A 115,343-nucleotide genomic window follows, 5' to 3' on the forward strand; every position below is an offset into this window, starting at 1 on the left:
CGAACGGCAAGCTGCCCCCCGAGTCGCTCAGCGCGATCTCGTGGGACGTCGACCCCCGCGGGACGCCGTACTACCTGACCACCGCGGCGGCCGGGGCGCTGGAGCGCCTGAACGCCGCGTTCCGTGCGCAGTTCGGGCACAACCTCGACCTGGACCTCACGTATCGCGACTACGACACCCAGGTGGCGATGCGGGCGGCGCTCGGGTCGGTCGCGGCCAAGCCGGGCACGTCGTCGCACGGCACCGGCCTGGCCCTGGACGTGCCCGAGCTCCCGTGCGAGTACGGCTGGGACACCCCGCAGCGCGACTGGCTGGTGGCGAACGGTCCCGCGTACGGGTGGGTGTCGCCGTCGTGGGCGGGCCGGAACGGCTCGAACCCGGAGTACTGGCACTTCGAGTACCGGGGCTGACGGCTCAGGTCGGGGGCCGGACCGCCTCGGCGTTCGACGGCACGGTCAGCAGCGAGACGATCGCGCCACCTGCCAGCAGTCCGGCGCAGACGAGCATCGCGAGGCGGTTGGCGGGTTCCAGGGAGCCGGGGTCGGTGAGGGTCGACCCGACGCCCGCGACCAGCGGCAGCACCGCGATGGCCAGCAGGCTGGCCACGCGTGCGACGGCGTTGTTGACGCCGCTGGCCACCCCGGCGAGGTGGTCGGGGGCCGCGGCGAGCGCGGTCGTCGTGAGTGGCGCGACGGTCGCGGACAGGCCGAGACCGAACACGACGACCCCGGGCAGGACGTGCGTCAGGTAGGGGGAGTCGGGACCGATGCCCGCGAGCATCACGGCACCGACGGCGCACACGAGCGGACCGACGGTCATCGGGATCTTCGGGCCCATGATCGTGCTCAGCGCTCCCGCCCGGGGGGACAGCAGCAGCATGAGCACGGTGACCGGGAGCGGGGCCAGGCCGGCGGCGAGCGGCGAGTAGCCGGCGACCACCTGCAGGGTCACGACGAGGAAGAAGAACAGCCCCGAGATCGCCGCGTAGATGAGCAGCGTCGCGGCGTTGGTGCCCGCGAACGGCCGCCACCGGAACAGCTTCGGCGGCAGCAGGGGAGCGGTTGCCCGGGACTCGACGACGACGAACGCGATCATCGCGAGGACGCCGAACGCGAGCGTGCCCAGCACGAGGGCGTCCGGGGTGCCGCTCTCGGTCCAGACCGTGAACCCGTACGTCAGTCCGGCCAGGCCGAGCGCCCCGAGGACCGTCCCGGCGACGTCGAGCTTCTTGGCGGCCGTCGCGTCCGCGCTCTCCGGCACGTGCCGCAGCGTGACCCACACGACGACGACGGCGAGCGGCAGGTTGATGCCGAAGATCCAGCGCCAGGTGGTGACCTCGACTATCCAGCCGCCCAGGAACGGTGCCACTGCTCCGGCGATGCCGCCGAGACCGGACCACGCGCCGATCGCCCGCCCGCGGTCGGTCCCGCTGAACGTGGCCTGGATGATCGCGAGCGACCCCGGCGTCAGCAGGGCCCCGCCGACGCCCTGGAACGCGCGCGCGGCGTTGAGCACCCCGATCGTCGGCGCGACCGCGCACAGCAGCGACGCCACGGCGAACCAGACCACGCCGACCAGGAACACCCGCCGCCGCCCGAAACGGTCCCCGAGCGAGCCACCCAGCAGCAGGAACGCGGCGAGCGTCAGGGCGTAGGCGTTCACGGTCCACTGCAGGTCCGCGGTGCTGGCGTCGAGGTCCTCGGCGATCGTCGGGAGCGCGATCGTCACGACCGTCGCGTCGATGAACGCGATGGCGGACCCGAGCACGGTGGCGAACAGGATCCACCGCCCCCGGGCGGAGGCGTAGACGATGGCGCCCGCGGGCTCAGCGGGGGCGGTCACGGTCCTTGCTCGGCTGCACGCGCTTGGGTTCTCCGGGCATCTTCGGGTACTCCGGCGGGTACGGCAGGTCGCCCAGCCCGTCCTCGTGCTCCTGCCGCTCTGCCAGCTCCAGCAGCGACTCGATCGAGCCGCGCGGTGCGGCGTGCCCGACGAGCGCGGCGAACAGGTCGCCCACCTCGGCGAACCGGGCCGGCATCGTCGTGACGTCGAAGTCGTTCGGGTGGACGTCCGCCACCTCGTCCCACCGCAGCGGTGCGGAGACCGTCGCCCGCGGGTTGGTGCGGATCGAGTACGCGGAGGCGATGGTGCGGTCGCGGGCCATCTGGTTGTAGTCGATGAAGATCTTCTGGCCGCGCTCCTCCTTCCACCACTTCATGGTGACCTCGTCGGGCATCCGCCGTTCCAGCTCCCGGCCGAACGCGATGGTGGCGCGGCGGGCGTCGACGAACGACCAGCGCGGCTCGATGGGCACGAAGACGTGGATGCCGCGACCGCCCGACGTCTTCGGGGTGCCCTCCAGGCCGTGCTCCGCGAGCAGCTCCCGGACGTGCGGCGCCACGCGGGCGGCGTCGTCGAAGTCCGTTCCGGGCTGCGGGTCCAGGTCGATGCGCAGCTGGTCCGGGGAGTCCACGTCGTCCCCGAGCACGGGCCACGGGTGGAACGTCAGCGTGCCCAGGTTGGCGGCCCACGCCACGACGGCCAGCTCGCTGGGCGCCACCTCGTCGGCCGTCCGGCCGCTGGGGAACGCGATCCGCGCGGTCCTCACGTACCCCGGAGCACCCTGCGGCACACGCTTCTGGTAGAACGCGTCACCCGTCGAGTCCATCCGGGTGGCCAGCTTGGCGCCCTCGAACACGCCCTTCGGCCAACGTTCCAGCGTCGTCGGCCGGTCCAGCAGGGCACCGAGGATGCCGTCGCCGACGGACACGAAGTACTGCACGACGTCGAGCTTGGTCAGCCCGCGCTCCGGGAAGTAGACCTTGTCGGGGCTGCTGACCCGAACGGTCCGGCCGGCTACCTCGAGCTCGACCGCGGGGGTCTTCGACGGCGACATGCCCTTCAACCTAGGGGTTGCCACCGACACGTGCCCGGCTCAACCGGCACCGATCAGCCCCCGCTGGTGCGCCACCGACACAGCCTCCGCGCGGCCCGAGACGCCGAGCTTGGCCAGCAGGTTCGAGATGTGCACGGACACCGTCTTGGCGGAGATGAAGAGCTTCTCCCCGATCTGCCGGTTGGACAGCCCCTGCGCGACGAGGGCGAGCACCTCGGCCTCGCGGGCGGTCAGCACATCGAGGCCGCCGATCCGGACACCGGGCAGGTCCAGCCGTCCGCGCCGTGCGAGCCCGCGGACGGCGGTGGCCAGCGGCACGGCGCCCATCGCGTCCGCGTCCGTCAGCGCGAGCCCGGCCTCGTCGCGGGCGGCGTCGCGGTCGCCGACCTCCAGCAGCGCCTCCGCGAGCCGGAACCGGCTGCGTGCCACCTCGTAGCGGTACCCGAAGTCGAACTCGGCGACGGTCGCCCGCCACAGGTCCACGTCGTTGATGCCCGTGAGCCGCGAGTGCTCGGCGTGCGCGCGCGCCAGCCACGCCCGCCCCTCCGGCCCCAGCCGTCCGCCGCGCGGCCGCCCGCGTTCCGCCGTCGTCCGCGCCCGCTCCAGGAGCCGGTCGCCCAGCGCCACCCGTTCCGAGACGTCCTTGCCCAGCAGCCGCTCCTGCGCCGCCGCATCCGCCAGGGCGCTCAAGGCCAGCGCGACCAGCCAGATGCCGCCCAGGAAGTAGTCAGACCAGGCGCGCCACAGGTGCTCCAGCAGCCGCAGCGCGAGCGCGATGGCCTCCTCCAGCTCGCCGCGCCACGTGTGCGCGTCGACGGTGCAGCCGCCGGCGACCAGCGCGATGAGCCCGTCACGTGACCAGCTGGGCTCCAGCGCATGACCACGCTCGGCCGCGTCGGTGTCCCCTCGGGCCGCGGCCGCGTACAGGTTGAACGCGATCAGCGTGTCGGCCAGCTCGTCGGGCACCGCGCCGATCGTGGCCGGGGTCAGGTCGCCCGACACGTACCGGATGAGCTGGGTGAACATGTGGAGCTCGACCCCGTAGACGCTCCACGTCATGCCGAGCGACCTGGCCCGCTCGACCCCGTCGGCGGTGACCTGCGTGGCCCCCTCCAGGTCACCCGCGTAGTACCGGTTGCTCGCCAGGTTGTACATGGTGCGCAGCTCGGTGGCGTAGTCGCAGGCCTCCCGGGCGCGCGCCAGCGCTGTGCGCAGCAGCTCGGCGGCGCGCTGCTCGTCGTCCACCACGAGCACCGCGAGCGTGGTCAGCGCGTCGGACTCGGCGTCGGCCGCACCGATGGCGCGGGCCAGCTCGACGGCCTGGGTCGCGCTCGCCACGGCCTCGTCGTCGAGGTCTGCGTTCAGGGCGCCGCGCGCGTACGTGGCGAGCGCCCACGCGCGGTCCGGTGTCGGCGTGTCCGGGAGGTCGGCGAGCGCCCGCGACGACTGCTCCAGCGCGTCGTGCACGCTCTCGACGCCCAGCAGGTACCGCGCGAGGCTCGTCCGCAGGCTCGCCTGCCGCGGGACGTCGGACGCGGTCTCCTCGACGGTGGCGCGGGCGAGCTGGACGGCCCGGTCGACCTGCCCGGCGCTGCTCGCGGCGGCCGCGGCGGAGACGAGCACGTCGACGTGGTCGATCGCCAACGTCGTCGTGACCTCGGGGACCGCCTCCCACAGCCGCAGGACGACCTCCAGGTGCCGCAGCTCCTCCGCGGGCGCGAGGACCTCGTGCGCCTGGTCGGCCGCGTCCAGCGACGCCCGCAGCGCCGTCGGCAGGTCCGGCGCGCGCAACGCGTGCGAGGCCAGCTGCGACGACGGCCCGAGCGTCGGGTCGTCGCGGAGCACGCGCAGGTAGGCGCGGTGCAGCGAGGACTGCTCCCCGGGCAGCAGGTCCGTGTACACGGCCTCGGCCAGCAGGGCGTGCCGGAACGCGATGAGCTCGTCCTCGCCCACCAGCACGTGGTGCGCGACCGCCTCCCGCAGCGCCGAGTCGACCGCGCCCGGGACGGTCAGCTGCGGGTCCCCGTCGGCCACGACCGCCGCGCGCAGGAGCGGTTCCGACACCCTGCGGCCCGCCGCCGACGCGATGCGCGCCAGGCGCTGGACCGACGGGTCGAGCAGCTCGAGGCGGGCGCGCAGGACGTCCGCGAGGTTCCACGGCAGCTCGTCCGCCTCGGCGCCGGCCTCCAGGAGCTCCTCCGCGAAGTACGCGTTGCCCTCGGACCGGTCGATGACCCGGCGCAGCGTGGACTCCGTCAGCGGGGTGCCGCTCAGCGCCGTCGTGAACTCGCGGAGCTCGTCGTCGGTGAACGGCGACAGGTCCAGGCGCTCGACCCGCGGGTGCCGGCCGAGCTCGGTCGCGACCGGCCGCCACGGGTGCCGGCGGTGCAGGTCGTCCGTGCGGTAGCTGGCGACCACGAGCAGGTGCTGGTCGCGCAGCCGCGACACCAGGAAGCGCAGCACGTCGCGGCTGGAGGCGTCGGCCCAGTGCAGGTCCTCCAGCACCAGCAGGAGCGGGTGCCCCGGGCGGCCGACCGCGCCGAGCACCTCGACCAGCCCGTCGAACAGCTGGAGCCGGTTCGACTGGTCGTCCGGGGCGGCCCCGCCGGACGGGCCGGGCAGCAGTCGCGCGAGCGCGGGTCGGTTGGCGACGACCGCACCGACCGCCTCGGGGTCGAGCGCGTAGAGCTGGGACAGCGTCTCGGCGAACGGCAGGTACGGCAGGCCGATCTCCCCGAGGTCGACGCAGTGCGCGACCACCACCCGCGCACCGGCCGCGTCCGCCAGCTCCGCCACGTGCCGCAGGAGGCGGGTCTTGCCGACCCCCGCGTCGGCGCCGATCAGCACGGCCGCAGGCTCGCCGACGCCCGCGCGCTGCAGTGCCAGCGTGAGCTGGTCGACCTGCTGCGCGCGGGCGACGAAGGGTGTGCTCATCGAGCCGCGTGCCATGACTCCGATCCTCGCAGCACCCACCCACGCGGCGCACTCACCTTCGGGCGAGCGGGCTGCTCCGGGGCTGCCGCCGCGGCCGCGACGTGGGCCGAGCCCGGCTCGTGCGTGGTCGCCGCGACGAGGTCGTCGTGCTCCCCGCCGCGCTGGTCGTGCGTGTCCCCGTACGGGGTGTGGCGCAGCGCCGTGAACAGGCGCTCGTGACGGTAGGCGAGCTCGGCGTCGAGGCCAGGTCCCCAGAAGTCAGCCATGGTGTCCTCCTCAGGTACGCCGGACGATCTGCCCGGCTCTCGTTGACAGGGACGACTCTCGTCGTGAGGGGTCGCCTGCCGGATCGGTCGGTCGACGGGTCCTGGGCAGGGAGTTCCGCGCAGGAGCACCTGAGGGTGGTCGCCCGACGTCTGAGGTGACGTCGAGATCGTCTGAGGTACCTCAGAAGGTGCACGATGGGTGCATGGGACTGGTGCAGGTCGCCCAGCGCGCACAGGACCTCGACCGCGCCGCCGCGTTCTACACCGACCTGCTCGGCCATCCCCCGACCGGGCGGTTCGACCCGCCCGGCCTGCTGTTCTTCGACCTCGACGGCGTCCGGCTGCTGCTCGACGTGAACGCGCCCACCGCGCTGCTCTACCTGCGCGTCGACGACGTCACCGCGACGGTCGAGCGGCTGCGCGGCCAGGGCGTCGTCGTGGAGTCCGAGCCGCACGTGATCTTCCGCCACGAGGACGACACGCTCGGCCCCGCCGGCACCGACGAGCAGCACGCGTTCGTCCGCGACTCCGAGGGCAACCTGGTCGGTCTCGTGCAGCTCGGCTGACGCTGCGGACGTCTGTTCACCCGGACGCGTCCGTGGTCACCTCGGGCAGGAACGGACCAGGTCGGGCAGGCTGGGCGCGTGGGCGAGGTGAGGGATCTCCGGAGTGCGAAGAGTGCGCGTCGTCGTGACGCGCACATCATCGACGACGAGCTCGTCGTCGCCGCCGAGCGGTCCGCCCCCCGGGCCGCGCGGCACTGGGTGATGCAGACCATCGCCGGTGCCGGGGTCGGCGGGGCGTCGAACCAGGTGGTCGAGCTGCTCACGGGCGAGCTGGTGTCCAACGCGGTCGTGCACGGTCCCGACGCGGGGGCGGTGCGCGTCCAGGTGCGGATCGACGGTGACGTGGTCCGGGTCGGGGTCCGCGACACCGGTGGCGGCACCCCGACGGTCGGCCACCCCGAGCCGACGGCCCCGAGCGGTCGCGGTCTGGCCCTCGTCGAGGCGCTCTCGTCGGCCTGGGGCACGCAGACCCACCCCGACGGGAAGACGGTCTGGTTCGAGGTCCGCACCGACGAGTGAGTGCTCGGTGCGTCGACACGCCCGGGTTGTCCGGAGGTGCCGCATCTCACGCAGGGGCCCGTCGTGCCCTGCTCAGAGGACCTCCCGGAACCATTCGTACAGCGCTGGCCTGCGGTTCCACGATGCACGCAGGGCCCGCGCGGCGTAGTTTCGGGGGCGGACGACCGGGAGCGAGGGGCAACCACGACATGAGTGACGGCACCGACGGGAAGAACGCGTCGACGACGACGACCCGACTGCCCGACATCCGCGCCGAGGTGCGCGAGGACGGCACCGGCGAGATCTCGATCGACGGCGTCGTCGAGCGGGTGCGGATGGCGAACCTCGCCGAGGCGGGGGCGGCGATCACCACGCGGATCGCGGAGCTGGCGGGGACCGTCGGGCAGCCCGTGCCGGTCCAGGTGCGTGACCCCGACGGGGTCTGGTCGCTCCTGATCCACGCCGACGGCCTGGTGGACGAGGCGCCCGGCGACGTGGACGACCAGAACGTCGTCGCCCAGGCGGAGCCGGAGGTCGCGACGCCGGATCCGGACCCCGCGCCCGCCGCGGCCGACACGAACCGGCCGACGCCGACGCTGCCTGCCACTGCCTCGCTGACGGCCCCGGCCGCGGGGGATGCGTCGCCGTCCACCGAGACGCCCGGACCGGTGACCCCGCCGACGATGGCCATCCCGCCGGTGCCGACGCCGGCGTCGTCGGGCCCGGCGAGCGGGTCGACACCGACCGCGACCCGCGGACCCGCGGCGACGCGTGCGACGACCGCGCGAGCGCAGGAGACCGCGCCCGAGCCCGCGACCGCTGCCCCGACGCAGCTCGCGACGCCGCCCCCGGGCCCGTCGCAGCCGCTCCCGACGCTCGACGACCTCCTCGCCGCACGCCACCCGGCCGCCGCAGGAGGGCCCGCCGAGCACGGCTGGCAGGCCGGCATCCGACGGCTCACGTTCGGTGCGGTCTCCCCGGGTCCGGGGCGCGACGAGCGACGCCGACGCATCGCCGCGGCCTCCGTGCGACGCACCCTCGACGGCCCCAAGACGGTCGTGATCATCAACCCCAAGGGCGGCGCCCACAAGACGACCGCGACCATGCTGCTGGCCGCGACGTTCGGCCTCCAGCGCGGCGGGTACACGCTCGCCTGGGACAACAACGAGACGCGCGGCACCCTCGGGTGGCGCTCCTCGCACGCCGACCACACCCGCACCGCCGTCGACCTCCTGAACGCCCTGCCGGCGCTCGGGCCCGCGGGCACCGTCCGCATCGGGGACCTCGACGGGTTCGTGCGGACGCAGCCCAGCGAGCAGTTCGACGTCCTCGCGTCCGACGAGAACTCCGCGTCGGCGTCGTCCGTCGACGCGGACTCCTTCACGTCGCTGCACCAGGTGCTCTCCCGGTTCTACCGGGTGCTCGTCATCGACACCGGCAACAACATGCGCGCCTCGAACTGGCAGGCCGCCGTCGCCGCCGCCGACCAGATCGTCGTCGTCTCCACGGTCCGCGAGGACACCGCGCAGTCCGCCGCCTGGGCGCTCGACGCGCTGCGCGCCACCGGGCACGACGAGGCCGTCCGACGCGCGGTCACCGTCCTGTCCGCGCCCGAGCCGAAGGTCGACAAGGACCTGCAGAAGCGGCTCCGCTCCCACTTCGGCGCCCTCACCCGGGCCGTCCTCGACGTGCCGCACGACAAGGCGCTCGTCTCGGGCGGACCCATCGACTACGACTCGCTCAGCACGACGACGCGCGACGCCTGGCTCCGGGTCACCGCCGTGGTCGCGGACGGCCTCTGACCGCTCGTTCCCCAGCGGTCGTCGAGCGAGCACCTGCCGTCAACGGGGGTTCGTCGTGCGAGCCTGACGTCGGGGCAAAGACATCTCGTGCTCGTGCTCGTGCAAGATCGGCTCCGCTCGTGACAGAGAGCAGGTGAGAGCCTTCGTCGACCACGAGCAGGGGAGCACTGTGCCGCGGACACCGAGCACGCACGACAGCGGGACGGTCCCCGCGACCGACGGCACGTCGCCGGTCGCTCCCGGCCCGCTCTCCGGCACAGTGGACGACATGGCCGACGACGCGGACGGCAGCACCCCCGGCAGCCCCCCCGGCAGCACCGGCGGCGAGACGCCCGGCACCGTGCGCGCCGCCGCGGACGGCAGCCCGGACGGCGGGGACGCCGGCACGCTCCACGATGCCGCGTGGTTCGAGGCGCTCGTCCGGACGCACGCCACCGCCGTGCACAGGTTCGTGGTCCGGCGTGCCGGTCGTGACGAGGCCGAGGACCTCGCGGCCGACGTGCTCACGGTCGCGTGGCGCCGTCGCGCGGACGTGCCGGACGGCGCCGAGCTGCCCTGGCTGTACCGCACCGCGGGCTTCGTCGTGGCGAACCACCGTCGGAAGGGACGTCCGGTCCCGGTCGGGGACGTGCCGGACGAGGTCGACTCCGACGACCCCGCCGTCCGCGCGATCCAGGAGGAGCGCGTGCGTGAGGTGCTCGGCGCCCTGAGCCCGCGCGACCGCGAGATCCTGCTGCTGAACGCGTGGGAGGGCCTGTCGGGCGACGGGCTCGCCCAGGTGCTCGGCATCGGCCGCGGCGGCGCCGACGCCGCTCTGAGCCGCGCCCGCGCCCGCCTCCGCGAGGCGTGGACGACAGCGGAGTCCTGACCCACCGGGTCCGGCTCGCGCACCATCCGCCGAACTCGTCAGCTGCAGCCGAGCTCGTCGGTTGCGACAGACGAGTTCGGCCTGGACCGACGAGTTCGGGGGTGCAAGGGGTGGGGCGGTCGGGACACAAGAGGGGTAGAGGGCTACCCGAACCAGGAGGCAGAGCCGTGGACGACCGCACCGAGCACGAGAACGCAGCCGGCAGCACGCCGGACCCCACCCCGACCGCGGGCACCGCACCTGAGATCGCCGCGCCGGAGAGTGCCGCGCCGGAGAGTGCCGTGCCGGAGAGTGCCGTGCCGGAGAGTGCCGAGCCGGAGAGTGCCGAGCCGGAGAGTGCCGCGCAGGAGAGCGCCGCGCCGGAGAGCGCCGCGCAGGAGAGCGTCGCACCCGAGAGTGCCGCGCCGGACAGCGGCGACGACGTCGCGTTCGCGCGGCTGCAGGCGGCGGACCCGGCCGCGGGCGCCGACCCGAACCTGCCCGCGCTGTACGCGGCGGTGTCGGACCGGACGGGGGTGGCCGTCACGGCGCCGGGCGACGAGCTCGCGGCCCGTCGTGCCCGCCGCGCACCGCGCTGGCTGCAGGTCGCGGCCGTCGTCGCGGGTGTGGCCGTCATCGGTGGCGGCAGCTACGCGTACGGGCTGAGCAACGCGCCGGAGACCGTGACGGCTGCGCCGCCGATCACGCTGGACGGCGGCGGTGCGGCGCGTGACGCGGTCGCGCCCGAGGCGGCGTCGATGGCGGGCGGCGGCGGCGGGATCGCCATGAACGACTCGGCGAAGCTGATGTACCCGTGGTGGGGCGGCCGGACCGTGTTCACGGCGAGCGGCCTGTCGACCGACGGCGGCTCGGGCGCGGCGTGGGGGTTCGACGCGGCGGGCGCGTTCTCGGAGGCGACGGTCGCGACGGCCGCTGCGGCGCTCGGGGTGTCCGGGCAGCCGCGGCTCGAGTACGGCTCGTGGTCGGTCGGCCCGAACGACGGCACGGGTGCGTCGGTGTCGCTGTCGCCGGACGGCCTCGCGAGCCTGTCGTACTACGACCCGACGCGGGACCCGTGGAACTGCGTGCGGTCGGCGCCGGACGGCATCAGCGAGCCCGCGCAGGACGGTGCCGAGGGCGGTGTCGCGGTCCCGGAGCCGGCGATCGTCGACCCCCCGGCGGACTGCGCGACCTCGGAGGACGCCCCGACGGGTGACGCCGCGATCGCGCAGGCGAAGGACGTGCTGTCCTCTGTCGGCGTCGACCCCGCGGGCTACCAGTTCACGGCCTCGACGGACCCGGGGAGCGTGCAGGTCACCAACGTGAGCGCCAGCCAGGTCCTCGACGGCCAGCAGACCGGGGTCACGGCCAACGTCACGCTCGTCGCCGACGGGGTGCAGTCGCTGTACGTGCCGCTGGCATCCCTGGTCGACCTGGGCAGCTACGACGTCGTCAGCGCGACCGAGGCCGTGGCACGGCTGGGCGACCCGCGGTTCGGTGCGACGGGCGGCGGTGGCGTGATGCCGCTGGCGGCCGAGGGCATGCGCGCCGACGACTCGGTCTCGTCGGTGCCGGTCGAGCCGACCGTCCCCGCGACGCCGACCGCCGGCAGCCCCCTGGCGTGGCCGGTGCAGGACGTCACGCTGGTCTCGGCCCGGCTGGGCGTGGCGCTGACCACGCTGCCGACGGGTGCGTCGGTGCTGGTGCCGACGTACGAGCTCGCCGACGCGGACGGGGTCACGTGGAGCGTGATCGCCGTGGTCGACGAGCAGCTGGACTTCTCCGCGGTGGGCTGACGCCTCCCGGAGACCAGGACGAAGGCCGGCCGACGTCGGAGGGGACGTCGACCGGCCTTCGTCGTGCCCGGAGTCGCACGGCGTCGACGTAGCCGGATGCCCCAGGTGCGCAGCACGTGAGAACGCCATGAGTCGCGTTCTGGGCCCACTCGCCGCGACTCATGGCGTTCTCGACCCCGGCGGGGAGGCGGGGTCGGGCTCGACCACGTCGGTGGTCGGGGTGACGTGTCGTCGGTGGTTGCTGATTGACTTCCGGCCATGGCTGAGCGCACCGAGAAGTTGTTGCTGCTGGATACCGCGTCCCTGTACTTCCGGGCGTACTTCGGGGTGCCCGAGTCGGTGAAGGCGCCCGACGGGACGCCCGTGAACGCGGTCCGGGGGCTGCTGGACATGATCGCGACGCTGGTGACCGCGCACCGGCCGACGCGGTTGGTCATGTGCTGGGACGACGACTGGCGCCCGCAGTTCCGGGTCGACGCGATCCCGTCGTACAAGGCGCACCGCGTGGCCGTCGAGGTGCCCGGCACGACCGGCGCGGAGGAGGTCCCGGACACGCTCGCGCCGCAGGTGCCGATCATCGTGGAGGTCCTGGAGGCGCTCGGGATCACGCGCGTCGGGGTGCCGGGCTACGAGGCCGACGACGTCATCGGCACGCTGGTCGCACGCGAGGTGGCGAAGCAGGACCCTGCGGTGGTCGAGGTCATCACGGGGGACCGGGACCTGTTCCAGCTGGTCGACGACGCCGTCCCGGTGCGCGTGCTCTACACGATCCGCGGCATCCGGGACCTGATGACGGTCGACCAGGCGGTGCTGAAGGAGAAGTACGGGGTGCCGACGGGGCCGGCGTACGCGGACATGGCGGTGCTGCGCGGCGACCCGAGCGACGGCCTGCCGGGCGTGCCGGGGATCGGGGAGAAGACGGCCGCGCAGCTGATCCACCGGTACGGGTCGCTCACCGGGATCCTGGCCGCGCGCGATGCGGGGGACCCCGGGCTGACGGCGACGCAGAAGAGGCGTCTGGTGGAGTCGTCGGACTACCTGACGGTCGCTCCGGCGGTCGTCCGGGTGGCTCCCGACGCGCCGGTGGGGGACATCGACGACCGGCTGCCGCGCGTCGTCGCGGACGCGGACGGGCTGGTCGCGCTGGCGGAGAGGTGGGGTCTGTCGTCGAGCGTGAAGCGCGTGGTGGACGCGCTCGCCCTGGGGTGACGCTGTCACCCGCGTGGGTGAACTGGGCCGAACAGGTGGAAGTCGGGCGTATCAGACAGGGGTGTCTGTCCTCCTGCCCTGACGTGGTTACCGACCAGTAGCCATGTCCAGCCGGGGACCGCGCCGGCGCCGCGCCCCGACCGGGGCGCCGACCGGAGAGGTACGACCATGTCTTCCGCCCCCACCCTGAAGCCGGCGCGATTCGCTCCCAGCCCGGACAACACGTTCGTCCACCACGCGTCCGCGACCCCGTCGGTCGTCGACCGCGCCGTCGGCGGCCTGGCGACCGTGCTCACCCGGCACTCCGTCACCGCGCTGCGGATCAGCCTCGGTCTGGTGTTCCTCGGCTTCGGCGTCCTGAAGTTCTTCCCCGGCATGAGCCCGGCGGCGGAGCTGGCCGAGCGGACCATCGGCACGCTCACGTTCGGGCTCGTCGGGCCGACGGCGGCGCTGCTGCTGACCGCGATCATGGAGACCGTCATCGGTCTGACCCTGGTCACGGGGCTGTTCCTGCGCACCGGCCTGGTGATCCTGGCCGGTGCGATGGTCGGCATCATGTCGCCGCTGGTGCTCTTCTTCGGCGAGCTGTTCCCGGCCGGCGGACCGACCCTGACGGGTCAGTACGTGCTGAAGGACATCGTGCTGGTGGCCGCCGCTGCGGTCGTCGGAGCCGCCGCGCTCGGAGCCCGCCTGCGCCTGCCCGAGTGAGCCGTCAGTCGTTCACGAAGACGTCGGGGCCCGCCTCGCGCCAGCCGTTCGCGGCGGCCGGGACGGGCCCCGACGACGCGACGACGAGGAGCGTCTCGTCCACGGCGATCCGGGCGGTCTGCGTGGGCGGCGCGCACGTGAGCGCGGACAGCTCGCCGGGCTGCACGGTCACGACGCACAGCGAACCGGCGGAACCGACCGCGGCGTAGTGCTGGCCGGTCGACGTCTCGGTGAGGAACCGGGTGGAGCGCCGGTCGACGGCCAGGTCGTCCAGCTCGTCGGCGGACAGCCGGTCCCGGGAGGTCTGCTCGGCGGCGAACTGGGGCAGGAGCGTCGACGCGTCGACGGAGGAGTCGGCGAGCAGCGGACCACCGCGTGCCCAGAGGAACCCGACGGCCACCAGGAGCGCAGCGGCCACCATCACCACCGGGGTCAGCAGCGCGGGGCGACGACGCGAGCTCCCGACGGAGCGGAAGTCGTGGAACGCCTCGGAGAACAGGTCCGTGTCGTCGAACGTCGTCATGCGGACACATCGGTCGATCCCGCCGAGCACCTGAGCGGGTACGCACCGATTGACCCCGTTCGGGCGAGTGCCGCTGGTCGTCCCGGCGTCCGGGGCACGGCAGAATCACTGTCCGTGATCACGGTCAGCACGGACGGCTCCTGCCTGCGCAACCCCGGCGGCGCCATCGGGTGGGCGTGGGCGAACCACGACGGCTCCAGCGCGAGCGGCGGTCACGCGTCGGGCACCAACCAGGTCGCCGAGCTCATGGCGGTGCTCGAGGCCGTCCGCTCGCACCCCGGCGACCAGCCCCTGGTGATCCAGGCCGACTCGCTGTACGCGATCAAGTGCTCGTCGGAGTGGGTGGCCGGCTGGAAGCGCAAGGGCTGGCGGACGGCCGGCGGCGGACCCGTCCAGAACCTCGCGCTGATCCAGTCCATCGAGGCCGCCATCGCGACGCGGCCGGGCGCGGTCTCGTTCGTCTGGGTCCGCGGCCACCAGGGTGACCACTTCAACGAGCGTGCCGACGAGCTCGCGGGCATCGCTGCCCGGAACGTCCGTGACGGCGCCCCCGTGCCCGTGCCGGTGGTCGCGGCCCAGCCCGAGCCGGACGTCCTCTTCTAGGATCCGCGGGGTGACGACGGAGCAGCGGCGGGAGGCCAGGGTCGGCCGCGCCGTCACGTGGTCCCTCCTGGCGCTCATGGCGGTGTTCGCCGTCGGCCAGCTGGAGCTGTGGCCGATGACCGCGTTCCGGCTCTTCAGCACGACGAGGTCCGCCGACCAGACACGGCTCGAGCTCGTCGCCGAGCATCTGGACGGGACCGACGAGCCCCTGCTGGTCTCGGAGCGGAATCCGGTCCTCGTGACGACCGACCGGCAGTTCCCGGACCTCGTCGGGGAGTCGGAGGAGGTCCAGCGCGACCTGGTCCTCGCCTGGCTCTCCGTGTCGGGCGTCGACCCGGTGTCGGTGGGGTCGGTGCGGCTGGACCGGATCGCCCGCGCGTACGACGTCGACACGCACACGTGGACCGACGTCGGCCGGACGACGATCGTGGTCGTCGACCTGTGAGGGGGCTCTGGTCACGCGTCGACGACCGTCTGGTGGCACCCGGACCGGGCTTCCGGCTGGCCGAGGTCCAGATCCTCCTGGCGGTCGTCATCGCCCTGCGGCTCGCCACCCGCGACTGGACGCTGATCGCCGAGCGTCCCGCTGCGCTGCGCGACGGGCTGACGGTGATGAGCTGGTACACGGGAACCCCGGCCCCCTGGGCCCTGGTCGCCGTCCAGGTCGTCGGTCTGGTGTGCGCGGTGCTGGTCGTCGCGCAGAGGCGGCCGCACCTGGCGTTCGTCGGGCTGTGGATCGCGTACACGTCGCTGACGGCGCTGTGGGGGAGCTCCGGGAAGGTCATGCACAACGACGTGCTGACCGTGCTGGTGGGCGCCGTCTTCCTGTTCGCGTCGGGTCCGCCGAGGGACGGGTGGTCCGACCTCCGGGTCCGCTACGGGTGGCCCCCGCGGGCGGCGCTCGCCGTGCTGGCGACGGCGTACGTCGTGTCGGGCGCGCAGAAGCTGGTGCACAGCGGGCCGGAGTGGGTGTTCAGCGACAACATGACGTGGGTCCTGCGCCTGGGGCTGTCGGCGAACCTGTCCGGCGGCGTGACGCCGGTGGCGCAGGATGCGGCCCATCTCGTCGCGGAGCACGGGTGGTTGAGCGCGTCCCTGGCGGGGGGTGCGCTGCTGCTCGAGCTGACCGCGCCGCTGTGGCTCGCGGTGCGCCGCACCCGGGTGCTGTTCGTCGTGTCGGTGGCGCTGATGCACGGCAGCATCTGGCTGTTCATCGGCCTGGACTACTCGGCATGGGTGCTGACGGCGGCGGCCGTCGCCGTGCCGATGTCGCTCGCCCCGGACCGGGCGTTGTTCAGGATGCCCGTCAGTGCGGTTGGTGCGCCCCGGCGATGATCTCGAGGGCGCCGGTCGACGCCTCGTCGACGTACTCGGCGACCCAGCCGACGGGGGCCTCGCCCCACGACTTCGCGACGGCGGCGACCGGGAACACGACCAGGTCCACCTCCGGGTGCGTCAGGACCAGCTCGGGGGAGCCGTCGCTGCGGGCCGAACCCCACAGGAGCCCGGGCACCCGCTGGGCGACGAGGTCACCGAGCGACACACCGAACGCGTGCACCAGCGACTCCGGGTCGGTGCGGTCACGCTCCTCGGACTGCAGCCAGATCGCCTGGACCCGGTCGAAGAGGTCGCCGAGCGTCTGCGTGTCGACGGTGCCTGCGCACAGGCCCGAGATGATCTCGCGGTGCTGCGCGGCCCACACCTGCTCGGCGGCGTTCAGCGGCTCGACCTCGACCGAGCGGCTCTCGTCGGCGGGCGCGTGCGGGTGCGGCACCACCTGGCCGTCGGACGGCCTCGCTGCGCGTCTGAACAATCCCATGTCACTCCTATCGACGCCGACGGGGCGGCCCTTGAACCTGAGATCTGCGACGTCCCCCGGTCGGCGCTGATGGTCTCCGCGGGCAACTGACTCGGAGGAGAGCGACGTGGGCCGCGCCGACCAGGTGGTCGACGCGGCCCACGTCAGACGAGCCGGAGGCTCAGCGCTGCACGGTCAGCGTGTGCGCGGCGACCGTCGGCAGGTAGCCGCCGCTCCCCGTGTAGTACGCGATGACGACGCCCGACCGCTGCGCCGCCGGCAGGGTCACCGTGGCGGTGCCGTTGGCGAGCGGCACGGTGGCCACCCGCTGCAGGCCCACGGTGAACGTCACCGATCCCGTCGGCGCCGGAGCGCCCGAGAGAGCGACGGTGACCTTCGCCTTCGCCCCCTTGGCCACGGTCCACGAGTCCGCGGAGAGCGTCGCCCTGGTCGTCGCGGGGGTCACCCGGTACGACCGCTGCGTCTGCGAGCCGGTGACGTCCGCGCTGCCCGCGTACACGGCGGTCAGCTGGTGCGTCCCCGCGGCGAGGTCCGCCGGGAGGGCGATGGTCGCGGTGCCCTTGAGCCCGTTCACGACGAGCTCGCCGGTGCCGAGCACCTTGCCCTTCTCCTTGATCTCGACGGTGCCCGTCGGCGCCGCCGATGCCCCGGTCACGACGACCGTGGCGGTGGTGACCGTGCCGAACGGTGCCGAGTTCTTCGACAGCGTGAGCGCCGTCGTCGAGCCCGACTTCTTGATGTCGACCGGGACGACCGCCGACGTGGACGGTGCGTAGAGGCCGCTGTCCGGCGTGAAGGTCGCGCTCAGCGAGTGCGCACCGGCCCCCAGCTTGACCTTGGCGGTCGCCTTGCCGGCCGTGACGGCCGCCGAGGCGATCTCGGTCTGCCCGTCGAGGAACGTGACCGTGCCCGTGGCCTCGGCCGGGGCGACGGTCGCCGTGAGCGTGAGCTCCTGGCCGGCCTTCTTGCCGCCCGTGACCGCGAGCGTCGTGGTCGTCGGCGTCGCCGCCGGGACCGTGACGTCCACCACCTGCACGCGGGAAGCGGTGTCGGCGTTCTGGTGCTGGAACACCAGGAGCTGACCGTCGGCCGCACCGGTGCCCTTGTGGACCGGGATGACCGCACCGTCCTCCCCGAGCGTGGAGAACGAGCCCGGGATGTCGTTGTCGAACCAGAACGCCGGGTCGTACGGGTTCACCGTGAACGAGTCGGCCGTGTCCAGGACGCCCGAGTCCGCCTGCGCGTAGTCGGAGTACGTCGACACGGAGATCGTCGGGGTGGACCCGACGGGGATGCCGGCCCAGTCGAGCCCGATCGGCGCGACCAGCACGTTGCTGTCGAAGACGCCCGTGTCGAGGTTGCCGGAGAACCCGTTGATGAGCTGGACGTCGAGGTTCTCGCCGGTGTTGTAGTCGAACGTCGCAGCGATCGTGACGTCGGCGTCGGCGTTGTACTTCTGGACGACGGTCTCCAGGTCGAAGGCGCCGTCACCGTCGATGTCGATGTCGATGACGGGGATGACGTAGCGGCCGAGCGTGGCCCACTCCCCGTCGGTCGCGATGCCGATGCCCAGGAGGCCCGTGGTCGGGTCGCCGCCGGCCGCGGCGACCGCGGGTGCCGTCGAGGCCCAGCCGACGTACCGGATGTCGCCGGCGGCGGTGGCCGACGGCGAGGTGACGAGCCCCGGGGTGCTCTCGAGCTTGGGGCTCGTGGCGCCGAGGTTCAGCGGGGTGGTGAGCGAGAACCAGCCGCCCGACGCCACGCCGCGACCGGAGATCGCGAGGTCCGCCGTCGGCGCAGCGGCGTCGGCGAAGACGACCGGGGAGGCCGTCAGGTCGGAGACCAGCCGCGGTGCCGCCTGCAGCGGGACGCGCAGCTGCGAGGACCCGGAGGTCAGGACCAGGCGGCCCGAGACCTGGGCGACGTAGTCGCGCGGCACGCCGGCCTGGACAGCGGCGGACGTCGGGTCGAGCTCGCGCTCGAGCGTCAGCGGGTCCGCCGTGAGCGTGAGGGTCACGACCGCGGACTTCCCGGGTGCCAGGGTGATCGATGCCGGGGAGGCCGTGATGGTGGCGCCACCCGCGGTCGACGAGCTCGACACCGAGGTGGTGTACCGCTGGCTCGTCGTGCCGAAGTTCTTCACCGTGACGGTCTTCTTGGCGACGACCGTCGTGTCACCCACCGGCACGACACCCCAGGTGACCGAGGTCTGCTCGGGGTCCTGCGTGTTGTAGGCGATGACGTTGGTGTTCACGGCGTCGAACGCGTCGACGCGACCCGAGCCGACCCGCTCCGGCCCGTAGGCCGTGCCGGTCCCGCCGGGACCCGTCCAGATGTCGTGCGTCGCGGTGTTCACGACGGCGGCCTTGACCTGCTCGGCCTCCCAGCTGGGGTGGGCAGCGCGGACCAGGGCGGCGATGCCCGCGACGTGCGGGCTCGACATCGAGGTGCCGGACAGGGAGTTCGGCTCGTTGCCGGCACCCGAGGCGGCGGACAGGATCTGCGTGCCGGGAGCGGCGACGTCAGGCTTGCCGTGGCCGAGGGAGCCGTGCACGCCGCGCGACGAGCCACCGTTGAGCATGTCGCCCGCGATGTCCTCGACGACCGTGCCGGCCAGGCCGGGGCCGATGTGCACGGTCAGGGTGCCCGCCTCGATCTCCGGGAGCAGACGGTCTGTCGTGGCCGCGGTCATCTGGAAGCCGGGGATGGCGGCGTTGCCGGAGATGCCGGCCGGGAACGGGGTCAGCTCCGTGGGCAGCAGCACGCCGACCGCACCGGCGGCCGTCGCGTTGTTGAACCGGACGACCGAGCCGCAGCGGCGGGCCGTGTCGTCGTCGTTCCACCAGAGGTAGGCGACCTTGCCGGCGACGGCAGCCGCCTGCGCGGCGGTGAACGTCGTGCAGCCGTCGAAGTTGGAGCCGGGGTTGCCGACCGGTGCGGTCACGTCCGCGCCGCCGTAGGCGACCGAGTTCTGGCCGGAGTGGATGCCGACGAGCGCCGGGTTCGCGGCGGCGGTGACCTCGACGCCGTCGTACGTCTGCGGGGCGCCGACGGAGTTCGCGACGGTCAGGGCGCTCGCGGAGTTGCCCGGGCTGCCCCCGATGTCGGTGATGTCACCGGCGTTGCCGGACGAGATCACCATGACGGTGCCGAGCGCGGTCAGCGCGTCGATCAGCAGGTTGTCCGGGTCGTCGGCGGGGGAGCCGTCGCTGCCCAGGGACATGTTGACGACGTCGAGGCGGTCGCTGAAGTCGCCGTCAGCGTTCGGGTCCGCGGCGCGGTCGAGCGCGAGCGACGTCAGGTTGGTCGAGCCGCCGATGTCACCGAACACCTTGAGGACGAAGATCCCCGCGCCGGGTGCGGTGCCGGGGCCGACCATCCAGTCGGAGACGTCGGTCAGGCTGCTGTAGTCGCCGTCGAACGTGGTGCCGTCGGGCAGCACGCCGTAGCCGGCAGCGGTGCCGGACACGTGCGTGCCGTGGCCGCTGTTGTCCGACAGGTAGGTGCCGTCGATCGGGTTCTCGTCGGGCGCCGGGACGGGGGTCGCGCCCTCGATGTCGTCGCTCGCGCTGTACAGGGCGCCGGCGAAGTCGTACCCGCCGATGAACTTGGCCGGGTCGTAGAAGCCGTCGGGGACCGGGCCGGAGCCGTCCTCGCCGTAGGCCTCCTCGTACGCCTCGACCGTGCCGGGGCCGCCGAAGTCGGCGTGCGTGTAGTCGAGACCGGTGTCGATGACGCCGATGCGGACGCCCTCGCCGGTCTGGCCGGTGTCCTGCCACACCTGCAGCGCGCGCGTGAACTCGACGTTGTGCGCGTTGGTGGCGGTCTTCGGGGTGACGCGGTAGACGGCGACCACGTCGGGGGACTCGGCGAGCGCGCGGACCTGCGCGGCGTCGCCGGTGACCAGCGTGCCCGCGACGAGGTTGGTCAGGGTCGCGATCTGCTTCGGGGCGGCCGTGGCCGAGCGGGCGGTGGCCTGCTGCGGGACGACCTCGTCGGCGAGCGCCTCGGTGTCGGCGGCTGCCTCCTTGACCTCGGCGGGGGTGCCACCGTCGGCGGTGACCTCGCTGCCGGACCTGGCGTCGAGCTGGACGAACGCGGTGACCGTGCCGGTGGCCCCGACCAGGTCGCGAGCGAGCTTGGCGTCGAGGCGACCGTCGATCGCCCTCGGGTTCCCTGCGGTCGGGCCGTCCGTCGGCGGTGGTGCCGCCGATGCGCCGCCGGCGCCGAGTAACGCGGTGGTGACCGCGACGGACAAGGCGGTGACTGCGGCGAGGACGGGTCGACGTGGCATGTGCGCATCCCTGGCTTCGAGGAGGATCGACAGGCGTGCAGATCGACGTGACGGTAGTCACACAGAGGCGCACGCTCGGTGCACGTTACTGGCAGGTACGGCATTCGTCACCTTGAGGCGAATTGGACGGTTCGTCACGCGTCAGCGCAGGGGCACGAACGAGTACGAGCCGTGCGTGGTGACACGTGTCTGGCCTGCGATGCGCTCCACGAGGTGCATCGTCGAGCGGACCGGGATCACCAGCCGACCCCCCTCGGCGAGCTGGTCGACGAGGACGGACGGCAGTGACCTCGGCGACGCCGACACCAGGATCCGGTCCCACCCGCCGTCCACCGGCCGCCCCAGCGCGCCGGGCGTCGCTGGCTCGATCCGCGCCCACGGCAGGTCGCAGGCGTCGAGGTTCTCCGCACCCCAGACGGCGAGCTCGGGATCCAGCTCCAGCCCGAGCACCGCGCCGTCGGGGCCGACGAGCCGCGCGAGCAGCGCCGTCGTCCAGCCCGAGCCCGAGCCGACGTCCAGGACGCGCGCGCCGACGGGGACCCGCAGCAGCCGGAGCATCGCCGCGACCGTGCTCGGCTGCGAGCTCGTCTGCCCGTGCCACAGCGGCAGCGGCTGGTCCTCGTGCGCGCGGGCGCGCTGCTCGACGGGCAGGAACCGCTCACGCGCGAGGACGCGCATCGCGTCGGCCACGTCGGCGGCGCGCGTCGGGTCCGCACCTTCGTGCATGGGTCGAGCCTACGATCGGCCCACCAGTCCGAGGGAGGGCGCCGTGGCCGAGTACGACGTCGTGGTCGTCGGGTCCGGGTTCGGCGGGTCCGTGGCCGCGCTGCGTCTCGTCGAGAAGGGCTACCGCGTCCTGGTGATCGAGGCGGGTCGCCGGTTCACCGACGAGACCCTTCCCCGGACCTCGTGGGACGTCCGCCGGTTCCTCTGGGTGCCACGCTTGGGCTGGCTCGGCCTCCAGCGCATCCACGTGCTGCCCGACGTCGTGGTGCTGGCGGGTGCGGGCGTCGGCGGCGGGTCGCTCAACTACGCGAACACCCTCTACCGGCCGACGTCCGATGCGTTCTACCGCGACCCGCAGTGGGCGGGCATCACCGACTGGCGCGCGGAGCTGGCGCCCTTCTACGACCAGGCGAGCCGCATGCTCGGTGTCGTCGACAACCCCACCACCACGCCCGCCGACGAGGTCGTGCGCAGGACGGCCGAGGACCTGGGCGTCGGGCACACCTTCCGGCTGGCCCCCGTCGGCGTGGTGTTCGGGACGCCCGGCGCGGTCGTGCCGGACCCGTTCTTCGGTGGCGCCGGGCCCTCGCGACGCGGGTGCCTGGAGTGCGGCGAGTGCATGACGGGCTGCCGGCACGGCGCGAAGAACACGCTGCCGACGAACTACCTGTACCTGGCCGAGCGGGCGGGTGCGCGCGTGGTCGCCGAGACGACCGTGACCTCGCTCCGTCCACGCGGACCGGAGTGGGAGGTGCGCACCACGCGGACGGGTCGCCGCGGCGGGGACCGGACCGTGACCGCCGGGCAGGTGGTGCTCGCGGCGGGGACCTGGGGCACGCAGGAGCTCCTGCACCGGTTGAAGGCCGACGGCACCCTGCCCGGCCTCTCCGACCGGCTCGGTGTGCTGACGCGCACCAACAGCGAGTCGCTCGGCGGGGCGGCCACGCGCTGGCGCGGCCGGCGTCGACGGCCGGACATGACCCGTGGCGTCGCCATCACGTCGTCGGTCCACCTCGACGACCACACCCACCTCGAACCGGTGCGCTACGGGCGGGGGTCCCAGCTCATGGGCCTGCTGAGCACCGTGCTGACCGACGGTGGCGGACGCGTGCCCCGCCCGGTGCGCTGGCTCGGCACCGTGATGCGGCACCCGGGGCAGGTCGCGTCGATCGTGCTCGGGCTGGGCAGCTGGTCGCAGCGCACGGTCATCGGGCTGGTCATGCAGACCGGCGGGGCCTCGATCACGGTGCGCCCGCGGCGGACCTGGCGCGGCACGACCCGGCTGACGTCGGCCCCCGGCGAGGGTGAGCCGAACCCGACGTGGATCCCGGCCGCGAACGCCGCCTACCGGCGGATGGCGGTCCACCTCGGGGGCTTCCCGGCGGGCGGGCTCGGTGAGGTCGTGGACGTGCCGATGACGGCGCACTTCCTGGGCGGCTGCACGATCGGCCGGTCCGCTGCCGAGGGGGTGGTCGACCCGTACCACCGGGTGTTCGGGCATCCCGGGCTGCACGTCGTCGACGGGTCGACGGTCTCCGCGAACCTCGGGGTGAACCCGTCGCTGACCATCACGGCGCAGGCCGAGCGTGCGTTCGCCCTGTGGCCCAACGTGGGCGAGCCCGATCCGCGGCCCGCGCCGGGGGAGCCGTACGTGCGGCTGGCGCCCGTGCGTCCGGTCCGACCGGCGGTGCCCGTGTCGGCACCCGGGGCGCTGCGGCTGACGGTCCTCTAGCTGCTGCTCGACCCTGCGGCGGCGACGACGGGGATCATGCCGGTGCGCGGCACGTCGGCGGCCGACGCGGCGGGGACGAACTTCGGCTTGCGCCCCGGACGGCCCCGCTCCCGGCGCATCTCGATGCCCTCGAGGGTCGTCGCGCGCCAGACGGCGCCGCCGTTGAGCCGGCCGTCGGGCTGCGGCAGCCACGGCACCTTGCGCGAGAGCCAGACACGGATGGTGGCGTGCTCGACCCCGAGCCGCTCGGCCAGCCGGGCGATGTCGTAGAGGTCGTCGAGGCCGCGTGGGTGAGGCGCGTCAGAGGGCAGTTCAGGGGGCAGTTCAGGGGGCACGGCGGCATCGTATCGGCCCGAGCCTATGAATTATGTGACGAAGCCGTAACGGAATCCTCACGAGATCTCCCCCGCCCAGAGGGCTCAAGTGTCCTGGACGGTTGTCCGATGAACTTAACGTGTTACGCGTGAGTTACAAGATTCCGTCCCGAGGTCGGCCCGCGAGTGGCCGCCACGCTGCGGCGCGCCCTGCGTCCACGCGTGCAGCCACTCATCCCGCCCGCCTCGCGCAGGGCGCCGTGGTCGCGGCGCTCGCCCTGAGCATGTGCGTCATGGTCACCGTGTCGGCCACCGCCGGTGAGGGTGGGAGCGCGCTCATCCCCACCGCCCTGGTGCCCGGTGCCGTCCAGGTCGAGCGTGCACGCGCCGGCGCCGTGGACGTCGCCGCCGACGCGATCGAGGTCGCCCAGACCGTGCAGGCCGAGGGCGCGCAGGTCGCCATCGACGCCGCACAGCTCGAGGCCCTGCAGGCCGCGACCGCCCGCCTGGACGAGCTGCTGGTCGAGGCCACCGGCGAGGAACCCGTCGTGTCCCGGGACGTCCCGGCCTCCCGGTCGGGCGACCGCGCCGCCGAGGACGTCACCGCCACGGCCCCGGCGGCCCCCGTCGCAGTCGACCCCACGGCCCCCATCGACCCCGCCTCCGTGTTCGAGCAGACGCCCGCGCCGCCGACCGTGCCGCTGGTCCCGCCGGCCGCCGGCAAGGAGGACGAGACGACCGCGGAGCTCCGGGAGGCCGTGGCCGAGGTCGCGACCCTCACGAGCACCGTCCGGCAGAGCGCCGAGGCGAAGCGCGTCGCGGACACCGCCGCCGCCGCGCAGGCAGCCGCCGAGGCCGCCGCAGCCCAGGCCGCCGCCGACGCCGCCGCGCAGGCGGTCGCGGCCCAGCAGGCCCAGCGCGCCGCGTGGAAGCAGTCCCTCCTCGGGTACGCCAACGGCAAGATCCCGGACTCCGCACTCTGCGGCGTCAGCTTCGACGCGTCCGTGCGCCTGCGCTGCGACGCCGCCGAGCAGCTCGACGTCCTGAACGTCGCCTACCGCGCGCAGTTCGGCTCCGACCTCGTCGTGAACGACTCCTACCGCTCCTACGCGGGTCAGGTCGCGTGCAAGCGCACCAAGGGCTACCTGTGCGCGACCCCCGGGACCTCGAACCACGGGAGCGGCATCGCGGTGGACCTCGGCGGTGGCATCGACTCGTTCGGGACGAGGCAGCACCGGTGGATGGCGGCGCACGCGCCTGACCTCAGCTGGGGCCTCCCGTCCTGGGCCGCCTGGGGCGGCAGCAAGCCCGAGGCGTGGCACTGGGAGTACACCGGCTGATCCCGGTCCGTGCACAGATCGGACCCGGATCCCGCCGCGGCCCTACGATCGGGCGCATGAGCACCTCGGCCGAGCCGGGGCGGACATGGCCACTCGTCGGCCGTGCCGCCGAGCTCGACGACCTCGACGACCTGCTGTCGACAGCCGCCGACGGGGTCGGTGTGACCGTCCTGCTCGAGGGCGAGGCGGGCGTCGGGAAGACCAGCCTGGTCGACGCCCTGCGCGGCTCCGCCCGGCTCCTCGACGTCGAGCTGCGCGCCGCCCAGGCCACGGCCCTGCGGGGCTGGCCCTTCGCGCTCCTGTCGGACGCGCTCCTCGTGCGGGCGTCCGCCGCCGGCCACGGCCCCGGCCGCAGTCCCGTCGAGACCGAGCTGGCGGACCTGCTCGACGCGATGTACGCCGACCCGGCGAGCTCGGTCGCCCGGTACGACCGGGCCACGGAGCTCTTCGCGGCGCTGCTGCGGCGCCACGGTGACCTGCGGCCGTGGGCACTCGTGCTCGAGGACGTGCACGAGGCCGACGCCCCGTCGCTCGCGGTCCTCCTCCAGCTGGCACGCGAGGGTGCGGTGCCGCGGGCGCTCGTCGTCCTCACGATGCGGCCCGTCCCGTACCGCCCGGAGCTGGCGGAGCTCGTGGCCGCGTGGACCCGCGCCGGAGCCCGATACCTGGAGCTGCGGCCGCTCAACGCGCGCGCGACCGTCGAGCTGGCCGAGAACCTCGTCGGCGGGCCCGTCGGTCCGTCGCTGCGCGGCACGCTCGCGACCACCGGCGGCAACCCGCGCCTGATCGCCGACGTCGTGCGCACCGCCCGGGCCGCGGGTGCGCTGGTCGCCTCCGACGGCGTGCTCGACTCGACCGGGACCCGCTGGATGACCCCGCTCGACGACGTGGTCCGCCGCCGTGTCGAGTACCTCGGCGCCGACGTTCTCGCCCTGCTCGGCCAGGCGTCCGTGCTCGGCACTTCCTTCGTCATCGCCGACCTCGCCTCGCTGGCCGGCGACCCGGTCGCGGACTGCTGGCGGACCCTGCGCCACGGTCTGGCGGCCGGCGTGGTCCGCGCCCGCGGCGACCGTCTCGTGTTCGGGCACGACCTGGTCCGCGAGGCCCTCTACAACGGCCTCGACCCCGACGAGCGACGCGCCCTGCACGCCCGCGCCGCGTGGGCCCTGCGACAGGCCGGAGCGCCCAACCAGATCGTCACCGGGCACCTCGAACGCGCGCGCTGAGCCCGTCGTCTGCCTAGCGTGGTGCTGCGGGCGTCCGCCCGCTCGACTCGACCCAAGGAGCACCATGCCCACGCGCACCTCACGCACCGCCTGGAACGGGACCCTGATGGAGGGCAGCGGTCAGGTCGAGCTCACCAGCTCCGGTGCCGCCACGTTCGACGTCTCGTTCCCCAAGCGCGCCGCCGAGAGCGCCGACGGCACGACGAGCCCGGAAGAGCTCATCGCGGCTGCGCACTCGTCCTGCTTCGCCATGCAGCTGTCCGCCGTGATCGCCGAGGCCGGAGGCACCCCGGTCGCCCTCGAGGTCACCGCTGACGTGACCCTGCGCCCCGACCCCGCCGGCGGCTTCCGCATCAGCGGCATCGCCCTGACGGTCCGCGGCGAGGTCGAGGGCCTCGACGCCGACGGCTTCCGCACGGCCGCGGAGACCGCCAAGGCCACGTGCCCGGTGAGCAAGGCCCTGACCGGCACGGAGATCACGCTGGACGCTTCTCTCGCCTGACCTCTCCCGTCACGAGAGCAGCAACGTCCGCACTCCTGCGGGGTTGAGGCCCCCGGAGTGCGGACGTTGTGGGTGTCCGGGTCAGCGTGCGGAGGCCGCAAGCGTTCCCGTGACCTGGCCGTCGGGCGAGGAGACGAAGCACATGATCTCGCGGTCGCCCTCGGCCCAGGACTCCTGCGTCGGGTAGAAGGACGCCAGGTCGAGGGCGGACTCGTCGTACGACAGGCCGATGAACGTCGCGAACTCGTCGTAGCAGAACGTGTCGGCCGACTCGGTGACGGCCGCGTCGCCCGGGAAGTCGCCCTCGGGCAGGTCGGTCGCCGCGTAGGCCTCGCTGTCGTGCGGCTCGGCGCACGGGACGGTCGGCACCGAGGAGACCTCCGTCGCCTCGTCGCCCGCCTGCTGGTTGAGGCAGTCGCCCACCTTCAGCGAGAACACGTCGGCCTCGCTGGACTCGGTGATCTCGCCCGACACCTCGTCGCGGACGGGCGGCTCCGCCTGGTCGAGGATGCCGCAGCCGGAGACGCCGACGAGCGCAACAGCCAGGAGGACGGGGGCCACGACACGGGTGGTGAGGGTGTGCATCATCATCTTCTCGTTCGGGGGAGGGTCTCCGGTCGGAGCGCCCGCGAGACAGTAGCGAGTCGAAGCGCATCGAAAGAGGGGCATTTCCGGCGAAAACGGTGTGAACCCGGACACACGGAACATTCCGCCCCGGTGCGGTCGGGGCGGTGACCACTTCCTGGCGGGTGTGCGGGGGGAGCGGGCCGCCGATGGGAGACTGCCCCCGTGGTGGCCGTGACCGAGACCGTGACCGAGCATGCGGGCAGCGCCGACAGTGCCGAACTGGTGCAGGCGCTGCGGTCCGCGCTGCGCGGAGCGGTCGACGACAGCACCCGCCGCCGCGCCGAGTACTCGACGGACGCGTCCAACTACCGCGTGGTTCCGCAGGTCGTCGCGTTCCCGCAGGACACCGACGACGTGCTCGCCGCGCTGGAGGTCACCCGGTCGCTGGGCGTCCCGCTGACCGCGCGCGGCGGAGGGACGTCCGTCGCGGGGAACGCGGTCGGGACGGGGGTCGTGCTCGACTTCTCGCGGCACGTCAACCGGATCCTCGACATCGACCCCGACGCGCGGACCGCCCGCATCGAGCCCGGAGTCGTGATGGCGAGCCTGCAGAAGGCCGCCGCACCGCACGGCCTGCGGTTCGGCCCCGACCCCTCCACGCAGGCGCGCGCGACGCTCGGCGGGATGATCGGCAACAACGCGTGCGGCCCGCGCGCGGTCGCCTACGGCCGCACCGCCGACAACGTGCTCGCGCTCGACGTGGTCGACGGCACCGGGCGCCGGTTCGACGCGCGCTCCGGTGCGGGTGCGCTGGACGTCGTGCCCGGTCTCGACGCGCTCGTCCGCGGGCACCTCGACATCCTCCGGACCGAGCTGGGCCGGTTCGGCCGGCAGGTCTCCGGCTACTCCCTGGAGCACCTGCTGCCCGAGAAGGGCACCGACCTGGCCAAGGCGCTCGTCGGCACGGAGGGGACCGTCGCCACGCTGCTCGGCGCGACGGTCCGCCTCGTCCCGATCGCCGCGGCCCCCGTGCTCGTCGTCCTCGGCTACCCGGACATGCCCACCGCTGCCGACGCCGTCCCCGCGCTGCTGGCGCACGCCCCGCTGGCGATCGAGGGCATGGACTCCCGGCTCGTCGACGTGGTGCGTCGCGTCCGCGGTGCCGCCGCCGTGCCGCCGCTGCCGGCCGGGGGCGGCTGGCTCATGGTGGAGGTCGGCGGGGACTCGCTCGACGAGGCGCTCGACCGGGCGCGCGCGCTCGCCTCGGACGCGGGGACCACTGCCGTCGGCCTCTTCCCGCCCGGTCCCGAGGCCGCCGCGATGTGGCGGATCCGCGAGGACGGCGCCGGCCTCGGCGGGCGGACGCCGTCGGGTGCCCAGGCGTGGCCCGGGTTCGAGGACTCGGCGGTCCCGCCCGAGCGGCTGGGCGCCTACCTGCGTGAGCTCGAGGCGCTCATGGCGTCGCACGAGGTCGACGGCCTGGCCTACGGGCACTTCGGCGACGGGTGCGTCCACCTGCGGCTCGACATCCCGCTGGAGCGTTCCGGCAACCCCCTGCGCGCGTTCATGACCGACGCGGCGACGCTCGTCGCGTCGCACGGCGGCTCGCTGTCGGGCGAGCACGGCGACGGTCGCGCCCGCTCGGAGCTGCTCCCCGTCATGTACTCCGCGCAGGCGATCGACCTGTTCGGCGCCTTCAAGGACCTCCTCGACCCCCGCGACCTGCTCAACCCCGGGGTGCTCGTGCGCCCGAACCCGCTGGACGCCGACCTGCGCCGACCGTGGGCGCGCCCGCTGCTGTCCGACGGTCACGGCTTCTCGTTCGCGCACGACGCCGGGGACCTGACCACGGCACTGCACCGCTGCGTCGGCGTCGGCAAGTGCCGCGCGGACAGCACGGCGACCGGCGGGTTCATGTGCCCGTCGTACCTGGCGACGAAGGACGAGAAGGACTCCACCCGCGGGCGCGCCCGGGTCCTGCAGGAGATGGCGAACGGCACGCTGGTCTCCGGCGGCTGGTCGTCGCCCGAGGTGCACGACTCCCTCGACCTCTGCCTGTCCTGCAAGGCGTGCTCGTCGGACTGCCCCGCGGGCGTCGACATGGCTCAGTACAAGTCCGAGGTGCTGCACCGTACATATCGCGGGAGGCTGCGTCCGGTGGCGCACTACGCGCTCGGCTGGCTGCCCCGCTGGGCGCGTCTGATCACGCGCGTCCCCGGGCTCGCGGCCCTGACCAACGCGGCCCTCGGCATCCGCCCCGTGGCCACCGCCGTGCTCGCCGGTGGGGGCATGGACACCCGTCGCCAGCTGGTGACGTTCGCGCGCCGACCGTTCCGCGCGTGGGTCCGCGGCGAGGGCCGCGACACGGTCACCCTCACCGGCACCGACGACGGCGGTCGTCGGCGCCGGACGGGCGCCGGGGGCGGTGCGCGCCGCCGCGACCAGTTCCGCGGACGGCCCGGCAAGGGGACCGGGGGCGGCGGCGAGCGCAAGCCGCAGGTCGTGCTCTGGACCGACTCGTTCTCCGACACCCTCGCGCCGTCCGTCGCGCAGGCGGCCGTCGCGGTGCTCGTCGACGCCGGCTACGAGGTGCTGGTCCCGCAGGACGACGCCTGCTGCGGCCTCACCTGGATCAGCACCGGCCAGCTCGACGGCGCCAGGAAGCAGCTGACGCACCTGCTCGGCGTGCTCGGGCCGTTCGCGGTCAACGGCATCCCCATCGTCGGCCTGGAGCCGTCGTGCACCGCGGTCCTGCGCTCCGACCTGTGCGACCTGCTCCCCGACGACCCGCGAGCCGTGGCCGTCGCCCGGGAGACCCGCACGCTCGCGGAGCTGCTCACCGCGCCCGCCCCCATCGGGCCCGGCGACCGGTGGCAGGTCCCGGACCTCTCCGCCGTGACCGCGGTCGTGCAGCCGCACTGCCACCACTACTCCGTGATGACGTGGACCGCCGACCGTCGCCTCCTCACCGACGCCGGCGCGCAGTTCTCGGCGCTCGCGGGCTGCTGCGGGCTGGCCGGCAACTTCGGCATGGAGAAGGGCCACTACGACGTGTCGGTCGCGGTCGCGGAGAACGCGCTGCTCCCGGCGCTGCGCGACGCGGCACCCGGGGACGTCTACCTGGCGGACGGCTTCTCGTGCCGGACGCAGGCCGACCACCTCGCCGGCGTGCAGGGCGTGCACCTCGCGGAGCTCCTGGCCGCGCACCTGCCGGCTGCTGCCCGGCTCTAGGCTGGCCGCATGCTCGTCGCCTTCTCCGTCGCCCCGCTCGGTGTGGGCGAGTCCGTGACCGCAGCCGTCGCCGATGCCGTGCGCATCGTCCGCGAGTCCGGCCTCCCCAACCGCACCGACGCCATGTTCACCACCCTCGAGGGCGAGTGGGACGAGGTGATGGACGTCGTGAAGCGTGCGACGGAGGCGGTCGGTCGGCACGGCAACCGGGTCAGCCTGGTGCTCAAGGCGGACATCCGCCCGGGCTACGACGGCCAGCTGACCGGCAAGGTCGAGCGCGTCGAGGCGGCGCTGACCACGTTCGAGTGATGTGACCGATCTCGTCCAGGCACGCCGGTCCGACGGGCTGACTCGCCGAGCGTGCTGTGGGACAGTGTGGACGCACGTGCGCCGGTCGGGGCGCGCGCGTGGACAAGCGGGAACGTGCAGCTGGCGGCGGCGTGCCCAGGAAGGCCGGGACTGATGCCTCTCTTCGAGCTCGACGACGGCCGGCCACGCCTCGTCCAGCCGATGCAGCCCCTGACAGGCTCGTTCGCGCAGGAGTGCGCCTCCCTCCTGACGCACCACCTCGCCGCCATCGCCGGTGAGCCCTTGTTCGCGGTCCGTTCGCGGACCAACGCCCCCGACCACGCCGACCTGCCCGAGCTGCTCGCGCTCGACGCGACGGGTCGCGCTGTCGTCGTGGACGTCGTGCAGGTCGTCGACGACGACGCGGTCATCTCGGCGCTGCGGCACGCCGGGGCGGCGTCCCGGATGACCACGACGGACCTGGCGCGCGCCTACCACCCGGACCCCAGCCGGTTCGCGGTGGACTTCGCGGCGTTCCGGGAGCAGGCGGCGTTCGGCGCGCAGTCCAGCCGTCGCGAGGGTGTGCGCCTGGTGCTCCTCTGCTCGGAGGTCGCCGCCGAGGCCGGTGACACGCTCGGCTTCCTGCGCGGTCCCGGTCGGCACGTCGACGTGCTCCAGGTCGGCGTGGTGCGCGGGGTCGACGACCGGCGTCTCCTCGACGTCTCCCCGCTGGCCACGCACGAGGGTGCGCGCCGTTCCGTCGAGCCGACCGCTCTGCGGCTGGTGCGCTCGAGCGAGGGCTTCGCGTCGGGCGGCCAGTTCGAGCAGAACCTCCCGCCCGTCCCGCACGTGCGGACGCCCGCCACCGGCGAGCTGCGTGCCGTGACGCCGCCGGTGCCGACACCGGCGGTGCCGGCGCCGACCCCGCTGCGCACGCCGCCGACGACGGCACCGATCCCGCAGGCGACGCCGCGCCCGGCCCCTCGACCGACTCCGGCGCCGACTCCGGCGCCGGTCTCGACGCACGTCCCGCCGCCCACCGCGGACAAGCCGCGGGTGTCGTCGACGGTCCACGACGCGCCCACGACGCTCACCCCGGTGTTCGGGCTGCGGTCGGCCGCCGACCAGCTGGTCCCGCGCACCCCGCCCCGCGACCGCGCCGAGCCGGTCACCGGCCCGCGCCCGTTCGCACCGCTCCCCGCACCGCTGCCCATCTCGTCGAGCTTCCCGACGGTCCGGCCGCCCACGTCGCCGATCCCGGCCGGGCACCAGACGACCACCAAGGAGATCGCCCCGGTCCGTGAGTCGTGGCCGGACGGCGGCCAGCGGCCCCTGCCCGAGCTCGCGACGCTGGCCAAGAGCCGTCGCGCGATCACGACGCTCGTCTGGGTGCGTGAGCGCCGCGGTCAGCGGCTCCTCGCGATGCTGCGCACGGACGGGCTCATCGAGCTTCCGACGGGCGAGCTGCACGCCGACCCGGACGAGGCAGCCTCGGCGGCGGTCTCCGCGGAGAACCCGGTCGACGGCTGGCGCGCGTGGCGGCTCGGTGAGGGCGGTCCGACGCTCGCCGAGGCCACGGGCATCCTGCGTCCGTGAGGACCGGTCAGCCCCAGCCGTAGGCGGAGGACCAGCGGTCGATCTCCGCGTAGAACCGGTCGCGCACCGGCCGGGGGGACAGTGCGAGGTCGTGCACACCGTCGCGGATCCGGACGACGGTCACGTTCGACCCCAGCTGCACCGCGCGCCGCGCCAGGAGCTCCACGTCGAGCACCACGTCGGCGTGCCGCATGTCCTCGCTCCAGCGCGGGCTGATGACGGTCCGGCTCGACGCGCACATGAGGATCGGCGCCTCGATGCTCAGCCCGCGGGCGACGCGCGCGTGGCCGGCCATGACGGCCTGCAACCAGCCGGCCCGGACGGGGAACGACGGGGTCGGCCGCCAGGTGGTGTCGTACGTCCACTCGCCGCCGCTGGCGCTGCTCAGTGTCCGGGCGTAGTAGCCGGGGTCGATGTTGGGCAGCGGCGCCTTGGGCTGGAACCGGGCGATCCGTGCGACCGCCGGGGCGCTGATGTGCCGGAGCACGGACGACCCCTGCAGCTCGAGCCACGGGCTGTTGAGGACGAGCCCGCTGAGCTCGTCGGGGTGCCGGTTCGCCCACAGCGCCGCGACGAGCCCGCCGGTCGAGTGCCCCATGACCATGACGCGGGCGCGCGCTCCGAGGTCACCGGTGATGACGCCGAGGGACGCCTCGATCTCCTCGTCGTAGGTCTCGAGGTCCGCCACGTACCCGGGGGTCTGGCCGGGTCGCAGGCTGCGGCCGTACTTGCGCAGGTCGAGGGCGTAGAACGCGGCACCGCGAGCGTGCCAGTACTCGGCGAGGCCGGTCTGGAAGAAGTAGTCGGACCAGCCGTGGATGTAGAGGATCGCCCGCGACGGGCGCAGCGGCTCGGCGCTCGGCGGGGCGAACCGGACCAGGCTCGCGACGACGTCGCCCTCGTCGTCGGGCTGCAGCTCGAGCGTCCGCACCCGGTAGTCGGGCCCCAGGATGTCGTCCGCCCACTCTTCGCCGATCAAGGCTCGAGCACGATCTTGCCGAACTGGTCGCCGTCGACGAGCCGCCGTACGGCGTCGCGCGCGTCGGTCAGCGCGAACGTCGAGTCGACCAGCGGTCGCACCCCGGTCCGGGCGAGGAACGCGAGCAGGTGCCCGAGGTCGTCGCGCGACCCCATGGTGGTGCCGACGACGGTGATCTCCTGGAAGAAGATGCGCGTGAGCTCTGCCGGCTCGGCGTCACCGCTCGTGGCACCGGCGACGACGATCCGCCCGCCCGGCTTCACGGACCGCACCGAGTGCGACCAGGTGGCCCTCCCCACGCTCTCCAGGACGATGTCGACGCGTGGCACGCGCGCCCCGGGCTCGACGGCAGCCGCGGCACCGAGGGTGAGCGCGCGCGTGCGGCGCTCGTCGGAACGGCTCGTCACGATCACCTCCAGCCCGGCGGCCGCCCCGAGCAGGATCGCCGCGGTGGCGAGCCCACCACCGGCGCCCTGCACGAGCACGCGCTGGCCCGGGGTCGCGCCGCCGGACCGGAAGAGCATCCGGTACGCCGTGAGCCAGGCGGTCGGCAGGCACGCGGCCTCGACGAACGAGAGGGCGGCAGGCTTGTCGACGAGGTTCCACGTGGGCACCGCGACCTGCTCCGCGAGGGTGCCGGGGTAGCGCTCGGACAGCAACGAGCGCGGCTCGTCGGGTCCGACACCGTGCCCGCTCGCCCCGCCGACCACACCGTGCACGACGACCTCGCGCCCGTCGGCGGTGACGCCGGCCGCGTCGGTGCCCAGGATCATCGGCAACGCGTCGCCCTTGAGGCCGACCCCGCGCAGGGTCCACACGTCGTGGTGGTTCAGCGCGGCCGCACGCACGTCGACGACCGACCAGCTCTCCCGCGGCTCCGGGGGCGGCTGCTCACCCACCTCGAGCGCGGAGACGGGGTCGTCGGACGAGAACCGGGCGGCGTAGGCGGCGATCACCGGCCCAACGTATCCGAGCCCGCCGCTCTCAGCCGGGGTCGCCGGAGGTCGCGGCGTGAGCGCGGCAGAACGCCCGGACGGCCGCGTTGAACTGCTCGGGCGCCTGCAGGTTGCTGACGTGGCCGACGCCCTCGATGACGACGAGCTCGGTGTCGGGGATCGCCCGCTCGAGCTGCCGCGCCACGGCGAGCGGCGAGCGGGCGTCGAGCTCGCCCCAGATCAGGAGCGTGGGCACGGCGACGTCGGGCAGCTGGGCCCGCAGGTCGGCCCGTGCCATGAGCTCCAGCTGGGCGCCGAGCGTCGCCGGTCGCGCGGAGGCGTCCATGGCGCTCAGCAGGGGTGCGACGTCGGCCGGCGGGTCTCCCGCGAAGAGGCCGGGCAGGGTGGGGTCGAACTCCTCGGGCGGCACCGCGACCATCCGCCGGACGCCGGCCAACCGAGCCTGCACCTCCTCGGCGGACAAGGAGCCCGCCCAGCCCGCGTAGGTGTCCGCGAGAACGAGGGTCGCGACGAGCGCCGGGTGATGACGGTAGAGCTCGAGGGCGACGGTCCCACCCCAGGACAGGCCGCCGACGTGCGCGGGACCCAGCCCGAGCGACTCGATGACCGCCGCCAGGCAGCGGGCGTAGTCGACCAGCTCGAACCCGGGGAGCAGGTCCGACGAGCCGCCGGCGCCCGGCTCGTCCCACGCCACGACGGTGAGCTCGTCGCTGAGAGCGTCGAGCTGCGGCGTCCAGGCGCGCCCGTCGTGGGAGGCGCCGTGCAGGAGGACGAGCGGCGGGCCGGTGCCGGCTCGTCGGTAGGCGATCCGGACGTCGCCCACCTGGACCGTGTCCATGTCCCGACGGTACGCCTGGGCCGCCTGACGCCCTACAGGATCGGCAGCATCCGACCGAGGTCCGGCACGGCGTCGGAGGTGTAGCGCGGGTGCAGCGCGACGGCCAGCTGGTCGACGTCGTACTCCTGGCGGCCGGCCGCGAGACGGACCCAGAGCCGGGCGTCGGCGATCTCCAGGCTCCAGCCGCCACGCGCCACGACGATGTCGAGCAGGGCGTCGGCGACGAGCCGGAGCGCGCCCGGGTCCACGGGATCCGGTCCGCGCCTCACCGACTGCGCCAGGTCGTCGGCGTGCACCACCAGCTCCAGCACCCGTGACACCGTCATCGTGCTGAGCAGCACCGGACCGCGGCGAGCCTGCACCACGAGGTCGTCCGGACCCAGCTCGTCGAGCGTCGCGAACGCCGCCCGGGCGCGGGCGTCGACCTCGGCCAGCGGGTCGTGCGCGATCTCCACGGCCAGCGTGCGGGTGGTCTCCGCGATGTCCGCGGCCCGGTCGGCGTACGTGCCGACGTACTCGCCGAGCGTCAGCGGGACCGTCCCCTCGGGCAGCGGCACGCACACCGCGAGCGCCTCCATAGCGCGGCCCAGGTGCGCGACGAGCTCCGCGACCGTCCAGCCGTCGAGCACGGAGGGGTCGCCGGCGACGTCGTCGTCCACCACGGTGGTCACCCAGGTCCGCAGACGGTCCCACTGGGCGTGCAGGGCGGTGCGGGCGTCGGCGAGCTCTCCGGAGGACATGGCGCCCATCGTGCCCGCCGGACGGCCCCGGCGCGCGTCCCGTCCCAGAACGGCTACCGCCGCTGCGCGCCCTGCTCCAGGAACTCCTGCACGAAGGCCCCCACCCGGTCCTCCTCGATGAGGAAGCCGTCGTGGCCGTAGTCCGAGTGGATGGTGTGCAGCGACGAGTCGGGGATGCCGGCCGCGATCCGCTCGGACTGGGCGGGCGGGAACAGGCGGTCGGAGTCCACCGCGATCACGAGCGCGCGCGCGGTGACCGACGCGAGCGCGGCGCTCACGCCACCCCGGTCGCGGCCGAGGTCATGCGTGACCATGGTGCGCGTGAGCACGACGTAGGTGTTCGCGTCGAACCGTCGGCTCAGCTTGTCGCCGTGGTGGTCCAGGTAGGACTGCACCGCGAACCGTCCCCCTTCGAGGGGCTGCTCACCGCCCTGCGGGATGCGCCCGAACCGCTCGTCCAGCTCCTTGGCGCTGCGGTAGGTCTGGTGCGCGATCTGCCGGGCGAGGCCGAGGCCGACGTGCGGCCCCTCGCCGTCGGCGGCGTCGTAGTAGTCGCCGTCGCGGTAGCGGGGGTCGGCGCGGATGGCGGCGAGCTGGGTGTGGAACCCGGCGATCTGGTCGCCGGACGTCTGCGCGGCCGTGGCGATCGCGGCGATTGACTCGACCCGCTCGGGGGCGCTCGCCGCCCACTCCAGCACCCGCAGGCCGCCCAGGGACGCGCCGATGACCAGTGCCCACGCGTCGATGCCGAGCAGGTCGGACAGGCGGACCTCCGCGGCGACCTGGTCGCGCACCGTCAGCAGCGGGAAGCGGCTGCCCCAGGGCTTCCCGTCGGGTCCCGGCGACGCCGGTCCGGTGGAGCCCTGACAGCCGCCGAGCACGTTGGGGGCGACGACGAACCAGCGGTCGGTGTCGATCGGCGCACCGGGTCCGACCATCGACGACCACCAGCCGGGCGTCGGGTGCCCGTCGCCCGCCTCGCCGGTGACGTGCGAGTCGCCGGTCAACGCGTGCAGCACGAGCACCGCGTTGGTGCCGTCCTCGTTGAGCTCGCCCCACGTCTCGTACGCGAGCCGGACCGCCGGCAGGCGACCGCCCGACTCCAGCTTGAGCGGCCCGAGGTCCGCGAACTGCCGACGCCCGACCGGGTCGCCGTCGTGCCAGGCGGCGCTCGCGGGGACGGGCGGACGGTCCGCGGGCGTGACCCGGGACCCGAGGGTCCGGGGGCGGGCGGGGGTGAGCGTGAGGTCGGGCACGGCGTTCCCTTCGGGGTGCGCCGCCGACCCCGTCGTGGGGTCCGACGGGGTCGGCGGCGTCGTACTCATGCTCGGTCAGGCACCCTTCGCGGCGCGGAACCCGGCGTCCAGGTCAGCCAGGATGTCATCGATGTGCTCGATGCCGACGGCGAGCCGGACCAGGCCGGGCGTGACACCGGAGAGGGCCTGCTCGTCGGGCGTGAGCTGGCTGTGCGTCGTCGAGGCCGGGTGGATGACGAGCGAGCGCACGTCGCCGATGTTGGCGACGTTCGAGTGCAGCTCGAGCGCGGACACGAACGCCTGACCCGCCTCGGTGCCGCCCTCGAGCTCGAACGCGAGCACCGCGCCGGCGCCGCGGGGCGAGTACTTCAGCTGAGCGGCGTGCCACGGGCTCGACTCCAGGCCGGCGTAGTGCACGGTGCCGACGTCCTCGCGCGCCTCCAGCCACTCGGCGACCTTCTGCGCGTTCTCGACGTGCCGCTCGACCCGCAGCGACAGGGTCTCGATGCCCTGCGCGATGAGGAACGCGTTGAACGGGGAGATCGCCGAGCCGAGGTCGCGCAGCAGCTGCACGCGGGCCTTGAGGATGAAGGACAGGTTGACGCCGAACGCGCCGCCGACGCCGAGGTCCCGCGCGAACACGAGGCCGTTGTACGACGGGTCGGGGGTGTTGTAGTTGGGGAACCGCTCGGGGTGCTGCGCGAAGTCGAACGAGCCGCCGTCGACGATGACGCCGCCGATGGCCGAGCCGTGTCCGCCCAGGTACTTCGTCGCCGAGTGCACGACGATGTCCGCGCCCCACGTCAGCGGGTTGATCAGGTACGGCGTCGCCACGGTGTTGTCCACGATCAGCGGCACCCCGGACTCGTGCGCGACACCGGCGACGAGCTCGATGTCGAGGATGTCGGCCTTCGGGTTCGGGATGGTCTCCGCGAAGAACAGCTTGGTGTTCGGCTGGACGGCGTCCTTCCACGCCTGCGCGTCGTGCGGGTCGCTGACGAACGTCGTCTGGATGCCCAGCTTGGGCAGCGTGTAGTGCAGCAGGTTGTACGTGCCGCCGTACAGCGACGGGCTGGCGACGATGTGGTCACCGGCCTCGGCGATGTTGAGGATGGCGAGCGTCTCGGCCGCCTGGCCCGACGAGACGAGCAGCGCACCGACGCCGCCCTCGAGGTCGGCGATGCGGTTCTCGACGACCTCCTGCGTGGGGTTGCCGATGCGCGTGTAGATGGGGCCGAGCTCCTTGAGCGCGAACCGGTCGGCGGCCTGCTGCGCGGAGTCGAAGACGAACGACGTCGTCTGGTAGATCGGCAGCGCGCGGGCGCCCGTCGTGGGGTCCGCGGTCTGGCCGGCGTGGATCTGGCGGGTCTCGAAGTTCCAGCTCTCGTTGCTCACGGTTCAGCGCTCCTCGTGGAAAGACAGTCGATGGGGGCTACAGCCTTCGCGGAGGGGCCTCGGGCAGCCGACGTCCGTCCCGCGGAGGGGGTGGAGTGGCGCACGGATCGAGCCATGGCTCGGGCGGGAGTCGAGGCCGCCGTGGTGGCGACCTGCCCGCGGGCACAGCCGAGCGTGCGCTGGGTCAGCGACACATTCGGCGGGACATGGGCTGAGAGTAGGCCGGACCGTCCGACGACTGAAACAGACGTCTCAACAAATGGACATGTCGCTTCTCATCAGGCGTCATTGCGGCGAACGGGTGATCTCTGCGTGAACCTGTCCGGTTCCTCCCAAACAACAGTGATGTGACTCGTGGGACTGGTGTGACACGTGTTCTCTTCTGAGGTTTCCGCCGGTAGCGTCCCCCGGGAACGGCCGCCGAAGGCCGGTCATCGAACGTCGGGGAGGGCGTCCAGGTGAGCCGAAGCACGACCATGCGCAGGGCCTCGCGGGGCCTCGTCGCCGGCGCGCTCGTCGCCACCCTGCTCGCGGCAGGCGCGTCCAGCGCGCTCGCCGACCCGACGCCGCCCTCCGCGCAGGACGTCCAGCGCGCCCAGGGCGCGGTGCGGTCCGCCGAACGCTCCGTCGCCTCGATGGAGGTCCGCCTCGCCCAGCTGAGCGCCGAGACCGACGCCGCCGAGCTCAAGGTCCAGCAGGCCGGCGAGGCGTACAACCGCGCCGTCGTCGACGCCGACGCGGCCCAGCAGGCCTCGGACGACGCCGTCGCCCGCTCGACCGAGGCGGCCGCCACCGCCGAGGAAGCCCGTCGCCAGCTCGTCGCCATCGCCCGCGAGGTCGCCCGGTCCGGCGGCTCCACCGACCTGCTCCAGGCGCTCCTGTCCGCCGACGGCTTCCAGGACGTCGCCCGCCGCAGCACCGCGCTCGACCGCATCAGCGGCAAGGCCGACGAGGCCGTCCAGGAGTACCGCGCGACCCAGCTCGTCGCCACGACCCTCGCCGACCGTGCCACGGAGGCCGCCGCAGCCGCGAAGGACGCCAAGGCCTCCGCCGCCGACGCGCTCGCCTCCGCCGAGAAGGCGCAGACGGACGCCGCCACCGCGCTGACCGCCGCCGCCACCGAGCGCGACAGCCTCATCACCGCCCTCGCCGCCGCCCGCCAGACCAGCGCCGAGGTCGAGCGCGCCCGCCAGGACTTCGTCGACCAGCAGCGCCGCGAGCGCGAGGAGGCCGCAGCCCGCGCCGCTGCCCTGCGCCCGGTCGTCGCGCCGCCGACCAGCACCGCACCCCCGGCCTCGGGTGGCGGGACCGTCGCACCCCCCGCGTCCGGTGGCGGGACCACGACACCGCCTGCGTCGGGTGGCGGGACGACGAACCCGCCGCCCGTCGTGACGAACCCGCAGCCGCCCGTGGCGCCCCCCGTCACGGCACCGCCCCCCGCACCCGCGCCGTCGGACCCCTACGGCCTCGGCACCGGCCGCTCGCGCGGATCGGCAGGAGGCGGCGCCGCGGCGCTCGCGTGGGCGCAGACGAAGACCGGCCTCCCGTACATCTGGGGCGGCGTCGGCCCCGACGGGTACGACTGCTCGGGCCTGTCGATGAGCGCCTGGCGCACCGCCGGCGTCAATCTCGCGCGCACGACCCGCGACCAGTACAAGCAGGTCCTCAAGATCAGCTACAACGACCTGCGCCCCGGCGACCTCGTCTTCTGGTCCACCGACCCGAAGAACCCGGACGCGATCTACCACGTCGCCATCTGGGCCGGCGGTGGCCAGATCATGGAAGCCTCCAAGCCGGGCGACCCCCTGCGCACGACGTCGATGCGCTGGGGCAACACGATGCCCTTCGCGGGCCGCCCGTAACCCCTCCCAACCCACAACGTCCGCCCTCCAACGGGTCCCACCCCGCACGAGCGCGGACGCAACAGCAGTCGCTGGCGCAACGTCCGCAGTCCGGCGGGTTCCGACCCGACCGAGTGCGGACGTTGGCGCCTTGTCTTCCTGGGCGTCGGGGAGGTCAGGGGGACCAGCCCGCTCGGCGGAGGGCGCGCTCGACCGCGTCCAGGTGCTGTGCCGGATCGAGGCGTAGACCGAGGCTCGGGATCCGGAGCACCGTGTCGCCGGCGAGGGCGATCTCGTTGTGCCGGAGGCTGTCGTCGATCCATCGGGCGGGTTCGAGATGACCGATTCCGTCGATCTCGACGACCACCCGCCAGCGTCGCCACCTGACGTCGAGGTAGGACGTTCCGCGCGGTGAACGCATCACGGCCTGCCGGTCGGGTTCGGGCAACCCACGAGCGCGGCAGTGAGCAGCGAAGTCGAGCTCGTTGAGGGAGTGCACCCCGCCGGCGACGTCCCGAAGGACGGCGCGGAGGAGTGCACGGCGCTTGTCCCGCCGGATCCTGTCAAGAACGGCTCCGACGGCGTCGACCGTCGTCAACCGCTGCTGCACCGCGGCGACCAGCAGGAGCGACGCCTCCCGGTCGGTTCGCGCCCACAGCGCCGCCTGGATGGTCGCAACCTCGGGTCTCGCCCGTGGGACGCCGCTGGTCAGCACGTCCTCGTCCCGCCACCTGCGGGTCTCGTGCACGCGAACCCCTGCCGGTGGAGGGACCGGGTGCGACGACTTCGGCGCCGCGACGTGGACGTGCCCGTCGTCGTCGATCCCTCGGAGTCCCGCTGCGATCAGTGCCGTGAGACCCGCGAGTGCTGCCCGCGGCCTCGCTCCGCCCGCTGCCCGCGGGGCGCACTCCAGGACGCTGAGCCACCAGTCGACCGGCTCACCTGGCTGCGGGGGCGCGACGGAGAGCGTGCTCCTGCCGACCGGCCGCCAACGGTCCGCGACGACCTCGGCTTCGAGCTGCGCGGCGGTGACGCCCAGCCCACGGATCTGCGGACGCGTGAGCAGCCCAGCCTGTGCAGCGGCGTGCGCTGCAACCCGCGCGCGCCGGTCCACACGCACTCGTCGATCCGATGCCATGTCGGCACCTTCGCGTCCCCACCCACCGCAAGTGATGCCACGTCCCACACCTGTGGACCGGACAGCCAGCTCACCCCACCTGTGGACGGCTCACAACGTCCGCACTCGAGTGGGCCCCAACGAGCACGAGTGCGGACGCTACGGGAGGTGATGCCACAACGTCCGCACTCCTGCAGGTAGGAACCTGCTCGAGTGCGGACGTTGGGGTAGGTCAGTGGTTGTAGTAGTTCGTGTCGATGGCTCGCTGGCGGCTGCGTTCGATCTCGGCCTCCGCCTCCGAGCGGCCGACCCAGTGGGCGCCCTCGACGGACTTGCCGGGCTCCAGGTCCTTGTAGACCTCGAAGAAGTGCTGGATCTCCAGGCGGTGGAAGTCGGACACGTCGTCGATGTCCTGACGCCACGCGGCACGCTGGTCACCCGTGGGGACGCACAGCACCTTGTCGTCGCCGCCGGCCTCGTCGCGCATGCGGAACATGCCGAGCGCGCGGGCGCGGATGAGGCAGCCGGGGAACGTCGGCTCCTCCAGGAGCACCAGGGCGTCCAGCGGGTCGCCGTCCTCGCCGAGCGTGCCCTCGATGAAGCCGTAGTCGTCGGGGTAGCGGGTCGAGGTGAACAGCATCCGGTCGAGACGGATACGCCCCGTGGCGTGGTCCACCTCGTACTTGTTGCGCTGACCCTTCGGGATCTCGATCGTGACGTCGAACTCCACAGTGCTCCTCCGCCCCACGTCCGCGGCCGGCGGTCGCGACACTTGTCGTCATGCGGCGCGCCGGAGTGTCAGGGGCGCCCTTGTCTCGGACAGTAGTCTGACGCACCGCGGGACGGGGCGTCCCACCGGGGAACGAGCGGGGCGGGGTGACGATGACCACAGCGGCGAGAGTCGTCGGCGTCAGCGCGCTCGTCCTCGTGCTGGCGGGCGGGTCGTACGCGACGGCGGACGCGTACGACGTCGTCCCGGGGATGGTCACGCTCGCCGAGGTCCCGCCGGACCCGCTGCCGTTCCCGACGGCGCCGGGCGCGGTCGAGCCGGCGGACACGGTGCCGGCGCTGCCGGACCTCGACCCCCAGGCACCGCTGCCCGCGGCGGCGACCGTGCAGGCGCTCGTCGACGGGCTGGTGAAGGACCCGCGCATGGGCGCGAGCGTCGGTGTGGTGGTCGCGGACCAGCTGACGGGGGACGTGCTCGGCTCGCACCTGCGGCAGGACGGTCGCACGCCGGCGTCGACGGCGAAGCTGGTCACGGCCGTCGCCGCCCTGAGCACCCTCGGCCCGGACGTGACCTTGCCGACGAGCGTCGTGCGCGGCTCGGGCGCCAGCATCGTGCTCGTCGGCGGCGGCGACATGATGCTCGCGGCGGGTGCGGGCGACCCGACGGCCGTCGTGGGGCACGCCGGGCTGGCCGACCTCGCGGCCCAGGTGGCCAAGGAGCTGCAGCTCGAGGGCGCGACGACCGTGAGCCTCGGCTTCGACGACTTCCTGTTCAGCGGGCCGACGCTGAGCCCCACGTGGAACCCGGCCGACGTGGCCGCAGGGTTCGTCGCACCGGTGACACCGCTCGCGGTGGACACCGCGAAGATCAAGCCCGGCGAGTACCCGCCCCGGTACGCCGACCCGTCGCTCGCGGCGGCGAACACGTTCGCGCAGCGGCTGGCGGAGGCCGGGATCACGGTCGACGGCACCCCACGACGGACGTCGAAGCCGGAGGGTGGTCGGGAGATCGGCGTCGTGCGGTCGGCGCCGCTCGACGGCATCGTGCACCACTTCCTGGACACGTCGGACAACGCGATCACCGAGGTGGTGAGCCGCCTCGTGGCCATCGACCAGGGGCTGCCGGCGTCGTTCGATGGCGGCACGACCGCCGTCCTGCACGCGGTCGACGTGGCCGGCGTCGACACCGCGGGTGCGCAGCTGTCCGACGCGTCGGGGCTGGGGGCCGGGTCCGTCCTGCCGCCGGACCTCCTGCTCGGGCTGCTGCGGCTGGCGACTGACCCCGCGCACGGCGTGCTGCGGGACGTCGCGACGGGCATGCCGATCGCAGGTCTGACGGGCACGCTGAGCGACCGCTACTCCCAGTCGCCCGCGCGGGGGCTGGTGCGGGCGAAGACGGGCAGCCTGCCGCACGTGACGTCGCTGGCCGGCACCGTGCTGGACGTCGACGGGCGTCAGCTGGTGTTCGTCGTCCTCGCGGACGCGACCCCCGACGGCGGCCAGTGGGGGCCCCGCGCGGCCATCGACTCGTTCGTCACCGCGTTGTCCGGGTGCGGCTGCGGTTAGTTTGACTCGGTGGACACCGCCGAAGGACCTGTCGACTGGGAGCTCGCCACCCGCATCGCCGGCCGGCTGGCCGCGCCGGGGCCGGTGGCGGACCGCGCGGAGCTGACCGCGCTCGTCGACGAGCTCCGTGACGCCGCCGGCCGGGCGGCTGTGCACGCCGCGGCGATCACCGGCCTGGCGGCGGCGGACGGGACCGCGCCGGAGCAGGTCTCCACGGTGCTGGTGGTCGACCGGCCGCGCTGGGCCAAGGCCAACGCCGAGGTCTTCGCGGCGATGACCGGTCCGCTGAGCGCGACGTCCCCGTCGGCCACGGCGCGCGCGGGTGCGGCGGTGCAGGTCGGTGGGGTGCTGGCGCTCCTGTCCGGCAAGGTGCTCGGCCAGTTCGACCCGTTCACGACGACCGCCGACGGCCGCGGTCGGCTGCTCCTCGTCGCCCCCAACGTCCTGCACCACGAGCGCCGGCTGAAGGTCGACCCGTCCGACTTCCGCCTCTGGGTGGCGCTGCACGAGCAGACCCACGCGCTGCAGTTCGCCGCCGCGCCGTGGCTCGCGGACCACCTGCGCACCCGGGCGGCCGAGCTGCTCACCGACCTGGCCGCCGACAAGGCGCTGGTCCCGCGGCTGGGGGAGCTCCTGGGGGCGGTGACGCGCGCGGTCACGGGTGGGCCCGACGACGGGGTGGGCGTGCTCGACCTGCTCTCGGCGCGGCAGCGGGAGGTGTTCGAGGAGGTCGGCGCGGTCATGGCCCTGCTCGAGGGCCATGCGGACGTCGCGATGGACGAGGTCGGCCCGCGGGTGGTGCCGAGCGTGCGCACGATCCGCAAGGCGTTCGAGGCGCGACGCGACGAGGCGGCCCGGTCCCGTGGCGTGGACCGCGTGCTGCGCAGGCTCCTGGGCCTCGACACCAAGCTGGCGCAGTACCGCGACGGCGCGGCGTTCGTCCGGGCCGTGCGCAAGGACGTCGGCCTCGACGGGCTGAACGCGGTGTGGACGTCGCCGGACCACCTCCCCGTGCCGCAGGAGATCGTCGACGCACGCGCCTGGGTGCGACGGGTGCACGGGTGACCGGTCCCGCTCGCGAGGTGGCGGCGGTGCGCTCGGCGGTGACCGCGGCCGTCGCCGGCCTGCCGCCGGACGCGCTGGTCCTGGTCGCCTGCTCGGGCGGTCCGGACTCGCTCGCGCTCGCGGCGGGGGCGGCGTTCGTCGCGCAGCGGTCCACCCGGACGGGGACGCCGTGGCGCGCGCTGGCCGTCGTCGTCGACCACGGGCTGCAGGACGGCTCGGCACAGGTGGCCGACGACGCAGCGGCGGCATGCCGGGACCTGGGCCTGGAGGTGGTCGTGACCCGCGTGGAGGTGGACGGTCCGGGCGAGGCGGCCGCGCGGGACGCCCGCTACGCAGCACTCGACCTCGTCGCCGACGAGCTGGGCGCCGCCGCGGTCCTGCTCGGGCACACGCTCGACGACCAGGCCGAGACGGTGCTGCTGGGCCTCGCGCGCGGGTCGGGCGCGCGGGCGCTCGCGGGCATGCCGGCGACGCGCGGACGGTTCCGACGACCGCTGCTCGGGCTGCGCCGGGCCGACACGGTGGCCGCCTGCGCCTCCCTCGGGCTGGTTCCCTGGCACGACCCGACGAACGACGGCTCGCACGCCGACGCGTCGCTGCGCAGCCGGGTCCGCAGCGACGCGCTGCCGACGCTGGAACGGGTCCTCGGCCCCGGCGTGGCCGAGGCGCTGGCACGGTCGGCGACGCAGCTGCGCGACGACGCGGACCTGCTCGACGCGCTCGCGGAGGACCTCCTCGTCGCCGCACGCACGGCGGACGGCCTGGACGTCGGAGCCCTGCACGCGGCCCCGCCGGCGCTGCGCACCCGCGCCCTGCGCTCGGCCGTGATCGCCGCGGGGAGCCCGGCCGGCGCCCTGACCCGGGCGCACGTCCTGGCGGTCGACGCGCTGGTCACGGACTGGCACGGGCAGGGCCCGGTCGCCCTCCCGGGCGGGATCGCGGCCGGGCGGGCGTGTGGCAGGCTTGCCCTGGGCACGGCCCCCGCGTAGCGCGGTCACGGGCACGGTCACGGGCGGATCAAGAGGAGCAACTGCGGTGGACCCTGCGGACATGGGCGACGACCTCGAGCGGGTGCTGCTCTCCGAGGAGCAGCTGCACCAGCGGCTCGACGAGATCGCGGCGCAGATCGACGCCGACTACGAGGGCAAGGACCTGCTCCTGGTGGGCGTCCTCAAGGGTGCCGTGATGGTGATGGCGGACCTCGCGCGCCGCCTGCACTCGTCGGTGCAGATGGACTGGATGGCGGTCTCGTCGTACGGCTCGGGCACCAAGTCGTCGGGTGTCGTGCGGATCCTCAAGGACCTCGACGCGGACCTCACCGGCCGGCACGTGCTCATCGTCGAGGACATCATCGACTCCGGCCTGACCCTGTCGTGGCTGCTGTCCAACCTGCGCTCCCGCGGCCCGGCCACGGTCGAGATCGCGACGATGCTGCGCAAGCCCGAGGCGTCCAAGGTCGACGTCGACGTCCGGTACGTGGGCTTCGACATCCCGAACGAGTTCGTCGTCGGCTACGGCCTGGACTACGCGGAGAAGTACCGGAACCTGCCGTTCGTCGGCACGCTCGCTCCGCACGTCTACGGCGCCTGAGGTCGAGTGCGCCCTCGGTGAACACGGTCGGTCCCGCCCAGGTTCCCCGTGTAACTTCGAGGCCACCTGTCCCGCGAGCGGAGGTTGAGGGGCTCTGCCCCGATCGCCCATGAACGTCAAGCGACTAGCCCGAGGCCCCATCCTGTGGGTCGTCATCGCCGTGATCCTGCTGTACATCGGCGCGTCCACGCTCGCCGCCCCGAAGATCAGCAAGATCGACACGTCGGACGGCATGACGCTGATCGCGGACGGGAAGGTCGAGCAGGCCAAGATCACCGAGGGCGTCCAGCGCGTCGACCTGACGCTCGCGGAGGACTTCGTCAAGGGCGAGGACAACCTGGGCAAGCTGGTCCAGTTCAACTACGTCGTCCCGCAGGGCGAGACGGTCGTCACCGCCATCGCGGACGCCGACCTGGACGAGGGCTACACCTCGGTCGTCCCGCAGACCGCGTGGTGGGCGAGCCTGCTGAGCTTCATCCTGCCCCTGATCATCATCCTGGCGATCTTCTGGTTCCTGATGTCGAACTCGCAGGGCGGCGGCTCGCGCGTCATGAGCTTCGGCAAGTCGAAGGCCAAGCTCGTCAGCAAGGAGTCCCCGCAGGTCACGTTCTCGGACGTCGCGGGTGTCGACGAGGCGGTCGAGGAGCTCCAGGAGATCAAGGAGTTCCTCGCGGAGCCGGCCAAGTTCCAGGCCGTCGGCGCCAAGATCCCCAAGGGTGTCCTGTTGTACGGCCCTCCGGGCACCGGCAAGACGCTGCTGGCCCGTGCGGTCGCCGGTGAGGCGGGTGTCCCGTTCTACTCGATCTCCGGCTCGGACTTCGTCGAGATGTTCGTCGGCGTCGGTGCCAGCCGTGTCCGTGACCTGTTCAACCAGGCCAAGGAGAACGCCCCGGCGATCATCTTCATCGACGAGATCGACGCCGTCGGCCGCCACCGTGGTGCCGGCATGGGCGGTGGGCACGACGAGCGCGAGCAGACGCTCAACCAGATGCTCGTCGAGATGGACGGCTTCGACGTCAACGCGAACGTCATCCTCATCGCGGCCACCAACCGCCCCGACATCCTCGACCCCGCGCTCCTGCGCCCGGGCCGGTTCGACCGTCAGGTCGCGGTCGACCCGCCCGACCTCAAGGGCCGCGAGCGGATCCTCACGGTGCACTCGCAGGGCAAGCCGATGGCGCCGCACGTCGACCTGAACGTGGTCGCACGACGGACCCCCGGGTTCACGGGCGCCGACCTGGCCAACGTGCTGAACGAGGCGGCGCTGCTCACCGCCCGGACCGGCCAGCAGACCATCACGGACCACACGCTCGACGAGGCGATCGACCGCGTCATCGCGGGACCGCAGAAGCGCACGCGGATCATGAACGCCAAGGAGATCAAGATCACCGCGTACCACGAGGGCGGTCACGCCCTGGTCGCGGCGGCGCTCCGGTACACCGACCCGGTCACCAAGGTGACGATCCTGCCGCGTGGTCGCGCGCTCGGGTACACGATGGTCATGCCGACCGAGGACAAGTACTCGACCACCCGCAACGAGCTGCTGGACACGCTGTCGTACGCCATGGGCGGGCGCGTCGCCGAGGAGCTCGTGTTCCACGACCCGACGACGGGCGCCAGCAACGACATCGAGAAGGCGTCGGCGACGGCTCGCAAGATGGTCACGCAGTTCGGCATGAGCGCCCGGCTCGGTGCGATCCAGCTCGGTCAGGCCTCCGGCGAGGTCTTCATGGGCCGCGACATGGGCCACGGGCGTGACTACTCCGAGGACATCGCCGCCTCGATCGACCTCGAGGTGCGTGCACTGATCGAGCGCGCGCACGACGAGGCCTGGGAGATCCTGGTCGAGTACCGGGACGTGCTCGACGCCCTGGTGCTGGAGCTGCTCGAGAAGGAGACCCTCAACCAGGAGCAGCTGGCCACGATCTTCGCGCCCATCACCAAGCGCCCGCCCCGCCAGGTCTGGCTGTCCAGCGAGCAGCGGGCCGTCTCGGAGCGTCCGCCGGTCATGACGCCCGCGGAGCTGGCAGCGCAGAACGGCCACCCGATCATCCCCGAGGACGAGGCCGCCGAGGCCTTCGGGCACCCGTCGGAGCAGATCATCGAGGTCCCGCCGTCGCAGACCCCGGACGCGTAGGGGCGGACGTGAGCACACAGCAGGGTGACGGCATCGGACCGGTCACGTTCACCGGCGCAGCGGTGGGCGAGTACGACCAGGACCGCGTCGAGGCCGCCATCCGTGAGCTGCTCCTCGCGGTGGGGGAGAACCCCGACCGCGAAGGGCTGCGGGAGACCCCGGCGCGGGTCGCTCGGGCGTACCGGGAGATCTTCGCGGGTCTCTACCAGGAGCCCGGCGACGTCCTGACCACCACCTTCGACATCGGCCACGAAGAGATGGTGCTGGTCAAGGACATCGAGGTGTACTCGACCTGCGAGCACCACCTGGTGCCGTTCCACGGGGTTGCGCACGTGGGCTACATCCCGGGCACGGACGGCCGCATCACGGGTCTGAGCAAGCTCGCCCGGCTGGTCGACGTGTACGCGCGCCGGCCGCAGGTGCAGGAACGCCTGACCTCGCAGATCGCCGATGCGCTCGTCGCCGAGCTGCAGCCGCGCGGCGTGCTGGTCGTGGTCGAGTGCGAGCACCTGTGCATGTCCATGCGCGGCGTCCGCAAGCCCGGGTCGCGCACCGTGACCTCCGCGGTCCGGGGCCAGATGCGGGACGTCGCCACCCGGGCAGAGGCCATGAGCCTCGTGCTCGGCCGCTGACGCCCTCGTCGGCACCCCCTAGGCTCGGCACCGTGACTGGCCCCTCCCCCCTCCCGGCCCGGTTGCACGGGCCGAGGCGCGCCCTCGTCATGGGCGTCGTCAACGTCACCCCGGACTCGTTCTCGGACGGTGGCCGCTGGTTCACCCCCGGCGCCGCGGTGGCGCACGGGATGGAGCTGGTCGAGCAGGGGGCGGACCTGCTGGACGTCGGCGGGGAGTCGACCCGGCCGGGCGCCCGCCGGGTCGCCGTCGACGACGAGCTGGCCCGGGTCCTCCCGGTGATCGAGCAGCTGGTGGCCCGCGGGGCGACCGTGAGCATCGACACGACGCGCGCGGTGGTCGCGCAGGCGGCGGTCGAGCGCGGCGCCTCGATCGTCAACGACGTGTCGGGCGGCCTGGCCGACGACGAGATGTACGGGGTCGTCGCGCGCACCGGCGCGGTGTACGTCGCGATGCACTGGCGCGGGCACGCCGACGTGATGGACGAGCTCGACGACTACGACGACGTCGTGACCGACGTGCGGCGCGAGCTCGCTGCGCGGGTCGCGGCGCTGCGGGCAGCCGGGGTGCGCGACGAGCAGGTGGTGCTCGACCCGGGTCTCGGCTTCGCGAAGGCGGGGAGCAGCAACTGGCCGCTGCTCGCGCGGCTGCCGGAGCTGGTGGCGGACGGCTTCCCGGTGCTGGTCGGCGCGAGCCGCAAACGGTTCCTCGGCCACCTCCTGGCCGGCCCGGACGGCGAGCCGGCCCCGCCGCTCGCGCGGGACCGGGCGACGGCGGCGGTCTCCGCCCTGGCGGCTGCGGCAGGAGCCTGGTGCGTGCGGGTGCACGAGGTGGCAGGCTCGGCCGACGCGGTGCGGGTGGCGGCCGCGTGGCGGCGAGGGCAGAGCGCGGGGGGGCCGGACACCGACGACGAGCTGGCCGTGGACGAGGACGCGAGAACCGGAGGGAGCACGCGGTGACCATGAACGACGAGAGCCGTCAGGACGCGCTGGACACCAGCGGGCGCCGGCTCGACCAGATCAGGCTGTCGGGCATCACGGCGATGGGGTACCACGGCGTCTTCGAGCACGAGCGCCGTGACGGGCAGACGTTCGTCGCGGACGTCGTCGTCCACCTCGACACCCGGCGGGCCGCCGCGCGCGACGACCTGGCGCACACCCTGAACTACGGCGAGCTGGCGGAGCAGGTCGCGGCCGTCCTGTCCGGGGAGCCGGTCGACCTGATCGAGACCGTCGCGGAGCGCATCGCGGCGACGGTCCTGGCGTCGGGCATCGTGCAGGCGGTCGACGTGGCGGTGCACAAGCCGCACGCGCCGATCCAGGTGCCGTTCGGGGATGTGGTCGTCGCCATCCACCGCGACCGCACGAAGCTGCCGGCAGCGGAGCCCTACGTCGCCCGCCCGGTCACCGAGCCGGAGCCGTCGTCACGACCGGTCCCGACGTCGACCGCGACCTTCCCCGTGACGACGGCCCCCGGAGCGCCTGTCGTCGCGTCCGGTGCCTGGTCCGACGTGCCCGCTGCGGCGCCGGTCGTCGCGTCCGGTGCCTGGTCGGACGCGGTCGCCCCCGCTCCGGGTGGGTTCTCGCAGGGCCCCGACGGGCCGTCGACCGAGCTGGAGCCGGTCCCGGTGGGCGAGGCCCTCGTCGTCGGCGAGGTCGTCACCGACTTCCTCGACCAGGAGCCCGACGGGCCGGTCGAGGTCGTGCTGGCGCTCGGTGCCAACCTGGGACCGGCGCAGGACACCCTCCGGGACGCCGTGACCGACCTGGCACGCACCCCCGGGATCGAGGTGCGCGACGTCTCGGCGCTCGCCCGCACGTCCGCGGTGGGTGGGCCCGAGCAGTCCGACTACCTCAACGCCGTCGTCCTGGCGTGGACCACGCTCGCCCCGCGCGTGCTGCTGCGCGCCACGCAGGCGATCGAGCTCGCGCACGGGCGGGAGCGGCACGAGCGGTGGGGCCCGCGCACGCTGGACATCGACATCGTGCTGTACGGGTCGGTGCTCGCCGTGACGGACGACCTCGAGCTCCCGCACCCACGGGCGCACGAGCGTGCGTTCGTGCTGCAGCCGTGGGCGCAGGTCGACCCGGACGCGGTGCTGCCGGGGCTGGGCGGGGGACCGGTCGGCGCGCTGGCCGCGACCGCACCCGACCGCGACGGCGTCCGCTGGCTCGCGCTCGACTGGCTGACCACCGCGATCCCGGCGGTCAGCGGCGACACCGGGGCGGTCCCGGCGGGTCCGGAGGCCCAGGACACGTGATGCACCGCACGCGCTGGCAGACGCTCCTGCTGGTCACCGCCACCGCGGCTGCCGTCACGTGGATCGTGCTGCGCGCGGTCGCGGGCCGCGGCGGGATGCTGCCGTCCGTCCCGCCGCTCGTGGTCGCGGTCGAGCTGCTCATCGCCGGGATCGTGTTCTCCATGGGCTGGGCCGTCCGGCAGTTCCTGCGCGGCAAGCGGCCGTTGCTGAACCCGATCCGGGCGGCACGCACGGCGGTGCTGGCCAAGGCGTCGTGCTACACCGGAGCCCTGCTCGCGGGGTGGTACGGCGGCCAGGTGCTGGCGCTGGTCGGGGACCTGAGCGTGCCGGGGAACGGGTCGCGAGCGATCGCCGCCGGCATCGCGACGGCCGGTGCCGTGGTGCTCGCCGTCGTCGGTCTGGTCGTCGAGTGGTTCTGCCGGGTGCCTCCGCCCGAGGGTGGGTCGGAGGTGGCGCACGAGCGACCTGCGCCGGATCCCAGCGCCCCCTGAGCGGGTGGAAGGATGGCCCCATGACCTCCGACGCCGTCCCCGGCACCCGCGAGCCGTTCGACCCGACCGACGTCACCTGGACGCCGGTGTCGAGCAGGCTCATCGGGGCGCGCCTGACGGTCACGGCCATCGTGCTCGGCCCGGCCCTCGCGCTGCTGGTGCTCCTGGCGGTGCTCGTCGGGGCGACCTGGCTCTGGGTGTTCCCGGCTGTCGTGGTGCTGCTCGTCGTCTGGATCCTCTGGCTGGTGCCGCGACAGGTGCGCGCCCTGGCGTACGCGGAGCGCGCGGACGACCTGCTCGTGCGCCGCGGCATCATGTTCCGCTCGCTCGTCGTGGTGCCGTACGGCCGGATGCAGTACGTGGACGTCAACGCGGGCCCGATCGCCCGGAAGTTCCAGATCGCGTCCGTCCAGCTCCACACCGCGTCGTCCGCGACGAGCGCGTCGATCGAGGGTCTCCCGCCGCACGAGGCCGCGCGCCTGCGCGACCGGATGGCCTCCCGCGGCGAGGCGCGGCTGGCGGGGCTGTGACGAGCACGCCCAGCACGCCCAACGCACCGGATGTCGACACCACCAGCGACGACGACGTCACCGGCTGGCGACGGATGCACCCGATCACCCCGGCGCTGAAGGGCTGGAAGGTCCTGGTCGCCGTGCTGGCGATCGGCTGGTTCCAGGCAGGCGAGAACATCGAGCAGGCCATCGACCTCCTGCACGGCCCGGCGTTCCTCGCGCTCATCGGCGGCTTCCTGCTGATCGGGCTCATCGGCTTCGGCTACTCGGCGGTCGCGTGGCGGGTCACCCGGTTCGCCGTCACCGACGAGGCCGTGCACCTGCGTACCGGCATCCTGTTCCGGCAGCAGCGCCAGGCGCGGCTGGACCGGTTGCAGGCCGTCGACGTGGTGCAGCCGCTGCTCGCCCGGCTGGTCGGTCTGGCCGAGCTCAAGCTCGAGGTGGCCGGCGGCAGCGGGTCGGCGGTGTCGCTGGCGTTCCTGCGCGAGGCCGATGCGGAGGCTCTGCGCGCCGAGCTGCTCGCGCTCTCGGCGGGTCTGCAGCGGCCGGGGGCGGCCGCGGTGCAGACGCCGGTCGACGGTGCCGAGCCGGACGGCGCGCCCGTGACGCCGGTGCCGTTCGAGGTGGCCCCCGAGCGTGAGGTCTACGACCTGCCGATGGGGCGGCTGGTGAGCGCGACCCTGCGCTCCGGGGCAGTGCTGGTGCTGCTGCTGGTGATCGCGGGCGCGATCACGCTGGCGATCGTCTCCCGGGACATCAGCGGCGCGTTCGTGCTCGTCGCGCCCCTGTTCGCCGGCGTCACGTTCGTGTGGAGCCGCATCAACCAGGGCGCCAACTTCCGCGCGGCGATCTCGCCCGACGGCATCCGCCTGCGGCACGGGCTGACGGAGTCGCGCGCGCAGACGGTGCCGCCCGGGCGGGTGCAGGCCATCCGGGTGCGGCAGGGTCCGCTGTGGCGCGGGCCGGACTGGTGGCGCGTCGAGATCAACGTCGCAGGCTACGGCCAGGGCGACCAGCAGCAGCGGGACACCGTGCTGCACCCGGTCGCGACGCGCGGCGAGGCGATGACGGCGCTCTGGCTCGTGCTGCCGGACCTGGGCGTGCAGGACCCGACGGCGCTCGTCGAGGCGGCCCTGACCGGCATGGACGAGGTCGGCGGGTTCACCTCGGCACCACGCCGTGCACGCTGGGTGGACCCCGTCGGATGGCGTCGGCACGGGGTGCGGGTGACCGAGCGGGCGCTGGTGACCCGGTCCGGCCGGATCTGGCGCAGCGTCGACGTGGTGCCGCACGAGCGCACCCAGTCCCTCGGGCTCGAGCAAGGACCGATCCAGCGTCGGCTCGGGCTCGCGTCGTTCGTCCTGCACTCCACGCCCGGACCGGTCTCGCCGCGCGTCAACCACCTCGACGCGGGGGTCGCTGCGGCGCTGCTCGACGAGCAGGCCGAGCGGGCCAGGACGGCGCGGGCGACCGCGACGCCGGAGCAGTGGATGCGGGCGGTCGGCGCACCGACGCCGACGGAGCCGGAGCCGGAGCCGACGTCAGCGGCGCCGACGGCGAACCCGGAGTGGGCGCCGGAGCCGACGTCAGCGGCGCCCCCGGCCACCGGAGCGGACGCGTGACCCCACCGGACCCGGCGAGCCGGCCGGGCCGGCTGGGTGTGGGCGTGGTCGGCTCGGGCCGGGTCGGCGCGGTCCTCGGCAGTGCGCTGCGCGCCGCGGGCCACCCGGTGGTGGCGGTCTCGGCCATCTCGGAGGCGTCCCGCGAGCGCGCGGCGACGCTGCTCCCGGGGGTCCCCGTGCTGGACATCCCCGAGGTCGTCCGGCGGTCCGAGCTCGTGCTCCTCACGGTCCCGGACGACGCGCTGGCGGACCTGGTGCGCGGGCTCGCGGACCTGGGTGCGTGGCAGGTGGGCCAGATCGTCGTGCACACGTCGGGGCGGTTCGGGGTGGACGTGCTGGCGCCGGCGCGTGCGGCGGGGGTCATCCCGCTGGCGCTGCACCCGGCGATGACGTTCACGGGCACGTCGCTGGACCTGGCGCGGCTGGTCGGCTGCTCGTTCGCGGTGACCGCCCCGGCGCCGGTCCTGCCGATCGGGCAGGCGCTCGTCGTGGAGATCGGCGGGGAGCCGGTGGTGCTGGCGGAGGAGGCGCGCGGGCTGTACCACGCGGCCCTCGCGCACGGCGCGAACCACCTGGTCGTCCTCGTCGCGCAGGCTGCGCAGGCGCTGGCGGCGGCGGGCGTCGCCGATCCGGGTCGCATGCTCGGTCCGTTGCTGGAGGCGGCGCTCGACGGTGCGCTGCGCGCGGAGTCGGCGGGCGGGTCGGGAGCGATCGCGGCGCTGACCGGTCCGGTGCGCCGCGGGGACGCCGGGACGGTCCGGGAGCACGGTGTGGCGCTCACCACGTTCGCCGCATCCACGGGAGCGGTGGACGTCGTCGCGGGATACCGTGCCCTGGCGCGCTCGGCGACCGGGCGGGCGTTGGCGGCCGGCCTGATCTCCCCGGCCGCCGCGCAGGAGCTGCTGGACGGCATCACCGAGGATGCCGGGGCGTTGCAGGTGGAGGACGGGCCGGACCCGCAGGAGGACGAATGACCACGCAGACCCACACGCCCACGCTCGTGCACACGCGCGAGGCGCTCGCGGCGGCTCTCGCGGTGCAGGACGTGCAGGCCGTGCCGCGGACCGAGGGGTACGCGGGGACGGCGCACTCCGCCCGCCCGCACCGGCGCGCGGTCGTGATGACGATGGGTGCGCTGCATGCCGGGCACCTGTCGCTGGTCGCGCGGGCGCGGGAGCTCGCCGACGCTGTCGTCGTGACGATCTTCGTCAACCCGCTGCAGTTCGCGCCGTCCGAGGACCTCGCGCGGTACCCGCGTGACCTGCAGCGGGACCTCGCGCTGCTGTCCGGGCCGGGCCTGCTGGGTCCGGACGACATCGTCTTCGCCCCCGGGCCGGAGGTCGTCTACCCGGACGGGGACCCGGTCGTGCGCGTGAGCGCGGGGGACATCGGGGACGTGCTCGAAGGGGTCAGCCGCCCGGGCCACCTCGACGGTGTCCTCACGGTCGTGCTCAAGCTCCTGCACCTGACGCGCCCGGGGGTCGCCCTGTTCGGTGCGAAGGACGCACAGCAGCTCGCGGCGGTGCGCCGGATGGTCCGCGACCTCGACGTGCCCGTCGTGGTCGAGGCCGCGCCGATCGTCCGCGACGCGGACGGGATCGCCTTGTCGAGCCGCAACGCCTACCTGAGCGACGACGAGCGTCGCCGGGCGCTCGGGCTCTCGCGCGCCCTGCTCGCCCGGGGCAGCGCCGACGAGATCCGCACGACCGCCCGGACCGCGCTCGCCGGGACGGACGTCGACTACGTCGCGCTGGTCGACCCAGTGACCTTCGCGGAGGTGCCCGCGGAGTTCGTCGGCGAGGCCCTGCTGCTGGTCGCGGCGACCGTCGGGACGACCCGGCTCATCGACAACGGGCTCGTGGAGGTGGGCGCGTGACGGCGTCTTCGAGGAGCACACTCCTCCGCACGATGATGACCGGCAAGATCCACCGCGCGACCGTGACCCAGGCGGACCTGCACTACGTCGGCTCGATCACGGTCGACGCGGACCTGCTCGCCGCGGCGGACGTGCTGCCCGGTCAGCAGGTCGACGTCGTCGACGTCACGAACGGCGCTCGCCTGACCACGTACGCCATCGCGGGGGAGCCGGGGTCGGGGCAGGTCTGCATCAACGGCGCCGCCGCGCACCTGGTGCACCCGGGGGACGTCGTCATCCTCATCGCGTACGGCCAGCTGTCCGACGCGGAGTCCCGCACCTACGAGCCGCACGTCGTCCTCGTGGACGGCGCCAACCGGATCGTGTCGGTCGGGGACGACCCCGGTCAGGTGCCCGACGGGTGGTCGGGGCTGCAGGCGAGCGGGATCCCGTTCGCCGCAGGTCGCGCCACGTGACCCGGCTCGCGACGCGACTGGCGGCTCCGGAACCGGGCTGGACGGTCGAGGCCGACGCGGTCGTCGTCGGCTCCGGCATCGCCGGCCTGACCGCGGCGCTCGAGCTGCGCACCCGCGTGCCCCGGGTGCTGCTGGTGACGAAGGACATCCTCGCGTCGGGGTCGACCGTGTGGGCGCAAGGGGGCATCGCGGCCGCGCTGGACCCGTCGGACTCGCCCGCCGCGCACCTGCAGGACACCCTGGTCGCCGGGGCGGGCCTGTGCGACCCGCGCGCGGTCGAGGTGCTGGTCACCGAGGGTCCGCGGCGCGTCCGCGAGCTGGTCGCACGCGGCGCCGTGTTCGACACGACCGCCGACGGCAGCATCTCGCTCACCCGTGAGGGTGGGCACCACGCCGACCGCATCGCGCACGCGGGCGGGGACGCGACGGGGGCGGAGATCTCCCGCGCGCTCGTCGCGCAGATCGAGGCGGTCCGCGACGACCCGGGCATCGAGGTCATCGAGCACGCGCTCGTCCTCGACGTGCTCACCGGTCCGCCGGGACCGGACGGCCGGCCCGGGCGCGCGTGCGGGGTGACGCTGCACGTGATCGGCGAGGGGCAGCGCGACGGTGTCGGTGCCGCCCTGGGCCGCGCGGTCGTGCTCGCGACGGGTGGCATCGGTCAGGTCTACCGCTCGTCGACCAACCCCGCGCAGGCGACCGGCGACGGGATCGCCGCCGCCCTGCGCGCCGGGGCGGTTCTGGGGGACGTCGAGTTCGTGCAGTTCCACCCGACGGTGCTGTGGCTCGGCTCGGGCGTGAAGGGACAGCTGACGCTGGTGTCCGAGGCGGTGCGCGGGGAGGGTGCGCTGCTGCTGGACACCGACGGCGTGCGGTTCATGCCGGACGTGCACCCGATGGCCGAGCTGGCGCCGCGGGACGTGGTCGCGCACGCGATCGTCCGGCGGATGAGCGAGACCGGCTCCGACCACGTCTGGCTCGACGCGCGGCACCTCGGTGACGACTTCCTGCGGTCGCGGTTCCCGACGATCAACGACCGGCTGCTGGAGCACGGCATCGACCTGACGACCGACCTGGTCCCCGTCGCGCCCGCGCAGCACTACCACTCGGGCGGCGTGGTCACGGACCTCGTCGGCCGCACGAGCCTGCCCGGCCTGTACGCGGTGGGGGAGACGGCGTGCACGGGTGTGCACGGCGCCAACCGGCTCGCGTCGAACTCGCTCCTCGAGGGGCTCGTGTTCGCCACCCGCGCCGCCCGGCACATCGCCGCGCAGGTGCAGCAGGGTGCGCTGCGTCCGCTCGAGCCCCTGGCGCGACCCGGCGACGAGGCCCTGGTCGCCGCCGCGTCGCGCGCCCGGGTGCAGCGCATCGCGTCGGACGGTCCCGGCCCGCTGCGCTCCGGCGACGGGCTGCGCCGGGCCGTGGCCGCGCTCGCGGCGGTGCCGACGGACGCGCACCTGCGCACCGACGAGGGCCGGCGACTGGCCGCCCCGCAGGTGGCCGAGTGGGAGACGACGAACGTGCACCAGGTGGCGACCGTCCTGACGGCTGCCGCGCTGGAGCGCGAAGAGAGCCGCGGCGGGCACGCGCGCAGCGACTTCCCGACGACCGAGCCGTCGTGGCGGGTGCGTCTGGAGCTGTCGCTGGGCGTCGACGGGACCCTGGTCTCCCGGCGGTCGTCGCTGTCCTGAGCGGGCAGGACGTCACCCGCAGGCGTGAATTCCGACACTATCGGCATAACGATCGATACCAGTAGATAGTTTCGATACCTCCAGCACTGGTCTCCCGTGCGTGCGCTGCTTACCCTCTGCAAAGGATCGCCCGAAACAGGGCAGACGTCTGCGCAAAGGAGCGTCGATGAGACACGCACGATCGCCACGTAATCGTTTCGAAACTATCGGGGTGGCGCTGGCCACCGCCCTCGCGCTCGCGGCAGTCCCGGCCGCCGTGGTCACCACCGGCACGGCGGCACTCGCGGCCGACACCACGCTGGTGTCCACGGACTTCACGGACGGCACGCTGGGCGGCTGGACGCAGAGCGGGGGCCCGACGCTGTCGTTCGTCGACGTGGACGGCAACCCCGCGCTGCAGGTGGCCAACCGGACCGAGGACTTCGACGGCATCCAGACGCCCGCCGGGCTGTTCGAGGACGTCGAGCCCGGCACCGTCCTCACGCTGTCGATGCGGGCGCGGCTCGCTCCGGAGACGGTCGGTTCGGCCGGGGTGCGCCTCGTCGTGAAGCCCGCCTACGGGTGGGTCGGGAACACCACGATGACCGCCGACGCCTGGTCCACCGTCACCGGCACGTACACCGTGCCGGCCGACGCCGACCCCGCCATGTTGCAGGTCTACCTCGGCACGGGCGCGCTCGACGCCCCGTACACCTACCTCGTCGACGACATCACGATCACGGCGCCCGCCGCGACCCCGTCCGTCGAGACGATCGTCTCGACCGACTTCACGGACGGCACGTACAGCGACTGGGCGGCCAGCGGCGGCGCGACGCTGTCGGTGGTCGACGTCGAGGGCAACCCCGCCCTCCAGGTGGCGAACCGCACCGAGGACTTCGACGGCATCCAGACCGCCGCCGGCCTCTTCGCCGACGTCGCGCCCGGCACCGAGCTGACGCTGTCGATGCGGGCGCGCCTCGCTCCGGAGACGGTCGGCTCTGCCGGGGTGCGCCTCGTCGTGAAGCCCGCCTACGCCTGGGTGGGCAACACCACGATGACCGCCGACGCGTGGACCACCGTGACCGGCACGTACACCGTGCCCGCCGACGCCGACCCCACCGCGCTGCAGGTCTACCTCGGCACGGGCGCGCTCGACGGCCCGTACACCTACCTCGTCGACGACCTCACGATCACGGCCCCGGCCGGTGGCGAGGAGCCGGAGACCCCGGACGTCCTGCCCGGTGGCGCCCTCAACCCCACGACCACCCCGGTCAGCGCTGCGCAGGGCACCGGGAACCGGTCCGCCCTGACGTTCGACGACGGCCCCAACGGCGCCGACACCACCGAGCTGCTGGACTTCCTGGCGGCCAAGGACCTCCAGGCCACGTTCTGCGTCATCGGCCAGAACGTCCAGGCGAGCGGTGGCGCGGACATCCTCAAGCGGATCGTCGCCGACGGTCACACCCTGTGCAACCACGGCACGTCCTACGACGTGCTCGACGGCACGCAGGCCGAGGTCGAGCAGGACCTGGCCGACAACCTGACGATCATCCGCACCGCGCTCGGCAACCCGTCGGCACAGGTGCCGTTCTTCCGCGCGGCCAACGGCGTGTGGACGACGGCCAACCAGAACGCGGCCGTCGCGCTCGGCATGCAGCCGCTCGCGGTGGTCAACACGATCTCCGACTGGGAGACCCAGGACGAGGCCACGCTCACCGCCAACCTGCGCACGGCCATGAAGTCCGGCGAGGTCGTGCTGATGCACGACGGCGGCGGCTCGCGGGCCGGCACCGTCGCGGCGGCGAAGACCGTCATCCAGGAGCGTCTCGACGAGGGGTGGACGTTCACGCTGCCCGCCGTCACGCTCGCGCCGAGCCAGCCTCCGGGCACCGCGGTGATCAGCGCCGACTTCGAGGACGGGCTGCAGGGCTGGGTCCCCCGGGCGACCGACACCGGCCAGGGCACGCTCGCCGTCACCGACGAGCTCGCCCACGGCGGCGCGCAGTCGGCGCTGCTGACCGAGCGGACCTCGCAGGGGCACGGCATCGGCTTCGACGCCACGGGGGTGCTCATCCCGGGCACCAGCTACGAGTACTCGGCCTGGGTGCGGTTCGCGCCCGGCCAGACCGCCGAGGACATCTGGCTGAGCCTGGCCCGGACGGTCGGCACCAGCACGTCCTACGACACGCTCAAGCAGTTCACGGGCATCTCGAACAGCGAGTGGACGGAGGTCACCGGCACGTTCCAGATGGCCGCGGCCGACTCGGCGCTGCTGTACTTCGAGACGCCGTGGGAGAACGGGGACCCGGGCAACACCTCGGACTTCCTCGTCGACGACGTCGTGGTCACGGTCCAGGACCCGCTGCAGGTGCAGGACCTGGCGCCGATCAAGGACTCGGTCGACTTCCCGGTGGGCGCGGCGATCGACAGCCGTGAGCAGACCGGTGCGCAGTCGGAGCTCCTGCTCCGGCACTTCGACCAGGTCACGTCCGAGAACTACATGAAGCCGGAGGCCTGGTACGACGCCGAGGGCACCTTCACGCCGCACCCCGAGGCCGACGCGATCATGCAGTACGCGCAGGACAACGGGATCGACGTGTACGGGCACACGCTCGCCTGGCACAGCCAGACGCCGGCCTGGTTCTTCCAGGACGAGGCGGGGGTCGCGCTCACGACGAGCGAGGCCGACCAGCAGGTGCTCAAGGACCGGCTGCGGACGCACATCTTCGACGTCGCCGAGTACCTCAGCGACACCTACGGGGCGTTCGGCAGCGACACCAACCCGTTGACCGCGTTCGACGTGGTCAACGAGGTGGTCAGCGACAGCGGCGAGTTCGCCGACGGGCTCCGTCGCAGCGAGTGGTACCGGATCCTGGGCGAGGAGTTCATCGACCTGGCGTTCCAGTACGCGGACGAGTCGTTCAACGACGAGTTCGCCGCCGCGGGCGCCGACCGTCCGATCACGCTGTTCATCAACGACTACAACACCGAGCAGGGCGGCAAGCAGGTCCGCCTGCATGCCCTCGTCGAGCGTCTGCTCGAGCGCGGTGTGCCGGTCGACGGCGTGGGCCACCAGTTCCACGTCAGCCTCGCGATGCCGGTGTCCGCGCTGGAGACGGCCATCACCGCGTTCAACGACCTGCCGGTGGTGCAGGCGGTCACCGAGCTCGACGTCACCACCGGCACCCCGGTGACCGACGGGAAGCTCGTCGAGCAGGGCTACTACTACCGCGACGCGTTCCGGGTCTTCCGTGCGCACGCCGAGAGCCTGTTCTCGGTCACGGTGTGGGGCCTGACCGACGGCCGCAGCTGGCGCAGCGACTCCGGCGCACCGCTCGTCTTCGACGACCTCCTGCAGGCGAAGCCCGCGTACCACGGCATCGTCGACGGGGAGCTGCCGGCCCGGCAGCGCGCGGCGAACGTCTTCGCCGAGGACGTGCCGCTGTCCGACGAGACCTCCGACGTCCGGTGGGCGCAGCTGCCGCTGAACGTCATCGACGACTCGACCGCGTTCCAGCTCCGCTGGGCGCCCGACAACCTGACGGCGTACGTCACGGTGGACGACACGTCCGTGCAGGCGACCGACGGGATCGAGATCGCCTACGCGGGCCAGACCGTCACGTTCGGCCGGGACGGCTCGGGCGACGTCGACGGCGTGGTCACGGAGCGGGACGGCGGCTACGACGCCGTCGTCAAGCTCCCGCTCGCCACCCCGGTCGCGGAGGGCGGCACGGTGCCGTTCGACCTCCGGGTGACGGACGGTGCCGGCACGGTCGCGTGGAACACCCCGGGCGCCACGGGCACGCTCACTCTCGTCGAGCCGCTGTCGTACGCCGAGGTGGGTTCCGTGGAGACGGCACCCGCGATCGACGGCGAGGAGGACGCCTCCTGGGCCGACGCCACGTCCGTCCGGACCGACAAGCAGACCAACGGCACCGGCGGCGCGACCGCGGAGTTCCGCACCGTCTGGAAGGACAACACGCTGTTCGTGCTCGCCGAGGTCACCGACCCCGTCGTGGACGTCTCGGGCTCCGACCCGTGGATCCAGGACTCCGTCGAGATCTACGTGGACGCGGGCAACTACAAGAACGGGTCCTACCGGTACGACGACACGCAGATCCGGATCAGCGCGACCAACGTGGTCTCGTTCGGCACGGGCGACGAGGCGTTCCAGCAGAACCGGCTGGTCAGCGCCACGCGGCTCACCGACACCGGCTACGTGGTGGAGGCCTCGATCAGCCTGCTCGAGGACGGTGGGGCGGGCAGCTTCCACGGTGTGGACTTCCAGGTGAACGACGCCAGTGGCGGCGCGCGCACCTCGATCCACAACTGGGCCGACCCGACCGGCGCCGGCTACCAGAGCACCGCCCGCTGGGGCGTCCTGCAGCTGGTGGAGACGGAGGCCGAGCTCCCGTCGTCGACCACGACGCTCGCGGCCTCGCCGTCGAGCCAGGTGTTCGGCGCGTCGAAGCGGGTCACGCTCACGGCGACGGTCACGTCCGACGTGGCCGTGGCCGGGCCGGTGGAGTTCGTGGCCGGGGAGACCGTGCTCGGCACGGCGACCCTGCGGGGTGGCACGGCGACCCTGCGGCTGCCGGCGTCCACGCCGGCCGGCAGCTACGACGTCGTCGCCCGGTACGCCGGGGACGACACCGTGACCGGCTCGGAGTCGGCGGCGGTGACCGTCGTGGTGAAGAAGGTTTCCACGACGACCGGGCTCACCGTCACGCCGGGGTTCTTGTTCATCCCGTCGTTCGCGGTGGTCACGGTCGCCACGGACAACGGGAAGGTCCCGTCGGGCACGGTCGAGATCCGTGAGGGCACCAAGGTGGTCAAGCGGCTCAGCGTGGTGCTCGGCATCGCGATCGGGACCGTCCCGTCGGGCAAGCACACGTACACGGCGACGTTCGTCCCGAACGACACCGCCAACGTGAGCCCGAGCACGAGCGCACCGGTCAAGACGCGCTGACGGGTCGACCGAGGCCCGCGTCCCGGTCGGACGCGGGCCTCCGTCGTGCCCGGTAGCGTGACCGCGTGACCGTGCCGACGCCCGCCCTGGACCCCGCCTGGATCGCCCGCACGGTCGAGGTCGCCCTCGACGAGGACCTCGGCCCCGCACCGGGCCGGGACGTGACGACGCAGTCGACGATCTCGCCGCAGGCGGTCGGTGCGGCGGACCTCGTTGCTCGGCAGGACGGGGTCGTCGCGGGCCTGGTGGTCATCCCCGAGGTCGTCGGCCAGGTCGCCGCACGGCTCGGGTTGGCCGTCCCGTCCGTCGACCAGCGCGTCCCCGACGGCACCCGCGTGGCCCGCGGTGACGTGCTGGCCGTGCTGACCGGCCCCGTGCAGGTGCTCCTCGTCGCGGAGCGGACGCTGCTCAACCTCGCGTCGCGCGCGTCGGGCGTCGCCACCCACACCCGCCGCTGGGCCGACGCGCTGGAGGGTACGGGCGCGCTCGTCCTGGACACGCGCAAGACGACCCCGGGGCTGCGGGCGCTGGAGAAGTACGCGGTGCGCTGCGGCGGCGGGACCAACAAGCGCATGGGGCTGTACGACGTCGCGATGGTCAAGGACAACCACGTGGTCGCGGCGGGCTCGGTCTCGGCGGCCGTGGCGGCCGTCCGGACGAGATACCCCGACGTGACGATCCAGGTCGAGGCGGACACGCTCCAGCAGGCGCTGGAGGCCGTCGCGGCGGGCGCGCGGTTCCTGCTGCTGGACAACATGCCGACGCCGCTGCTGACGGAGGTCGTCGCCGCGGTGCGGGCCGTCGACCCGGCGGTCGAGCTCGAGGCGACCGGCAACCTCACGCTCGACCGCGCGCGGGAGGTGGCGTCCACGGGGGTCGACTACCTGTCGGTGGGCGGGCTCACGCACTCGTCGCCGATCCTCGACCTGGCGCTCGACCTGGAGCCCGTCGGCCGGTGACGCGCCGAGAAAGCCCGTGACGCGCCGGTAAGATCGCCCGGTGAGCGAGACGCCCGAGAGCACCCCTGCACCCGACGACGCACCCGAGCAGATCCGGGTGCGGCGCGAGAAGCGGGACCGGCTGCTCGCCGCGGGTGTCGAGGCGTACCCGGTCGGGGTGCCGCGCACCCACACGATCGCGCAGGTCCGCGCCGAGCACCCGGACCTCGAGCCGGGGCAGGAGACGGACGACGAGGTCGGCGTGGCCGGCCGGGTGGTGTTCGTGCGGATCGGCGGCAAGCTCTGCTTCGCCACGCTCCAGGACGGCGAGGGGAACCGGCTCCAGGCGATGTTCAGCCTCGCGGCCGTCGGCGAGGAGCGGCTCGCGGCGTTCAAGACCGACGTCGACCTCGGCGACCACCTGTTCGTGCACGGTCGCGTGATCGCGTCCCGGCGAGGCGAGCTGTCGGTGTTCGCCGACGCGTGGCAGATCGCCGCCAAGTCGCTGCGCCCGCTGCCCAACCTGTACGAGGGTGTGGAGCTCACGGAGGAGGCGCGGGTTCGCCAGCGCTACGTCGACCTCATCGTGCGCCCGAAGGCCCGGGAGACCGCCCGCCAGCGGCCCGCGCTCCTGCGCTCGCTGCGGGACAACTTCCACGGCCGCGACTTCATCGAGATCGAGACGCCGATGCTGCAGACGCAGCCGGGTGGTGCCGCGGCGCGGCCGTTCGTCACGCACATGAATGCGTTCGACCTCGACCTGTACCTGCGGATCGCGCCGGAGCTGTTCCTGAAGCGTGCGCTCGTGGGCGGGATCGAGCGGGTCTTCGAGATCAACCGCAACTTCCGCAACGAGGGCGCCGACTCCACGCACTCCCCGGAGTTCGCGATGCTCGAGGCGTACGAGTCGTACGGCGACTACGACACGATGGCGGCGTTGACGCAGGACCTCGTGCAGAGGGCGGCCCAGGACGTGCTCGGCACCTCCGTGGTCGTGATGCCCGATGGCGAGGAGTACGACCTCGGCGGCGAGTGGGCCCAGATCACGATGTACGGGTCGCTGTCGGAGTCGCTCGGCGAGGAGATCACTCCGTCGACGAGCCTGGACACGTTGTCGGTCTACGCCGACAAGCTGGGCGTCGAGACGGACCCGAAGCGCGTCAGCCACGGCAAGCTCGTGGAGCTGCTGTGGGAGCACCAGGTGGGCGACCATCTGTTTGCGCCGACATTCGTGCGCGATTTCCCGGTGGAGACGAGCCCGCTCGTGCGTGATCACCGCAGCATCTCGGGTGTCGTCGAGAAGTGGGACCTCTATGTGCGCGGGTTCGAGCTGGCGACGGGGTATTCCGAGCTCGTCGACCCGGTGATCCAGCGGCAGCGCTTCGAGGCGCAGGCGGTGCTGGCGGCCGCGGGCGACGACGAGGCGATGCGCGTAGATGAGGACTTTCTCATGGCAGTGGAGTACGCGTTGCCACCCGCAGGCGGCATCGGGCTCGGGATCGACCGGTTGCTCATGGCGCTGACTGGCCTGGGTATCCGCGAGACGATCCTGTTCCCCCTCGTGAAGCCGCTGGGCTCATGAACCCCGTGTTCACGGCCCTAGCCGCCCTTCTTCCGTCCATCGGCGTCGGGCTGCTGTTCTGGTTCGCCATCCGCGCGCTGGTCAATGCCGACCGCACAGAACGGCAGGCATTGGCCAGAATGGATGCCGCGGAACGGGCGGCGGAAGGTGCCGCCAATAAAGAGAAAACCGGCCCCGCCGTTTGACGCCTTTATGTGCCGATGCGATAGTGAACGCGACAAGCATTCCCCCCGCATCGCATGATGGAGAACACAATGGCGCAGAAGGTTCAGGTCCTGCTGGTCGACGACATCGACGGCGGAACTGCAGACGAGACCGTGACGTTCGGGCTCGACGGCGTCACCTATGAGATCGATCTGACCTCCGGGCACGCCGGCGAGCTGCGTGAGGCATTCGCCCAGTGGGTCGGCCACGCACGCAAGGTCGGTGGCCGCACGGCCGCGAAGTCGACCGCAGCACGGGGTCGGCGCTCGTCGTCCAGCGACGCCCAGGCGATCCGTGAGTGGGCCAAGGAGCACGGGCACCACGTGTCCGAGCGCGGCCGCATCTCCGCGGAGGTCAAGGCCGCGTACGACGCGTCGCACTGACACATCGCACGAACGACGAGAGCCCGGTGCCGGGGGGGTGCCGGGCTCTCGTCATGCCTCAGGCGGGTCGTACACCCGTCAGCTCGCGCACCGCGGCGTACTGCTCGCGAACCTGCGTGACCGGGGCGCCGGTGAACACGGTCGCCTCGGACGCCGAGCTCCAGGACGGCGCCGTCGCCGACCCGGACAGGACCCAGGCGGCCTGGCGGGCGGCCCCGTCGGCCACGTACTCGCCGGGCGTCGGGACGCGGACGTCGAGCCCCAGCACCGACGGCGCGATCGCGCGCACGGCTGCCGACTGCGCGCCGCCACCGATGAGGAACAGCCGCTCGACCGCGACGCCCTGGGCGCGCAGCGCGTCGATCCCGTCGGCGAGCGCGCACAGCATCCCCTCGACCGCGGCGCGCGCCACGTGCGCAGGCGTCGTGTTGCCGAGGCGCAGGCCGTGCAGCGCGCCCGTCGCGTCGGGCTTGTTGGGCGTGCGCTCGCCCTCCAGGTAGGGCACGAGGACGAGCCCGTCTGCGCCCGCGGGGGCCGAGAGGGCCAGTGCGGACAGCCCTGCGTGGTCGACCCCGAGCATCCGGGCGGCCGCGTCGAGCACCCGGCTCGCGTTCAGCGTGCAGGCGAGCGGGAGGAAGCCCCCGGCCGCGTCGGCGAACCCGGTGACCAGCCCCGACCCGTCGGCCGTCGGCGCGGGTGCGATCGCCGACACGACCCCGGACGTGCCGATGGAGACGGCCACGTCCCCGGGCTGCAGGCCGAGGGCCAGAGCCGCCGCGGCGTTGTCGCCCGCGCCGGGGCCGAGGACGGCGCCGCCAGTGGTCCGGGGACCCGCCTCGGACGGGCCGAGCACCCGGGGGACGAGCGCGTCGTGCCCGAGGGCCAGCTCGAGCAGGTCGTGGCGATAGTCCTCCGTGGCGGGGGACCAGTAGCCCGTGCCGGAGGCGTCCGAGCGGTCGGTCACGAGGGCGTCCAGGCCCGGTGCACCGGCCAGGCGCCACGTCAGCCAGTCGTGGGGGAGCGCGACGGCGGCGACGCGCGCGGCGTTCTCCGGCTCGGCGTCCCGCAGCCAGCGCAGCTTGGTCACCGTCAGCGACGCGACCGGCACCGAGCCGACCGCGTCGGCCCACGCCTGCGGTCCGCCCAGCTCGTCGATCAGGTCCAGGGCGGCCTGTGCCGAGCGGGTGTCGTTCCACAGCAGCGCGTCCCGGACCACCTCGCCGCGGGCGTCCAGCGCGACCATCCCGTGCTGCTGGCCGCCGACCGAGACGGCCTCGACGTCGTCGAGACCCCCGGCGCTGACGATCGCGGACTGCAGGGCGTCCCACCAGTACCAGGGCGCCACCTCGGTGCCGTCGGGGTGCGAGGCCCGTCCGGAGCGCACCAGCGCGCCGGTGTCGGCGTCACGCACGACGACCTTGCAGGACTGCGTCGACGAGTCGATACCGGCGACGAGAGCCATGGTCTACCTCCAGTTGAGCCCGCAACGTCCGCACTCCTGTGGGTCGGAACCCTCCGGAGTGCGGACGTCGCGATGAGACGAGGCGCAACGTCCGCACTCGTGAGGGTCGGAACCCTGTCGAGTGCGGACGTTGCAGGACGGGGACAGGGTCAGCGGGCGCCGAGGGCGTGCTCGAGGGCCAGCTGGTTGAGGCGGACGAAGCCGAAACCGCGCTCGGCGACGGCGTCGACGTCGAGGTCCTCGTAGGCGGAGCGGTCGGCCAGCAGGTCGGCGAGGGTCTCGCCCGCGGCCAGCGTCGGCTGCGCGAGCTCGAGCACACCCGACTCCTCGAACGCCGCCTGGACCTCGGGGTCGGCGCGGAACGCCTGCGCGCGCTCCTTGAGCAGCAGGTACGTCGCCATGTTGGCCGACGCGGAGTCCCACACGCCCTGGAAGTCCTCGGTGCGCGACGGCTTGTAGTCGAAGTGGCGCGGGCCGTCGTAGGTCGGGCCGCCCGACGGGAACCCGTTCTCGAGCAGGTCGACCGTCGCGAACGCGGAGAACAGGTCGCCGTGGCCGAAGACCAGGTCCTGGTCGTACTTGATCGACTTCTGGCCGTTCAGGTCGATGTGGAAGAGCTTGCCCGCCCACAGCGCCAGCGCGATGCCCTGCGTGTAGTTGAGACCGGCCATCTGCTCGTGGCCGACCTCGGGGTTCAGGCCGACGATGTCGGCGTGCTCCAGGCGGTCGATGAGCGCGATCGCGTGGCCGATGGTCGGGAGCAGGATGTCGCCGCGGGGCTCGTTGGGCTTGGGCTCGAGCGCGATGCGCAGGCCGTAGCCCTTCTCCTTGATGTACGCGGCGACGGTGTCGATGCCCTCGGCGTAGCGGTCGTGCGCGGCGTTGAGGTCCTTGGCGGAGTCGTACTCGGCGCCCTCGCGGCCACCCCACATGACGAACGTGTCGGCGCCCAGCTCGGCGGCCAGGTCGACGTTGCGGACGACCTTGCGCAGCCCGTAGCGGCGCACGCGGCGGTCGTTCGACGTGAACGCGCCGTCCTTGAAGATCGGGTGGCTGAACGTGTTGGTGGTGACCATCTCGACGGTGATGCCGGTCTCGTCGAGGGCGCCCTTGAAGCGGGCGAGGATCTTGTCGCGCTCGGCGTCGTCGGACCCGAAGGGGACCACGTCGTCGTCGTGGAACGTCACGTGCGCGGCGCCGAGCTCGGCCAGCTTGTGGACCGACTCGACCGGGTCCAGCCACGGGCGCGAGGCCGAGCCGAACTGGTCCTGGGCGTTCCAGCCGACCGTCCAGAGGCCGAACGAGAACTTGTCTGCACGGGTGGGCTGCGCTGCCATCACGCGTCTCCTCATCGAGAATCTTCGGTTTAGTTTGCCGGATGAATTTATCCCGAGAAGCCGGTAGGGTCAAGCGCATGCCGACGCCCGAACCCCGCGACCCGTCGCGCGTGGCCCGGCAGGCGCAGATGCGCGACCAGAACCTCGGGGTCGCGCTGCGCGGGATCGTCGACGCCCCCGAGCCGCTGTCCCGGGCACAGCTCGCCGCGTCCGAGGGGCTCGCCAGGGCGACCGTGTCCGGGCTCGTCGACCACCTCATCGAGGCCCGGCTCGTGCGCGAGCTCGACCCCACGCAGACGCAGCGCGCAGGCCGCCCCGCCGTCCCGCTCGCACCCGCGCGGGGGACCGTGGCGGGCATCGGCATGGAGGTCAACGTCGACTACCTGGGGGTCCGCGCGATCGACCTCGCCGGGGACGTGCTCGCCGAGCACGTCGAGCTCGACGACCTGCGCGGCGCCGGGCCCGGCGCGGTCCTGGACCGGCTCGCCGCGCTCGTCGGCCCCGTGATCGACGGGCTGCGCGACGGGGGGGTCCGCGTCGCCGGCACCGCCCTCGCCCTGCCCGGTCTGGTCGACCGGGTCACCGGCCCCCTGCGGGTGGCGCCGAACCTCGGCTGGAGGGACGTCGACGTCGTCGGCGCCCTGTCCGCCCTCACCGGGCTCCCGCCGCGCGTCGCCAACGAGGCGAACCTCGCCGCCCGTGCCGAGGCGCACGCCCGCCGCGGCTCACCCAGCTTCGCGTACGTCTCCGGCGAGGTCGGCATCGGTGGCGCGATCGTCCTCGACGGCGAGATCTTCCCCGGCCGGCACGGCTGGAGCGGTGAGATCGGGCACATCGTCGTCGACGCGTTCCGTGGACCCCGCGCGTCCGACGGGAGCCTCGAGGCGCTCGCCGGCCAGGACGCGATGCTCCGCGCCGCCGGCCTCCCGCCGACCGCCCGCCTCGACGCCCTGCTCGACGCGCTCCGCGCCGACGACCCGCGCGCGACCGCCGCCGTCGCGCAGGCCGCACGAGCGCTCGGCGTCGCCCTCGCGAGTGTGGCCAACGTGGTCGACGTCGGCGAGGTCGTGCTCGGCGGCACCTTCGGCCAGCTCTTCGACCACGTGCACGACGAGGTCGCCGCCCGGCTCGACGAGCTGGTGATCTTCGCCCCCTGGTCGCCGCTCGTGGTCTCCCCGGCGCGCGCCGGCGTCTACCCCGCGATGACCGGCGGCGCGCTCGCCGCCCTGTCCACGGTCCTGGTGGACCCGGCTGAATGGCTCCGCACCCACTGACCGACCCGCGCCAACGCCCGCAGATTCGGTCGTGGGGACGCGCGAGGGTGCGGACGTCCGGGGAGCTGCAGCGCAGCGCCCGCGGATTCGGTCGTGGGGACGCGTGATGTGCGGACGTCCCCGGCCGACGTCAGGGGTCAGCCCGCGTTGCGGAGCATGAACTCCGTCTCCGTGTCGCGGCCCATGAGCGGGTCCGGCGCGGCCTCGGTCTCCACGCTGGCGATCGTGTCCTCCAGCCGGACCGGCTCGGGGAGCGCGGCGTAGCGGGATGTCGCGGGGGAGCTCTGGTCGGTCATGGTCGCCACCTCTCTGGAAGCCGCACGTGCTGCCCCGACTGTAGGCGCCCACCCCCGCATACGTCCGAGGATCCGGCCGCTCTGGCGACCGGATGCTCGGACGTCCGGGAGGGATTGACGCGTGCGCAGCGGACGTGCGCGGGCCGTCGCGCCGGTGTCGCCGTAGGCTCCGGGACCGTGAGCGCGCAGCAGACACCCCTGTGGATCGGTACCTACCCCGTCGCCGGAGCGGGGACGCCCGTCGGGCTCGGGGAGGGGATCTGGCGGGTCGACCTCGATCCCGCGACGGGTGTGCTGAGCAACGCGCGGCAGGTCGTCGAGACGCCGTCGCCGAGCTTCCTCGCGCTGCACGGGTCGGTGCTGTACGCGGTGAACGAGCAGACGGACGGCACGGTCAGCGCGTTCGACGTCGTCGGCGACTCGCTGGTGCACCGGGCGACCGTCCCGTCGGGCGGCGCGGACCCGTGCCACCTGGTGCTCGACGGCGACGTGCTGCTGGTCGCCAACTACTCCTCGGGCACGCTCGGGGTCCTGCCGCTGGACGAGGACGGCGGGTTCGCGACGCAGGGTCCGGCGCAGGTGCTCGCACATGTCGGGTCGGGTCCCGACGAGGACCGGCAGGAGTCGCCGCACGCGCACTTCGTCGCGCTCGACCCGAGCGGCGCGTTCGTGCTGGTGGTCGACCTGGGCACCGACGAGATCCGCCGGTACCGCCGCGAGGGCGGCCGCCTCGTCGAGGACGGCATCGCGGCGGCGCTCCCGGCCGGCAAGGGTCCGCGGCACGTCGTGTTCAGCGCCGACGGCCGGTTCGCGTACGTCGTCGGTGAGCTGGACGTGACGGTCCGGGTGCTGGCGTGGGAGTCGGGCGTCGGGACGGTGGTGCAGACGCTCCCCGCGACGACGGTGCCCGCGGCGGAGCGTCGGCTGCCGTCGCACGTCGTCCGCGACGGTGACCGGCTGCTGGTCGGTGTGCGGGCGTCGGACGTGCTCGCGCGGTTCACGATCCGCCCGGACGGCCTGTTGGAGCCGGTTGCCGACGACGCGCTGCCGGGAGCGTGGCCGCGGCACCTCGACGTGGTCGACGGGTGGACGGTCGTCGCGGAGCAGACGTCGGGCACGCTCACGGTCCTGGGCGCGGACGGCACGGTGGCCAGCACGCTGGCGCTCCCGTCGCCGACCTGTGTGGTGCGCGCCTGACGCGTCAGTGGTGGTGGCCCATCCGGCCCAACGTCTGCTCGGGGGTCGCGCCGGGGCGGGTCCACTGCGGTGCGGGTCGGCTGGTCGGGCCCCCGTCCGGGTGTCGCTCGGCGTCCGTGCGCCAGTACCAGCACGGGTCGTGGCCCTCGGGCCAGCCGTCGGGGGAGTCCTCCCAGGCCTCGCCGCGGCCGTACGGGGTCCGGTCGAGGAGGGCGAAGGGGCCGGCGACCGCCTCGACGCCGCGCCCTGTCGTGGAGTAGGTGAGGAACACGCGGTCGCCGTCGCGCAGGTAGCAGGTGAACGACCCTGAGGCGTTGCCGACGGGCGGCTCGAGGCCGCGGACCGAGTACCAGGGCTGCGTGTAGCCCATGAACTCGACGAACGGGGCGACCTCGTCCCAGCGGCCCGAGGTCAGGATGGCGAACGAGACGCCGCGGGCGTTCAGGTAGACGGCGTCCCGCACGTGCCAGGCGGACACGGTGCAGCCCTCGCACTGGCCCTGGTGGGGAGCGCCGTCGTGCCACATGTGGTCGTAGACCATCAGCTCGTCGCGTCCCTCGAAGAGGTCTCGGAAGGGGACGGGGCCGTCGGGTCCGACGACCGGGGCGGATCCGTCGATCTCCACCATCGGGAGGCGTCGGCGGGCTGCGGCGAGCCGGTCGCTCTCGCGGGTGTGGGCCTTCTCGCGGACCAGCAGCTCGTCGCTGGCGGCCTGCCACGTGGCCATGTCGACGACGGGCGGGCGTCCGGGTGCGGTCATGGTGTCCTCCGAGGTGTCGCGCCGGGCGGTCACCCGACGCCTCATGACGGGGACGAGTGCGGGTTCTCGACACACGCGTCGGCACGACGTGCCCGTTATCGAATCGTGATCTTCCCGACTTACCGCCCAGTAAGTGATTGTGGTTGTGTGGCGATGACCGCACGCGTCGACGGTGCAACGAAGCACCGGCCCGGCTCGGGCGGAATGTGGCTGTGCAATGGGGCCCGGCCATGTCACCAGGGGAGCGACCGTGCGCCGTGCCGACCGTCTGAACGCCCTTCCCGCCAGCCTCGCCGCGCTGGCGCTGGTCGTGCCGCTGACCCTGGTCGGGCTCGCCGCGCCGGCAGCGGCGGCACCCGGGGACCTGGCGCGAACCGGGACGGCGACGGCCGACAGGAGCCAGTCCGACGGCGACGGCACGTTCCCGCCGGACGCGGCGATCGACGGCGACCCGGCCACCCGCTGGGCCAGCGGCAACGGACCGGACGAGGACGTCGAGTACACCGCCTGGCTCCAGGTCGACCTCGGCGCGGAGGCGTCCGTCGACCACGTCGTCCTCGCCTGGGAGGCCGCGTTCGCGGCGGGCTACGAGCTCCAGGTGGCCACCGCGCCGGACGAGTGGACGACCGTGCACACCGAGGCGGCCGGCGACGGCGGCACCGACGACGTCACGTTCGCGGCCACCGACGCCCGGTACGTGCGGCTTCAGATGACCCAGCGGACCAGCTTCGACTGGGACCCCACCCGACCGCACTGGTACGGCTACTCGCTGTTCTCCTTCGAGGTCTACGGGACCGCGACGCAGGCGGCCGTCGCGTTCGCCACGTCCGGCACGACCGTCCCCGCCGGCGAGGACGCGACGGTCCCACTGATCCTGGCCAGCGCCGCGGACACCGACACCACGGTCCGCGTCCGGTCGACCGGCGGCACGGGCGTCGCCGGCACGGACTACACGGCGGTCGACGAGGCGGTCACATTCCTGGCGGGCTCGACGGAGGCGACCGTCACGGTGCCGACCGTCGACCACGGTCCGCTGGGCCAAGTCCGCACGGTCGAGCTCACGCTCTCCGAGCCGTCCGACGGCCTGGCACTGGGCGGCCGCACGACGAGCACGGTCACGATCACCCCGCACGGAGACCTGCCGGACGTCGGCGGCGTCACGGTGCTCGACGACTTCGAGTCGGGCGTCCCGACCGGGTACACCACCTGGGGCATCAGCGCGCCGGTCACTCCGGTCCTGAGCACCGAGCAGGTCGACCGTGGCGGCAGCGCCCTGGTCGCGACGGTCGGCGGGACACCGGCGGCGGGCGACTGGTTCGGGTTCACCCACGACATCGCCGCCACCGACTGGTCGGCGCACGACGGCTTCACGTTCTGGTTCCTGGGCACCGGCGGCGGCGGGCTGCTCCGGTACGAGCTCAAGAGCGGCGGCCAGCTGTTCGAGCGGTCCGTCACCGACGACACCGCGGGCTGGCGCCAGGTCAACGTGGCGTTCTCGCAGCTGCGGCTCAAGGGCAACCCGGCCTCGGACGCCCGGTTCGACCCGTCGGCGAGCACCGGCTTCGCGGTCACGCTGACCGACCTCGGTGCGGGTGCGTGGACGTTCGACGACCTTGGCCTCTACGACCGGGTGAGCACCATCGAGGACGCCGAGGGTGACGTCCCGATCGCCGCGCCCGGCAGCACGGTCGGCATCTTCACGTGGGGCTCGGTCGCCGACCTGGTGCGCCTCGGAGTCACGGAGCAGGAGCGTGAGGGGATCCCCGCCGGGAACCACGTGCTGTCGGGCGACTACCAGATCCCCTCGGGCGGCTGGGGCGGCTACAGCCAGAACCTGGCGGCCGGGCAGGACTGGAGCTCGTTCCGGGGCATCCGGCTCGCCTGGTACGCCTCGCAGCCCACGCGCCCGGCGTCCCCGACCGCAGGCGACGACATCAAGGTCGAGCTCAAGGACGGCGGCCCGGACGGCGAGCACTCCGAGGTGTGGGCAGCCACGTTCAAGGACAACTGGTCCACCGACGGCAGCCGCTGGAAGATCGTCGACCTGCCGTTCTCGCAGTTCACGCTCAGCGGCTACCAGCCGGGCGACGCTGCGACGCGCAACGGCACCCTCGACCTGACGTCCGCGTGGGGGTACGCGGTCACGTTCGTGCCGGGTACCGCGACGCCGGTCTCGTGGGCCATCGACGACGTGCAGCTGTACGGCTCGGCGGTCCCGGCCCCGACGGCCACGGTCAGCTCGCAGGACGTCGTGCTGGTCGACCCCGGCGAGACCGCGCAGGTCCCCGTGGTCCTCACGACGACGGACGGCCAGCCCCTGCCCGCGGACGTCACCGTCGACTACGCGAACGGCGACGGCACGGCCGAGGCCGGCACCCACTACGACGCGTTCTCCGGCACGCTCACGTTCCCCGCGGGCACGGAGTCGGGGTCGACGCAGACCATCGACGTGGTGACGCACGCGACCCAGGAGGTCGACGACGCGCGGACCCTGACCGTCGACCTGTCCGCGAACGGCGCGGCGGTGTCCACGACCCCGCGCATCGTCCTCAATGCCGTCGGTGCCGCGTACCTCGACCCGACGGAGGACACCGCCGACCGCGTCGAGGACCTGCTCGGGCGGATGACGCTGGCGGAGAAGATCGGCCAGATGACCCAGGCCGAACGCCTCGGCCTGCAGTCGCCCGGCCAGATCGCCGAGCTCGGCCTCGGGTCGGTCCTCTCGGGCGGCGGCTCGGTGCCGCAGCAGAACACCGCGGCCGGCTGGGCGGACATGATCGACGGCTTCCAGCGGCAGGCCCTGTCCACGCGGCTGCAGATCCCGCTGATCTACGGCGTCGACGCCGTGCACGGCCACAACAACGTGGTCGGGGCGACGATCTTCCCGCACAACCAGGGCCTGGGCGCCGCGCGCGATGCCGACCTGGTCGAGGACGTCCAGCGCACGACCGCGCAGGAGGTCCGTGCGACCGGCGTCCCGTGGACGTTCGCGCCGTGCCTGTGCGTCACGCGCGACGAGCGCTGGGGCCGCTCCTACGAGTCGTTCGGCGAGGACCCGGCGCTGGTCACGGCCATGGCCGACGCGGCGGTCGTCGGGCTGCAGGGCACCGAACCGGGCGACCTGTCGGGGCCGGACAAGGTCCTCGCCACGGCCAAGCACTGGGTCGGCGACGGCGGCACGACGTACGACCCGGCGCTCGCGGGCTCGGGCTACCCGATCGACCAGGGCATCACCCGCGTCGACAGCCTCGCCGAGCTGCGGCGGCTGCACGTCGACCCGTACGTGCCCGCGATCGCGGCGGGCGTCGGCTCGATCATGCCGTCGTACTCCGCGGTCTCGGTCGCCGGCGCGGACCCGGTCCGGATGCACGAGCACGGCACCCTGAACACGGACCTGCTCAAGGACGAGCTCGGGTTCGACGGGTTCCTCATCAGCGACTGGGAGGGCATCGACAAGCTCCCGGGCGGCACGTACGCGGACAAGGCGGCACGGTCGGTGAACTCGGGCCTCGACATGGCGATGGCGCCCTACAACTTCGGCGCGTTCATCACCGCGATCACCGGCAAGGTCGGCTCGGGGGACGTATCGCAGGAGCGGGTCGACGACGCCGTCCGGCGGATCCTGACGCAGAAGTTCGCGCTCGGGCTGTTCGACTCCCCGTTCGCCGACCGGTCGCAGGCGGCCGGCGTCGGCTCTCCAGAACACCGCGCGGTGGCCCGCGAGGCGGCAGCGAAGTCGCAGGTGCTGCTGAAGAACGCGGACGACCTGCTGCCGCTGGCGGCGGACGCTCGCGTGTACGTCGCAGGCTCCAACGCCGACGACCTGGGCAACCAGGCGGGCGGGTGGACGATCTCCTGGCAGGGCGGTTCGGGCGACACGACGACCGGCACCTCGATCCTGGAGGGCATCCAGAACCGTGCGGGCACAGCGGACCCGTCCGTGATCTACTCCAAGGACGCGTCCGCGCCCGTCGGTGACGCGCAGGTCGGCGTCGTCGTGGTCGGCGAGACGCCGTACGCGGAAGGGCAGGGCGACGTCGGCAACAACGGGAAGTCGCTGAGCCTGAGCGCGGCGGACCGCACCGCGATCGACACGGTCTGCGGCGCGCTGCCGTGCGCGGTGCTCGTCGTGTCGGGCCGCCCCCAGCTGGTCACCGACCACCTCGCCGCGATCGACGCGCTGGTGGCCTCGTGGCTGCCGGGCACCGAGGGTGCGGGCGTGGCCGACGTCCTGTTCGGGACGCAGCCGTTCACGGGCCGGCTGCCCGTCACCTGGCCCGCCGCGGCCGACCAGGTCCCGGTCAACGTCGGCGACGACACCTACGCGCCGCTGTTCCCGTACGGCTGGGGCCTGCGCACCGACGCGCAGCGCGACCGGCTCACGGCGCTCGTCGCCACGCTGCCCGACGGTGACGCGCAGGACGCGGTCCAGGCGGTGCTCGACGCGCCGGTCTGGGACGGTTCGGCGATCGACCCGGCGCGCACCGGTCAGGCCGTCCGGCTGCTGGCCGCCGCGGCCGAGGAGCTCGACGGCACCGACCGCTCCGTCGCGTCCGCGGCGGGCGTGGTCGTCTCGGTGGTCCGCGACCTCGCGCAGGACGCGTCGGGTCCGGAGGACGCCACCACCACGGCCGACGCCGAGCACGCCCTGATGTCCGGCGACGCCTCCGGTGCCGTCGACCTCCTGGCCGACGTCCTCGGCGTCTCGACCGCACCCCCCGTCGCGTCGACCACCAAGCTCTCGCTCTCGTCGTCGATCGCGGTCTTCGGCAAGCCGGTGACCGCCAGGGTCTCGGTTCAGGGCGGGTCGGGGACGGTCCAGGTGCTCGTCGACGGCGCGCCGGTGGCCGTCGCACCGCTCGCCGCGGACGGCACCGCGAAGGTCCGGCTCCCCGCGGACGTCGCGACGGGCCGCCACAAGGTCACCGCGGTCTACGGGGGCGCCCCCGCCGCCGACCCGCCGGTCCTCGGGTCGAGGTCGCAGGCCGTCTCCCTCACCGTGACCAAGGCGCTGCCGACGGTCGGCACCGACGGCACCGACTGGACGGTGCGCCGCAGCGACCCCAAGGACATCCACGTGCAGGTCACCGGCGTCGCGGGAACCGTCCCGACCGGCACGGTCGACGTCTGGGTGAACGGTCTGCGCCGGGGCACGGCCACCCTCGACGCCCGCGGGACGGCGGTCGTGACGCTCCCGAAGGGGACCTCCACCTCGCTCGTCGTCGTCACCTATGCGGGTGATCGCACCTACCTCCCGTGGCTCGCCGCACCCCACCTGCTCGTCGTGCGGTGACTCCAACGGGTGACTCCGGGCGAAAGACCTCCAGGACCTGCACGAACGTGCCGATCCCCTCGTCGTCGACGACGAACGAGGAGGTTCCGCGATGCGCAACGGCTTCGACATCTACCGCGTGGGCTCGGACCCGAAGCACCAGGAGCCACAGAGCCCCTGGGGATGGACGCCCCGCCGCGGCGAGGTGCCCACCGGTGAGACGGTCGTGCAGGACCACGACTACTCGCTGACGTACACCGGCAACGACCCGCTGCTGGCCGCCGCGTTCGCTCGCGGCGCCCGGCTCAAGGAGATCGTGACGATGTGGCCCGAGCTCTCGTTCTACCCGTCGACGGCCGGGGGCTTCCTCCCCGACGGCAACATCTTCCCGATCCGCGGCGACTACAAGCCGCCGAGCGGGCTCAGCGCCCTGCGGTCCAAGCTCAACGGTCGGCGCTCGTCGGGTGCGCACGCGGCGGAGGCCGCCACCCAGCCCTGACGCGACCGCGTGCTCTCCGTGCGTGAGAATGGGTCCAGACCCGTCCGCGAACAGGAGCACCCGTGACCCTCGAGCACGCCCCGCGCGTCGCCATGCTCTCGGTGCACACGTCCCCTCTGGACCAGCCCGGGACCGGCGACGCGGGCGGCATGAACGTGTACGTCATCGAGCTCGCACGCGCCCTCGCGGCCCGCGGTGCGCGCGTGGAGATCTTCACGCGCGCGACGTCGTCGGACCAGCCGGAGACGGTGCTGCTGCCCGGATCCGACGCGCTCGGGCGCCCCATCGCCGGCGACGCCGCGCGCACGGTCCTGCTGGCCGACGAGGTCGGTCCCGGCGTGACGCCGCCGATCCTGGTGCACCACGTCCCCGCGGGCCCGTTCGAGCGGCTCGACAAGAACGACCTGCCGGGCGTCCTGTGCGGGATGGCTGCGGGCCTGCTGCGCTGGGAGGCCGCGCGCCGGCCCGGCTGGTACGACGTGGTGCACTCCCACTACTGGCTCTCCGGGCAGGTCGGGCAGATCGCGGCGGACCGGTGGGAGGTCCCGCTGGTGCACACCGCGCACACGCTGGCCCGGGTGAAGAACGCGTCGCTGGCCCCCGGTGACACCCCCGAGCCCACCGCGCGTGTGGTCGGCGAGGAGCAGCTGGTCGAGCAGGCCGACGCCCTCGTGGCCAGCACCCCGGTCGAGGCCGAGGAGCTGGTCGAGCTCTACGGCGCCGACCCCGCCCGCGTCCACGTCGTCGAGCCGGGCGTGGACCTGGACCGTTTCGTGCCGGGCGACCGGGTGGAGGCGCGCCGCACGCTGGGCCTGCCCACCGACCGCCAGATCGTCCTCTTCGCCGGCCGCGTCCAGGCCCTGAAGGCCCCGGACGTGCTGGTCAGCGCGCTGGGCGTGCTGCGCGCCACCGGGCGGCCGGTCCCCCTGCTGGTGGTGCTCGGCGGTCCGTCGGGCCGGTCCAGCGCCGTCAAGGAGCTCGAGGCGCTCGCGTCCATGGCGGGAGTCCCCGACGACGTCGTCGTGCACGCGCCGGCCGACCGCGACACGCTCGCGCGCTGGTACCACGCGGCCGACGTGGTCGCGATGCCGTCGCGCAGCGAGTCGTTCGGGCTGGTCGCCGCCGAGGCGCAGGCCAGCGGCGTCCCCGTGATCGCGGCGTGCGTCGGCGGGCTGCGCACGATCGTCGACCACGACGTGTCCGGCCGGCTGGTCCGCGGGCACGACCCCGAGGTGTGGGCCGACGTGATCGCCGACGTGCTGGCGTCGTCCGAGGACCGCGCCCGGTACGCGGTGGGCGCGCGCCAGGTGGCGGAGCGGTTCGGCTGGGACACCACCGCCGACCAGATGCTGAAGGTGTACTCGGTGGCCGGTGAGGTCCGGCAGTCCCGCGTCTGAGGGTCGGACGTCCCGGGACGTCTCCGTGGGCCTGCGGCAGGATAGACCCATGACCTACACCCTCGTGCTGCTCCGCCACGGCGAGAGCGAGTGGAACGCCAAGAACCTGTTCACCGGCTGGGTCGACGTGCCCCTCTCGGAGAAGGGCACCGCGGAGGCCGTCCGCGGCGGGACGCTGCTGACCGACGCGGGCGTGCTGCCGGACGTCGTGCACACGTCGCTGCTGCGCCGGGCGATCACCACCGCGAACCTCGCGCTCGACGCCGCCGACCGGCACTGGATCCCCGTGAAGCGCTCCTGGCGCCTGAACGAGCGCCACTACGGCGCGCTCCAGGGCAAGGACAAGAAGCAGACGCTCGAGGAGTACGGCGAGGAGCAGTTCATGCTCTGGCGCCGGTCCTACGACTTCCCGCCGCCGGACATCGAGCTCGGCTCGGAGTTCTCGCAGGACGCGGACCCGCGCTACGCCGGCGAGCCCATCCCGCGCGCCGAGGCGCTCGAGCAGGTCCTCGTCCGCGCGCTGCCGTACTGGGAGTCGGACATCGTCCCCGACCTGCGCTCGGGCAAGACCGTCCTGGTCGCGGCGCACGGCAACTCGATCCGCGCCCTGGTCAAGCACCTGGACGACGTCGACAGCAGCACCATCGCCGGCATCAACATCCCGACCGGCATCCCGCTGCTCTACACGCTCGACGAGGAGACGCTGAAGCCCACCAACCCGGGCGGCACGTACCTGGACCCGGAGGCCGCGGCGGAAGCCATCAAGGCGGTCGCCAACCAGGGCCGCTGACCCCTCTTCTTCACGACGTCCGAGGAAGTGAGCGCTCTGACGCTCGCTTCCTCGGACGTTGCTGTCTGACCGGACCTCCGGACATGCCCGGGGGGTCCGGGTCTGATTGACTCCGAAGCATGACGATGCCGTCTTTCGAGGACACCTCCGACTTCGACGACGCCGAGCGGGGGAAGATCGCCGACATCCCCTCCGAGCGGATCCTGGGCGCCGACGGCCACGTCGTCTGGGACCCGCAGCGGTACGACTTCCTGACGGGGGACTGCCCGCCGACCGTCCACCCGAGCCTCTGGCGGCAGTCCCGGCTCGCCGCGATCGGGGGTCTCTTCGAGGTCGTCGAGGGCATCTACCAGGTGCGCCAGTACGACCTGTCCAACATGTCCTTCATCGAGGGCGACGAGGGCGTGATCGTCGTCGACACCCTCACCGCCACCGAGACGGCGGCCGCCGCCCTCGCGCTCTACCGGTCCCACCGCGGCGACCGTCCCGTGACGGGCGTCGTCATCACGCACTCGCACGCGGACCACTACGGCGGCATGGCGGCGGTGATCGACGAGGGGGTCCCCGTCCTCGCGCCCGAGGGCCTGGTCGAGCACGCCGTCTCCGAGAACGTGTACGCCGGGTCGGCGATGTCCCGCAGAGCCGTCTACATGTACGCGTCCGACCTCGTCCCCGGGGCCGAGGGGCAGGTGGGCAGCGGGCTCGGCACGACCAACTCGAACGGCACGCTCTCGCTGGTCACCCCGACGGTCGACGTCACGGAGACCGGGTTCGAGCAGACGGTCGACGGCGTCCGCATGGTGTTCCAGGTGACTCCGGGGACGGAGGCTCCCTCCGAGATGAACGTCTGGTTCCCCGACCACAAGGCGCTCTGCATGGCCGAGAACGCCACCCACACGCTGCACAACCTGCTCACGCTGCGCGGCGCCCAGGTGCGCGACCCGCGGAACTGGTCGCGCTACCTGCACGAGGCGCTCGACCTGTGGGGCGACCAGGCCGACGTCGTGTTCGCCTCGCACCACTGGCCGACGTGGGGCACCGAGCGGATCAGGAGCTTCCTGTCGACGCAGCGTGACCTGTACCAGTACCTGCACGACCAGACGCTCCGCCTGGCGAACCAGGGTCTCACCGGCATGGAGATCGCCGAGGTCTTCGAGCTGTCACCGGGACTGGAGCAGGCGTGGAACGCGCGGGGCTACTACGGGTCGGTCAGCCACAACGTGAAGGCGGTGTACCAGCGCTACCTCGGCTGGTTCGACGGCAACCCGGCCCACCTGTGGGAGCTGCCGCCCGAGAAGGAGGGGGCGCGGATCATCGCGCTCGCGGGTGGTGCCGACAAGGCGCTCGATGCCGTCGAGTCCCTGCTGGCCACGGGCGACACCGACGACCTGCGCTGGGCGACCACCCTGGCCAGCCACGTCGTGTTCGGCGGCGGCGACGACGCCCGGGCGCGTGATCTGCTGGCCGCCGCGATGACCCGGTTGGGGCACGGCGCCGAGAACGCGACGTGGCGCAACTTCTACCTGCGGGGTGCCGAGGAGCTGCTCGGGGGGATCGCGGCGCCGCCCCCGGACCTGTCGACACCCCAGGTCCTCAGCGGGCTCACGATCCCCCAGCTCTTCGACTCGATCGGCGTCCGCATCGACGGCCCTCGCGCCGGCTCGGAGCACCTGGCGATCGACTGGGTGTTCACCGACGAGGTGCACACGTACCGCACGGAGCTGTCGAACGGTGCCCTCATCCACGCCGCGAAGGGTCCCCGCGCGACGGCCCCGGACCTCACGGTGACCCTCACCAAGCCCCTGCTCATCCAGCTGCTGTTCGTGCACGAGAAGGAAGGCATCGCGTTCGACGGCGACCAGGGCGCCCTGGGCCGCCTGCTGACCTACGTCGACTCGACGTCCAACACGTTCCCGATCGTCACCCCGTAACCCACAGCAACGTCCGCACTCGATCGGCCTGGAGGTCGACGGAGTGCGGACGTTGCGTCGTCAGAGACGCGAACGTCCGCACTCGATCGGGGTCCAGCCCCACGGAGTGCGGACGTCGCGGTGGGTAGGTCAGTTGGCCGTGCGGTCCAGCTCCGGGCGGGCGGCGCCCGTCACCAGGTAGGTCACCCGGCGGGCGACCGAGACGCCGTGGTCGCCGAACCGCTCGTAGTACCGGCCCAGCAGCGTGACGTCGATGGTCTCCTGCGTCGTGCCGGCCCAGGACCCGCCCAGCAGGGCCGCGAACGTGTCCTCGTGCAGCTCGTCGAGGAGGTCGTCGTCCTGCTCGATGCTCTCGGCCAGCTGGATCTCGCGGCTGTTCAGCAGCGTCGTGGTGCGCCGGGCGACGCGGACGGCGGCGTCGTGCATCTCGGCGAACGTGCCGGACAGCGCCTGCGGCACCGCGTGCCGGGGGTACCGGCCGCGGGCCACCTGGGCGACGTGCCGGGCGAGGTCGCCCATGCGCTCCAGCGACGCGCTCATGCGCAGCGCGGAGACGACGATCCGCAGGTCGGTGGCGACGGGCTGCTGCTGTGCGAGCAGCAGGACGCAGCGCTCGTCGAGGTCCCGCTCGATGGCGTCGATGGCCAGGTCGTCGGCGATCACGGACTCCGCGAGCGCGAGGTCGGCCGTGAGCAGCGCGATGCCGGCGTTGGTGATGGCCTGCTCGACCCGGCCGCTCATCGCCGCCAGGTCCTCGCCCAGCTGGTGCAGCTCGGCGTCGAAGATGTCCCGCATGTGCTCCCTCTCGTGCCGCGACGGCAGGTGCCGCGCGCAGCGTCAGGCTGCCATCGGCAGGTGAACAGTCGGGCGCGGGCAGGTGAACGGACGACGGCCGTTCAGGGGGGACGGGGCCGCGGCGACGATCTGCGGCGTTTCGTCCCCATCGTGCCCCGTGAAGCCCTAGCCTGCGAAGAGATCGTCCTGCTGGTCAGAGGGACCAGACCAACCACAGGGGAGATGCACGATGGCACAGAAGGTCACTGCCTGGGTCGGCTGGGTGTGGTTCGCGGCGTTCGCGATCCTCGTCTCAGGACTGTTCAACATCATCTCCGGGGCGGTGGCGGTGTTCTCCCCGAAGACGGTCGTCTCCTGGTCGCCCGACGGCATCGCGGTCGTCGACGTGTCGACGTGGGGGTGGGTGCACCTGGTCCTGGGGGTGCTGCTGCTGTTCGTGGGGTTCGCGCTGTTCTCCGGCGCCGGATGGGCGCGCGTGATCGCGATCGTGCTGGTGATCGTCAACCTCGTCGCGCAGTTCGTCTCGCTGCCGATCACCCCGTGGTGGTCGCTGATCGCCATCGTCCTGGACTTCTTCATCCTGTGGGCCCTGACGGTGCACGGCGATGAGGTCGCGCGGGCCAACCGCTGAGCAGGGTCAGAGAAACAGGGAGGGAATGGCGATGACGACATTCACGGCGTGGAAGTTCGACACGGTCGACGGGGCCCAGAAGGCCGTCCTGGCGCTCAAGGGTGCACAGGGTGACGGTCTGGTCAAGATCGTCGACCACGCGGTCATCAGCTGGCCGGAGGGCGCCGACAAGCCCGAGATGCACCACTCGCACGACGACAAGCTGCGGGGCACCGGCTGGGGGGCGTTCTGGGGCCTGCTGTTCGGCGGCCTGTTCTTCGTGCCGCTCCTCGGGGTCGCCGTGGGTGCGGCCGCCGGCGCGATCACCAAGGCGGTGTCCGCGGTCGGGATCCCGGAGAGCCAGCTCGACGAGATCCGCGCGCAGATCACCGTCGGCACGTCGCTGCTGTGCGCCGTGACGGAGAACGCGGACATGGACCGGCTGGGCGAGCGGCTGCACGGTCTGCACAGCACGCTCATCGCGACGAACCTGACGGACGCCGAGCGGTCGCTCCTGCTGGAGACGTTCGGCTGAGCATGAACGGCCGGTGAACGCTGGCCGACGGACGCGGCCCGAGGGGCGACATCGGCGTGTCGCACCCTCGGGCGCGTCCTAGGGTGAGGCTCGTGGACGGGATCGACGGGCTCATGCTCCTCCTCGCCGGCGGGCTCGGCCTGCTGGTGGGGGTCTGGGCGACCCTGGCGTTCCGGTGGAGCGAACGGTCGCAGCGCGACGTGCCGCCGCAGCCGGCGTCCGCGCTCGACGACGGGCTGGTCCGCACGCTCGCGGTGCTCCGCTCGGCCGCGGTGGTGCTCGACGAGACCGACCACGTGGTGCGGGCGAGCGCGCCGGCCCACGCCCTCGGCATCGTCCGGGACGGTCGGGTCGCCCCGGCGGCGATCCGTGACCTGATCGCGCTGGTCCGGCGGGACGGGGTGATCCGCGACGAGGTGCTCGAGGTGCCGCGCGGCCCGGTCGGCCCGGGCGTGCTGATGGTGCAGGTGCGGGTCGCGCAGGTCAGCTCGGACCACCTCGTGGTGCTGGCGGAGGACCTGACGCAGGCGCGGCGCCTGGAGGCGATCCGGCGCGACTTCGTCGTCAACGTCTCCCACGAGCTCAAGACCCCGGTGGGCGCGCTCGCGCTCCTGGCCGAGACGGTCCAGGACGCCGCCGACGACCCGGAGGCCGTCCGCCGGTTCGCGGGCCGGATGCAGGCGGAGGCGACGCGGCTGTCCGCGCTGGTGCACGAGATCATCGAGCTGTCCCGGCTGCAGGTCGCGGGGGCGCTCGGGCAGGTCGGGCTGGTCGACGTGGACACCGTCCTGTCGGAGGCCGTCGACCGTGCCCGCACGACCGCGGAGGCCAAGCAGGTCCGGCTCGACATCGGCGGGGTGCGCGGCACGCGTGTGCTGGGCCAGCACGACCTGCTGGTCACGGCGGTGCGCAACCTGCTGGACAACGCCGTCGCGTACTCCGGCGACGCGTCGCACGTCGGCGTGGGGGTCCGCACCGACGGCGAGCTAGTCGAGATCGCGGTGGTCGACGAGGGGATCGGCATCACCGCGGCCGAGCAGGAGCGCGTGTTCGAGCGGTTCTACCGCGTGGACCCCGCGCGCTCGCGCGACACCGGGGGCACCGGGCTCGGACTGTCCATCGTCAAGCACGTCGCGGCGGACCACGGCGGTGAGGTGACCGTCTGGTCGCAGCCCGGCCGGGGGTCGACGTTCACGTTGCGTCTGCCGCGCGCGGAGGACGAGCCCGCAGCAGTCGCCGAACCCCAAGGAGCGCACGTGCGCCGGAGCGCGTCATGACCCGGATCCTGCTCGTCGAGGACGAGGAGTCCTACCGCGACCCGCTGACGTACCAGCTGGAGCGCGAGGGCTTCGACGTGGTCACGGCCGCGACCGGCCCGGAGGCGCTCACGAAGTTCGACGAGTTCGGCGCCGACCTGGTGCTCCTCGACCTCATGCTCCCCGGCCTGCCCGGCACCGAGGTGTGCCGCCGCCTGCGGCTGGTCAGCGACGTGCCCGTCATCATGCTCACCGCCAAGGACGACGAGATCGACAAGGTCGTCGGACTGGAGCTGGGCGCCGACGACTACGTCACCAAGCCGTACTCGTCGCGCGAGCTGCTGGCCCGCGTCCGCGCGGTGCTGCGTCGCCGGGAGGCGGTCGTGGTCGCGGCGGGTGCGTCCGCCGCACCCGTCCCCGTGGACGACGACGAGCTCGTCGCCGGACCCGTGCGCATGGACGTCGAGCGGCACACCGTCCGGGTGCGCGACGAGCTGGTCGCGTTCCCCCTCAAGGAGTTCGAGCTGCTCGAGCTGCTGCTGCGCAACGCGGGCCGGGTGCTCACGCGCGGCCAGCTGATCGACCGCATCTGGGGCTCGGACTACGTGGGCGACACCAAGACGCTCGACGTCCACGTCAAGCGCGTCCGCGCCAAGATCGAGGTCGACCCCGCGGACCCGACCCTGCTGCTCACGGTCCGAGGCCTCGGGTACAAGCTCGCCGACGACGGGGAGTAGCCCCGGACGCACGTCCGACTCGACGGCCACCGTTCACCTGCGGTTCACCCGTTGCCGTCCACCCGGTCACGTCGACTTCCTACGGTCAGCATCGCCGCGCACACATCGGTGCGCACCTGATCGACAGGACGGAACACAGTGAAGCTCTCCCTCCACGGCCGGATCGGCGCGATCGCCCTCACCGGCGCCCTCGCCCTCTCCCTCGCGGCCTGCGGATCGGACGACCCCACCGGGTCCGGCGACAGCACGTCCGGCGCCCCCGAGCAGGCCAGCGAGCTCAGCGGTGACCTGAACGGTGCAGGCGCCACGTCGCAGGAGAAGGCGATGGATGCCTGGCGTGCCGGCTTCCAGAGCGCCAACCCCGACGTCAACATCAACTACGACCCCGTCGGCTCCGGCGGCGGTCGCACGCAGTTCCTCGACGGCTCGGTCCAGTTCGCGGGATCCGACTCCGCCCTGAAGCCGGAGGAGCTCGACGCGGCGAAGGAGGTCTGCACCACCGAGGCCGTCGACCTGCCCCTGTACGTCAGCCCGATCGCCGTCGTGTTCAACCTCGAGGGTGTGACCGAGCTCAACATGTCGGCCGCCACGATCGCCGGGATCTTCGACGGCAAGATCACCTCGTGGGACGCACCGGAGATCGCGGCCGACAACCCCGACGCGACGCTGCCGGCCGAGACCATCACGCCCGTGCACCGCTCGGACGAGTCGGGTACCACGGAGAACTTCACCGACTACCTGGCTGCTGCGTCCGAGGGCGCGTGGCCGTACGAGGCCGACGGCAACTGGCCCATCCCCGGTGGGGAGTCCGCCCAGGGCACCTCCGGCGTCATCCAGACGGTCCAGGGCGGCACGGGCACCATCACGTACGCGGACAACTCGGCCGCCGGGACGCTCGGCAAGGTGAGCCTGAAGGTCGGCGAGGAGTTCGTCGCACCGTCCGGTGAGGCCGCCGCCGCAGCCGTGGACGCGTCGCCCCGTGACGAGGAGCGTGCGGAGCACGACATCGTCGTCGAGATCGACCGGCAGACGACGGCCGCAGGCGCCTACCCGCTGGTCCTCGTGTCCTACAGCCTCGCGTGCCTGCAGTACCCCGACCAGGAGACCGCTGACCTGGTCAAGGGCTTCCTGAGCTACATCGCGAGCGCCGAGGGTCAGGCTGCGTCGGAGGAGGCCGCGGGCTCCGCGCCCATCTCGGACACGCTCCGCACCGACGTCCAGGCAGCGATCGACGCGATCACCGCAGCCGCCTGACGTCCGACCCGGTGGGGGCGGGTTCAGCCGCCCCCACCACCCGCCGGTGGCGGGCCCGCCTCGGGGGGAGGACGGGTCCGCCGCCGGCGGTGCACCACCCACCACGAGCTGCAGGAGAGAAGTGACCAGCACCCAGAGTCCACCGACGCCGAGCCCGACGCTCGCGCCGGCGCCCGTGCGGAGGCGCACGCGTGTGGTCGACAAGGGCGCGAGCCGGCTGTTCCGCTGGACGGCCACCGGCGCCGGCGCCCTCATCCTCGTCGTGCTCGTCGCGGTCGCCGCCTTCCTGGTGCTGCGCGCGTGGCCGGCACTGACCACCCCGGCCGCCGAGCTGACCGAGAAGGTCTCGTGGATGGGCGAGGCGACGTCGCTCCTCGACTTCGTGGGGCCGCTGATCTTCGGCACGATCCTGGCCGCGGCTCTCGCCCTGGTCATCGCGACGCCGATCGCGCTGGGGATCGCCCTGTTCACGTCGCACTACGCGCCGCGCCGGCTCGCGTCGGGCCTCGGCTACCTGGTCGACCTGCTGGCCGCGATCCCGTCGGTCGTGTACGGCCTGTGGGGCGGCCTGGTGCTGGCGCCGATGGTCAAGCCGGTCTGGGCGTGGCTCAACGAGTACCTGGGGTTCATCCCGTTCTTCGCGGGCACGGTGTCGCCGACGGCCCGCGTGCTCATGACCGTGGGCATCGTGCTCGCCGTGATGATCCTGCCGATCATCACGGCCGTGAGCCGTGAGGTGTTCCTGCAGACCCCGCGCCTGCACGAGGAGGCGGCCCTCGCGCTCGGCGCGACGCGCTGGGAGATGATCCGGGTCGCGGTCCTGCCGTTCGCGCGCTCGGGGATCGTGTCCGCCGCGATGCTCGGCCTGGGCCGCGCGCTCGGCGAGACGATGGCCGTCCTGATGATCCTGTCGCCAGGATTCCTGTACTCGTTCAAGCTGCTCGAGGCGGGTCAGCAGCAGACGATCGCGGCCAACATCGCCGCACAGTTCCCCGAGGCCAACCCGCTCGGCGTCTCGGCGCTGATCGCGACGGGACTCGCGCTGTTCGTCATCACGCTCGTCGTCAACATGGCCGCCCGCGCGATCGTCGCGCGCCGCAAGGACTTCTCGGGAGCCAACTGATGAGCGCCACGACCCTCCCCGAGGGCAACGCCGAGCTGCGGGCGCTCCTGCGCCAGGTGGACAAGGGCCGGCACCGCAAGGACCGGCTGATGAAGGGGCTGATCTACGCCGCCTTCGTCGTCGCGATGCTGCCGTTGATCTCGGTCTCGTGGACCGTGATCGTCAACGGCATCGAGCGCTTCAACGCCTACTTCCTCACGCACTCGATGCGCGGGGTGTTCGGCGGCATGGACGCGGGGGGCATCTACCACGCCATCATCGGCACCCTGGAGATCACCCTGGCCGCGACGGTCATCTCCGTGCCCATCGGCCTGCTCACGGCCATCTACCTGGTGGAGTACGGCCGCGGCGCGCTCGCACGGGCGGTCACCTTCTTCGTGGACGTGATGACGGGCATCCCGTCGATCGTCGCCGGTCTGTTCGCCTACGCGCTGTTCGCCGTGATCCTCGGACCGGGTGTCCGCATGGGCATCGTCGGCGCGGTGGCGCTGAGCGTGCTGATGATCCCGGTCGTCGTGCGCTCCTGCGAGGAGATGCTCCGGCTGGTGCCCAACGAGCTGCGGGAGGCCGCGCTCGCCCTGGGCGTGCCGCGCTGGCTCGTCGTGATCAAGGTCGTCCTGCGCACCTCGATCGCTGGCATCGGCACCGGCATCACGCTCGCGATCGCCCGCATCATCGGCGAGACCGCACCGCTGCTCATCACGGTCGGCGTCATCGACTCGATCAACTTCAACCTGTTCGAGGGCCGGATGATGACGCTCCCGGTCTACGTCTACCGGCAGTACTCGCAGGGCCTGGTGCCGTGCTCGCCGGACGCCGTCGACTGCATCGCGACCATCAACTACGACCGGGCCTGGGCCGCGGCGCTCACGCTGATCCTCATCGTCATGCTGCTGAACCTCGTCGGCCGCCTGATCACCCGCTTCTTCGCTCCCAAGAACCTCGGCTGAAAGACACCCCCATGGCACAGCGCATCGACGTCAAGGACCTGAACATCTTCTACGGCGAGTTCCGGGCCGTCGCTGACGTGGAGATGGCGGTCGAGCCCCGCTCGGTGACCGCGTTCATCGGCCCGTCGGGCTGCGGGAAGTCGACCTTCCTGCGGACGCTCAACCGCATGCACGAGGTCATCCCTGGCGCGCACGTGCAGGGCAGCGTCGCGATGGACGGCGTGGACCTGTACGGCGCGGACATCGACCCCGTCGCGGTGCGTCGCCAGGTCGGGATGGTGTTCCAGCGCCCCAACCCGTTCCCGACGATGTCGATCGCGGAGAACGTGCTGGCCGGAATCAAGCTGAACAACAAGCGGATCTCCAAGGGCGACGCGCAGGACGTCGTGGAGGCCTCGCTGCGCGGGGCCAACCTCTGGAACGAGGTCAAGGACCGGCTCGACCGGCCGGGTTCGGGGCTCTCGGGCGGCCAGCAGCAGCGCCTGTGCATCGCCCGTGCCATCGCGGTCAAGCCGCAGGTGCTCCTCATGGACGAGCCCTGCTCGGCGCTGGACCCGATCTCGACGCTCGCCATCGAGGACCTCATCGCGGAGCTGAAGTCGGACTACACGATCGTCATCGTCACGCACAACATGCAGCAGGCGGCGCGCGTCTCGGACCGGACGGCGTTCTTCAACCTCGCCGCGACGGGTGAGCCGGGCCGGCTGGTGGAGATCGACGACACGGCGACGATCTTCTCCTCGCCGCGGGTGCAGTCCACGGAGGACTACATCTCGGGCCGCTTCGGCTGAGCCGACCCACGCAGAAGGGGGCCGTCCGACCCGGACGGCCCCCTCCTGTGCGTCGTGCTCAGTCCTCGGCAGGGGCGGTGGGCACCTGCGAGGCGTACTCGGGCAGCGTGCCGTCGAGCACGGGCACCTGCTGCACGGTCGAGCCGTCCTCGGGCGTCGAGATGGTGACGGGCACCAGGCCGCCCGGAGGGGCGTCGACGGCGGGGAACGTCACCTCGGCGTAGCCCTCGCCCTCGGCGTCGGCGACCCCGAGGAGCACCGTCTCCTTCGGGCCCAGCTCGACGGTCGTCTCCTCGTCGCCGATGGCGAGCGTGACGGTGCGGTCCTCGCTGCCGTCGTTGATCAGTCCGCCCTGGAGCGTCCCGGGGTCGCCCTGGGCCGCCACGAGCACGTGGAGGTTGCTGCCGCGCACGTCCCCGAGCGTGAAGCGGACACCGTCGGACGCCGAGTACTCGTCCTCCGTGGTGATCTGGTTGGTCGCGGAGCAGCCGGCGAGCGTGAGCCCGGCGACGGCGACACCGACGACGAGGGCGGCGGCCCGGAGGGTGCGGGGGCGGGGCGAGGTCACGGTGACTCCTCGGGACGTCGGGCGCTGCGGGCGTGGAGACGGTCTCGCCGTCGGGCCCCAGCCTAGCCGCCGCGCACCGGTGCGCCCGGCCTGCCGGACGCCTGACCTGCTTGTCGGGGGATCCGGCTGCGACCCGCCGTTGACCTGCGCAGATGGCCGTAATCACGCGGCAAAAGGCCAAAAACGGCGTGATAAGATACCCCTCTGCGAAAGGGGACACCTGCAGATGACTTTCACTGTTGGGGAGACCGTTGTCTACCCGCACCACGGTGCGGCATTGATCGAAGAGATCAAGACCAGAACCATCCGCGGAGAGGACAAGCTCTACCTCAAGCTCAAGGTCGCTCAGGGAGATCTCACCATCGAGGTCCCGGCTGAGAACGTCGACCTGGTGGGCGTGCGTGACGTGGTGGGTCAGGAAGGTCTCGACAAGGTGTTCGAGGTCCTCCGCGCTCCGTACACCGAAGAGCCGACCAACTGGTCGCGTCGCTACAAGGCGAACCTCGAGAAGCTCGCGTCGGGCGACGTCATCAAGGTGGCGGAGGTCGTGCGCGACCTCTCGCGCCGGGACGCCGACCGTGGCCTGTCGGCGGGCGAGAAGCGCATGCTCGCCAAGGCCCGCCAGATCCTCGTCTCGGAGCTCGCACTCGCCGAGCACACCGAGGAGGAGAAGGCCGAAGCGATCCTCGACGAGGTCCTCGCCTCCTGACGCCACCGACACGGTGAGCGTCGCTGCAGTCCTGACTGCCGCCGGGAGCGGCAGCAGGCTCGGTCATTCCCTCCCGAAGGCACTGGTGCCCCTGGGAGGTCAGTCGCTCGTCGCGCACGCTGCCCGGAACCTGCTGGCAGCGCGTGCGGCGGGCGACGATCGTGTCCGGGTGCTGGTGGTCACGGCACCCGCGTTCCACCTCGATGCCATCGCGCGCGAGCTGGACGGGCTCGACGAGGTCGTGCTGCTGGTCGTGGCAGGCGGCGCGACGCGGCAGGCGTCGGTGGCCGCCGGGCTCGCGGCGCTCGACGCGGACCCGCGCGCCGCGGACGTCGACGTGGTCCTCGTGCACGACGCCGCCCGCCCGCTCGCGCCCGCGTCGCTGGTCGTCCGCGTCATCGAGGCGGTGCGCGACGGGCACCCCGCGGTGGTCCCCGGCCTGCCGGTGACGGACACCATCAAGCGCGTCGCACCACACCGTGGCATCACGGTCGAGCCGGTGCTGGAGACGGTGCCGCGCGCCGAGCTCCGGGCCGTCCAGACCCCGCAGGGGTTCGCCCGTGACCTCCTGGCCAGGGCGCACGCGCACGGCTTCGAGCACGCGCACGACGAGGCGCTGGCCGCCTCCGACGACGCGGGCCTGGTCGAGCGGCTCGGGGAGCCGGTGTGGGTGGTCGCGGGCGACGAGCGCGCCGCGAAGATCACGACCGCGCGGGACCTCGCGGTCGCCGCCCTGCCGACGGAGAGCGACGAGTGAGCACCCTGCCCCGCACGGGGATCGGCGTCGACGTGCACGCCTACGACGCGAACCCCGCACCCGGCGACGTGCTGCACCTGGCCGGCCTCGCGTGGCCGGGGGAGCGGCCGCTCGCGGGCCACTCCGACGCGGACGTCGCCGCGCACGCCGCCGCCGACGCGCTCCTGTCCGCCGCCGGGCTGGGCGACCTCGGGTCGAACTTCGGCACGTCGGAGCCGCAGTGGGCCGGTGCCGCGGGTGCGACGCTGCTCGCCGAGGCGGCGCGCCGGGTGCGCGACGCCGGGTTCACGATCGGGAACGTCGCGGTCCAGGTGATCGGCAACCGCCCGAAGGTCGGTCAGCGGCGCGCGGAGGCGGAGGCGGTGCTCTCGGCGGCCGTCGGAGCACCCGTGAGCGTCTCCGCGACGACGACCGACGGGCTGGGACTCACCGGCCGCGGCGAGGGCGTCGCGGCGATCGCGACCGCGTTGGTCGTGGCCTCGGACTGACGCCGGCGCATGCTGCCCAGCAGCACGCCCGCGAGCACGAGCGCACCCCAGGCCAGCTCGGTCACCGACGTGCGCTCGCGCAGCAGCAGCCACGAGGCGCCGATGCCGACGACGGGCACCAGCATCGAGAACGGTGCCACGGTGCTGGACGGGTGCCGTCCCATGAGGGCGGTCCACAGCCCGGTGCCGACGAGCGTCGCGACGACGACAGTGAAGAGCAGCCCACCCAGCGCGAGCAGCCCCTGGGTGCTGCCGAGCCCCTGGAACGACGCGGCGATCGCCTCGGGACCCTCGACGACCAGGGACAGCGCCAGCAGCGGCAGGGGCGGCACGACGGACATCCACAGCAGCAGCCGGAACGGCTCACCGGGCTGTGCCTGCATGGCACGCCGGTTGCCCAGGTTCCCGACCGCCCAGCCCAGGCCGCCGCACAGGGTCAGCAGGACGGGGACCAGGGTCGCGCCGCCGGCCAGCCCGGCGCGGTGCGCCGCGATGCCCGCCAGCCCGACGACGGCGAGCAGGATGCCGGCGCCCTGCCGCGCGGTGATGCGCTCGCGCAGGAACACCCCCGCCAGCAGCACCGTGAACGGCGCGGAGGACTGCAGGACCAGGGAGGCCAGGCCGGTCGGCATGCCGCTGGACATCGCGAGGTACAGGAACACGAACTGCAGGACGCCGAACCCGAGCCCGTACAGGCCGATCCAGCGCCAGGGTGCGGTGGGCCGGGGGACCAGCAGGATCGTCGGGACGGCGAGGAGCGCGAACCGGAGCGCGACCAGGAAGAACGGCGGGAACTGCTCCAGCGACAGGTGGATCGCCGGGAAGTTCAGGCCCCAGAGCACGGCGACGGCGGCGGCGATCAGGCGGTCGCGGGTGGGCATGGTCCGAGCATGCAGGCTGCGATCGTGCAGCACCATCGAATAGTGATGACGTGACGATGTAGCGTTGCTGCATGGATGCCCGCGCGCTCGAGACGCTCCGGACGGTGGGCACGCAGGGCGGCGTGACCGCCGCGGCCGCCGTCCTCCACCTGACGCCGTCGGCGGTGTCCCAGCAGGTCGCGCTCCTGCAGCGCGAGGTCGGGGTGCCCCTGACGGGGCGCGTCGGTCGAGGTCTGCGCCTGACCCCGGCAGGGGAGGCGCTGGCCGAGGCGGCTGTCGATGTGGCGGTCGCCCTCGAACGGGCGCGAGCCGCGTGCGACGAGTTCCTGGAGCGACCCCAGGGGGTCGTGCGGGTGTCCGCGTTCCAGAGCGGCGCGCAGCTGCTGCTGCCGGCGCTCCTGACGCGCATCGAGGCGATCGAGGGGATCACCCTGGAGTGCACCGACGAGGACGTCGCGCAGGACGACTTCGTGGCGCTGACCGACCGGATGGACGTCGTCGTCGCGCACCGGCCCGACGACGGGCTCGGCTGGGCCGGCGGCCGTGCGGTCCGGGTGGTGCCGCTGCTGCGCGAGCCGCTCGACGTGGCCGTCCCCCACGACCACCCGTTGGCCCGGCGCACCGAGGTCCGCCCGGAGGACCTGCGCGACCTGCCGTGGATCGCGGTGCGGGAGGGGTTCCCCGTCGCGACGGTCCTCGGTGCGGTCGGCGCACGCTCGGGATCGGCGCCCCGGATCGTGCACCGCGTCAACGACTTCCACGTGGTCGAGGCGCTCGTCGAGGCCGGTCACGGGGTGTCGCTGCTGCCCCGGTACACGTTCGGGGGCGGGGCGCGCGTGCGGCTCGTACCCCTCGTCGGCGTCCGGGCCGGGCGGCGGATCGACGCGCTCCTGCGCCGCGACCGCGCCGAGCGCCTGGTGGTCCGCCGGGTCCTCGACGAGCTCCGCGCGCTCGCGGTGGATATCGATACCGCATAGCCCTCCGGCGTGTGCGACCCAGGTCGTCGGCGTGTCCGAAATCTGGGGTAGCGTCCGGTCCTCCAGTCCAGTACCGTCCCGGGCGTGACACAGTCGTCGGACGCCAAGACCGAGAGGCTCCCCATCGTGGGAGCGCTCGCACGCCCCCTCCTGCCTGTCCGCGAGACCGGGGTCCAGGCCGTCCGGATCCGGGTCCGTGTCCCGCTCGACGTGCTCGAGGCGACCAGCGCCGGACTGCGGGAGCTCGACGAGCAGCACCGCCGCGAGATCAGCGAGACGCCCCCGCCGCTGCCCTTCTGAGCGTCGCTCAGGGCACCAGGACGAGCTTCCCCGCCGACCGTCCCGCGATGCCGTCGCGGTGGGCCTCGGCGACGTCCGCGAGGGGATAGGTCCGCGCGACCCGGACGTCCAGCGTGCCGTCGGACGCCAGCTCCGCGAGCTGCGCCCGAGCCGCCTCCCGGACCGCCGTTCCCGGGTCCGCACCGGGCCCGCCCCCCAGGGCCTTGATGCCCAGCTCCCCGGCGCGGCCGAATCCCGCGATCGTCGCGACGCGGCTGCGGTCCGCCACCACGGCGACGGACGCGTCCAGGGCCTCGTCGGTGCCCACGGCGTCGATGGCGACCGTCACGGCGCCCGTGTGGCGGGCGGCCTCGTGCACCCGCTCGAGCAGGCCGTCGCCGTACGCGACCGGGGTCGCCCCCAGGTCACGAAGGTCGTCGTGGTGCCGCGGGGAGGCCGTCGCGATCACCTGCGCGCCGCGCAGGACCGCCAGCTGGACGACCATGCGGCCGACCCCGCCCGAGCCGCCGTGCACGAGCACGACGTCGCCGTCGCGCGTGCCGGTCGCGCTCAGCGTGTGGACCGCCGTGGCCCCCGCGAGCAGCAGCCCGGCGGCCGCCGGCCAGTCGAGGTTCGTCGGCCGCCGGACGGTGACCTGCTCCGAGACGACGATGCGGTCCGCGTAGCCGCCCGACACGCGCCACGCGATGATCTCGTCGCCGGGGGAGAGCCAGCGCACCGACGGTCCGACCGCGCTCACGACCCCGGACACCTCGTACCCGAGCCGCATGGGCAGGTTCGCGGGGTTCGTGCCGTACAGGCCGGCGTAGCCCTTCCAGTCGGTCGGGTTGACCCCCGCGGCCCGGACCTCGACGAGGACGTTGCCGGGACCGGGGTCGCCGGGGTCGACGTCGACGAGGCGAAGGACTTCGGGACCGCCGTACGCGCTCGCGACGACGGCCCTGCTGGTGAGGGCCACCGGCACACTCTGCACCTGACCAGGGCCCCAGGGCCAGAGCCAGGCTGCCGCGAGCCCGGCGATCACCCCGTCGGGTGAGCGTCACGCCAGCGGCAGCCACACCCGCATCGTCGACGGTCCCCGGTTCGCCCAGTCGTGGTACGCGATCAGCGGTGCCTCGGTGCGGGGCTGGTCGGGGTGCGCCGGCGGGGAGCCGTAGGGCCACAGGTCGTCGGCCGGTGCGTCGGTGACCAGGGTGGCCAGCACCTGACCGTCGACCTCGCGGAGCCCCGCGTCCAGGTCCAGGCGCACCACGGACACGTCGGTGCCGCCGAGGTCGACCGACTCCAGGGCCAGCACCTCCGGACCGCGCTCGACCACGACGCACCCGCGGACCGCGTCGATGCGCGGGTCGGGGCTCGACACCCGGGGCTGCATCGGCAGGCGCAGCTCGACGACGTCGCCCGCGGTGAACCGCCGGTGCACCGAGACGGTGCCGGGCGTGGCCGGCTGCACGCCCTCGGGGGTGCGCAGCTCCGCGCCGTCGGCCCACGAGGGGACCCGCAGCGTGAGCGTCCACGGGCGGTCCTCGGTCGTCGCCACGCTCACGCGGACCACCCCGTCGGTCGGGTAGGCCGTCTCGACGTCGAGCTCGACGCGGCGCCCGTCGGACAGGGTCGTGCGGATCCGGGTCGGCGCGTACTGGTGGAGCTGCAGCCCGTCGTCGTCGGTGGTCGCCACGTACGCCGCCAGGCTGGCCAGCGTGCGGGCGACGTTCGGCGGGCAGCACGACACGGCGAACCAGGGGGCCCGCAGCGACGACGAGGCCCGGGGGCTCGCGACGTCCGTCGGCGGGACGGTCCCGGGCACCCGCTGGTGCAGCGTGTTCGTGTAGTAGAACGCGGTGCCCTCGTGGGATGGCGACGTGGCGACGACGTTGAAGAGCGTGCGCTCCACCAGGTCCGCGTACCGGGGCAGGCCCTGGGCCAGCAGGAGGCGCCACGAGAACATGACCGACCCGATGCCGGCGCACGTCTCGGAGTACGCGCGGTCCGCGGGCAGGACGAAGTCGTGGCCGAACGCCTCGCCCTCGTGCTGGGAGCCCTGGCCGCCGGTGACGTAGGTGCGGCGCGCGACCGTGTTCTCCCACTGGGTGGTCAGCGCGTCGAGCAGGTCGGTGTCGTCGGTCTCCACGGCGACGTCGACGGCGCCGGCGGCCAGGTAGTTGGCGCGCACGGCGTGCCCGCGCAGGACCGTCGCCTCCCGCACGGGGACGTCGTCCTGGTAGTACGCCCGGCCGAGCTCGATGTCGGCGAGGGTCCCGGTGCCGCGGCGCTCGACGAACAGCGCGGCCTGGTCGAGGTAGCGGCGCTCCCCGGTGAGACGGCCCAGCTCCGCGAGCGCGGGTTCGATCTCCGCGTGCCCGCAGACCGACGCGATGCCGTCCGGGCCGAACGCCTCGACCACGTGGTCGGCGGCACGGCGGGCGATCGCGAGCAGGCCGTCGTCGGCGTCGGGACGCGTCCGTGCCCGGGCCACCGCGGCCTGGAACAGGTGGCCGAAGCAGTACAGCTCGTGGCCCCACTCGAGGTCGGAGTACCGCGGGCGCTGCCCGGGACGGCCGAAGTTGGTGTTCAGGTAGCCGTCAGCGCCCTGCGCGGCCGCGACACGACGCACGAGCGCACGGAATCGGGCGTCGAGGGCGTCGTCGTCCGTGCGGCCGATCTCCCACGCCATGGCCTCGAGCAGCTTGTAGACCTCCGAGTCGGAGAACTCGCGGCCCCCGCGGTCGAGGTCGGACAGGGTGCCCGCCGCCGCGGTGTCGAAGTTCGGGATCCAGCCCTCGCGCTCCATCCAGTGCTCGATGTGCGCGAGGCTCGCGGAGCCGTTGACGGCCTGCCGCTGCGCCCAGAAGCCGCCGGTGATCCGCACGTCGGCGAGCCCGAGCGGGCGCAACCTGCCGTGCGACGGGGCGACCGGGGTGGCGGAGGTCGTGGTCGTGGTGGTCATCGTCATCCCTTGAGCGCACCCGACATGAAGCCGCGCACGTAGTGTCGTTGGAGCAGGAGGAAGAGCACGATGCAGGGCAGCGCCAGCACGACGACGCCCGCCTCGGTGGCGCCGTAGTCGACGACGCCCTGCACCTGGCCGCGCAGGTTCGACACCGCGAGCGGGAGCGTCATCTTGTTCGAGTCGTTGATGAGGATCAGCGGGGCGAAGAAGTCGTTCCAGGCCGCGAGGAACGCGAACAGCCCCACCGTGATCAGGCCCGGCCGGACCGCCGGCAGCAGCACCCGCCACAGGGCGGAGAACGACGAGCAGCCGTCGACCATCGCGGCCTCGTCGAGCTCCCGCGGGACCGACTCGAACGAGATCCGCATCATGAACGTCGAGAACGGCAGCTGGAACATCGTGAGCACCAGGGCCACGCCGACGAGCGAGTTCTGCAGGCCGATCGTGTTGAGCAGGACGTAGAGCGGGATCAGCAGGGTCGCGTACGGGACCATGAGGATCGCGAGCGTGAGCAGGAACAGCGCGTTGCGGCCGGGGAACCGGAACCGCGCGAACGCGTACCCGCCGAGCGTCGAGATGAGCAGGGTCAGCACCACGCACAGCCCGGAGACGAACACCGAGTTGAACAGGTACTGCCAGATGCCCGCCTGGTAGTTCGCGAGCGTGCGGTAGTTGCCGAAGCCCCAGCCGTCCACCTGGCCCGTGCCGGGGTGCGGTGACACGGAGGCCACCGACGTCCAGACCAGCGGGAAGAGGAAGATCACGGCGAGCGCGCCGGAGAAGACCCAGAACGGGGTGCGCAGGGCGAGGCCGGCGATCGTCGTGGGCGGCGCGGACTTCTTCACAGGTGCCAGGGGAAGCTCGGCATCGGGATGGTTTCGGACTGTCGCGATCGTCATCGTCGGCCCCTCAGCTCTCGTCCGAGCCGCGGAAGGCGCGGAGCTGGACGACGTTGATGACCACGAGCGCGGCCAGGACCATCACCGACAGCGCCGCGGCGACGCCCAGGTCGTTCTGCCCCTGGAACGCGACCGAGTAGATGAGCTGGACCACGGTGATGGTGCTGTTGTCCGGCCCGCCCTTGGTCAGGATGTAGAACTGCTCGAACGCCAGCAGCGACCCCGTGACGCACAGGATCGTGGTCAGCGCGAGGGTGGGCTTGAGCAGCGGGATCGTGATCTTGGTGAAGGTGTGCCACCGGTTGGCTCCGTCCATGCGGGCCGCCTCGTAGATGTCCCCCGGGATCGACTGGAGGCCGACGAGCATGAGCAGCATGTAGAAGCCCGCGTACCGCCACACGATGAGGAACAGGGTCGAGGCGAGTGCCGCGTCGGGCGAGCCGAGGAAGCTCCAGCCCATGCGCTCCATGAAGGGCGCCAGCGGTCCGGCCAGCGGGGAGTACAGCACGTAGAAGAGCAGCGACGCCGACGCGAGGCCCAGGGCGCTCGGCACCAGGAACGACGTACGCAGCAGCCCCTTCCAGCGCGACGACTCCTGCACCATCAGCGCCAGGCCGAGGCCGAGGGCGATCAGCAGGATCGTCGCCAGGATCGTGTACTTCAGCGTGAACACGACCGAGTCGACGAAGAACCGGTTGTCGACCGCGGCGGTGAAGTTGTCGGGGAAGTTGATCCCCTGGTCACCCGACAGCAGCGGCCACTTCGACGCGCTCATCCGGAACACGAGGGCCAGCGGCACCACGAACAGGACGAGGACGAACAGGGCGGTCGGCGACGCGTAGGCCCAGCCGCGCAGACGGTGGCCGTTGCTGCGTCTGCGGGGTGGTGCGGGAGTGGCCGTCTGGACGGTCATGGGGTGCCTCTCGTGCGGTGTTCCAGGGCGGGAGGTGGGGTGCCGCGGCGAGCCGTGCCCTGCTCGCTGCGGCACCCCCCCCGTGACATCGGGCTACTGCCCGAGGACCGCCGTGATCTCGTCGTTGTCCGCGTCGACGTTCGCGCCGTCACCGAGGACCGCGTCGCGCACCAGGGTCAGCCACGGGCTGCTCGGTGCGTTGAACGCCTGCTGGAAGTTCAGCGCGACGGGGGTGTCACCCTGGCCGGCGACCTCGTTGATGGTCACCAGGCGGGGGTCCTTGGCGGCGTACTCGTTGTCCGCCAGGTCGGCGCGCGAGACGACGTCGTTGTTCTTGGCCAGCACCTCGACCTGCGCGTCCTCGGACATCATCCAGGACAGGAAGTTCCAGGCCTGGGCCGCGTTCTCGGAGTCCTTGGAGACGCCGATGCCGTCGCCGCCGACGAACGTCGACGCGCCGCCCTCCGGGCCGGGGATGCCGGACACGCCGACGTCGAAGCCCGTGGTCGACGACAGCAGCGTCGCCGGGTAGAACATCAGGCCGACCTTGCCCTCGGTGAAGCCGGCGGTCCACGTCGGACCGGCCTCGTCCTCGGACGACGGGAGCACCGCGCCGGAGTCCCACAGGTCCTTCCAGGTGGAGTAGATCTCCTTGGCGGTGTCGCTGTTGAGCAGCGACTCGGTGCCGTCCTCGCTCATGACCTCCTCGCCGTCGGCCCAGACCGACGGGAACCAGGTGAAGACCAGGCAGCCGCCGCAGTTCAGGCCGGTCGCGGTGCCGTAGGTGTCGGGCTTGTTCAGCGCCTGGACCGCCTTCGCGGCCTCGGCGTACTCGGCCATGTTCGCCGGTGCCTTCTCCGGGTCGAGCCCGGCCTCGGCGAACAGGTCCTTGTTCCAGAACAGCATCGACAGGTCCAGCACGAACGGCAGGACGTGCTCCTTGCCGTCGGCGGTGCCGGCCGCGAGGTGGCCCTTGTTGATCTCGTCCTTGAAGCTCAGGCCGTCGATCTGCTCGGTCAGGTCCTGGAACAGGCCCTGCTGCACCCAGTTGGGCACGTAGACGATGTCGGCGGCGAACAGGTCGGGCAGGCCGTCGGAGCCGGCGGCGGCGCCGACCTTGGCGACGTAGTCGTCGTTGGGCACGACGGTCAGCTCGACCTGGTTCTCGTGGCTCTCGTTGTAGGCCTCGACCAGCAGCTTGGCCTGCTTCTCCAGCGGTGCGCGGGTCCACAGCGTGAGCGTGGTGCCGTCGTCCGTCCCGTCCGGGCCGGCGCTGACGGCGGCATCGGCACCGTCGTCGCCGCCGTCGTCTGCACTGCTGCACGCCGCCAGTCCGACCAGCAAGCCGGCCGTCACGATCCCGGCGGCCAGGCGGGTGCCTGCCGACCGGGTGCGGGTGATCCTCATGGGCGTCTCCTCGTGCTCTTCGTCGAGCGGGTGCCGTCGTCGGCACCCCGGGGTTCATGGCGCGAAACCCTTTGTCGGTGCCCGCGGATCGGAGGGGGCGCACCGGCCGGTCATCCGACGCCCTGACGTGCACGCCTAGACGTCCAGCCCGATCCCGAAACAAGCCGAAAAGGTTTTCTGAAGATAGAGCGGTGAGGGGTGGCGCGTCAACGGGGTTCGGCGGTTACAGTTCGATCACGAACGACAGTCGCCCACGAGGAGGTGGTCCCGGTGGCCCGCGCCGAGCAAGCCCGCGCCGTGACGCTCTCCGACGTCGCGCGCCTCGCGGGCGTCTCCGTCGCGACCGCCTCCAAGGCGCTCAACGGGCGCGACCAGGTAAAGGACTCGACCCGGCAGCGTGTCGTCGAGGCGGCGGAACGGCTCTCGTTCAGCCCCAACCCCCTCGCCCGCGGACTGCTCGCCGGACGGACCGGAACCGTCGGCCTGCTCACCAGCGACCTCGAGGGACGGTTCGTCATCCCGATCCTCATGGGCGCCGAGGACGCGTTCGGGGCCGGCAAGGTCAACGTCTTCCTCTGCGACGCCCGCGGCGACTCCATCCGGGAGCAGTACCACCTGCGTGCCCTGCTCAGCCGCCGCGTCGACGGGCTCATCGTCGTGGGCCGGCAGACGGACCCGCGCCCCTCGCTCGGGCACGCGATCCCCGTCCCCGTCGTCTACGCGTACGCGCCGTCCGACGACCCGTCCGACCTGTCGATCACCCCCGACAACGTCAGCGCCGGCCGCATCGCCGTCGAGCACCTCCTCGCCTGCGGGCGCACCCGCATCGCGCACATCACCGGCGAGCCCGCCTACGCCGCCGCCCGCGACCGTGCCGACGGCGTCCGCGCGGGCCTGCACGCCGCCGGGCTCGAGCTCGTCGGCGACGTCATGTACAGCGAGTGGTCCGAGGGGTGGGGTCGCGACGCGGCCGCCGTGCTGCTCGCGCGGCACCCCGACATCGACGCGATCCTGTGCGGCTCCGACCAGATCGCTCGCGGCGCCCTCGACACCGCCCGCGACCTGCGCCGGGCCGTCCCCGACGACCTCGCGATCATGGGCTTCGACAACTGGGAGGTGCTGACCACCAACTCCCGGCCCGCCCTGACCAGCATCGACGCGAACCTGCAGCAGCTCGGGCGCACGGCGGCCCAGCGGGTGTTCGCCGCGCTCGACGGCGTGGAGGTCGGGTCGGGGACCGAGTACGTGGCCGGGCGGCTCGTGATCCGCGGCTCGACCGTCGCGAAGCGCTAGGCCGCGCGGCGCTGACCGGCTCCCAGCAGCCTGTCCAGGTACGGGTTGCTGAAGACGCCGGTGGGGTCGGCCTCGGCGCGCACGCGCTGGGCGTCGGCGAAGCGGGGGTACAGCGCGCCCAGCTGCTCGGCCTCGAGCCAGTGCATCTTGCCCCAGTGCGGTCGACCGCCCACCTGCGCGACGATCCGCTCGACCGCGGCGAAGTACCGCGCGTACGGCAGCCGCAGGTACTGGTGCACGGCGACGTACGCCGTCGCGCGGCCGTGCGCCGTGGAGAGCCACAGGTCGTCCGCCGCGGCGAACCGCACCTCGACGGGGAACGGCACGCGCTCACCGCTCGACTCGATCCAGGCGTCGATCTCGTGCAGCACGTGGACCAGCTGGTCACGCGGCACCGCGTACTCCATCTCGCGGAACCGCACCCGGCGGGGCGAGACGAAGACCTCCGCCGACGGGGCCGTGTAGCGGCGCGACGACAGCGCCCGGGCGGCGAACCCGTTGATCGACGCCGTGGTGGACGGTGCGAGGGTGGCGACGCCGTTGGCCAGCGAGAACACCGCGTTGGACAGGAGCTCGTCGTCCACCCACCCGCGCAGCCGCGGCAGCGGGACCACGACGTCGTCGGGGACGCGGTTGTTCCGCTTGGTCAGCGCTCGCCGGGTGTGCGGGAACCAGTAGAACTCGAAGTGGTCGTTGCTCTCGACCAGGCCGTCGGGGCCGTCCAGCTGCTCGAGGACGTCCTCCAGCGGCCAGGGCTCCTCGCGGGCCTCCAGGCGGTACGCCGGGACCACCTCGAGCGTCACGGCGGCGAGCACGCCGACGCTGCCCAGGCCGAGGCGGGCCAGCTCGAACAGGTCGGGCTGCTGCGTCGGGGACGTCTCGACGACCTCGCCCGCCGCGGTGACCAGCCGGGCGCCGACGACCTGCGTGGCGAGCCCGCCCAGCGTCGCGCCGGTGCCGTGCGTGCCGGTCGAGATCGCCCCCGCGATCGACTGCTTGTCGATGTCGCCGAGGTTGCGCATGGCCAGCCCGTGGTCGGCCAGCAGGGTGTTGAGGGCGCCCAGGCGGATGCCGGCACCGACGGTGACGTGCGTCGTCCCGTCGTCCTGGAGCGCGACACGCTCTAACGCGTCCAACGAGTCGAGACGAATGTGGACCCCGTCGGTGACCGCGACGGGGGTGAAGGAGTGCCCCCCGCCGACGGCGCGGACACGCAGTCCGTCGCGGGCCCCGTCACGTACTGCGGAGGAGAGTTCTCCCAGGTCACAGGGGTGCAGGACTCGGCTGGGCGTCGCGCGAGCGGTGCGAGCCCAGTTCTGCCAGTCGCCGGATGCCGGCAGTCGTCCCATAATGAGCAAAGGTTGTCCTGGTCGATTGTCCAAGTCAAGTGCGCCAAGTCCTTGACTATCGTGACAAGTGCTATTGAACTGTGCACTGGGGGAGGCGTCGGCCTCGCCCACCGGGCGTGGGTCGACCGGTGGGGCCGTCGCTAGAGGGAGGGGAACCCTGCTATGAACCGCTTGCCTGTGGCCGAGAGGCGCGAGCAGCTGATCGAGGCTGCGCTCGCCGTCGCGAGCCGGGACGGCATCGACGCCGCCACCGTGCGCGCCGTCGCCGCAGAGGCCGGTGTCTCGCTGGGGGTCGTGCACTACTGCTTCCAGGACAAGGACGAGCTCCTGCGCGCGATGGCGCACGCCATCACGTCGGCCAACCTCGAACGCAGCCTGGGCGAGCTGCCCGCCGAGGCGGAGGACGTCGAGTCCGTCATCGAGGGTGTGCTCGAAGCCCTCTGGGCCGGCATCCGCGACTCCCGCGGCCCTCAGCTGCTGAGCTACGAGCTGACCACGTCGTCGTTGCGGCACAGCGAGCTCAACCAGGTGGCCATCGAGCAGTACCGCGGCCAGTGGGCCGCCGCCGAGCAGGTCCTGGACCTCGTCGAGCGTTCCGCGCACGTCAGCTGGTCGATGCCGCGCGGGGCCATCGCGCGCTCGATCGTCGCCGTCATCGACGGGTTCTCGCTGGCGTGGCTCGTGGACGGTGACAGCGAGGCCGCCCGCAACGGGCTGCAGGGCTTCGGCCGGTACCTCGCGACGATCGCCGTCCCTGCCCCGATCGAGGCCGACGCCGCCGCGTCGCTCGCGTGAGCGCCCCGGCGGCCGAGGCGGCCCGTCGCGCCCGCATCGCGGTCTCCGCCGGCTTCGCCGGCCAAGGGTTCGCCTACGCCACCGTGCTGACGAGCCTCGACGGGTTCAAGGACCGGTACGGCGTCGACGACGGACAGGTCACGCTCGTCGTCCTCGGCGTCTGCCTCATGGCCGCGCTCGGCACGGTCGTGGCCGACCGGGTCGCCCGCACCGCCGGAGGCAGCCGCGTCGTCCTCGGCTCGGGCCTCCTGATCGTCGCGGCCGCCGTCGTCGTCGCGGCGATCGCCCCCGTGTTCGCCGTGCTGGCCCTCGGGTTCGCGGTGTACGGCGTCGGGCTCGGCATGGTCGACGCCGGCACCAACATGCAGGCCGTCGCCATCCAGCGCGAGTACGGGCGGTCCCTGCTCACCGGGTTCTACGCGTCCTGGTCCGTCGGCGGGATCGCCGGAGCCGTGTTCGTCGCGGTGACGGTCGGCCGAACGCCCACCGACCCGGTCGCCGTCGCCCTGCTCGCCGGGACGCTCGTCGCGGTCCTCGCGGCGGTCGGCGTGCTGCGCGCCGGGTGGCGCGTGACCGTGCCGGTCCGTGCCGACGGCGTCGCCACCCCCGACGAAGCCCTGGCGCTGCCGGTCGCAGGCGGCGGCAAGCCCGTCGTGCCCTGGGGCGCCGTCCTCCTGCTCGGGCTCGGCGTGGTCGCCTTCTACATCGCCGACACCGCCATCTCCACCTGGAGCACCATCTACCTCGGCGACGTCCTCCTCGCGGCCGCGTCCTTCGCGCCCCTGGGCTACGCCGCCTATCTCACGACCACGCTGGCGTCGCGCCTGGCAGGCGACCCGCTCGTGCGGCGCTGGGGTCGCGTGATCGTGCTGCGCGCCGCCGCGATCGTCGGTGCCGCCGGGCTCGTGCTCGTCGTCCTGGCCCCCGGACCGTGGGCGGGCCTGGCCGGGTTCGCGGTGGCCGGTGCAGGCCTCGGCGTGATCGCCCCCCTGTGCTTCTCGGCGGCGGGAGACCTCGCACCCGGGCACGCGGACGCGGTCGTGGCGCGGCTGAACGTCTTCAACTACGTCGGGGCGGTGCTCGGCGGCGTGCTCGTCGGAGCCATCGGCAGCACGTCGTCCCTGCAGTACGGGTTCGTCGTCCCGATCGTCCTCGTGGTCGTCGTCGCGATCCTCGCCGGCCGCTTCGGCGTCACCCGGCACGCGGACAGCCCCGTCACCGCGGGAGCGGATGCATGACCCGCACCCTCGGCGAGCGTCTCGACGAGGCGACGCGGGGCCTGGCCGCGCCCCTGGCCGTGGTGGACCTCGACGCCCTCGACGCGAACGCCGCCGACCTCGTGGACCGGGCCGGGGGGACGCCCGTCCGCGTGGCCAGCAAGTCCGTGCGCGTCCGGCACGTCCTCGAGCGGGTCCTCGCGCTCCCTGGGTTCGCCGGGGTCATGGGCTACTCCGTGCGCGAGGCGCTCTGGTTGGTCGCGCAGGGGGTCGACGACGTCCTGCTCGGGTACCCGAGCGTCGACATCGGGGCGCTCGACGCCCTCGCCGCGGACCCCGTCGCCGCCCGGGCCGTCACGCTCATGGTCGACGACGCCGCGCAGGTCGAGCTGGCCGCCCGCGCCGCCGACGCCCACGGCACCACGCTGCGCCTGTGCCTCGACGTCGACGCGTCCCTCAAGGTCCGGATCGGTCCGCTGGCCGCCCACCTCGGCGTCCGGCGCTCACCCGTGCACTCCGCTGCCGACGCCGGCGCGCTCGCCGCCGTGATCGCCCGCCGGTCCGGGGTCGACGTCGTCGGGGTGATGTTCTACGAGGCCCAGGTGGCCGGGCTGCCCGACACCTCGCCCGCCGTCCGCGCCGTCAAGCGGCTGTCGATCCGGGACCTGGCCGTCCGCCGCGCCGCCGTCGTCGATGCCGTGCAGTCCGCCGTCGGCCACGAGCTGTCCCTGGTCAACTCCGGCGGCTCCGGCTCCGTGGCCTCCAGCGCCGCCGACCCCGTCGTCACCGAGGTCACCGCCGGCTCCGGCCTGTTCGTGCCCACCCTGTTCGACGCCTACCGGTCGTTCACCCCCCGACCCGCCGCGTTCTTCGGCCTCGACGTCGTCCGCATCCCCGGGCCCGGCTTCGCGACCGTCTTCGGCGGCGGGTACATCGCCTCCGGTCCTGCCACGAAGTCCCGTCAGCCGCGCCCCGTCTGGCCCGGTGGGCTGGCGCTGACCAGCCGCGAGGGCGCCGGCGAGGTGCAGACACCGCTGCGCCTGTCCGGCGGTGCGGATCTGCGCGTCGGGGACCGGGTCTGGTTCCGGCACGCCAAGTCCGGCGAGGTCATGGAGCGCTTCGAGCAGGTCCACCTGGTCCGCGACACCACGATCGAGACCACGGTCCCGACGTACCGCGGCGAGCACCACACGTTCGGCTGACCAGCCCCACCCGCACCCCCTCCCCACCCACCGCACGCGGTCCACGGACGTCCGCACTCCTGCGGGTTCCAGCCCCATCGAGTGCGGACGGTGTGCCCTCACGGGCGGGGACGTCCGCGCTCCTGCGGGTTCCAGCCCTGTCGGGTGCGGACGTCGTGCGGGAGGAGGCTGGGGGTGTCGGTCCTGGTGCGGGAGGCGCGGGGGTTGCGCGCCGGTAGCCTTGACCGGTGACCCTGCGCCTCTTCGACACCGCGACCCGGACGGTGCGTGACTTCGTCCCACTCGTGCCGAACGAGGTGGGCATCTACCTGTGCGGTGCCACGGTGCAGGCGCCACCGCACATCGGGCACCTCCGGTCCGGCATCGCCTTCGACGTGCTGGTGCGCTGGCTGCGGCGGACGGGGCACCGCGTCACGCTGGTGCGCAACGTCACCGACATCGACGACAAGATCCTGGCCAAGGCCGCCGACGCCGGCGAGCCGTGGTGGGCGTGGGCGGCGACGAACGAGCGGGCGTTCACCGCGGCCTACGACGCGCTCGGCGTGCTGCCGCCCAGCTACGAGCCGCGGGCCACCGGCCACGTGCCCGCGATGGTCGAGCTGATGGACCGGCTGGTCGACACGGGCCACGCGTACACGACCGGCCCCGGCGACGTGTGGTTCGACGTCCGCAGCTACCCCGAGTACGGCGCGCTGACCAACCAGCGGGTCGACGACATGATCCCCGCGCCGGACGGCACCGTCGACGACGACGCCAAGCGCGACCCCCGTGACTTCGCCCTCTGGAAGGCGGCCAAGCCGGGCGAGCCGGAGAGTGCGTCCTGGGACACCCCGTTCGGCCGCGGCCGGCCGGGCTGGCACCTCGAGTGCTCCGCGATGGCGCAGCGGTACCTGGGGGAGTCCTTCGACATCCACGGGGGCGGGCTCGACCTGCGCTTCCCGCACCACGAGAACGAGCAGGCCCAGTCACGGGCCGCGGGGTACGGGTTCGCGCAGTACTGGCTGCACAACGGCTGGGTCACGCAGAGCGGCGCGAAGATGAGCAAGTCGCTCGGCAACGGCCTGCTCGTCACCGTCGTGCTGGCCAAGGAGCGTGCCGCGGTCCTGCGCTACGCCATGACCGCCGTGCAGTACAGCTCGATGCTCGAGTGGACCGACGACACCCTGCGCGAGGCCGAGGCCACCTGGGACCGTCTCGCGGGCTTCGTCGAGCGCGCCGCCGAGAAGGTGGGGGTGGCCGACGACGCCGAGATCGCCGGTGTCGAGCTGCCCGCCGAGTTCGTCGCCGCGATGGACGACGACCTCAACGTGCCCGCCGCGCTCGCGGTCGTGCACGAGCACCTGCGCACCGGCAACTCCGCGCTCGCGCGCGGAGAGCTGGACGAGTCCCGCACCGCGATGGTGGTGCTGCGGGCCATGCTCGACGTCCTGGGCCTCGACCCGGGCGGCAGCCAGTGGCGCGCCCACGGCAGCGACGCGCGCTACGCCCGCGCGCTGGAGTCCGTCGTCGCCGCCGAGCTGGAGGCCCGCGCGCAGGCGCGAGCCGCCCGCGACTTCGCCACGTCCGACGCGATCCGGGACCGCCTCGCCGCGGCCGGCATCGTCGTCGAGGACTCATCTACCGGAGCGCGCTGGTCACTCGCCGCGCGCTCCGACCACGAACAGGAGAACTGAACATGGCCGGAAACTCTGAGCGTCGCGGCGCCGTCCGCAAGGGCGGCTCCAAGAAGGTCGCCAGCGCGGGGACGGGCGGCAAGAACCGCCGGTCCCTGGAGGGCAGGGGGCCGACCCCGAAGGCGGAGGACCGCGAGTACCACCCCGCGCACAAGGCGAAGGTCGCCGCGGAGCGCCGGGCGGTCGCCGGGACGCGCGGTACGTCGGGTCGCCAGTCGGCCGGCGCGAGCCGGAGCGCCGGCGGGTCCAAGGGTGGTCGCAAGAGCTCGACGCACGAGATCGTCTCCGGCCGGAACTCGGTCGTCGAGGCGCTCCGCGCGGGCATCCCCGTGTCGACCGTGTACATCGCATCCCGGTTGGAGGGCGACGACCGCACGCGCGAGATCATCAGCGCCGCGGGGAACTCGAACTACCCGCTGCTCGAGGTCAGCCGCGCCGAGCTCGACCGCCTCACGGACGGGTCGGTGCACCAGGGTGTCGCCATCCAGGTGCCGCCGTACGCGTACGCGGACGACGACGACCTGCTGGACGCTGCGGCCGAGTCGGACCGCCCGGCCCTCATCGTCGCGCTCGACGGCGTGACCGACCCTCGCAACCTGGGCGCCGTCCTGCGGTCCGCCGGCGCGTTCGGCGCGCACGGCGTGCTGGTGCCCGAGCGGCGTGCGGCAGGCGTGACCGCGTCGGCGTGGAAGGTGTCCGCGGGTGCCGCGGCGCGCGTCCCGGTCGCCCGGGTGACCAACCTCGTCCGGACCCTGCAGGGGCTCAAGGCGGCGGGCGTGTTCGTCGTCGGGCTCGACGGGGGCGGCGACGTGTCGATCACCGACCTGCCCTACGCGACGGACCCCCTGGTGCTGGTCGTCGGTTCGGAGGGCAAGGGGCTGTCGCGACTCGTCCGCGAGCAGTGCGACGCCATCGCGTCGATCCCGATCGCGTCGGCCGTCGAGTCGCTCAACGCCGGCGTGGCCGCGGGCATCGCGCTGTTCGAGGTTGCCCGCCAACGCGCGGTCTGAGGGTCGGTCAGCCGATGATCTGGTCCGGGTCGATCTGCGGGAACATGTCGGTGTCCGGGATCTCGCCCGCCTGCACACCGAGGATCGCCTGCTCGTCGGGACGCGTCGGCAGGATGTTCTTCACGTAGCTCTTCGCGGCCTGCGCCATGGGCACGTCACGCCCCTGCTGCTCGGACAGGTACCACCGGTGGTCCAGCAGCTCGTGGTAGATCTGCGCGGGCTCGAGCTTGCCGCGCAGGTCCCGGGGGACGCTGCGCACCGCGGGCTCGAAGATCTCGGTCAGCCAGTCGTGCGCGACGAACGACTCGTCCTCGCGCTGCCGGTCGGTGGCCGCGCGGTACTCGTCGAGGTCGTTGAGGAGCCGGCGGGCCTGGTTCTCCTGCACGTCGAGCCCGGTGAGCCGCATGAGCCGGCGGGAGTGGTGGCCCGCGTCGACGACCTTCGGCTGGATCCGCACGCTGGTGCCGTCGACGTCCGTGGTGATGTCGAGCTCGCCGACGTCGAACCCGAGGTCGTTGAGGCGGTCGATGCGGGCCTGCACCCGCCAGCGGTCCCCGAACGTGAACGACTCGGACTCCGTGAGGGCGCGCCAGAGCTCGCCGTACCGCTCGGCGAGGGCGTCCCCGATGGCGACCGCGTCGACGTCCTCCTCGAGGAACTCGCCGGCCTGCAGGTCCATGAGCTCGCCGATGATGTTGACGCGGGCGACCTCCAGGTCGTAGCCGCGCTGACCGTCGGAGAGCTTGTCGTGCAGGTCACCCGTCTCGGCGTCGACCAGGTACGCGGCGAACGTCTCGGCGTCCCGGCGGAACAGCGTGTTCGACAGGGACACGTCGCCCCAGTAGAAGCCCACCAGGTGCAGCCGGACGAGGAGCACCGCGAGGGCGTCGATGAGCCGCGTGGCCGTGTCGGGGCGCAGCGACTGGCTGAACAGTGCGCGATAGGGGAGCGAGAACGAGAGGTGCTTGGTGATGAGCACCGCTTCCAGCCGCTCGCCGTCGGGGTCGGAGCGGCCGGTGATGACACCGACCGGCTCCACGCTCGGGACGTCGAGGCGACGCAGCTGGCGCAGCAGCTCGTACTCCCGGTAGGCCACCGTCTCGCCGATCTCCTTGACGGCGACGACCCGGCCGGACATCTTGGCGAACCGCACGATGTGCCGGGAGATGCCGCGGGGCAGGGCGGCGAGCGTCTCGGCCGGCCAGTCCTCGAGCGGGATGTGCCACGGCAGGTCGAGCAGGGCGGGGTCGGGCGAGGCCGCGGTGATCTGCAGGCGCTGCGGCGTCGGGCTCATGGGCTCGATCCTCTCAGAGAACGCCGACAGGGCAGCCTGACGAAAGCGACAAGCGGGCGGGGGAGAACCAGCAGGGCGGCCCCGGCCGAAGCCGGGACCGCCCTGTCGTGTGGTGCGAAGGTCAGACGGCGATGCGCTCGCCCGAGCCCGCGTGGAACAGGTGCTGCTCGCCCTCGCGGATCCGGATGTAGATCGTCTCGCCCTTGGAGGGGACCTGACGCGGGTCGACGCGCACGATGACCTGAGCGTCGCCGGCACCGGAGTGCACCGCGTCGGCGTGGCCGAACTCGTTGGTCAGCGAGCCGTAGACGAACGCGTCGGAGCCGAGCTCCTCGACGATGTTCACGATGACGGGGATGCCGTCCGGCGTGCCGGCGGGCACGACGTCGAGGGACTCGGGACGGAACCCGACCGTGACGTGGTTCTTGTCGTCGTCGGTGAACTGGCCGATGACCGAGCGCGGCACGGCGACCCGGGCGCGGCCCAGGTTGGCGACACCGTCGAGCACGGGGAACGTGCCGATGTTCATGGCCGGCGAGCCGATGAAGCCGGCGACGAAGACGTTGGCCGGGGTGTCGTACATGTCGCGGGGCGTGCCGACCTGCTGCAGGAGGCCGTCCTTGAGGACCGCGATGCGGTCACCCATGGTGAGGGCCTCGGTCTGGTCGTGCGTGACGTAGACGGTGGTGACACCGAGACGACGCTGCAGCGACGCGATCTGCGTACGGGTCTGGACGCGGAGCTTGGCGTCGAGGTTCGACAGCGGCTCGTCCATGAGGAACACCTGGGGCGAACGCACGATGGCGCGGCCCATGGCGACGCGCTGGCGCTGGCCACCGGAGAGGGCCTTCGGCTTGCGGTCGAGGTACTGGGACAGGTCGAGGATCTTGGCAGCCTCCTCGACGCGCTGGCGGATCTCCGCCTTCGGGGTGCCGGCGATCTTGAGCGCGAAGCCCATGTTGTCGGCGACCGTCATGTGCGGGTACAGCGCGTAGTTCTGGAACACCATCGCGATGTCCCGGTCCTTCGGCTGGACGTCGGTGACGTCGCGGTCGCCGATGAGGATCCGGCCCGCGTTGACGTCCTCGAGGCCCGCGAGCATGCGGAGCGAGGTGGACTTACCACAACCGGACGGGCCGACGAGGACGAGGAACTCGCCGTCCTCGATGTGCAGGTCGAGCGCGTCGACCGCGGGGCGCTCGGTACCGGGGTATACCCGGGAGGCCTTGTCGAAAGTGACCGTTGCCATGGCTGATCAATCCCTTCACCGGCAGGTACGTGCCGGACGATCCGTAGTGAAGAGTGTCAAGAGTGTCCTCGATGACACGGGCCGCTGGAGGAGGGTTCCTCCGGTGGCCCGGGGTCATCATGCCATATCGGTGTGGACCGACCACACCGGGGTGTGAGCAGGCTCACTCACCCGCGGTCACCCGACCAGGACCCCGGACCCGTCGCGGAACCGGACGAGCAGGCGTCCGCCGTACTCGCTGACCTGGTCCACACCACCCGGGTCGCGGGCCAGGTGCCGTGCCACGTCGGCCACGCTCGCCAGCCGTCCGTCGGCCCGCGCGAGCCCTCGCAGGGTGCGGTCGGCGGTGACGACGACGACGAGCTCACCGTCCGTCCCCAGGTAGACGGGTGGTGCGCCGACGTGCGCGAGCCAGTGGGACTCGCCCGTGCGGGCGTCGACCGCACGGACGTCCCGGCCCTGCGCGACGTGGACGACGCCGTCGACGAGCAGGGCGTCGCCCGTGGTGCCGGTGAGGCGCCAGAGCTCCTCGCCGGAGGAGGCGTCGCGACCGACGAGCGCCGCCACCCCCGCGTTCTCGCTGTCGGTGAGCAGCACGACGTCGGGTGCGCTGCCGTCGTCGACACCGAGGCGGGCAGGTCGTTCGCCGACCGGCACCCGGGTGCCGTCACGGGTGACGAGGACGCTCGCGGCGATCGCGAACGCCTGCCACGGGGTCCACACCACGGTGTCGGCCCGGGCGAGCTCGGCCCAGCCGTCGGCCTCGACCGTCACGTCGCCGCGCGGCTCGCCGTCGGCCCCGAAGAGCCAGGCGTGCCCGCTGTCGGTCAGGAGCACCCGGTCCTCGTCGCTGGTCAGGTCGGCCTCGGAGCGGATGACCCGGTCGCCGACGCGGACGGCGTGGACCTCGGGCACGACGGGGGTCCAGCGCTGCCACCGCACGTCCCCGCTGGCCGGGTCCGTCGCGGTCAGGGCCCAGCGGACGTCACCGGCGCTGTCCCGGTGCGGCGTCGCGACGACCAGGCGCGACCCCGTCGCCGACCACAGCGAGCCGGGATCCAGGGTCGGGGAGGCGAGGGTCCTGCCGGTGGCGGGGTCGAGCACGAGCAGCGGGGTGGGGGCGCCGCCGGAGCGCACCGGGGAGACCTCCGCGGCACAGACCGCCCGGGGGCCGTCCGGGGAGGTCGTCGTCGTGCAGCGCACCCAGACCGACGGGAACTCCGAGCGGCCGCCCGGCGGCAGCGCGTCGTCGAGCGAGAACGGCACCGACCACAGGACGTCGCCCGTATCCGGGTCCGTGCCGCGCAGGTCGACGCCCCCGAGGTGGTACCGCGCGCCGATGGCCCAGTGCCCGGACGCGTCCTCGGCGACGAGCGCGCCCGCGCTCGGAGCCCACGACCGCAGCGCAGCGGGCGGGTCGTGCAGCGGGCTGAGCACCCCGGGCACGTCGGCGAGGTACTCCAGGCGCTCACGCTCGTGCGCGTCGAGTGCCGCCTGCACGGCGACGAGGCCGAGCAGGAGGGCGGCACCGGCCCCCGCGAGCCACGCGATGTGCCGTCGGACCCAGGTGGGTGGCCGGCCGGCACCGACGGCGTCGTCGTCCGTGTCCTCGAGCTCGACGGGAGCGAGGTGCGCGTGCGCGACCGGGGGAGCCATGGTCAGCCCAGGACCGCGACCGCGCCGGTGTCGGTCCAGACGTACAGCCGGGGGTCGTGCCAGCCCGACTGGAAGCCCTGCACGAACACCGTCCTGCGGTCCCCGGCGACCTCCGCGCGAACCTCGTCGGCGAGGTCGGCGGTCCACGCCAGGGCACCGTCGGACAGCGTGTACGCCTCGAGGGTCACGCCCGGTCCGGGCAGGAGCAGGTGGCGGCCGTCCGTGGACAGCTGCTGGGGTATGTGGTCCGTCTCGGTCGTCCAGTGCAGGCGGCCCGTGGCGGCGTCGACCGCGACCAGCGACCTGGACGTGGCGACGTACAGGGTCCCGTCGAGCAGGAGGCTCGTCACGATGGTCCCCGCGACGTGCCAGAGCCGCTCGCCCGTGCGTGCCGACCGTCCGCTGAGCCCGTCGGCGCCGCCGGGGGCCTGGCCGACGGTGAACACGACGTCGGGCGCCGACCCGTCGTCGACGGCGAGCCAGTTCGCCGTCTCGTCGATGGGGACCCGGGACCCGTCGGGGAGCAGGAGCGTCCCGCTGAAGGCCGACGACGTCCAGGTGCTCTCGATGAACACGCCCGCACGGGCCGGCTGGAGCCACGAGGCGGAGTCGAGGGGGACGTCGAGCTCCAGGTGGCCGGCCGTGGTCAGGACCCAGGAGCGGGTGTCGACGACGAGGACGACGTGGTCCTCGGAGGACTGGAGGGACGCCATCGCGCTGGGCGCCTCGTCGTCGGTGCGCTCGAGCCGGGGCGTCGTCCAGCTCCAGCGGGGGGTGCCGTCCACGACATCGGTCGCACGGACCTCCCACCGGTCGCCCGACACCGGCCGCGCGACCACCATGCCGTCGTCGACGAAGCTCAGCCCCCAGCCGCCGGGGACCTCGCTGTCGGCCAGCACGTCGCCGTGCGCCGGGTCGAGCACCCACACCGACGACGGCGGGATGCCCTCGACGCCCTCGCCGACCTGCTGCGAGACGCAGGCCACCACGTGCGCCGTCCCGCGCGCCACCGGGGTGCAGGAGATCCACTGCTCCGGCCACGCGCTGGTCGGGGTCGGCTGCGGGGTCGGCAGGTCCAGCGGGGTCCGCCACGCGACCACGCCGGTGTCGGGGTCGAGCCCGACGACGGCGGACGCGCCGGACTCGTCCTGGACGCCCCCGACGAGCACCCCGTCGACCACCGCGCCGGACCGGAGCGCGGTCGCGAGCTCCGGGTCGGCCCGCCAGAGGACCCCGATGGACGCGTCGACCGGCGGCACGACGCCCGGGACGGCAGCGAGCGCCGCGACCCGGGCGTCCTCGCGGCGGTCGAGGACGACCTGCGTGACGACGAGGGAACCGACGACGAGCGCGGCCGACGCGACGAGCCACGGGGCGTGGCGGCGCACCCAGGTCCGGGCCGCG

Annotated in this window: 98 protein-coding genes and 2 pseudogenes (2 of these 100 only partly in view); 64 read left to right on the plus strand and 36 right to left on the minus strand. The window is 73.1% G+C overall.

Annotated elements, in window-relative coordinates; translation table 11 throughout:
* Window positions 1–410, plus strand: the final stretch of a protein-coding gene (locus tag ASF78_RS12055; RefSeq protein ID WP_082495010.1) for a D-alanyl-D-alanine carboxypeptidase family protein. 679 nt of this gene lie to the left of the window's left edge; only the last 410 of its 1,089 coding nucleotides appear in the window; its start codon lies off the left edge, out of view; the stop codon is at window positions 408–410.
* 4 nt (window positions 411–414) lie between these two features.
* Here the strand turns inward: ASF78_RS12055 and ASF78_RS12060 are convergent, their stop codons facing one another.
* From ASF78_RS12060 to ASF78_RS12075, 4 genes are read right to left on the minus strand one after another with little or no spacing between them, the layout of a single operon-like run.
* Window positions 415–1,842, minus strand: a complete 1,428-nt coding sequence (locus ASF78_RS12060) for an MFS transporter (RefSeq protein WP_056589407.1) — start codon at window positions 1,840–1,842, stop codon at window positions 415–417.
* Window positions 1,826–2,896 carry a DNA polymerase domain-containing protein gene (locus tag ASF78_RS12065; RefSeq protein ID WP_056589411.1) on the minus strand — a complete coding sequence of 357 codons (1,071 nt, stop codon included), beginning with the start codon at window positions 2,894–2,896 and terminating at the stop codon, window positions 1,826–1,828. The genes ASF78_RS12060 and ASF78_RS12065 overlap by 17 nt, the downstream gene beginning before the upstream one ends.
* A 39-nt stretch (window positions 2,897–2,935) precedes the next feature.
* A complete protein-coding gene (locus ASF78_RS23300; RefSeq protein WP_304437709.1) occupies window positions 2,936–5,845 on the minus strand; it encodes a LuxR family transcriptional regulator in 2,910 nt (969 codons plus the stop codon).
* Window positions 5,827–6,096 carry a hypothetical protein gene (locus tag ASF78_RS12075; RefSeq protein WP_056589414.1) on the minus strand — a complete coding sequence of 90 codons (270 nt, stop codon included), beginning with the start codon at window positions 6,094–6,096 and terminating at the stop codon, window positions 5,827–5,829. The genes ASF78_RS23300 and ASF78_RS12075 overlap by 19 nt, the downstream gene beginning before the upstream one ends.
* A gap of 203 nt (window positions 6,097–6,299) precedes the next feature.
* Between ASF78_RS12075 and ASF78_RS12080 the strand changes: the two genes are divergently transcribed.
* The 4 genes from ASF78_RS12080 to ASF78_RS12095 all read left to right on the plus strand — a co-directional run bounded on the left by ASF78_RS12080 (window position 6,300) and on the right by ASF78_RS12095 (window position 9,830).
* Window positions 6,300–6,662 (plus strand): VOC family protein, encoded by a 363-nt coding sequence (locus ASF78_RS12080; protein WP_056589417.1) that lies wholly within the window; start codon window positions 6,300–6,302, stop codon window positions 6,660–6,662.
* Window positions 6,663–6,740: 78 nt separating this feature from the next.
* Window positions 6,741–7,181: an ATP-binding protein gene (locus ASF78_RS12085; RefSeq protein WP_056589420.1), complete on the plus strand. Its 441-nt coding sequence runs from the start codon at window positions 6,741–6,743 to the stop codon at window positions 7,179–7,181.
* Between the two features lie 188 nt (window positions 7,182–7,369).
* Window positions 7,370–8,962, plus strand: coding sequence for a chromosome partitioning protein (locus ASF78_RS12090; RefSeq protein ID WP_056589423.1), 1,593 nt, complete (start codon window positions 7,370–7,372; stop codon window positions 8,960–8,962).
* A gap of 133 nt (window positions 8,963–9,095) precedes the next feature.
* Window positions 9,096–9,830: an RNA polymerase sigma factor gene (locus tag ASF78_RS12095; protein ID WP_369816325.1), complete on the plus strand. Its 735-nt coding sequence runs from the start codon at window positions 9,096–9,098 to the stop codon at window positions 9,828–9,830.
* A gap of 283 nt (window positions 9,831–10,113) precedes the next feature.
* On the opposite strand, the pseudogene ASF78_RS23410 reads toward ASF78_RS12095, so the two are convergent.
* Window positions 10,114–10,446 (minus strand): annotated as a pseudogene (locus tag ASF78_RS23410) (pentapeptide repeat-containing protein); the annotation flags it as partial.
* A 1,417-nt stretch (window positions 10,447–11,863) separates the two neighbouring features.
* On the opposite strand from ASF78_RS23410, the gene ASF78_RS12105 reads away from it, so the two are divergent.
* The gene (locus ASF78_RS12105) at window positions 11,864–12,814 is read left to right on the plus strand and encodes a 5'-3' exonuclease (RefSeq protein ID WP_056589431.1); all 951 of its coding nucleotides are present in this window, start codon (window positions 11,864–11,866) and stop codon (window positions 12,812–12,814) included.
* 168 nt (window positions 12,815–12,982) lie between these two features.
* Window positions 12,983–13,522, plus strand: coding sequence for a DoxX family protein (locus tag ASF78_RS12110; RefSeq protein WP_082495011.1), 540 nt, complete (start codon window positions 12,983–12,985; stop codon window positions 13,520–13,522).
* A 4-nt stretch (window positions 13,523–13,526) separates the two neighbouring features.
* Here the strand turns inward: ASF78_RS12110 and ASF78_RS12115 are convergent, their stop codons facing one another.
* A complete protein-coding gene (locus tag ASF78_RS12115) occupies window positions 13,527–14,045 on the minus strand; it encodes a hypothetical protein (RefSeq protein ID WP_056589434.1) in 519 nt (172 codons plus the stop codon).
* A gap of 114 nt (window positions 14,046–14,159) precedes the next feature.
* Between ASF78_RS12115 and ASF78_RS12120 the strand changes: the two genes are divergently transcribed.
* Genes ASF78_RS12120 through ASF78_RS12130 form a run of 3 tightly spaced genes read left to right on the plus strand, consistent with a single transcriptional unit; the run spans window position 14,160 to window position 15,983 of the window.
* Entirely contained in the window at window positions 14,160–14,648 is a 489-nt protein-coding gene (locus ASF78_RS12120; protein WP_056589436.1) for a ribonuclease H, read from the plus strand.
* Between the two features lie 10 nt (window positions 14,649–14,658).
* Window positions 14,659–15,093 (plus strand): hypothetical protein, encoded by a 435-nt coding sequence (locus tag ASF78_RS12125; RefSeq protein ID WP_056589439.1) that lies wholly within the window; start codon window positions 14,659–14,661, stop codon window positions 15,091–15,093.
* A 32-nt stretch (window positions 15,094–15,125) separates the two neighbouring features.
* Entirely contained in the window at window positions 15,126–15,983 is an 858-nt protein-coding gene (locus ASF78_RS12130) for a hypothetical protein (RefSeq protein WP_200940598.1), read from the plus strand.
* Here the strand turns inward: ASF78_RS12130 and ASF78_RS12135 are convergent.
* The 3 genes from ASF78_RS12135 to ASF78_RS12145 form a co-directional block, all read right to left on the minus strand.
* A complete protein-coding gene (locus ASF78_RS12135; RefSeq protein WP_082495012.1) occupies window positions 15,955–16,467 on the minus strand; it encodes a DUF3806 domain-containing protein in 513 nt (170 codons plus the stop codon). The genes ASF78_RS12130 and ASF78_RS12135 overlap by 29 nt on opposite strands.
* 160 nt (window positions 16,468–16,627) lie before the next feature.
* Window positions 16,628–20,761: a S8 family serine peptidase gene (locus ASF78_RS12140; protein WP_056589447.1), complete on the minus strand. Its 4,134-nt coding sequence runs from the start codon at window positions 20,759–20,761 to the stop codon at window positions 16,628–16,630.
* A 141-nt stretch (window positions 20,762–20,902) separates the two neighbouring features.
* A complete protein-coding gene (locus tag ASF78_RS12145) occupies window positions 20,903–21,487 on the minus strand; it encodes a protein-L-isoaspartate O-methyltransferase (RefSeq protein ID WP_056589450.1) in 585 nt (194 codons plus the stop codon).
* Between ASF78_RS12145 and ASF78_RS12150 the strand changes: the two genes are divergently transcribed.
* Window positions 21,486–23,219, plus strand: coding sequence for a GMC family oxidoreductase (locus ASF78_RS12150; RefSeq protein ID WP_056589453.1), 1,734 nt, complete (start codon window positions 21,486–21,488; stop codon window positions 23,217–23,219). The genes ASF78_RS12145 and ASF78_RS12150 overlap by 2 nt on opposite strands.
* Here the strand turns inward: ASF78_RS12150 and ASF78_RS12155 are convergent.
* Window positions 23,216–23,554, minus strand: coding sequence for a hypothetical protein (locus ASF78_RS12155; protein ID WP_056589459.1), 339 nt, complete (start codon window positions 23,552–23,554; stop codon window positions 23,216–23,218). The two genes, ASF78_RS12150 and ASF78_RS12155, sit on opposite strands and share 4 nt — an antisense overlap.
* 272 nt (window positions 23,555–23,826) lie before the next feature.
* On the opposite strand from ASF78_RS12155, the gene ASF78_RS12160 reads away from it, so the two are divergent.
* The 3 genes from ASF78_RS12160 (at window position 23,827) to ASF78_RS12170 (ending at window position 26,601) form a co-directional block, all read left to right on the plus strand.
* Window positions 23,827–24,873 carry a M15 family metallopeptidase gene (locus tag ASF78_RS12160; protein ID WP_156374149.1) on the plus strand — a complete coding sequence of 349 codons (1,047 nt, stop codon included), beginning with the start codon at window positions 23,827–23,829 and terminating at the stop codon, window positions 24,871–24,873.
* Between the two features lie 56 nt (window positions 24,874–24,929).
* Complete coding sequence (locus tag ASF78_RS12165) at window positions 24,930–26,099, plus strand: AAA family ATPase (protein WP_056589464.1); 1,170 nt, start codon at window positions 24,930–24,932, stop codon at window positions 26,097–26,099.
* A gap of 64 nt (window positions 26,100–26,163) precedes the next feature.
* Entirely contained in the window at window positions 26,164–26,601 is a 438-nt protein-coding gene (locus ASF78_RS12170) for an OsmC family peroxiredoxin (protein WP_056589467.1), read from the plus strand.
* A gap of 81 nt (window positions 26,602–26,682) precedes the next feature.
* Here the strand turns inward: ASF78_RS12170 and ASF78_RS12175 are convergent, their stop codons facing one another.
* Window positions 26,683–27,189, minus strand: coding sequence for a septum formation family protein (locus tag ASF78_RS12175; RefSeq protein WP_162243356.1), 507 nt, complete (start codon window positions 27,187–27,189; stop codon window positions 26,683–26,685).
* Window positions 27,190–27,390: 201 nt separating this feature from the next.
* Here ASF78_RS12175 and ASF78_RS12180 point away from each other — a divergent pair, with 201 nt between their 5' ends.
* The 3 genes from ASF78_RS12180 to ASF78_RS23310 all read left to right on the plus strand — a co-directional run bounded on the left by ASF78_RS12180 (window position 27,391) and on the right by ASF78_RS23310 (window position 32,283).
* Window positions 27,391–30,399, plus strand: a complete 3,009-nt coding sequence (locus tag ASF78_RS12180; protein WP_369816326.1) for an FAD-binding and (Fe-S)-binding domain-containing protein — start codon at window positions 27,391–27,393, stop codon at window positions 30,397–30,399.
* Window positions 30,400–30,408: 9 nt separating this feature from the next.
* Window positions 30,409–30,708 carry an MTH1187 family thiamine-binding protein gene (locus ASF78_RS12185; RefSeq protein ID WP_056589473.1) on the plus strand — a complete coding sequence of 100 codons (300 nt, stop codon included), beginning with the start codon at window positions 30,409–30,411 and terminating at the stop codon, window positions 30,706–30,708.
* Window positions 30,709–30,861: 153 nt separating this feature from the next.
* Window positions 30,862–32,283 carry a hypothetical protein gene (locus tag ASF78_RS23310; RefSeq protein WP_056589475.1) on the plus strand — a complete coding sequence of 474 codons (1,422 nt, stop codon included), beginning with the start codon at window positions 30,862–30,864 and terminating at the stop codon, window positions 32,281–32,283.
* 7 nt (window positions 32,284–32,290) lie between these two features.
* Here ASF78_RS23310 and ASF78_RS12195 read toward each other — a convergent pair whose 3' ends face one another.
* The 6 genes from ASF78_RS12195 to ASF78_RS12220 are packed head-to-tail and all read right to left on the minus strand — an operon-like array spanning window position 32,291 to window position 38,447.
* Window positions 32,291–33,262, minus strand: a complete 972-nt coding sequence (locus ASF78_RS12195) for an alpha/beta hydrolase (RefSeq protein WP_369816327.1) — start codon at window positions 33,260–33,262, stop codon at window positions 32,291–32,293.
* Window positions 33,259–34,218, minus strand: a complete 960-nt coding sequence (locus tag ASF78_RS12200; RefSeq protein ID WP_056589478.1) for a zinc-binding dehydrogenase — start codon at window positions 34,216–34,218, stop codon at window positions 33,259–33,261. Before ASF78_RS12200 ends, ASF78_RS12195 begins: the two co-directional genes overlap by 4 nt.
* A 28-nt stretch (window positions 34,219–34,246) precedes the next feature.
* A complete protein-coding gene (locus tag ASF78_RS12205; protein WP_056589481.1) occupies window positions 34,247–35,056 on the minus strand; it encodes an alpha/beta fold hydrolase in 810 nt (269 codons plus the stop codon).
* A 32-nt stretch (window positions 35,057–35,088) separates the two neighbouring features.
* Window positions 35,089–35,796, minus strand: coding sequence for a maleylpyruvate isomerase N-terminal domain-containing protein (locus ASF78_RS12210; RefSeq protein ID WP_056589485.1), 708 nt, complete (start codon window positions 35,794–35,796; stop codon window positions 35,089–35,091).
* Window positions 35,797–35,849: 53 nt separating this feature from the next.
* Complete coding sequence (locus tag ASF78_RS12215; RefSeq protein WP_082495014.1) at window positions 35,850–37,121, minus strand: homoserine O-acetyltransferase; 1,272 nt, start codon at window positions 37,119–37,121, stop codon at window positions 35,850–35,852.
* Window positions 37,122–37,127: 6 nt separating this feature from the next.
* Complete coding sequence (locus ASF78_RS12220; protein ID WP_056589488.1) at window positions 37,128–38,447, minus strand: bifunctional o-acetylhomoserine/o-acetylserine sulfhydrylase; 1,320 nt, start codon at window positions 38,445–38,447, stop codon at window positions 37,128–37,130.
* Window positions 38,448–38,905: 458 nt separating this feature from the next.
* Between ASF78_RS12220 and ASF78_RS12225 the strand changes: the two genes are divergently transcribed.
* The gene (locus ASF78_RS12225) at window positions 38,906–40,309 is read left to right on the plus strand and encodes an NlpC/P60 family protein (RefSeq protein WP_235518551.1); all 1,404 of its coding nucleotides are present in this window, start codon (window positions 38,906–38,908) and stop codon (window positions 40,307–40,309) included.
* 154 nt (window positions 40,310–40,463) lie between these two features.
* Here the strand turns inward: ASF78_RS12225 and ASF78_RS12230 are convergent, their stop codons facing one another.
* Window positions 40,464–41,426, minus strand: a complete 963-nt coding sequence (locus ASF78_RS12230) for a hypothetical protein (RefSeq protein ID WP_156374150.1) — start codon at window positions 41,424–41,426, stop codon at window positions 40,464–40,466.
* Window positions 41,427–41,637: 211 nt separating this feature from the next.
* Complete coding sequence (locus ASF78_RS12235) at window positions 41,638–42,135, minus strand: inorganic diphosphatase (protein ID WP_055916810.1); 498 nt, start codon at window positions 42,133–42,135, stop codon at window positions 41,638–41,640.
* A 152-nt stretch (window positions 42,136–42,287) separates the two neighbouring features.
* Here ASF78_RS12235 and dacB point away from each other — a divergent pair, with 152 nt between their 5' ends.
* The 20 genes from dacB (at window position 42,288) to ASF78_RS12335 (ending at window position 66,086) form a co-directional block, all read left to right on the plus strand.
* A complete protein-coding gene (dacB, locus tag ASF78_RS12240) occupies window positions 42,288–43,700 on the plus strand; it encodes a D-alanyl-D-alanine carboxypeptidase/D-alanyl-D-alanine-endopeptidase (protein WP_056590827.1) in 1,413 nt (470 codons plus the stop codon).
* A gap of 9 nt (window positions 43,701–43,709) precedes the next feature.
* Entirely contained in the window at window positions 43,710–44,765 is a 1,056-nt protein-coding gene (locus tag ASF78_RS12245; RefSeq protein ID WP_056589495.1) for a zinc-dependent metalloprotease, read from the plus strand.
* On the plus strand, window positions 44,762–45,754 hold the full coding sequence (gene tilS / locus ASF78_RS12250; RefSeq protein ID WP_056589498.1) for a tRNA lysidine(34) synthetase TilS: 993 nt from the start codon (window positions 44,762–44,764) through the stop codon (window positions 45,752–45,754). Before ASF78_RS12245 ends, tilS begins: the two co-directional genes overlap by 4 nt.
* 46 nt (window positions 45,755–45,800) lie before the next feature.
* Entirely contained in the window at window positions 45,801–46,355 is a 555-nt protein-coding gene (gene hpt, locus ASF78_RS12255; protein WP_055916816.1) for a hypoxanthine phosphoribosyltransferase, read from the plus strand.
* A gap of 109 nt (window positions 46,356–46,464) precedes the next feature.
* Window positions 46,465–48,492: an ATP-dependent zinc metalloprotease FtsH gene (ftsH, locus tag ASF78_RS12260; protein ID WP_056589501.1), complete on the plus strand. Its 2,028-nt coding sequence runs from the start codon at window positions 46,465–46,467 to the stop codon at window positions 48,490–48,492.
* An 8-nt stretch (window positions 48,493–48,500) separates the two neighbouring features.
* Window positions 48,501–49,124: a GTP cyclohydrolase I FolE gene (folE, locus tag ASF78_RS12265; protein WP_369816328.1), complete on the plus strand. Its 624-nt coding sequence runs from the start codon at window positions 48,501–48,503 to the stop codon at window positions 49,122–49,124.
* Window positions 49,125–49,213: 89 nt separating this feature from the next.
* Window positions 49,214–50,083: a dihydropteroate synthase gene (folP, locus tag ASF78_RS12270; protein WP_082495015.1), complete on the plus strand. Its 870-nt coding sequence runs from the start codon at window positions 49,214–49,216 to the stop codon at window positions 50,081–50,083.
* Window positions 50,084–50,085: 2 nt separating this feature from the next.
* On the plus strand, window positions 50,086–51,384 hold the full coding sequence (gene folK / locus ASF78_RS12275; protein ID WP_056589507.1) for a 2-amino-4-hydroxy-6-hydroxymethyldihydropteridine diphosphokinase: 1,299 nt from the start codon (window positions 50,086–50,088) through the stop codon (window positions 51,382–51,384).
* Window positions 51,384–51,875 (plus strand): DUF3180 domain-containing protein, encoded by a 492-nt coding sequence (locus ASF78_RS12280; RefSeq protein WP_056589510.1) that lies wholly within the window; start codon window positions 51,384–51,386, stop codon window positions 51,873–51,875. The genes folK and ASF78_RS12280 overlap by 1 nt, the downstream gene beginning before the upstream one ends.
* 20 nt (window positions 51,876–51,895) lie before the next feature.
* Window positions 51,896–52,405: a PH domain-containing protein gene (locus ASF78_RS12285; RefSeq protein ID WP_056589513.1), complete on the plus strand. Its 510-nt coding sequence runs from the start codon at window positions 51,896–51,898 to the stop codon at window positions 52,403–52,405.
* Window positions 52,402–54,009: a PH domain-containing protein gene (locus ASF78_RS12290; protein ID WP_235518553.1), complete on the plus strand. Its 1,608-nt coding sequence runs from the start codon at window positions 52,402–52,404 to the stop codon at window positions 54,007–54,009. The genes ASF78_RS12285 and ASF78_RS12290 overlap by 4 nt, the downstream gene beginning before the upstream one ends.
* Window positions 54,006–54,983, plus strand: coding sequence for a Rossmann-like and DUF2520 domain-containing protein (locus tag ASF78_RS12295; protein WP_056590831.1), 978 nt, complete (start codon window positions 54,006–54,008; stop codon window positions 54,981–54,983). Before ASF78_RS12290 ends, ASF78_RS12295 begins: the two co-directional genes overlap by 4 nt.
* Window positions 54,980–55,885 (plus strand): pantoate--beta-alanine ligase, encoded by a 906-nt coding sequence (panC, locus tag ASF78_RS12300; protein WP_056589516.1) that lies wholly within the window; start codon window positions 54,980–54,982, stop codon window positions 55,883–55,885. The genes ASF78_RS12295 and panC overlap by 4 nt, the downstream gene beginning before the upstream one ends.
* A 32-nt stretch (window positions 55,886–55,917) precedes the next feature.
* A complete protein-coding gene (gene panD, locus ASF78_RS12305; protein WP_056589518.1) occupies window positions 55,918–56,340 on the plus strand; it encodes an aspartate 1-decarboxylase in 423 nt (140 codons plus the stop codon).
* Window positions 56,337–58,031, plus strand: a complete 1,695-nt coding sequence (locus tag ASF78_RS12310; RefSeq protein ID WP_056589522.1) for an L-aspartate oxidase — start codon at window positions 56,337–56,339, stop codon at window positions 58,029–58,031. The genes panD and ASF78_RS12310 overlap by 4 nt, the downstream gene beginning before the upstream one ends.
* A gap of 211 nt (window positions 58,032–58,242) precedes the next feature.
* A complete protein-coding gene (locus ASF78_RS12315; protein ID WP_056589524.1) occupies window positions 58,243–62,979 on the plus strand; it encodes an endo-1,4-beta-xylanase in 4,737 nt (1,578 codons plus the stop codon).
* Window positions 62,980–63,044: 65 nt separating this feature from the next.
* The gene (nadC, locus tag ASF78_RS12320) at window positions 63,045–63,938 is read left to right on the plus strand and encodes a carboxylating nicotinate-nucleotide diphosphorylase (RefSeq protein WP_056589526.1); all 894 of its coding nucleotides are present in this window, start codon (window positions 63,045–63,047) and stop codon (window positions 63,936–63,938) included.
* Between the two features lie 40 nt (window positions 63,939–63,978).
* Complete coding sequence (gene lysS / locus ASF78_RS12325) at window positions 63,979–65,499, plus strand: lysine--tRNA ligase (protein ID WP_056589529.1); 1,521 nt, start codon at window positions 63,979–63,981, stop codon at window positions 65,497–65,499.
* On the plus strand, window positions 65,496–65,684 hold the full coding sequence (locus tag ASF78_RS12330; protein ID WP_056589532.1) for a hypothetical protein: 189 nt from the start codon (window positions 65,496–65,498) through the stop codon (window positions 65,682–65,684). The genes lysS and ASF78_RS12330 overlap by 4 nt, the downstream gene beginning before the upstream one ends.
* Before the next feature lie 69 nt (window positions 65,685–65,753).
* Window positions 65,754–66,086, plus strand: coding sequence for an Lsr2 family protein (locus ASF78_RS12335; RefSeq protein WP_056589535.1), 333 nt, complete (start codon window positions 65,754–65,756; stop codon window positions 66,084–66,086).
* A gap of 58 nt (window positions 66,087–66,144) precedes the next feature.
* Here ASF78_RS12335 and xylB read toward each other — a convergent pair whose 3' ends face one another.
* Window positions 66,145–67,548 carry a xylulokinase gene (gene xylB / locus ASF78_RS12340; RefSeq protein ID WP_056589538.1) on the minus strand — a complete coding sequence of 468 codons (1,404 nt, stop codon included), beginning with the start codon at window positions 67,546–67,548 and terminating at the stop codon, window positions 66,145–66,147.
* 149 nt (window positions 67,549–67,697) lie between these two features.
* Window positions 67,698–68,885 carry a xylose isomerase gene (gene xylA / locus ASF78_RS12345; RefSeq protein WP_056589541.1) on the minus strand — a complete coding sequence of 396 codons (1,188 nt, stop codon included), beginning with the start codon at window positions 68,883–68,885 and terminating at the stop codon, window positions 67,698–67,700.
* Window positions 68,886–68,962: 77 nt separating this feature from the next.
* Here xylA and ASF78_RS12350 point away from each other — a divergent pair, with 77 nt between their 5' ends.
* A complete protein-coding gene (locus ASF78_RS12350) occupies window positions 68,963–70,159 on the plus strand; it encodes an ROK family protein (protein WP_056589543.1) in 1,197 nt (398 codons plus the stop codon).
* Between the two features lie 137 nt (window positions 70,160–70,296).
* On the opposite strand, the gene ASF78_RS12355 is transcribed toward ASF78_RS12350, so the two are convergent.
* Window positions 70,297–70,455, minus strand: coding sequence for a hypothetical protein (locus ASF78_RS12355; protein ID WP_056590833.1), 159 nt, complete (start codon window positions 70,453–70,455; stop codon window positions 70,297–70,299).
* A gap of 177 nt (window positions 70,456–70,632) precedes the next feature.
* On the opposite strand from ASF78_RS12355, the gene ASF78_RS12360 reads away from it, so the two are divergent.
* Window positions 70,633–71,652, plus strand: coding sequence for a lactonase family protein (locus tag ASF78_RS12360; protein ID WP_056590834.1), 1,020 nt, complete (start codon window positions 70,633–70,635; stop codon window positions 71,650–71,652).
* Window positions 71,653–71,656: 4 nt separating this feature from the next.
* On the opposite strand, the gene ASF78_RS12365 is transcribed toward ASF78_RS12360, so the two are convergent.
* Window positions 71,657–72,412 (minus strand): DUF899 family protein, encoded by a 756-nt coding sequence (locus ASF78_RS12365; protein ID WP_056590836.1) that lies wholly within the window; start codon window positions 72,410–72,412, stop codon window positions 71,657–71,659.
* Between the two features lie 250 nt (window positions 72,413–72,662).
* Between ASF78_RS12365 and ASF78_RS12370 the strand changes: the two genes are divergently transcribed.
* The 5 genes from ASF78_RS12370 to ASF78_RS12390 all read left to right on the plus strand — a co-directional run bounded on the left by ASF78_RS12370 (window position 72,663) and on the right by ASF78_RS12390 (window position 82,301).
* Window positions 72,663–77,705, plus strand: a complete 5,043-nt coding sequence (locus ASF78_RS12370) for a glycoside hydrolase family 3 N-terminal domain-containing protein (protein WP_056589545.1) — start codon at window positions 72,663–72,665, stop codon at window positions 77,703–77,705.
* 91 nt (window positions 77,706–77,796) lie between these two features.
* Complete coding sequence (locus ASF78_RS12375) at window positions 77,797–78,183, plus strand: hypothetical protein (protein ID WP_056589548.1); 387 nt, start codon at window positions 77,797–77,799, stop codon at window positions 78,181–78,183.
* A gap of 62 nt (window positions 78,184–78,245) precedes the next feature.
* Entirely contained in the window at window positions 78,246–79,580 is a 1,335-nt protein-coding gene (locus tag ASF78_RS12380; RefSeq protein WP_056589550.1) for a glycosyltransferase, read from the plus strand.
* Window positions 79,581–79,629: 49 nt separating this feature from the next.
* A complete protein-coding gene (locus ASF78_RS12385; RefSeq protein ID WP_056589553.1) occupies window positions 79,630–80,370 on the plus strand; it encodes a phosphoglyceromutase in 741 nt (246 codons plus the stop codon).
* A gap of 119 nt (window positions 80,371–80,489) precedes the next feature.
* On the plus strand, window positions 80,490–82,301 hold the full coding sequence (locus ASF78_RS12390; RefSeq protein WP_056589556.1) for an alkyl/aryl-sulfatase: 1,812 nt from the start codon (window positions 80,490–80,492) through the stop codon (window positions 82,299–82,301).
* 129 nt (window positions 82,302–82,430) lie between these two features.
* On the opposite strand, the gene phoU is transcribed toward ASF78_RS12390, so the two are convergent.
* On the minus strand, window positions 82,431–83,096 hold the full coding sequence (gene phoU, locus ASF78_RS12395; protein WP_056589559.1) for a phosphate signaling complex protein PhoU: 666 nt from the start codon (window positions 83,094–83,096) through the stop codon (window positions 82,431–82,433).
* A 229-nt stretch (window positions 83,097–83,325) separates the two neighbouring features.
* On the opposite strand from phoU, the gene ASF78_RS12400 reads away from it, so the two are divergent.
* The 8 genes from ASF78_RS12400 to pstB all read left to right on the plus strand — a co-directional run bounded on the left by ASF78_RS12400 (window position 83,326) and on the right by pstB (window position 90,352).
* A complete protein-coding gene (locus ASF78_RS12400) occupies window positions 83,326–83,727 on the plus strand; it encodes a hypothetical protein (RefSeq protein WP_056589563.1) in 402 nt (133 codons plus the stop codon).
* 31 nt (window positions 83,728–83,758) lie between these two features.
* Window positions 83,759–84,241 (plus strand): DUF1269 domain-containing protein, encoded by a 483-nt coding sequence (locus tag ASF78_RS12405; protein ID WP_056590838.1) that lies wholly within the window; start codon window positions 83,759–83,761, stop codon window positions 84,239–84,241.
* A gap of 92 nt (window positions 84,242–84,333) precedes the next feature.
* A complete protein-coding gene (locus tag ASF78_RS12410) occupies window positions 84,334–85,518 on the plus strand; it encodes a cell wall metabolism sensor histidine kinase WalK (protein ID WP_056589566.1) in 1,185 nt (394 codons plus the stop codon).
* A complete protein-coding gene (locus tag ASF78_RS12415; RefSeq protein ID WP_056589569.1) occupies window positions 85,515–86,234 on the plus strand; it encodes a response regulator transcription factor in 720 nt (239 codons plus the stop codon). Before ASF78_RS12410 ends, ASF78_RS12415 begins: the two co-directional genes overlap by 4 nt.
* A gap of 138 nt (window positions 86,235–86,372) precedes the next feature.
* The gene (gene pstS / locus ASF78_RS12420) at window positions 86,373–87,488 is read left to right on the plus strand and encodes a phosphate ABC transporter substrate-binding protein PstS (RefSeq protein ID WP_056589572.1); all 1,116 of its coding nucleotides are present in this window, start codon (window positions 86,373–86,375) and stop codon (window positions 87,486–87,488) included.
* Between the two features lie 121 nt (window positions 87,489–87,609).
* The gene (pstC, locus tag ASF78_RS12425; protein WP_056589576.1) at window positions 87,610–88,611 is read left to right on the plus strand and encodes a phosphate ABC transporter permease subunit PstC; all 1,002 of its coding nucleotides are present in this window, start codon (window positions 87,610–87,612) and stop codon (window positions 88,609–88,611) included.
* Entirely contained in the window at window positions 88,611–89,561 is a 951-nt protein-coding gene (gene pstA / locus ASF78_RS12430) for a phosphate ABC transporter permease PstA (RefSeq protein WP_056589578.1), read from the plus strand. The genes pstC and pstA overlap by 1 nt, the downstream gene beginning before the upstream one ends.
* An 11-nt stretch (window positions 89,562–89,572) precedes the next feature.
* Window positions 89,573–90,352, plus strand: coding sequence for a phosphate ABC transporter ATP-binding protein PstB (gene pstB / locus ASF78_RS12435; RefSeq protein ID WP_056589581.1), 780 nt, complete (start codon window positions 89,573–89,575; stop codon window positions 90,350–90,352).
* A 58-nt stretch (window positions 90,353–90,410) separates the two neighbouring features.
* On the opposite strand, the gene ASF78_RS12440 is transcribed toward pstB, so the two are convergent.
* Window positions 90,411–90,920: a hypothetical protein gene (locus ASF78_RS12440; RefSeq protein WP_056589584.1), complete on the minus strand. Its 510-nt coding sequence runs from the start codon at window positions 90,918–90,920 to the stop codon at window positions 90,411–90,413.
* A 226-nt stretch (window positions 90,921–91,146) separates the two neighbouring features.
* Between ASF78_RS12440 and ASF78_RS12445 the strand changes: the two genes are divergently transcribed.
* From ASF78_RS12445 to ispF, 3 genes are read left to right on the plus strand one after another with little or no spacing between them, the layout of a single operon-like run.
* Window positions 91,147–91,629 (plus strand): CarD family transcriptional regulator, encoded by a 483-nt coding sequence (locus ASF78_RS12445; protein ID WP_055916922.1) that lies wholly within the window; start codon window positions 91,147–91,149, stop codon window positions 91,627–91,629.
* Between the two features lie 13 nt (window positions 91,630–91,642).
* Window positions 91,643–92,386, plus strand: a complete 744-nt coding sequence (gene ispD, locus ASF78_RS12450) for a 2-C-methyl-D-erythritol 4-phosphate cytidylyltransferase (protein WP_056589587.1) — start codon at window positions 91,643–91,645, stop codon at window positions 92,384–92,386.
* The gene (gene ispF / locus ASF78_RS22000; protein ID WP_082495019.1) at window positions 92,383–92,874 is read left to right on the plus strand and encodes a 2-C-methyl-D-erythritol 2,4-cyclodiphosphate synthase; all 492 of its coding nucleotides are present in this window, start codon (window positions 92,383–92,385) and stop codon (window positions 92,872–92,874) included. Before ispD ends, ispF begins: the two co-directional genes overlap by 4 nt.
* A gap of 29 nt (window positions 92,875–92,903) precedes the next feature.
* Here ispF and ASF78_RS12455 read toward each other — a convergent pair.
* Window positions 92,904–93,791, minus strand: a pseudogene (locus ASF78_RS12455) (EamA family transporter); the annotation flags it as partial.
* A 35-nt stretch (window positions 93,792–93,826) separates the two neighbouring features.
* Between ASF78_RS12455 and ASF78_RS12460 the strand changes: the two are divergent.
* Entirely contained in the window at window positions 93,827–94,732 is a 906-nt protein-coding gene (locus ASF78_RS12460; RefSeq protein ID WP_056589590.1) for a LysR family transcriptional regulator, read from the plus strand.
* Window positions 94,733–94,816: 84 nt separating this feature from the next.
* Window positions 94,817–95,032: a hypothetical protein gene (locus tag ASF78_RS12465; RefSeq protein WP_056589593.1), complete on the plus strand. Its 216-nt coding sequence runs from the start codon at window positions 94,817–94,819 to the stop codon at window positions 95,030–95,032.
* Between the two features lie 7 nt (window positions 95,033–95,039).
* Here the strand turns inward: ASF78_RS12465 and ASF78_RS12470 are convergent, their stop codons facing one another.
* The 5 genes from ASF78_RS12470 to ASF78_RS12490 form a co-directional block, all read right to left on the minus strand.
* Window positions 95,040–95,990, minus strand: coding sequence for an NADP-dependent oxidoreductase (locus ASF78_RS12470; protein WP_056590844.1), 951 nt, complete (start codon window positions 95,988–95,990; stop codon window positions 95,040–95,042).
* Between the two features lie 81 nt (window positions 95,991–96,071).
* Window positions 96,072–97,985 (minus strand): glycoside hydrolase family 127 protein, encoded by a 1,914-nt coding sequence (locus tag ASF78_RS12475; protein WP_056589596.1) that lies wholly within the window; start codon window positions 97,983–97,985, stop codon window positions 96,072–96,074.
* Window positions 97,982–98,881: a carbohydrate ABC transporter permease gene (locus ASF78_RS12480; protein ID WP_082495020.1), complete on the minus strand. Its 900-nt coding sequence runs from the start codon at window positions 98,879–98,881 to the stop codon at window positions 97,982–97,984. Before ASF78_RS12480 ends, ASF78_RS12475 begins: the two co-directional genes overlap by 4 nt.
* Before the next feature lie 10 nt (window positions 98,882–98,891).
* A complete protein-coding gene (locus tag ASF78_RS12485; protein ID WP_056589599.1) occupies window positions 98,892–99,794 on the minus strand; it encodes a carbohydrate ABC transporter permease in 903 nt (300 codons plus the stop codon).
* Between the two features lie 93 nt (window positions 99,795–99,887).
* Complete coding sequence (locus ASF78_RS12490; protein ID WP_056589602.1) at window positions 99,888–101,201, minus strand: sugar ABC transporter substrate-binding protein; 1,314 nt, start codon at window positions 101,199–101,201, stop codon at window positions 99,888–99,890.
* Between the two features lie 270 nt (window positions 101,202–101,471).
* On the opposite strand from ASF78_RS12490, the gene ASF78_RS12495 reads away from it, so the two are divergent.
* Window positions 101,472–102,494, plus strand: coding sequence for a LacI family DNA-binding transcriptional regulator (locus tag ASF78_RS12495; RefSeq protein ID WP_082495093.1), 1,023 nt, complete (start codon window positions 101,472–101,474; stop codon window positions 102,492–102,494).
* Here ASF78_RS12495 and ASF78_RS12500 read toward each other — a convergent pair.
* Entirely contained in the window at window positions 102,491–103,843 is a 1,353-nt protein-coding gene (locus tag ASF78_RS12500; RefSeq protein WP_056589608.1) for a D-arabinono-1,4-lactone oxidase, read from the minus strand. The two genes, ASF78_RS12495 and ASF78_RS12500, sit on opposite strands and share 4 nt — an antisense overlap.
* 162 nt (window positions 103,844–104,005) lie before the next feature.
* Here ASF78_RS12500 and ASF78_RS12505 point away from each other — a divergent pair, with 162 nt between their 5' ends.
* The 5 genes from ASF78_RS12505 to rlmB all read left to right on the plus strand — a co-directional run bounded on the left by ASF78_RS12505 (window position 104,006) and on the right by rlmB (window position 109,740).
* Window positions 104,006–104,638 carry a TetR/AcrR family transcriptional regulator gene (locus ASF78_RS12505; protein WP_056589613.1) on the plus strand — a complete coding sequence of 211 codons (633 nt, stop codon included), beginning with the start codon at window positions 104,006–104,008 and terminating at the stop codon, window positions 104,636–104,638.
* A complete protein-coding gene (locus ASF78_RS12510) occupies window positions 104,635–105,876 on the plus strand; it encodes an MFS transporter (protein WP_056589617.1) in 1,242 nt (413 codons plus the stop codon). Before ASF78_RS12505 ends, ASF78_RS12510 begins: the two co-directional genes overlap by 4 nt.
* Window positions 105,873–107,057 carry an alanine racemase gene (locus ASF78_RS12515; protein WP_056589621.1) on the plus strand — a complete coding sequence of 395 codons (1,185 nt, stop codon included), beginning with the start codon at window positions 105,873–105,875 and terminating at the stop codon, window positions 107,055–107,057. The genes ASF78_RS12510 and ASF78_RS12515 overlap by 4 nt, the downstream gene beginning before the upstream one ends.
* 227 nt (window positions 107,058–107,284) lie before the next feature.
* Complete coding sequence (cysS, locus tag ASF78_RS12520; protein ID WP_056589624.1) at window positions 107,285–108,730, plus strand: cysteine--tRNA ligase; 1,446 nt, start codon at window positions 107,285–107,287, stop codon at window positions 108,728–108,730.
* A gap of 2 nt (window positions 108,731–108,732) precedes the next feature.
* Complete coding sequence (gene rlmB, locus ASF78_RS12525) at window positions 108,733–109,740, plus strand: 23S rRNA (guanosine(2251)-2'-O)-methyltransferase RlmB (protein WP_056589627.1); 1,008 nt, start codon at window positions 108,733–108,735, stop codon at window positions 109,738–109,740.
* Between the two features lie 7 nt (window positions 109,741–109,747).
* Here rlmB and ASF78_RS12530 read toward each other — a convergent pair whose 3' ends face one another.
* The 4 genes from ASF78_RS12530 to ASF78_RS12545 all read right to left on the minus strand — a co-directional run.
* Window positions 109,748–111,034 (minus strand): DUF4032 domain-containing protein, encoded by a 1,287-nt coding sequence (locus tag ASF78_RS12530; protein WP_056589629.1) that lies wholly within the window; start codon window positions 111,032–111,034, stop codon window positions 109,748–109,750.
* Window positions 111,035–111,155: 121 nt separating this feature from the next.
* Entirely contained in the window at window positions 111,156–112,283 is a 1,128-nt protein-coding gene (locus ASF78_RS12535; RefSeq protein WP_056589633.1) for an ABC transporter ATP-binding protein, read from the minus strand.
* Between the two features lie 177 nt (window positions 112,284–112,460).
* A complete protein-coding gene (locus tag ASF78_RS12540; protein ID WP_056589638.1) occupies window positions 112,461–113,939 on the minus strand; it encodes a PQQ-binding-like beta-propeller repeat protein in 1,479 nt (492 codons plus the stop codon).
* Window positions 113,940–113,941: 2 nt separating this feature from the next.
* A protein-coding gene (locus ASF78_RS12545) for a PQQ-binding-like beta-propeller repeat protein (protein WP_156374152.1) crosses the window boundary here: on the minus strand, window positions 113,942–115,343 show its 3' portion. The gene runs 110 nt beyond the window's last position; the window shows 1,402 of its 1,512 coding nt (coding positions 111–1,512); the start codon falls outside the window, past its right edge; the stop codon is at window positions 113,942–113,944.

It is taken from the genome of Cellulomonas sp. Leaf334 (genome assembly GCF_001424195.1).
Taxonomy (GTDB): domain Bacteria; phylum Actinomycetota; class Actinomycetes; order Actinomycetales; family Cellulomonadaceae; genus Cellulomonas.

Bases quoted from the DNA above. Each gene is read 5' to 3' on its own strand.
- ASF78_RS12065 (WP_056589411.1), bottom strand. From the start codon at position 2,896: ATGTCGCCGTCGAAGACCCCCGCGGTCGAGCTCGAGGTAGCCGGCCGG.
- ASF78_RS23300 (WP_304437709.1), bottom strand. From the start codon at position 5,845: ATGGCACGCGGCTCGATGAGCACACCCTTCGTCGCCCGCGCGCAGCAG.
- ASF78_RS12075 (WP_056589414.1), bottom strand. From the start codon at position 6,096: ATGGCTGACTTCTGGGGACCTGGCCTCGACGCCGAGCTCGCCTACCGT.
- ASF78_RS12080 (WP_056589417.1), top strand. From the start codon at position 6,300: ATGGGACTGGTGCAGGTCGCCCAGCGCGCACAGGACCTCGACCGCGCC.
- ASF78_RS12090 (WP_056589423.1), top strand. From the start codon at position 7,370: ATGAGTGACGGCACCGACGGGAAGAACGCGTCGACGACGACGACCCGA.
- ASF78_RS12105 (WP_056589431.1), top strand. From the start codon at position 11,864: ATGGCTGAGCGCACCGAGAAGTTGTTGCTGCTGGATACCGCGTCCCTG.
- ASF78_RS12110 (WP_082495011.1), top strand. From the start codon at position 12,983: ATGTCTTCCGCCCCCACCCTGAAGCCGGCGCGATTCGCTCCCAGCCCG.
- ASF78_RS12115 (WP_056589434.1), bottom strand. From the start codon at position 14,045: ATGACGACGTTCGACGACACGGACCTGTTCTCCGAGGCGTTCCACGAC.
- ASF78_RS12135 (WP_082495012.1), bottom strand. From the start codon at position 16,467: ATGGGATTGTTCAGACGCGCAGCGAGGCCGTCCGACGGCCAGGTGGTG.
- ASF78_RS12140 (WP_056589447.1), bottom strand. From the start codon at position 20,761: ATGCCACGTCGACCCGTCCTCGCCGCAGTCACCGCCTTGTCCGTCGCG.
- ASF78_RS12150 (WP_056589453.1), top strand. From the start codon at position 21,486: ATGGGTCGAGCCTACGATCGGCCCACCAGTCCGAGGGAGGGCGCCGTG.
- ASF78_RS12145 (WP_056589450.1), bottom strand. From the start codon at position 21,487: ATGCACGAAGGTGCGGACCCGACGCGCGCCGCCGACGTGGCCGACGCG.
- ASF78_RS12160 (WP_156374149.1), top strand. From the start codon at position 23,827: ATGGTCACCGTGTCGGCCACCGCCGGTGAGGGTGGGAGCGCGCTCATC.
- ASF78_RS12165 (WP_056589464.1), top strand. From the start codon at position 24,930: ATGAGCACCTCGGCCGAGCCGGGGCGGACATGGCCACTCGTCGGCCGT.
- ASF78_RS12170 (WP_056589467.1), top strand. From the start codon at position 26,164: ATGCCCACGCGCACCTCACGCACCGCCTGGAACGGGACCCTGATGGAG.
- ASF78_RS12175 (WP_162243356.1), bottom strand. From the start codon at position 27,189: ATGATGCACACCCTCACCACCCGTGTCGTGGCCCCCGTCCTCCTGGCT.
- ASF78_RS12185 (WP_056589473.1), top strand. From the start codon at position 30,409: ATGCTCGTCGCCTTCTCCGTCGCCCCGCTCGGTGTGGGCGAGTCCGTG.
- ASF78_RS23310 (WP_056589475.1), top strand. From the start codon at position 30,862: ATGCCTCTCTTCGAGCTCGACGACGGCCGGCCACGCCTCGTCCAGCCG.
- ASF78_RS12205 (WP_056589481.1), bottom strand. From the start codon at position 35,056: ATGGACACGGTCCAGGTGGGCGACGTCCGGATCGCCTACCGACGAGCC.
- ASF78_RS12210 (WP_056589485.1), bottom strand. From the start codon at position 35,796: ATGTCCTCCGGAGAGCTCGCCGACGCCCGCACCGCCCTGCACGCCCAG.
- ASF78_RS12215 (WP_082495014.1), bottom strand. From the start codon at position 37,121: ATGAGTACGACGCCGCCGACCCCGTCGGACCCCACGACGGGGTCGGCG.
- ASF78_RS12230 (WP_156374150.1), bottom strand. From the start codon at position 41,426: ATGGCATCGGATCGACGAGTGCGTGTGGACCGGCGCGCGCGGGTTGCA.
- dacB (WP_056590827.1), top strand. From the start codon at position 42,288: ATGACCACAGCGGCGAGAGTCGTCGGCGTCAGCGCGCTCGTCCTCGTG.
- ftsH (WP_056589501.1), top strand. From the start codon at position 46,465: ATGAACGTCAAGCGACTAGCCCGAGGCCCCATCCTGTGGGTCGTCATC.
- folP (WP_082495015.1), top strand. From the start codon at position 49,214: ATGGGCGTCGTCAACGTCACCCCGGACTCGTTCTCGGACGGTGGCCGC.
- folK (WP_056589507.1), top strand. From the start codon at position 50,086: ATGAACGACGAGAGCCGTCAGGACGCGCTGGACACCAGCGGGCGCCGG.
- ASF78_RS12280 (WP_056589510.1), top strand. From the start codon at position 51,384: ATGCACCGCACGCGCTGGCAGACGCTCCTGCTGGTCACCGCCACCGCG.
- ASF78_RS12285 (WP_056589513.1), top strand. From the start codon at position 51,896: ATGACCTCCGACGCCGTCCCCGGCACCCGCGAGCCGTTCGACCCGACC.
- panC (WP_056589516.1), top strand. From the start codon at position 54,980: ATGACCACGCAGACCCACACGCCCACGCTCGTGCACACGCGCGAGGCG.
- panD (WP_056589518.1), top strand. From the start codon at position 55,918: ATGATGACCGGCAAGATCCACCGCGCGACCGTGACCCAGGCGGACCTG.
- ASF78_RS12330 (WP_056589532.1), top strand. From the start codon at position 65,496: ATGAACCCCGTGTTCACGGCCCTAGCCGCCCTTCTTCCGTCCATCGGC.
- ASF78_RS12335 (WP_056589535.1), top strand. From the start codon at position 65,754: ATGGCGCAGAAGGTTCAGGTCCTGCTGGTCGACGACATCGACGGCGGA.
- xylB (WP_056589538.1), bottom strand. From the start codon at position 67,548: ATGGCTCTCGTCGCCGGTATCGACTCGTCGACGCAGTCCTGCAAGGTC.
- xylA (WP_056589541.1), bottom strand. From the start codon at position 68,885: ATGGCAGCGCAGCCCACCCGTGCAGACAAGTTCTCGTTCGGCCTCTGG.
- ASF78_RS12350 (WP_056589543.1), top strand. From the start codon at position 68,963: ATGCCGACGCCCGAACCCCGCGACCCGTCGCGCGTGGCCCGGCAGGCG.
- ASF78_RS12355 (WP_056590833.1), bottom strand. From the start codon at position 70,455: ATGACCGACCAGAGCTCCCCCGCGACATCCCGCTACGCCGCGCTCCCC.
- ASF78_RS12365 (WP_056590836.1), bottom strand. From the start codon at position 72,412: ATGACCGCACCCGGACGCCCGCCCGTCGTCGACATGGCCACGTGGCAG.
- ASF78_RS12375 (WP_056589548.1), top strand. From the start codon at position 77,797: ATGCGCAACGGCTTCGACATCTACCGCGTGGGCTCGGACCCGAAGCAC.
- ASF78_RS12385 (WP_056589553.1), top strand. From the start codon at position 79,630: ATGACCTACACCCTCGTGCTGCTCCGCCACGGCGAGAGCGAGTGGAAC.
- ASF78_RS12390 (WP_056589556.1), top strand. From the start codon at position 80,490: ATGACGATGCCGTCTTTCGAGGACACCTCCGACTTCGACGACGCCGAG.
- phoU (WP_056589559.1), bottom strand. From the start codon at position 83,096: ATGCGGGACATCTTCGACGCCGAGCTGCACCAGCTGGGCGAGGACCTG.
- ASF78_RS12400 (WP_056589563.1), top strand. From the start codon at position 83,326: ATGGCACAGAAGGTCACTGCCTGGGTCGGCTGGGTGTGGTTCGCGGCG.
- ASF78_RS12405 (WP_056590838.1), top strand. From the start codon at position 83,759: ATGACGACATTCACGGCGTGGAAGTTCGACACGGTCGACGGGGCCCAG.
- ASF78_RS12415 (WP_056589569.1), top strand. From the start codon at position 85,515: ATGACCCGGATCCTGCTCGTCGAGGACGAGGAGTCCTACCGCGACCCG.
- pstA (WP_056589578.1), top strand. From the start codon at position 88,611: ATGAGCGCCACGACCCTCCCCGAGGGCAACGCCGAGCTGCGGGCGCTC.
- pstB (WP_056589581.1), top strand. From the start codon at position 89,573: ATGGCACAGCGCATCGACGTCAAGGACCTGAACATCTTCTACGGCGAG.
- ASF78_RS12445 (WP_055916922.1), top strand. From the start codon at position 91,147: ATGACTTTCACTGTTGGGGAGACCGTTGTCTACCCGCACCACGGTGCG.
- ASF78_RS12460 (WP_056589590.1), top strand. From the start codon at position 93,827: ATGGATGCCCGCGCGCTCGAGACGCTCCGGACGGTGGGCACGCAGGGC.
- ASF78_RS12475 (WP_056589596.1), bottom strand. From the start codon at position 97,985: ATGACGATGACCACCACGACCACGACCTCCGCCACCCCGGTCGCCCCG.
- ASF78_RS12480 (WP_082495020.1), bottom strand. From the start codon at position 98,881: ATGACGATCGCGACAGTCCGAAACCATCCCGATGCCGAGCTTCCCCTG.
- ASF78_RS12485 (WP_056589599.1), bottom strand. From the start codon at position 99,794: ATGACCGTCCAGACGGCCACTCCCGCACCACCCCGCAGACGCAGCAAC.
- ASF78_RS12490 (WP_056589602.1), bottom strand. From the start codon at position 101,201: ATGAGGATCACCCGCACCCGGTCGGCAGGCACCCGCCTGGCCGCCGGG.
- ASF78_RS12500 (WP_056589608.1), bottom strand. From the start codon at position 103,843: ATGGGACGACTGCCGGCATCCGGCGACTGGCAGAACTGGGCTCGCACC.
- ASF78_RS12505 (WP_056589613.1), top strand. From the start codon at position 104,006: ATGAACCGCTTGCCTGTGGCCGAGAGGCGCGAGCAGCTGATCGAGGCT.
- ASF78_RS12515 (WP_056589621.1), top strand. From the start codon at position 105,873: ATGACCCGCACCCTCGGCGAGCGTCTCGACGAGGCGACGCGGGGCCTG.
- rlmB (WP_056589627.1), top strand. From the start codon at position 108,733: ATGGCCGGAAACTCTGAGCGTCGCGGCGCCGTCCGCAAGGGCGGCTCC.
- ASF78_RS12530 (WP_056589629.1), bottom strand. From the start codon at position 111,034: ATGAGCCCGACGCCGCAGCGCCTGCAGATCACCGCGGCCTCGCCCGAC.
- ASF78_RS12535 (WP_056589633.1), bottom strand. From the start codon at position 112,283: ATGGCAACGGTCACTTTCGACAAGGCCTCCCGGGTATACCCCGGTACC.
- ASF78_RS12540 (WP_056589638.1), bottom strand. From the start codon at position 113,939: ATGGCTCCCCCGGTCGCGCACGCGCACCTCGCTCCCGTCGAGCTCGAG.